Annotated in this window: 102 protein-coding genes, 22 tRNA genes, 3 rRNA genes, 1 pseudogene, 5 riboswitches and 1 other annotated feature (1 of these 134 only partly in view); of the genes and pseudogenes, 32 read left to right on the forward strand and 96 right to left on the reverse strand. The window is 42.9% G+C overall.

What is annotated here, in order from left to right:
- Positions 1 to 189, reverse strand: partial view of a leucine--tRNA ligase gene (leuS, locus tag ACCB35_RS17420; protein ID WP_374054668.1) — the start only. It extends 2226 nt beyond the left edge of the window; 189 of the gene's 2415 nt are visible here — the first part of the coding sequence; the start codon lies at positions 187 to 189; its stop codon lies off the left edge, out of view.
- A gap of 87 nt (positions 190 to 276) precedes the next feature.
- Positions 277 to 498 (reverse strand) — a binding site (T-box leader).
- A 226-nt stretch (positions 499 to 724) separates the two neighbouring features.
- Here leuS and ACCB35_RS17425 point away from each other — a divergent pair.
- Positions 725 to 895 carry a hypothetical protein gene (locus ACCB35_RS17425; protein ID WP_374054669.1) on the forward strand — a complete coding sequence of 57 codons (171 nt, stop codon included), beginning with the start codon at positions 725 to 727 and terminating at the stop codon, positions 893 to 895.
- 96 nt (positions 896 to 991) lie between these two features.
- Here ACCB35_RS17425 and ACCB35_RS17430 read toward each other — a convergent pair whose 3' ends face one another.
- The 3 genes from ACCB35_RS17430 to ACCB35_RS17440 form a co-directional block, all read right to left on the reverse strand.
- On the reverse strand, positions 992 to 1768 hold the full coding sequence (locus tag ACCB35_RS17430; RefSeq protein WP_374054670.1) for a 3-hydroxybutyrate dehydrogenase: 777 nt from the start codon (positions 1766 to 1768) through the stop codon (positions 992 to 994).
- Between the two features lie 15 nt (positions 1769 to 1783).
- Positions 1784 to 3106, reverse strand: coding sequence for a GntP family permease (locus tag ACCB35_RS17435; protein ID WP_374054671.1), 1323 nt, complete (start codon positions 3104 to 3106; stop codon positions 1784 to 1786).
- Between the two features lie 297 nt (positions 3107 to 3403).
- On the reverse strand, positions 3404 to 4765 hold the full coding sequence (locus tag ACCB35_RS17440; RefSeq protein WP_374054672.1) for a sigma-54 interaction domain-containing protein: 1362 nt from the start codon (positions 4763 to 4765) through the stop codon (positions 3404 to 3406).
- A 173-nt stretch (positions 4766 to 4938) separates the two neighbouring features.
- Here ACCB35_RS17440 and ACCB35_RS17445 point away from each other — a divergent pair, with 173 nt between their 5' ends.
- Positions 4939 to 5448, forward strand: coding sequence for a cupin domain-containing protein (locus tag ACCB35_RS17445; protein WP_044340320.1), 510 nt, complete (start codon positions 4939 to 4941; stop codon positions 5446 to 5448).
- Between the two features lie 343 nt (positions 5449 to 5791).
- Here ACCB35_RS17445 and ACCB35_RS17450 read toward each other — a convergent pair whose 3' ends face one another.
- From ACCB35_RS17450 to ACCB35_RS17460, 3 genes are all read right to left on the reverse strand, one after another.
- The gene (locus tag ACCB35_RS17450) at positions 5792 to 6979 is read right to left on the reverse strand and encodes an MDR family MFS transporter (protein WP_374054673.1); all 1188 of its coding nucleotides are present in this window, start codon (positions 6977 to 6979) and stop codon (positions 5792 to 5794) included.
- Positions 6980 to 7132: 153 nt separating this feature from the next.
- Positions 7133 to 7297, reverse strand: coding sequence for a hypothetical protein (locus ACCB35_RS17455; RefSeq protein WP_044340322.1), 165 nt, complete (start codon positions 7295 to 7297; stop codon positions 7133 to 7135).
- On the reverse strand, positions 7294 to 7587 hold the full coding sequence (locus ACCB35_RS17460; protein WP_044340369.1) for a YtzC family protein: 294 nt from the start codon (positions 7585 to 7587) through the stop codon (positions 7294 to 7296). Before ACCB35_RS17460 ends, ACCB35_RS17455 begins: the two co-directional genes overlap by 4 nt.
- Before the next feature lie 201 nt (positions 7588 to 7788).
- Between ACCB35_RS17460 and ACCB35_RS17465 the strand changes: the two genes are divergently transcribed.
- Positions 7789 to 8754 carry a TIGR01212 family radical SAM protein gene (locus tag ACCB35_RS17465; protein ID WP_374054674.1) on the forward strand — a complete coding sequence of 322 codons (966 nt, stop codon included), beginning with the start codon at positions 7789 to 7791 and terminating at the stop codon, positions 8752 to 8754.
- Entirely contained in the window at positions 8751 to 9323 is a 573-nt protein-coding gene (locus tag ACCB35_RS17470) for a class I SAM-dependent methyltransferase (RefSeq protein ID WP_044340323.1), read from the forward strand. The genes ACCB35_RS17465 and ACCB35_RS17470 overlap by 4 nt, the downstream gene beginning before the upstream one ends.
- A 46-nt stretch (positions 9324 to 9369) precedes the next feature.
- Here the strand turns inward: ACCB35_RS17470 and ACCB35_RS17475 are convergent, their stop codons facing one another.
- The 4 genes from ACCB35_RS17475 to ACCB35_RS17490 all read right to left on the reverse strand — a co-directional run bounded on the left by ACCB35_RS17475 (position 9370) and on the right by ACCB35_RS17490 (position 15095).
- A complete protein-coding gene (locus tag ACCB35_RS17475) occupies positions 9370 to 10371 on the reverse strand; it encodes an LLM class flavin-dependent oxidoreductase (RefSeq protein WP_374054675.1) in 1002 nt (333 codons plus the stop codon).
- 111 nt (positions 10372 to 10482) lie between these two features.
- Positions 10483 to 12852 carry an immune inhibitor A domain-containing protein gene (locus ACCB35_RS17480; protein WP_374057061.1) on the reverse strand — a complete coding sequence of 790 codons (2370 nt, stop codon included), beginning with the start codon at positions 12850 to 12852 and terminating at the stop codon, positions 10483 to 10485.
- A gap of 351 nt (positions 12853 to 13203) precedes the next feature.
- The gene (locus tag ACCB35_RS17485) at positions 13204 to 14277 is read right to left on the reverse strand and encodes a tetraprenyl-beta-curcumene synthase family protein (protein WP_374054676.1); all 1074 of its coding nucleotides are present in this window, start codon (positions 14275 to 14277) and stop codon (positions 13204 to 13206) included.
- 14 nt (positions 14278 to 14291) lie between these two features.
- Positions 14292 to 15095, reverse strand: a complete 804-nt coding sequence (locus ACCB35_RS17490; RefSeq protein WP_374054677.1) for a lysophospholipase — start codon at positions 15093 to 15095, stop codon at positions 14292 to 14294.
- Between the two features lie 85 nt (positions 15096 to 15180).
- Here ACCB35_RS17490 and ACCB35_RS17495 point away from each other — a divergent pair, with 85 nt between their 5' ends.
- Positions 15181 to 15696, forward strand: a complete 516-nt coding sequence (locus ACCB35_RS17495) for a gamma carbonic anhydrase family protein (RefSeq protein WP_374054678.1) — start codon at positions 15181 to 15183, stop codon at positions 15694 to 15696.
- A 228-nt stretch (positions 15697 to 15924) separates the two neighbouring features.
- Here the strand turns inward: ACCB35_RS17495 and metK are convergent, their stop codons facing one another.
- A complete protein-coding gene (gene metK / locus ACCB35_RS17500) occupies positions 15925 to 17127 on the reverse strand; it encodes a methionine adenosyltransferase (protein WP_044340329.1) in 1203 nt (400 codons plus the stop codon).
- A gap of 211 nt (positions 17128 to 17338) precedes the next feature.
- Positions 17339 to 17482, reverse strand: a riboswitch (SAM riboswitch).
- Between the two features lie 329 nt (positions 17483 to 17811).
- Between metK and pckA the strand changes: the two genes are divergently transcribed.
- Complete coding sequence (pckA, locus tag ACCB35_RS17505) at positions 17812 to 19401, forward strand: phosphoenolpyruvate carboxykinase (ATP) (RefSeq protein WP_044340330.1); 1590 nt, start codon at positions 17812 to 17814, stop codon at positions 19399 to 19401.
- Positions 19402 to 19453: 52 nt separating this feature from the next.
- Here the strand turns inward: pckA and ACCB35_RS17510 are convergent, their stop codons facing one another.
- Positions 19454 to 19603 carry a lmo0937 family membrane protein gene (locus ACCB35_RS17510; RefSeq protein WP_156142529.1) on the reverse strand — a complete coding sequence of 50 codons (150 nt, stop codon included), beginning with the start codon at positions 19601 to 19603 and terminating at the stop codon, positions 19454 to 19456.
- A gap of 233 nt (positions 19604 to 19836) precedes the next feature.
- On the opposite strand from ACCB35_RS17510, the gene ACCB35_RS17515 reads away from it, so the two are divergent.
- Positions 19837 to 20625 carry a GNAT family N-acetyltransferase gene (locus tag ACCB35_RS17515; protein ID WP_374054679.1) on the forward strand — a complete coding sequence of 263 codons (789 nt, stop codon included), beginning with the start codon at positions 19837 to 19839 and terminating at the stop codon, positions 20623 to 20625.
- A gap of 41 nt (positions 20626 to 20666) precedes the next feature.
- Here ACCB35_RS17515 and ACCB35_RS17520 read toward each other — a convergent pair whose 3' ends face one another.
- From ACCB35_RS17520 to ACCB35_RS17555, 8 genes and pseudogenes are all read right to left on the reverse strand, one after another.
- Positions 20667 to 21233, reverse strand: coding sequence for a biotin transporter BioY (locus ACCB35_RS17520; protein ID WP_374054680.1), 567 nt, complete (start codon positions 21231 to 21233; stop codon positions 20667 to 20669).
- 89 nt (positions 21234 to 21322) lie between these two features.
- Positions 21323 to 21505 carry a hypothetical protein gene (locus tag ACCB35_RS17525; RefSeq protein ID WP_374054681.1) on the reverse strand — a complete coding sequence of 61 codons (183 nt, stop codon included), beginning with the start codon at positions 21503 to 21505 and terminating at the stop codon, positions 21323 to 21325.
- A 119-nt stretch (positions 21506 to 21624) separates the two neighbouring features.
- On the reverse strand, positions 21625 to 23925 hold the full coding sequence (gene metE, locus ACCB35_RS17530) for a 5-methyltetrahydropteroyltriglutamate--homocysteine S-methyltransferase (protein ID WP_374054682.1): 2301 nt from the start codon (positions 23923 to 23925) through the stop codon (positions 21625 to 21627).
- A gap of 152 nt (positions 23926 to 24077) precedes the next feature.
- Positions 24078 to 24263, reverse strand: a riboswitch (cobalamin riboswitch).
- A gap of 69 nt (positions 24264 to 24332) precedes the next feature.
- Positions 24333 to 24443: riboswitch (SAM riboswitch) on the reverse strand.
- A 95-nt stretch (positions 24444 to 24538) separates the two neighbouring features.
- Positions 24539 to 24736, reverse strand: a complete 198-nt coding sequence (locus ACCB35_RS17535) for a hypothetical protein (protein ID WP_374054683.1) — start codon at positions 24734 to 24736, stop codon at positions 24539 to 24541.
- Positions 24714 to 26389, reverse strand: a pseudogene (gene thiC / locus ACCB35_RS17540) (phosphomethylpyrimidine synthase ThiC). The gene ACCB35_RS17535 and the pseudogene thiC overlap by 23 nt, the downstream one beginning before the upstream one ends.
- 229 nt (positions 26390 to 26618) lie before the next feature.
- Positions 26619 to 26735, reverse strand: a riboswitch (TPP riboswitch).
- Positions 26736 to 26816: 81 nt separating this feature from the next.
- Positions 26817 to 27509: a copper homeostasis protein CutC gene (locus ACCB35_RS17545; RefSeq protein WP_374054684.1), complete on the reverse strand. Its 693-nt coding sequence runs from the start codon at positions 27507 to 27509 to the stop codon at positions 26817 to 26819.
- A gap of 235 nt (positions 27510 to 27744) precedes the next feature.
- Positions 27745 to 28683 carry an ABC transporter substrate-binding protein gene (locus ACCB35_RS17550; protein WP_374054685.1) on the reverse strand — a complete coding sequence of 313 codons (939 nt, stop codon included), beginning with the start codon at positions 28681 to 28683 and terminating at the stop codon, positions 27745 to 27747.
- Positions 28684 to 28703: 20 nt separating this feature from the next.
- Complete coding sequence (locus ACCB35_RS17555) at positions 28704 to 29225, reverse strand: hypothetical protein (RefSeq protein WP_044340339.1); 522 nt, start codon at positions 29223 to 29225, stop codon at positions 28704 to 28706.
- 167 nt (positions 29226 to 29392) lie between these two features.
- A riboswitch (cobalamin riboswitch) is annotated at positions 29393 to 29580 on the reverse strand.
- Between the two features lie 131 nt (positions 29581 to 29711).
- Between ACCB35_RS17555 and ACCB35_RS17560 the strand changes: the two genes are divergently transcribed.
- Positions 29712 to 30044, forward strand: a complete 333-nt coding sequence (locus tag ACCB35_RS17560; RefSeq protein WP_374054686.1) for a hypothetical protein — start codon at positions 29712 to 29714, stop codon at positions 30042 to 30044.
- 39 nt (positions 30045 to 30083) lie between these two features.
- Here the strand turns inward: ACCB35_RS17560 and ACCB35_RS17565 are convergent, their stop codons facing one another.
- Entirely contained in the window at positions 30084 to 30326 is a 243-nt protein-coding gene (locus ACCB35_RS17565) for a DUF2584 domain-containing protein (RefSeq protein ID WP_374054687.1), read from the reverse strand.
- A 44-nt stretch (positions 30327 to 30370) separates the two neighbouring features.
- Positions 30371 to 31153: an alpha/beta hydrolase family protein gene (locus ACCB35_RS17570; RefSeq protein ID WP_374054688.1), complete on the reverse strand. Its 783-nt coding sequence runs from the start codon at positions 31151 to 31153 to the stop codon at positions 30371 to 30373.
- Positions 31154 to 31369: 216 nt separating this feature from the next.
- Here ACCB35_RS17570 and ACCB35_RS17575 point away from each other — a divergent pair, with 216 nt between their 5' ends.
- The 3 genes from ACCB35_RS17575 (at position 31370) to ACCB35_RS17585 (ending at position 34000) form a co-directional block, all read left to right on the forward strand.
- Positions 31370 to 32371 (forward strand): ABC transporter substrate-binding protein, encoded by a 1002-nt coding sequence (locus ACCB35_RS17575; RefSeq protein WP_374054689.1) that lies wholly within the window; start codon positions 31370 to 31372, stop codon positions 32369 to 32371.
- A 71-nt stretch (positions 32372 to 32442) separates the two neighbouring features.
- The gene (locus ACCB35_RS17580) at positions 32443 to 33219 is read left to right on the forward strand and encodes an ABC transporter ATP-binding protein (RefSeq protein WP_374054690.1); all 777 of its coding nucleotides are present in this window, start codon (positions 32443 to 32445) and stop codon (positions 33217 to 33219) included.
- A complete protein-coding gene (locus ACCB35_RS17585) occupies positions 33200 to 34000 on the forward strand; it encodes an ABC transporter permease (RefSeq protein ID WP_374054691.1) in 801 nt (266 codons plus the stop codon). The genes ACCB35_RS17580 and ACCB35_RS17585 overlap by 20 nt, the downstream gene beginning before the upstream one ends.
- Here ACCB35_RS17585 and ytkD read toward each other — a convergent pair.
- The 3 genes from ytkD to ACCB35_RS17600 all read right to left on the reverse strand — a co-directional run bounded on the left by ytkD (position 33990) and on the right by ACCB35_RS17600 (position 35344).
- The gene (gene ytkD, locus ACCB35_RS17590) at positions 33990 to 34463 is read right to left on the reverse strand and encodes an RNA deprotection pyrophosphohydrolase (RefSeq protein WP_374054692.1); all 474 of its coding nucleotides are present in this window, start codon (positions 34461 to 34463) and stop codon (positions 33990 to 33992) included. The two genes, ACCB35_RS17585 and ytkD, sit on opposite strands and share 11 nt — an antisense overlap.
- Positions 34464 to 34559: 96 nt before the next feature.
- Positions 34560 to 34898: a hydrolase gene (locus ACCB35_RS17595; RefSeq protein WP_374054693.1), complete on the reverse strand. Its 339-nt coding sequence runs from the start codon at positions 34896 to 34898 to the stop codon at positions 34560 to 34562.
- A gap of 56 nt (positions 34899 to 34954) precedes the next feature.
- The gene (locus ACCB35_RS17600; RefSeq protein ID WP_374054694.1) at positions 34955 to 35344 is read right to left on the reverse strand and encodes a holin family protein; all 390 of its coding nucleotides are present in this window, start codon (positions 35342 to 35344) and stop codon (positions 34955 to 34957) included.
- Positions 35345 to 35573: 229 nt separating this feature from the next.
- Between ACCB35_RS17600 and ACCB35_RS17605 the strand changes: the two genes are divergently transcribed.
- On the forward strand, positions 35574 to 35819 hold the full coding sequence (locus tag ACCB35_RS17605; RefSeq protein WP_044340349.1) for a DUF6154 family protein: 246 nt from the start codon (positions 35574 to 35576) through the stop codon (positions 35817 to 35819).
- Positions 35820 to 36407: 588 nt separating this feature from the next.
- Here ACCB35_RS17605 and ACCB35_RS17610 read toward each other — a convergent pair.
- Complete coding sequence (locus ACCB35_RS17610) at positions 36408 to 36614, reverse strand: hypothetical protein (RefSeq protein WP_374054695.1); 207 nt, start codon at positions 36612 to 36614, stop codon at positions 36408 to 36410.
- A 188-nt stretch (positions 36615 to 36802) separates the two neighbouring features.
- Here ACCB35_RS17610 and ytzI point away from each other — a divergent pair, with 188 nt between their 5' ends.
- The gene (gene ytzI / locus ACCB35_RS17615) at positions 36803 to 36976 is read left to right on the forward strand and encodes a YtzI protein (RefSeq protein WP_374054696.1); all 174 of its coding nucleotides are present in this window, start codon (positions 36803 to 36805) and stop codon (positions 36974 to 36976) included.
- Positions 36977 to 37016: 40 nt separating this feature from the next.
- Here the strand turns inward: ytzI and ACCB35_RS17620 are convergent, their stop codons facing one another.
- Entirely contained in the window at positions 37017 to 37490 is a 474-nt protein-coding gene (locus tag ACCB35_RS17620; protein WP_374054697.1) for an S-ribosylhomocysteine lyase, read from the reverse strand.
- Positions 37491 to 37731: 241 nt separating this feature from the next.
- On the opposite strand from ACCB35_RS17620, the gene yidD reads away from it, so the two are divergent.
- The 5 genes from yidD to ACCB35_RS17645 all read left to right on the forward strand — a co-directional run bounded on the left by yidD (position 37732) and on the right by ACCB35_RS17645 (position 43054).
- Positions 37732 to 37977: a membrane protein insertion efficiency factor YidD gene (yidD, locus tag ACCB35_RS17625; RefSeq protein WP_044340351.1), complete on the forward strand. Its 246-nt coding sequence runs from the start codon at positions 37732 to 37734 to the stop codon at positions 37975 to 37977.
- A gap of 141 nt (positions 37978 to 38118) precedes the next feature.
- Positions 38119 to 39150, forward strand: a complete 1032-nt coding sequence (locus tag ACCB35_RS17630; protein WP_374054698.1) for a metal ABC transporter substrate-binding protein — start codon at positions 38119 to 38121, stop codon at positions 39148 to 39150.
- Positions 39151 to 39794: 644 nt separating this feature from the next.
- A complete protein-coding gene (locus tag ACCB35_RS17635) occupies positions 39795 to 41153 on the forward strand; it encodes a cytochrome ubiquinol oxidase subunit I (RefSeq protein WP_374054699.1) in 1359 nt (452 codons plus the stop codon).
- 24 nt (positions 41154 to 41177) lie between these two features.
- Positions 41178 to 42209 carry a cytochrome d ubiquinol oxidase subunit II gene (locus ACCB35_RS17640; RefSeq protein WP_044340353.1) on the forward strand — a complete coding sequence of 344 codons (1032 nt, stop codon included), beginning with the start codon at positions 41178 to 41180 and terminating at the stop codon, positions 42207 to 42209.
- Between the two features lie 122 nt (positions 42210 to 42331).
- The gene (locus ACCB35_RS17645; protein WP_374054700.1) at positions 42332 to 43054 is read left to right on the forward strand and encodes a 3-ketoacyl-ACP reductase; all 723 of its coding nucleotides are present in this window, start codon (positions 42332 to 42334) and stop codon (positions 43052 to 43054) included.
- A gap of 52 nt (positions 43055 to 43106) precedes the next feature.
- On the opposite strand, the gene ACCB35_RS17650 is transcribed toward ACCB35_RS17645, so the two are convergent.
- From ACCB35_RS17650 to ACCB35_RS17680, 7 genes are all read right to left on the reverse strand, one after another.
- Positions 43107 to 43478: a VOC family protein gene (locus ACCB35_RS17650; protein WP_374054701.1), complete on the reverse strand. Its 372-nt coding sequence runs from the start codon at positions 43476 to 43478 to the stop codon at positions 43107 to 43109.
- A gap of 78 nt (positions 43479 to 43556) precedes the next feature.
- Positions 43557 to 44663 carry an o-succinylbenzoate synthase gene (menC, locus tag ACCB35_RS17655; protein WP_374054702.1) on the reverse strand — a complete coding sequence of 369 codons (1107 nt, stop codon included), beginning with the start codon at positions 44661 to 44663 and terminating at the stop codon, positions 43557 to 43559.
- On the reverse strand, positions 44653 to 46143 hold the full coding sequence (locus ACCB35_RS17660; protein ID WP_374054703.1) for an o-succinylbenzoate--CoA ligase: 1491 nt from the start codon (positions 46141 to 46143) through the stop codon (positions 44653 to 44655). The genes menC and ACCB35_RS17660 overlap by 11 nt, the downstream gene beginning before the upstream one ends.
- A 93-nt stretch (positions 46144 to 46236) precedes the next feature.
- Entirely contained in the window at positions 46237 to 47055 is an 819-nt protein-coding gene (gene menB, locus ACCB35_RS17665; protein WP_044340358.1) for a 1,4-dihydroxy-2-naphthoyl-CoA synthase, read from the reverse strand.
- Positions 47056 to 47070: 15 nt separating this feature from the next.
- A complete protein-coding gene (menH, locus tag ACCB35_RS17670) occupies positions 47071 to 47880 on the reverse strand; it encodes a 2-succinyl-6-hydroxy-2,4-cyclohexadiene-1-carboxylate synthase (RefSeq protein WP_374054704.1) in 810 nt (269 codons plus the stop codon).
- Positions 47877 to 49616, reverse strand: coding sequence for a 2-succinyl-5-enolpyruvyl-6-hydroxy-3-cyclohexene-1-carboxylic-acid synthase (gene menD / locus ACCB35_RS17675; RefSeq protein WP_374054705.1), 1740 nt, complete (start codon positions 49614 to 49616; stop codon positions 47877 to 47879). The genes menH and menD overlap by 4 nt, the downstream gene beginning before the upstream one ends.
- Positions 49609 to 51015 (reverse strand): isochorismate synthase MenF, encoded by a 1407-nt coding sequence (locus ACCB35_RS17680; RefSeq protein WP_374054706.1) that lies wholly within the window; start codon positions 51013 to 51015, stop codon positions 49609 to 49611. The genes menD and ACCB35_RS17680 overlap by 8 nt, the downstream gene beginning before the upstream one ends.
- A 304-nt stretch (positions 51016 to 51319) precedes the next feature.
- Here ACCB35_RS17680 and ACCB35_RS17685 point away from each other — a divergent pair, with 304 nt between their 5' ends.
- Together ACCB35_RS17685 and ACCB35_RS17690 are read left to right on the forward strand one after the other, a co-directional pair.
- Positions 51320 to 52243, forward strand: a complete 924-nt coding sequence (locus ACCB35_RS17685) for a 1,4-dihydroxy-2-naphthoate polyprenyltransferase (RefSeq protein ID WP_374057062.1) — start codon at positions 51320 to 51322, stop codon at positions 52241 to 52243.
- A 507-nt stretch (positions 52244 to 52750) separates the two neighbouring features.
- Complete coding sequence (locus ACCB35_RS17690) at positions 52751 to 53506, forward strand: TraR/DksA C4-type zinc finger protein (protein WP_374054707.1); 756 nt, start codon at positions 52751 to 52753, stop codon at positions 53504 to 53506.
- A gap of 38 nt (positions 53507 to 53544) precedes the next feature.
- Here ACCB35_RS17690 and ACCB35_RS17695 read toward each other — a convergent pair whose 3' ends face one another.
- The 29 genes from ACCB35_RS17695 to ACCB35_RS17835 all read right to left on the reverse strand — a co-directional run bounded on the left by ACCB35_RS17695 (position 53545) and on the right by ACCB35_RS17835 (position 69582).
- Complete coding sequence (locus ACCB35_RS17695) at positions 53545 to 55950, reverse strand: glycogen/starch/alpha-glucan phosphorylase (RefSeq protein ID WP_374054708.1); 2406 nt, start codon at positions 55948 to 55950, stop codon at positions 53545 to 53547.
- A complete protein-coding gene (glgA, locus tag ACCB35_RS17700; RefSeq protein WP_374054709.1) occupies positions 55940 to 57385 on the reverse strand; it encodes a glycogen synthase GlgA in 1446 nt (481 codons plus the stop codon). The genes ACCB35_RS17695 and glgA overlap by 11 nt, the downstream gene beginning before the upstream one ends.
- A complete protein-coding gene (locus ACCB35_RS17705) occupies positions 57382 to 58410 on the reverse strand; it encodes a glucose-1-phosphate adenylyltransferase (protein ID WP_374054710.1) in 1029 nt (342 codons plus the stop codon). The genes glgA and ACCB35_RS17705 overlap by 4 nt, the downstream gene beginning before the upstream one ends.
- A gap of 41 nt (positions 58411 to 58451) precedes the next feature.
- On the reverse strand, positions 58452 to 59609 hold the full coding sequence (locus tag ACCB35_RS17710; RefSeq protein ID WP_374054711.1) for a glucose-1-phosphate adenylyltransferase: 1158 nt from the start codon (positions 59607 to 59609) through the stop codon (positions 58452 to 58454).
- Between the two features lie 16 nt (positions 59610 to 59625).
- A complete protein-coding gene (gene glgB, locus ACCB35_RS17715; RefSeq protein ID WP_374054712.1) occupies positions 59626 to 61488 on the reverse strand; it encodes a 1,4-alpha-glucan branching enzyme in 1863 nt (620 codons plus the stop codon).
- A gap of 825 nt (positions 61489 to 62313) precedes the next feature.
- Positions 62314 to 62385: transfer RNA gene (locus ACCB35_RS17720), tRNA-Glu, on the reverse strand.
- 6 nt (positions 62386 to 62391) lie between these two features.
- A tRNA-Ser gene (locus tag ACCB35_RS17725) sits at positions 62392 to 62482 on the reverse strand.
- 4 nt (positions 62483 to 62486) lie between these two features.
- Positions 62487 to 62561, reverse strand: a tRNA-Asn gene (locus ACCB35_RS17730).
- Positions 62562 to 62570: 9 nt separating this feature from the next.
- Positions 62571 to 62647, reverse strand: a tRNA-Ile gene (locus ACCB35_RS17735).
- Positions 62648 to 62656: 9 nt separating this feature from the next.
- Positions 62657 to 62730, reverse strand: a tRNA-Gly gene (locus ACCB35_RS17740).
- Between the two features lie 20 nt (positions 62731 to 62750).
- Positions 62751 to 62826, reverse strand: a tRNA-His gene (locus tag ACCB35_RS17745).
- Positions 62827 to 62848: 22 nt separating this feature from the next.
- A tRNA-Phe gene (locus tag ACCB35_RS17750) sits at positions 62849 to 62924 on the reverse strand.
- Between the two features lie 51 nt (positions 62925 to 62975).
- Positions 62976 to 63052 (reverse strand) — tRNA-Asp (locus ACCB35_RS17755).
- Positions 63053 to 63185: 133 nt separating this feature from the next.
- Positions 63186 to 63259 (reverse strand) — tRNA-Met (locus ACCB35_RS17760).
- A gap of 32 nt (positions 63260 to 63291) precedes the next feature.
- Positions 63292 to 63384 (reverse strand) — tRNA-Ser (locus tag ACCB35_RS17765).
- A gap of 17 nt (positions 63385 to 63401) precedes the next feature.
- A tRNA-Ile gene (locus ACCB35_RS17770) sits at positions 63402 to 63478 on the reverse strand.
- A gap of 4 nt (positions 63479 to 63482) precedes the next feature.
- Positions 63483 to 63559: transfer RNA gene (locus tag ACCB35_RS17775), tRNA-Met, on the reverse strand.
- Positions 63560 to 63640: 81 nt separating this feature from the next.
- Positions 63641 to 63716, reverse strand: a tRNA-Ala gene (locus ACCB35_RS17780).
- A gap of 7 nt (positions 63717 to 63723) precedes the next feature.
- A tRNA-Pro gene (locus ACCB35_RS17785) sits at positions 63724 to 63800 on the reverse strand.
- Positions 63801 to 63807: 7 nt separating this feature from the next.
- A tRNA-Arg gene (locus ACCB35_RS17790) sits at positions 63808 to 63884 on the reverse strand.
- A gap of 56 nt (positions 63885 to 63940) precedes the next feature.
- Positions 63941 to 64029, reverse strand: a tRNA-Leu gene (locus ACCB35_RS17795).
- Positions 64030 to 64038: 9 nt separating this feature from the next.
- Positions 64039 to 64113, reverse strand: a tRNA-Gly gene (locus tag ACCB35_RS17800).
- 8 nt (positions 64114 to 64121) lie between these two features.
- Positions 64122 to 64206: transfer RNA gene (locus ACCB35_RS17805), tRNA-Leu, on the reverse strand.
- A gap of 35 nt (positions 64207 to 64241) precedes the next feature.
- Positions 64242 to 64317, reverse strand: a tRNA-Lys gene (locus ACCB35_RS17810).
- 23 nt (positions 64318 to 64340) lie between these two features.
- Positions 64341 to 64416: transfer RNA gene (locus ACCB35_RS17815), tRNA-Thr, on the reverse strand.
- Between the two features lie 114 nt (positions 64417 to 64530).
- Positions 64531 to 64606: transfer RNA gene (locus ACCB35_RS17820), tRNA-Val, on the reverse strand.
- Between the two features lie 10 nt (positions 64607 to 64616).
- A 5S ribosomal RNA gene (rrf, locus tag ACCB35_RS17825) occupies positions 64617 to 64733 on the reverse strand.
- Between the two features lie 169 nt (positions 64734 to 64902).
- Positions 64903 to 67837 (reverse strand): 23S ribosomal RNA (locus ACCB35_RS17830).
- 193 nt (positions 67838 to 68030) lie between these two features.
- A 16S ribosomal RNA gene (locus tag ACCB35_RS17835) occupies positions 68031 to 69582 on the reverse strand.
- The 16S, 23S and 5S rRNA genes sit together here with 21 tRNA genes alongside, the layout of an rRNA operon.
- Before the next feature lie 338 nt (positions 69583 to 69920).
- On the opposite strand from ACCB35_RS17835, the gene ACCB35_RS17840 reads away from it, so the two are divergent.
- Entirely contained in the window at positions 69921 to 70100 is a 180-nt protein-coding gene (locus tag ACCB35_RS17840; RefSeq protein ID WP_044338065.1) for a hypothetical protein, read from the forward strand.
- Between the two features lie 58 nt (positions 70101 to 70158).
- Here ACCB35_RS17840 and ACCB35_RS17845 read toward each other — a convergent pair whose 3' ends face one another.
- Positions 70159 to 70659 (reverse strand): N-acetyltransferase family protein, encoded by a 501-nt coding sequence (locus ACCB35_RS17845; RefSeq protein WP_374054713.1) that lies wholly within the window; start codon positions 70657 to 70659, stop codon positions 70159 to 70161.
- Positions 70640 to 71569: a DMT family transporter gene (locus ACCB35_RS17850; protein WP_374054714.1), complete on the reverse strand. Its 930-nt coding sequence runs from the start codon at positions 71567 to 71569 to the stop codon at positions 70640 to 70642. The genes ACCB35_RS17845 and ACCB35_RS17850 overlap by 20 nt, the downstream gene beginning before the upstream one ends.
- Positions 71570 to 71668: 99 nt before the next feature.
- Between ACCB35_RS17850 and ACCB35_RS17855 the strand changes: the two genes are divergently transcribed.
- The gene (locus ACCB35_RS17855; RefSeq protein WP_374054715.1) at positions 71669 to 72361 is read left to right on the forward strand and encodes an MgtC/SapB family protein; all 693 of its coding nucleotides are present in this window, start codon (positions 71669 to 71671) and stop codon (positions 72359 to 72361) included.
- Positions 72362 to 72403: 42 nt separating this feature from the next.
- Here the strand turns inward: ACCB35_RS17855 and ACCB35_RS17860 are convergent, their stop codons facing one another.
- The 12 genes from ACCB35_RS17860 to ACCB35_RS17915 form a co-directional block, all read right to left on the reverse strand.
- Complete coding sequence (locus ACCB35_RS17860; RefSeq protein ID WP_374057063.1) at positions 72404 to 73129, reverse strand: MgtC/SapB family protein; 726 nt, start codon at positions 73127 to 73129, stop codon at positions 72404 to 72406.
- A gap of 112 nt (positions 73130 to 73241) precedes the next feature.
- Positions 73242 to 75116 (reverse strand): fructose-specific PTS transporter subunit EIIC, encoded by a 1875-nt coding sequence (locus ACCB35_RS17865; protein WP_374054716.1) that lies wholly within the window; start codon positions 75114 to 75116, stop codon positions 73242 to 73244.
- 12 nt (positions 75117 to 75128) lie between these two features.
- The gene (pfkB, locus tag ACCB35_RS17870; protein ID WP_374054717.1) at positions 75129 to 76040 is read right to left on the reverse strand and encodes a 1-phosphofructokinase; all 912 of its coding nucleotides are present in this window, start codon (positions 76038 to 76040) and stop codon (positions 75129 to 75131) included.
- Positions 76037 to 76789, reverse strand: a complete 753-nt coding sequence (locus tag ACCB35_RS17875; protein WP_044338071.1) for a DeoR/GlpR family DNA-binding transcription regulator — start codon at positions 76787 to 76789, stop codon at positions 76037 to 76039. Before ACCB35_RS17875 ends, pfkB begins: the two co-directional genes overlap by 4 nt.
- Before the next feature lie 406 nt (positions 76790 to 77195).
- Positions 77196 to 79175 (reverse strand): LTA synthase family protein, encoded by a 1980-nt coding sequence (locus tag ACCB35_RS17880; RefSeq protein ID WP_374054718.1) that lies wholly within the window; start codon positions 79173 to 79175, stop codon positions 77196 to 77198.
- A gap of 420 nt (positions 79176 to 79595) precedes the next feature.
- Entirely contained in the window at positions 79596 to 80603 is a 1008-nt protein-coding gene (locus ACCB35_RS17885) for an ABC transporter permease (RefSeq protein ID WP_374054719.1), read from the reverse strand.
- A 1-nt stretch (position 80604) separates the two neighbouring features.
- Positions 80605 to 81474, reverse strand: a complete 870-nt coding sequence (locus ACCB35_RS17890; protein ID WP_374057064.1) for an ABC transporter permease subunit — start codon at positions 81472 to 81474, stop codon at positions 80605 to 80607.
- A gap of 154 nt (positions 81475 to 81628) precedes the next feature.
- On the reverse strand, positions 81629 to 82450 hold the full coding sequence (locus tag ACCB35_RS17895; protein WP_374057065.1) for a Cof-type HAD-IIB family hydrolase: 822 nt from the start codon (positions 82448 to 82450) through the stop codon (positions 81629 to 81631).
- Positions 82451 to 82545: 95 nt separating this feature from the next.
- Entirely contained in the window at positions 82546 to 84003 is a 1458-nt protein-coding gene (locus tag ACCB35_RS17900; RefSeq protein WP_374054720.1) for a glycoside hydrolase family 32 protein, read from the reverse strand.
- The gene (locus ACCB35_RS17905; RefSeq protein ID WP_374054721.1) at positions 84000 to 84959 is read right to left on the reverse strand and encodes an aminoimidazole riboside kinase; all 960 of its coding nucleotides are present in this window, start codon (positions 84957 to 84959) and stop codon (positions 84000 to 84002) included. Before ACCB35_RS17905 ends, ACCB35_RS17900 begins: the two co-directional genes overlap by 4 nt.
- A gap of 83 nt (positions 84960 to 85042) precedes the next feature.
- Complete coding sequence (locus tag ACCB35_RS17910; RefSeq protein WP_374057066.1) at positions 85043 to 86416, reverse strand: sucrose-specific PTS transporter subunit IIBC; 1374 nt, start codon at positions 86414 to 86416, stop codon at positions 85043 to 85045.
- A 199-nt stretch (positions 86417 to 86615) separates the two neighbouring features.
- Complete coding sequence (locus ACCB35_RS17915; RefSeq protein ID WP_374054722.1) at positions 86616 to 87440, reverse strand: PRD domain-containing protein; 825 nt, start codon at positions 87438 to 87440, stop codon at positions 86616 to 86618.
- A gap of 133 nt (positions 87441 to 87573) precedes the next feature.
- On the opposite strand from ACCB35_RS17915, the gene ACCB35_RS17920 reads away from it, so the two are divergent.
- Positions 87574 to 88317, forward strand: a complete 744-nt coding sequence (locus ACCB35_RS17920) for an SIS domain-containing protein (protein ID WP_374054723.1) — start codon at positions 87574 to 87576, stop codon at positions 88315 to 88317.
- 42 nt (positions 88318 to 88359) lie between these two features.
- Here the strand turns inward: ACCB35_RS17920 and ACCB35_RS17925 are convergent, their stop codons facing one another.
- Positions 88360 to 89085, reverse strand: a complete 726-nt coding sequence (locus ACCB35_RS17925) for a GntR family transcriptional regulator (protein ID WP_374054724.1) — start codon at positions 89083 to 89085, stop codon at positions 88360 to 88362.
- Positions 89086 to 89227: 142 nt separating this feature from the next.
- Positions 89228 to 90610, reverse strand: coding sequence for an N-acetylglucosamine-specific PTS transporter subunit IIBC (gene nagE / locus ACCB35_RS17930; RefSeq protein WP_374054725.1), 1383 nt, complete (start codon positions 90608 to 90610; stop codon positions 89228 to 89230).
- 232 nt (positions 90611 to 90842) lie between these two features.
- Here nagE and nagA point away from each other — a divergent pair, with 232 nt between their 5' ends.
- The 3 genes from nagA to ACCB35_RS17945 all read left to right on the forward strand — a co-directional run bounded on the left by nagA (position 90843) and on the right by ACCB35_RS17945 (position 93029).
- Positions 90843 to 92051, forward strand: a complete 1209-nt coding sequence (gene nagA, locus ACCB35_RS17935) for an N-acetylglucosamine-6-phosphate deacetylase (protein WP_374054726.1) — start codon at positions 90843 to 90845, stop codon at positions 92049 to 92051.
- Positions 92038 to 92787 carry a glucosamine-6-phosphate deaminase gene (gene nagB, locus ACCB35_RS17940; RefSeq protein WP_374054727.1) on the forward strand — a complete coding sequence of 250 codons (750 nt, stop codon included), beginning with the start codon at positions 92038 to 92040 and terminating at the stop codon, positions 92785 to 92787. Before nagA ends, nagB begins: the two co-directional genes overlap by 14 nt.
- 169 nt (positions 92788 to 92956) lie before the next feature.
- Positions 92957 to 93029: transfer RNA gene (locus tag ACCB35_RS17945), tRNA-Ala, on the forward strand.
- Between the two features lie 80 nt (positions 93030 to 93109).
- On the opposite strand, the gene ACCB35_RS17950 is transcribed toward ACCB35_RS17945, so the two are convergent.
- Both ACCB35_RS17950 and ACCB35_RS17955 read right to left on the reverse strand, forming a co-directional pair.
- Positions 93110 to 93805 (reverse strand): glycoside hydrolase family 16 protein, encoded by a 696-nt coding sequence (locus tag ACCB35_RS17950; protein ID WP_374054728.1) that lies wholly within the window; start codon positions 93803 to 93805, stop codon positions 93110 to 93112.
- A 110-nt stretch (positions 93806 to 93915) separates the two neighbouring features.
- Positions 93916 to 94200 carry a hypothetical protein gene (locus ACCB35_RS17955; protein WP_374054729.1) on the reverse strand — a complete coding sequence of 95 codons (285 nt, stop codon included), beginning with the start codon at positions 94198 to 94200 and terminating at the stop codon, positions 93916 to 93918.
- 194 nt (positions 94201 to 94394) lie between these two features.
- Between ACCB35_RS17955 and ACCB35_RS17960 the strand changes: the two genes are divergently transcribed.
- Both ACCB35_RS17960 and ACCB35_RS17965 read left to right on the forward strand, forming a co-directional pair.
- Positions 94395 to 94946, forward strand: a complete 552-nt coding sequence (locus tag ACCB35_RS17960) for a GNAT family N-acetyltransferase (RefSeq protein WP_374054730.1) — start codon at positions 94395 to 94397, stop codon at positions 94944 to 94946.
- Positions 94947 to 94998: 52 nt separating this feature from the next.
- Positions 94999 to 95991, forward strand: a complete 993-nt coding sequence (locus tag ACCB35_RS17965) for a TrkA family potassium uptake protein (protein ID WP_044338094.1) — start codon at positions 94999 to 95001, stop codon at positions 95989 to 95991.
- Here the strand turns inward: ACCB35_RS17965 and ACCB35_RS17970 are convergent.
- From ACCB35_RS17970 to ACCB35_RS17980, 3 genes are all read right to left on the reverse strand, one after another.
- Positions 95984 to 96391 carry a YugN-like family protein gene (locus ACCB35_RS17970; protein WP_044338095.1) on the reverse strand — a complete coding sequence of 136 codons (408 nt, stop codon included), beginning with the start codon at positions 96389 to 96391 and terminating at the stop codon, positions 95984 to 95986. The two genes, ACCB35_RS17965 and ACCB35_RS17970, sit on opposite strands and share 8 nt — an antisense overlap.
- A 93-nt stretch (positions 96392 to 96484) precedes the next feature.
- Positions 96485 to 97834 (reverse strand): glucose-6-phosphate isomerase, encoded by a 1350-nt coding sequence (locus ACCB35_RS17975; RefSeq protein WP_374054731.1) that lies wholly within the window; start codon positions 97832 to 97834, stop codon positions 96485 to 96487.
- A 207-nt stretch (positions 97835 to 98041) separates the two neighbouring features.
- The gene (locus ACCB35_RS17980; RefSeq protein WP_374054732.1) at positions 98042 to 99205 is read right to left on the reverse strand and encodes an iron-containing alcohol dehydrogenase; all 1164 of its coding nucleotides are present in this window, start codon (positions 99203 to 99205) and stop codon (positions 98042 to 98044) included.
- 200 nt (positions 99206 to 99405) lie between these two features.
- On the opposite strand from ACCB35_RS17980, the gene ACCB35_RS17985 reads away from it, so the two are divergent.
- Entirely contained in the window at positions 99406 to 99639 is a 234-nt protein-coding gene (locus ACCB35_RS17985) for a DUF378 domain-containing protein (RefSeq protein ID WP_044338099.1), read from the forward strand.
- 56 nt (positions 99640 to 99695) lie between these two features.
- Here ACCB35_RS17985 and ACCB35_RS17990 read toward each other — a convergent pair whose 3' ends face one another.
- From ACCB35_RS17990 to ACCB35_RS18000, 3 genes are all read right to left on the reverse strand, one after another.
- The gene (locus tag ACCB35_RS17990) at positions 99696 to 101084 is read right to left on the reverse strand and encodes an aldehyde dehydrogenase (RefSeq protein WP_374057067.1); all 1389 of its coding nucleotides are present in this window, start codon (positions 101082 to 101084) and stop codon (positions 99696 to 99698) included.
- A 225-nt stretch (positions 101085 to 101309) separates the two neighbouring features.
- Positions 101310 to 102554 carry a Glu/Leu/Phe/Val dehydrogenase gene (locus ACCB35_RS17995; protein WP_148970825.1) on the reverse strand — a complete coding sequence of 415 codons (1245 nt, stop codon included), beginning with the start codon at positions 102552 to 102554 and terminating at the stop codon, positions 101310 to 101312.
- 164 nt (positions 102555 to 102718) lie between these two features.
- On the reverse strand, positions 102719 to 103912 hold the full coding sequence (locus tag ACCB35_RS18000; RefSeq protein WP_044338101.1) for an ornithine--oxo-acid transaminase: 1194 nt from the start codon (positions 103910 to 103912) through the stop codon (positions 102719 to 102721).
- Between the two features lie 298 nt (positions 103913 to 104210).
- On the opposite strand from ACCB35_RS18000, the gene ACCB35_RS18005 reads away from it, so the two are divergent.
- Entirely contained in the window at positions 104211 to 105593 is a 1383-nt protein-coding gene (locus ACCB35_RS18005; RefSeq protein ID WP_374054733.1) for a sigma-54 interaction domain-containing protein, read from the forward strand.
- A gap of 188 nt (positions 105594 to 105781) precedes the next feature.
- Here the strand turns inward: ACCB35_RS18005 and ACCB35_RS18010 are convergent, their stop codons facing one another.
- The 8 genes from ACCB35_RS18010 to ACCB35_RS18045 form a co-directional block, all read right to left on the reverse strand.
- Positions 105782 to 107242: a catalase gene (locus ACCB35_RS18010; RefSeq protein WP_374054734.1), complete on the reverse strand. Its 1461-nt coding sequence runs from the start codon at positions 107240 to 107242 to the stop codon at positions 105782 to 105784.
- A 245-nt stretch (positions 107243 to 107487) separates the two neighbouring features.
- Positions 107488 to 107820 carry a DUF779 domain-containing protein gene (locus tag ACCB35_RS18015; RefSeq protein ID WP_044338104.1) on the reverse strand — a complete coding sequence of 111 codons (333 nt, stop codon included), beginning with the start codon at positions 107818 to 107820 and terminating at the stop codon, positions 107488 to 107490.
- Between the two features lies 1 nt (position 107821).
- Positions 107822 to 109342, reverse strand: coding sequence for an aldehyde dehydrogenase (gene adh, locus ACCB35_RS18020; protein WP_374054735.1), 1521 nt, complete (start codon positions 109340 to 109342; stop codon positions 107822 to 107824).
- A gap of 180 nt (positions 109343 to 109522) precedes the next feature.
- On the reverse strand, positions 109523 to 110134 hold the full coding sequence (locus ACCB35_RS18025; protein WP_374054736.1) for an MEDS domain-containing protein: 612 nt from the start codon (positions 110132 to 110134) through the stop codon (positions 109523 to 109525).
- Positions 110135 to 110235: 101 nt separating this feature from the next.
- A complete protein-coding gene (gene yugI, locus ACCB35_RS18030; protein ID WP_044338107.1) occupies positions 110236 to 110652 on the reverse strand; it encodes a S1 domain-containing post-transcriptional regulator GSP13 in 417 nt (138 codons plus the stop codon).
- A gap of 196 nt (positions 110653 to 110848) precedes the next feature.
- Positions 110849 to 112105: a hypothetical protein gene (locus ACCB35_RS18035; protein WP_374054737.1), complete on the reverse strand. Its 1257-nt coding sequence runs from the start codon at positions 112103 to 112105 to the stop codon at positions 110849 to 110851.
- Positions 112098 to 112721: an RNA polymerase sigma factor gene (locus tag ACCB35_RS18040; RefSeq protein WP_082051188.1), complete on the reverse strand. Its 624-nt coding sequence runs from the start codon at positions 112719 to 112721 to the stop codon at positions 112098 to 112100. Before ACCB35_RS18040 ends, ACCB35_RS18035 begins: the two co-directional genes overlap by 8 nt.
- A 72-nt stretch (positions 112722 to 112793) precedes the next feature.
- Positions 112794 to 113081: a spore morphogenesis/germination protein YwcE gene (locus ACCB35_RS18045; protein ID WP_044338110.1), complete on the reverse strand. Its 288-nt coding sequence runs from the start codon at positions 113079 to 113081 to the stop codon at positions 112794 to 112796.
- A gap of 344 nt (positions 113082 to 113425) precedes the next feature.
- Between ACCB35_RS18045 and ACCB35_RS18050 the strand changes: the two genes are divergently transcribed.
- The gene (locus ACCB35_RS18050) at positions 113426 to 114754 is read left to right on the forward strand and encodes a sodium-dependent transporter (RefSeq protein ID WP_044338111.1); all 1329 of its coding nucleotides are present in this window, start codon (positions 113426 to 113428) and stop codon (positions 114752 to 114754) included.
- A gap of 130 nt (positions 114755 to 114884) precedes the next feature.
- Entirely contained in the window at positions 114885 to 115256 is a 372-nt protein-coding gene (locus ACCB35_RS18055) for a helix-turn-helix domain-containing protein (protein WP_374054738.1), read from the forward strand.
- Positions 115257 to 115343: the final 87 nt, after the last annotated feature.

The following is a 115343-nucleotide window of genomic DNA, read 5'->3' on the forward strand; positions in this document are numbered from 1 at the left end:
GCGGGAAAGGATATCCGTTGCCGTAAACCCTTCCGGATGTCCTACATGAAGGCCTGCACCTGATGGATACGGGAACATATCCAGTGCGTAGAAATTGGATTTCCCTTCGTCTTCAGTCGCCTTGAACGTTTTGTTCTCTTCCCAATACTGCTGCCATTTCGTCTCAACACTTTTATGATTAAAACTCATATTGAGATCCTCCTTTAATTGTCATTCGAAAGGTCGTAAAGTCCCTTTCTTTTTTATAAAATAAAAAAACCCTCATCCCAAATAAATATTTGGGACGAGAGTTTGTATTAACATTCTCCCGCGGTACCACCCACATTAGTGTACGCGCACTCAGCTTCATTCATCCTTAACGCGGAAAACGGCAAGTCTTACTATGGTTCACACTTGCAACTCAGCAGGCGAGTTCATGATGCTTCTGGTTGACTTTCACCACCCGTCAACTCTCTAAAACAGAAAACCTTCATTACTACTCCTGATCAACGTTTCAATATAAGAAAACATTATATGTATTCACTATTTTAGGGAAAAATATACTGAAGCGCAAGCCTATTATTGATTTATGGATGAGATTCTTGTCATTTTATTGAATGGTTTGGGATTACAGGTGACGCTTTTGGAGAAGTTTTGTCCTCTTTGATGAAAATCGAGCTGTTTCAATCATAAATCCAGGTCGTTTTCATGAAGGATCAAGTCGTTTCGGAAGACTCCGCCCTTTTTGACGAAGATCCCGGGCCGTTTTCGAGAGAAATCCAGGAGTCTTGACGAAGAACCCGACCGTTTTCAGAAAAATCATGTCGTTTTGACGAAGAATCCAGCCGTTTTGACGAAAAATCCGGCCGAAACCGAAGATAATCCGGCCGTTCCCATCAATAATCCAGCCGATTAACGTTTTTTTCCAAATCTATCCTCACCATATAGCACCGTCACATCAACCTCACCTAAAAAAAACGACCTCCAAAAAGGTCGTTTCTCCTCCATCAAGCTATTGGACCGTATACCCACCATCCAGGACGACTGCCTGCCCGGTGATTCCCTTGGCAGCGTCACTGCACAGGAACATGGTATAGTCTGCAATTTCTTTGACATCGAGTAATCTTCTCTGTGGTACGAGAGGATAGATGACTTCTTCTATCACTCTTTCTAACGGTATATTGCGTGTTTTGGCAAGGTCCCCCAGCTGATTGCGGACAAGCGGAGTGTCCACGTATCCGGGACAAACCGCATTGACGGTGATTCCATGTTGTGCCGCTTCCAATGCCGCTACCTTCGTCAGGCCGATGACTCCGTGTTTGGCAGAATTATAGGCTGCTTTGCCGGAGAAACCGACCAATCCATTGATGGATGCCATGTTGATGATCCGTCCGGTCCCCTGCTCCTTCATATGAGGCAGGGCATGCTTGATCGCGACAAATGGAGCGGTCAGCATGACTTTTATGAGAAGTTCAAATTTTTCAGTCGGGAACTCTTCAATATGGGATACATGTTGAAGTCCCGCATTATTGATCAATACATCGAGCTTCCCGTAGTGATCCACCGTTTTAGTGATCGCTTCTTTCAATTCGGATTCCGATGTCACGTCACAGCGCAATCCAAGAACTTCATATCCATCTGCCTTAAGGGCCTCTGAAGCTCCCTGAACGGCATCTTCCTGTAAATCCGTTAGTACGACTTTTGCTCCATTAGCAGCGAATTCTTTTCCAATTTCGAAGCCGATTCCCTGCGCTGCCCCTGTTATGAATACAACTTTATTTTCAACCATGATGATACTCCTTCCTTAGATCCCTAGGCCAAATGAGAATAAAAGAATCGCTATAGCTAAACCGATAAGTGGGACAATGACCGTAACGGCACCAACCGCGCCATAAGCTTCTCCATGTGATTCATTACAGATCGAGCGGATCGTCGTAACGACATATCCATTATGCGGCAATGAATCCAGTGCTCCTGAAGATATCGCCACTACCCGGTGAAGGGCTTCAGGGTTCACGCCCATATCAACATAATGAGGTGCGAGGATCGGCAATGCGATCGCTTGACCACCGGATGCCGAACCAGTCATCCCTGCTATCACACTGACGGCGATTGCTCCACCGATCAATGGAGATCCAGGAATACTCGTCATGACATCAACCGCTGTACTGAAGGCTGGAACGGCTTTGGCCACTCCTCCGAATCCAACAACGGCGGCGGTATTTCCGATGGCGATCAATGCACCTACTGTACCCTCGGAAACAGCACCCCAGAAGCCTTTGAAATATTTGCGATTTAACACATAAGCCGAAATCACACCACCTAATAAGGCAATGATAAGGGCGGATTGTTTTAATGAATCGTGGAATGAAAAAGCCAGAATAAGGACGACTAATAATGGAATCAATCCCATGAACGGGTTAGGTAAAGGTCTTCCTTCATCAATGACAGGATCTTCTTCGCGTGAATGGAACTTCTCTCCCTTATTGACCGCTTTTGTGATCATACGCTTCAACCACCAATAGCCAAACACTGCCATAAACACGGCGACGATCAAGCTGACTTCCCAGCCTGCATAAGGTGTCGTCCCCAGATATTCAATAGGAATCCAGTTTTGGATTTCCGGTGAACCGGCAGAGGTCATCGTGAACGTGACCGAACCGAATGCTAAGGCAGCAGGAATGAAACGGCGCGGCAGGTCGGCTTGTTTAAATAAACTAACCGCCATTGGATAAACAGAAAATGCTACAACGAAGAGACTGACGCCGCCATATGTTAAAACGGCACAGGCTGCAACAATGGCCAGTACTGCGTATTTCATCCCCATTTTCTCTACAACGAAACGGGAGACACTATCCGCTGCACCGCTATCTTCCATCACTTTTCCGAACACGGCACCCAACAGGAACATTAGATACCAGGCGGCGACAAAGCTAGTGAATCCTGACATATAATTGCTTACCAGATTCGCTTCCCCTTCAGCCGCCAATTGTGGAAAGAGCGGCATGCCGCTTAACACCGCAACGAACAATGCCGATATAGGACCAACAATCAATATGTTCATGCCCCTCATCGTTAAAAAGATTAATAAAATGAGTCCTCCAATAAGACCGATCATGCTTAACATGATATTTCCCCCTTTGTTCTCTAAAGATGTTTACTAGTAAATGAAATCGTTTACATTTTTATTTAAACCCCTACTCTCCCTTCCATAAAATACTTTCAAACATAATCTTTGCAATAATTGTGCCAACTTTCAGATTACTTAAAACTCATTTATTTCCACACTTAAATAGTATTTGGATTCCGAGATTCTGGACAAATTCATTTATTAAGTCACAAAATGTACACTTTTACACTAAAAATAAAAGAGTCCGGAAACATGGACTACTTTCCATATTTCCGGACATCCGGCACAACCACATCATAGAAGCTGATATTTATTTAATTTTTCATACATGCTTGATTTGCTTATCCCCAAAGACTCTGCAACCTTTCGTTTATCGTGCTGATGGGTTTGCAGGCTTTGTGCCAACACGGATTTCTCCGTTTCTTCAAGGATTTCTTTTAACGATTTGGATCCTACATCATATAAGTTTCCTGCCTTCATATAAGAAGGTAGGGACTGAAGGGAAACCTTGCTTCCATTAGACAAATAGGTGGATGCGTTAATGACATTTTCTAATTCACGCAGATTCCCCGGCCAGCTATAGGAAAGAAATATCTGCATCACTTCGTTTTCGAAGCCTTGAATCCGTTTTCCCGACGATTTTGTCGATTTTTCCAAGAAAAAAGCTGCCAGTGTCTCGATATCTTCCTTCCGTTCACGGAGAGGGGGAATTTGAAAAGGAACGACGTTAATACGATAATACAGATCACTTCGAAATCGCTTTTCTTCCATCATTTTTTCAAGTGGGCGGTTGGTGGCGGCAACAATACGGACATCCACATGTTGAACACGATTTGAACCGACTGCCTCGACCTCCCCTTCCTGTAAAACCCTTAGAAGCTTCGCCTGCATATTGAGAGGCATGTCCCCAATTTCATCAAGAAACAGTGTACCCTTATGAGCCAGCTGAAACTTTCCTTTCTTACCTCCTTTTTTCGCCCCTGTAAAAGCACCCTCTTCATAACCGAATAGCTCTGATTCCAGAAGTTGCTCTGGAATCGCTGCGCAGTTCACTTTAATAAAGGGTTGTCCGCTCCTTTCACTGAGCTGGTGGATACTGTGAGCGAACAACTCTTTACCGGTCCCACTTTCCCCTCTGATGAGGATGGAGATATCACTGGGAGCGATCATTTGGGCTTTGTCTTTCAGCTCATTCATGCCAGGTGATTCACCGATGATATCATTCAGCGAGTATTTCACTCCGGTATTGATGTCTTGAATATAGCTTTGAATTTTCGACATCATGTTCTTCACGTGAGAACTCATTTGCATCCATTCACTCGTGTCCCGAAAGATAACAGACCCAAATGCTCCAATGACCTTCCCATCAATCCGGATCGGAATTCGATTGGCGATCATATAGTTTCCTTTTATATATTGAAGATCTGCCACTTCTTCTTTGCCGGTGCCAGCGACTATATGCATTCGTGTATTTTCGATGACGTTTGTCACATGCGAGCCAATCGCTTTATCCCGCTCAACTTCAAGGAAGCGACAGTAATTGTCATTTATGTAGATAATCGTGCCTTCATCATCAACGACGACCAACCATTCGAAAGCGTTCTCAAGAATGATTTCAATCATTTCGACGGATACCTTTTTTAATAAGCTTCCCATTTCCATTTCCTCCTCTATTTTGCAAGAGAACATATATATCTATAGTAGCACATACACTCCCCATGGTTTTGAAATTGAATCCGTTTTCCAATCATTTCAATTTCCAGTAGAGATTCGGTTTAATCTATACGGTATTAGGGAAACTTCTTAACAATGAATGGAGGAATGAAAGGATGAAAATCGCAGAACTGAAAATATTTTATTTCGAAGACGATGGAATCATCCCGAATAACCCGGACCTGCCCGTACTCATATACCGGAATGCACTTGATCATCCTAATGGCGCCGAAGAGCTCTTCAACCGGAATCAATGGCTCAATAGTTGGACAAATGGCATATATGATTACCACCATTACCATAGTAATGCACATGAAGTATTGGGGGTCATGGAAGGTGAGGCAACGGTTCAATTAGGCGGTGAAATGGGCGAAGAAGTGACGGTCCATAAAGGTGATGTGATCGTCCTCCCAGCCGGAACCGGACATAAGAAATTATCCGCAAGTCCCGACTTTAAAGTCGCAGGAGCCTATCCGAACGGTGACGATTATAATTTGAAAAAAGGCTCATTACGTGAACGGCCCAGTGTATTGATTGAAATTAAGAGTGTTCTGCGTCCGACGTTGGACCCTGTGTTTGGAGAAACCGGTCCACTCATAAAATATTGGCTCAAGAAATTGGATTAAGCTAACGTTCTGCATCCAGTTGATTACGTTATTATTCGATTTTTTCCATTCCTATTCCTTTATTGTAATACTTCTTAGAAACGACTATAAATAATTTTGAAACTTCCTATAATCTAAGTGATTAGATTATTTTGTTGAAATAGTCTTGTTTTCTTATAAGTCCTATGCTATTCTATTATAGCGATGAGCTGAATTGTGTAAGTCGGGGATCACGTCCTTGTGACAACAAACGATGTGGCGTTTGCTGATCTCTCGCCTCAATTTTTTGCAAGTGGGCTTCCGTAGGAAACGGGAGCCCTTTTTATATGGAAAAAACCCCAATGATTTCTCATTGGGGTTTTCTTTATTGTTGAACTGATACGGACACAGCGCTTTTCTTTTTCAATGGACGGTCATATTGACTCGTAATCACTAATGAGACCATGAAGAAAACGATTAACGTCATAAACAGCACCTGCATGCTGAATAGGTCCACTAATACTCCTCCCATAAACGGCCCGATCATTCTCCCTCCTGTTGCTGTACTATTCACGATTCCCTGATAGAACCCTTCTCTCCCTTTTGGAGCAAGTGAGTTGGCTATCGTAGGAACAGCCGGCCATACGAGCATTTCACCAATCGTCATAATGACCATCGCAATCGCAAACCATTGAAATTGATCGGCAATCGAAGCCACGCCGAACGAAACCATGAAAATAACCGTCCCAATCATGATTTGAAGCTTTAAATTATGTTCAAAACGCTTGATGGCTTTTGATAATAGTGGCTGTGCAAGCACAATCAACGCTCCATTGATCGTCCACAGTAAACTATATTGTTTCAAGGAAATATTGATTTCCTGAGTGTACGTCGCAATGGTGGATTGCCATTGAACATAGCCCACCCAGCATAATAAATAGGCCGCACAAATGAAGAGCAGGGCCTTCAGCTTCGATTTATCCCTTATCATCTTAGACTCATTCAACACAGATGTTTGATGACCGTTAACGGAAATGTTTCGATAACCAAATAAGGCAATGAAGAAAAAGACGATATACATACTAAGATTCGCTAAGAATATATAGTTAAAGGAAAATGAGGCGACGAACCCACCTAATGCGGCTCCAACGGCAACTCCAATATTTTGCGCCACATAGACAGAATTGAATGCTTTCCGTCCACCTTCCGGCCAAACCGAACCTGCCATGGCATACATGGAAGGAAATACGATTCCAGAGCCAAATCCGACAATCGTCAAGAAGACAACATAGTGCGGCCAGCCATGCCAAATATTCATCCCTACCAAAGCAGTTAAGGTAATGGAGATTCCCAATAGAATGGAACGGTATCCACCAAACTTATCAAAGAGTGTTCCTCCGATCAGATTTCCAATGACACTCGCACCGGCATTGATCATCAGCACAATTCCCGCTACAGACAGTGATTTCCCTAAATTCTCATGTAAATAAATTGTATTAAGAGGCCATAAAAAAGAGGCACCTGTCACATTCACCATCATTCCAATGACAAGCAGCCATAATGATTTGGGCATGATTCTGCCCCCTTTCCACCATTTTATTTCGAGTCCCAAAAGGATTTTACTCTTTTTTGTGGAAGGGGGCAAGAATTATTTCTTAAAATGGATGTCCTTTTTTCAAATTAAAAAAACTAGGTGCCACCATTAATAGCACCTAGCTTTAGACAATCATTTTCCGTTATGATGATCGGACTTGACAGGCTGTCCCTTTTTTTCGTAGCGCTTTTTCGCAGCTTTAACAGGATTGTTTTCAGCCCCGAATTCTGTATCAAGATTGCGGAAGTCACTCCTGGTTTTTTGTTCAGGGTTTTTTTTGTCAGAACGTGTGGTCAATGTAATTTACCTCCTACTACATTTGGATCGTGATCTAACAAAATCATTTCATTTTGCATGTTTTGAAGCTGAAGTCTCATGCGATGCAATTGTTCACGCTGTTGAGAGTTCGCACTATTGGCTAAATGAGCTACATCATTCACCGCTGCTTCAAGCTGTTGCATGGCTTGAGTATATTCTACATCATGATAATGCTCCTGCTGTGACCCTGATTTATATTGTTCTTGAGCGTAACGAATGGCATCTTCACACTTTTGAATGCATTCATCGATCGAATTTCTTGTGGCCATTCCGACTACCTCCTTGACGTTTGGAATAAAGAAGAGGAAGGTCCTATCCATACTCTCCTCCACCTTAGTTTGAACCTGATTGCCCGTTTCAGAAGTGGTAATCTTCGCCTATTTCTTTATGCAGGATACATTTGACCCGGTGTTCATGTTAAAATCTTTTTGAGCGTCATACATACTGCTACACACATTGAAAACTAGGAGGTGTTTGTCATCGGGACAAACCCATTTCCATATGCCACAGATACCAAACGATATCATACGTGGAACTATCATTTGCGAAACCATTTTGGACACAAGGTCTTTAAGGTTGCCCTGGACGGAGGCTTCGATTGCCCGAACCGGGATGGCACCGTCGCCCATGGAGGATGCACATTTTGCAGTGCTGCAGGCTCTGGTGATTTTGCCGGAAGCAGGGTCGACTCTTTAGAAAAACAATTCAATGATATTAAGGAAAGAATGCACAAAAAGTGGAAAGATGGGAAGTACATGGCGTATTTCCAAGCATTCACGAACACTCACGCACCTGTCGATGTGCTGAGAGAGAAATATGAATCAGTTCTCGGACAAGAGGGCGTTGTTGGTATTTCCATCGCTACCCGTCCGGATTGTCTTCCTGACGATGTAGTCGACTACTTAGCTGAATTGAACGAAAGAACCTATTTATGGGTAGAACTGGGACTTCAGACCGTTCATGAAAAAACGGCCGGATTGATCAATCGGGCCCACGATTATCAATGCTATGTCGAAGGCGTCAATAAATTAAGAAAGCACGGTATACGGGTGTGTTCCCATATTATTAACGGACTGCCTCAAGAAAATGAAGAAATGATGATGGAAACAGCACGTGAAGTGGCCAAACTTGACGTCCAGGGAATTAAAATCCACCTCTTGCATTTACTGAAAGGAACTCCCATGGTCAAGCAATATGAAAAAGGTCTGCTCGACTTCATGGATTTTGATCATTACGTGAAATTGGTTTGCGATCAGCTGGAAGTCATTCCACCGGAGATGATCGTTCACCGCATTACCGGGGACGGACCTATCGACCTGATGATCGGACCGATGTGGAGCGTGAATAAATGGAATGTATTGAACGCGATTGACGATGAACTAAAACGCCGGGACAGCTGGCAGGGAAAATTTTATAAAGTGGATGTGAAAACATGAAATTAGATCGAATCTTACCTTTTGCAAGAGAGCTTCTGGAACGGGCTGTCAAACCGGGAGACATTACTATAGACGCTACACTGGGGAACGGACATGACACCTTATTCCTGGCCCGGTTAGTCGGAGAAAACGGACGGGTATACGGTTTTGATATTCAAGAGGAAGCCATCGAAAACACGAAGGAACAGCTCATCACCCATGATCTTGCTCACCGGGTGACACTCTTTCACCAAGGTCACGAGACTGTTATGAACGTCATTCCTCCATTGCATCATGGGAAAGTGACAGGGGCAGTATTTAATCTTGGATACTTACCGGGCGGTGACAAGGAGATCGTTACACGTCCGAAAACCACGATACTCGCATTGAATCAGATCCTGGAAATGATGGCACCTGAAGGGATTCTCGTCCTTGTCATTTATCACGGACATCCTGAGGGTGCCGTAGAGAGGGATTACCTCCTTCGCTACGTTGAAAGACTGGATCAAAACTATGTTCATGTCCTTAGATACCAATTCATAAATCAGCTGAATAATCCTCCATTCATTGTGGCGTTGGAGAAGAGATGAAAATAGTAAAATAGGGACGGACCTTTTTGAGGTCCGTCCCTATTCTTTATAACAGTTCGTTTGCGATTAATTCAAATGATTTAAGTTTGTCCTGGAAGTCGTATGTGATGCTGACGAGCATGATTTCTTCAGTTTGGTACTGTTCACTCAGTGAAAGTAGTTGTTCTTTCACTTTTTTAGGATTTCCGACGACCATGCGTTTGCGATTTTCACGGACTCTCATTTCTTCAAAAGGCGTGTACTGATAAGCTGCCGCTTTTTCAGGGCTTGGTGTCCCGTTTGAACGCATACCTTGTTCGATCATGAGGATCGCTAAGTCGATGCTGGATGCGACTCTTTCTGCTTCTTCATCCGTTTCAGCACAGACGGCAAACACGGCTACGATGTTTTTGGGCTCCTTCAGATACTTGGAAGGAACGAAGTTATTTTTGTAAGCCTGCGTATATTGGGGACCGCCCTCCCCATTAATAAATTGTGCAAAGGTATACGGTAATCCTTTTTGTGCCGCCAGCATCGCACTGGATGGACTTGAACCGAGCATCCATACTTCCGGCATCGTTTCGATCATCGGGGCTGCCGTCAAACCTTGGTACGGATGTGTGTCTGGTAAGGAATCCGTCAAATATCCAAGGAGGTCATCGATTTGTTCCGGATAACGATTGACGTCCCTCGGCTTCCCGTCGTGCAGGGCCATCGTTGCCATCGGCATTCCGCCAGGTGCCCTTCCGAGGCCTAAGTCAATCCGATTCGGATTCAACCCTTCAAGCAATCGGAAGTTTTCCGCTACCTTGTATGAAGAGTAATGAGGAAGCATGACCCCTCCGGAACCGACACGGATTTTTGATGTATTCTGTGCAAGGTGAGCGATCAAGACCTCCGGTGAAGATCCGGCAAGACCCGTTGAATCATGATGCTCTGATACCCAGAAACGTTCAAATCCCAACTTTTCGGCATGCTGAGCTAATTGTACTGTATGATGTAAAGCCTCTTGAGGGCTCATTCCTTCTGAAATGGGTGACTGATCTAAAATACTTAGCTTGATAGTCAAAATGGACATCTCCTTTTATTGATGTGAGTATTATTATCAATTCCATAGTAAAAAATGTCCACTAACATGCTTAAAGGGTGACTGCCGGGAAGGCAGTCACCCTTTACTTACTTATTTTTTGTAGATCAACACTTTACCGACTGTACCGTCAGCACTTTCTCCTGTTACACGGAAATTCAATCCGTAGTTCGGTACGTTACGTCCAGCGTCTATCAATCCTTTGTTGCTGTAATCCGCACTGTCGTCAAATAATGGATTTTGAGCAGTTTTATTGTCTTTCAGAGTGATTCCAAGAATGTCGCTATAGTCCAGGAACATTTTCTCTGATTTGTTCAAACTGAACGCAGCATCATGTACTTGGTAGCGTGTACCAGCCACAGCTCCGTCACTCCAGAAGTTTGTACTTTGGTCTGCATCCACAACGCCGACAAATCCATCTCCTGGATGAATGCCAGTCCAGTTTTCACTGAATTGCTTATCCACATACCAGACCACTAAACCTTCGTCGAATTGCATTAAGCTTGCACCACGGCGGATGTTGGCAAGACCTTCATCTACACCGTTGTGGCTGCGCCATTCCAGTAGGTAGTAGTGTTCAGAGCGTTTAATACCGTCGTTCTTTTCGAATCCGTCTAAAGTGAATTGAGGTTCTCCTTCAGCGTCATCAAATACTACTTCTTCCCCATCGACGACTAAAGAAAGATCATCTGCGTAGAAGCCAGGATTCGAAACGGCAGCATCCGTGACATACTCAATGGCAACTTCAACTTCTTGACCAGCATAAGCCGAAAGATCAAAGGAAGCGTCAATCCATCCGTTAGAAGAACCAGTGATACCATTCCCAAGATTAGAGTCATGAGGGTTAGTATTAGTAGTTATGTCACTCGCTACCGGCTCTCCGTTAACCGTTACATAAGCGTAATCCCAGTCCGTTTCAATGTCATACCAAGCTTTAAAATTGAACTCAGCAGATGTAGCATTTGTTAAATCCACAGTAGTCGATAAATAATTGTGCAAATCATCAGCACTTCCAGAGAAATACTCATACTCACCGCTAGCCGGCTCATTGATGACTGTTTCTTTTTGTGGAAGATTAACTTTCACTACGTCGTTGTTTGTTCCTTTTGTGTTTGCTTCGTCAAGTAATGCTACTGTTCCTTCATTAGTAACGTCCTCTAAATTGATTTCAGATCCAGTTAACCAGTTACCTTTCGTCCCTTCATTATCAACAACTGCTGATCCTTGAAGCATTTCCTTCATGTAAGGACTGAATCCGGTAGGCTGAGTCCCAGGAATATCCCCGGCCCAACTTCCGCTTGACATGATGGACCAGTAGCTGACCGGTTCTCCTGCACCAGTGTACTGAGTATCGTATTCATCCGGAAGACCTAAATCATGACCGAATTCATGGGCCATGACTCCGACAGCACCGTCTTCAGGTTCGATTGTGTAGTCATAAGCAGCCATTGCCCCGCCCCAATAAGGAACAGTTGCTTCAGTTCCTGGAAGAGCATGAACCCCGCCAAGATTCCAGCGATGAGACCAAATGGCGTCAGATCCTAAATCTCCTCCACCAGCTTCTTCACCCACACCAGAGTGAATCACCATTAAGTGGTCAACCAGACCGTCTGCCTCAAGGTAATTACCATCTCCGTCAAGGTCGTAACGATCCCATTGGTCATAATCAGCAATGTTTACGGTTGGATCTGCCGCAGCTTTTGCTAAGGCTTCTTTTACAAGGCCGCGTGCATTGACATCGCTACCGTCTTCAGTAGGATAGTTGCCACCATACTCAGCGGCAGGCTTACTTGCTGTATACCAACCGGCAACTTCACCTTCAACAGAATAGCTTCCACCCGACTGCTGTTCATAATATTGCTTCATGGAAACATAGTTTTTACCGTCTGGGCCTGTCCATCCACCTGTACCAAACAACATATCCTGATAGTGCTCACGTGAATAAGCATCTTCACCTTCGTAATACATATCCGTTTCTTCAGGTTTCATTTTATTATGCTTTCTGTCCGGATAATCAACTAAAAGTACCAATACCTTATCCGTACGCATTTCACCGTCATACGCTTCTTCTTTCACAGACTCCGGTGAATTCTTTTTGGCTTGTCCCAATTTATTTCCTTTTCCATTCGTCAAATCATTGTTTTTCATTTGTTCTTGAAGCTTCACTTTTTCAGAAGCTTCATTTTCATGTAATTCTCCTGCTTCTTTTTCCGCAGAATCCGCTTTCGCTTTCAAGAACTTCTGCAGTGCTTTTTCAGCCTCAGCAGGTGTCGCATTTTGTTTGATTTTTCCGTCTTTTTTCAACATTTCAATCAGGCGTTCGTCATTCGCAATGCCTAAATCGAAAGGCCCTCCATGCTTATGTTCGTGTTTCACCGTTGGCTTTGCTAACACATTTTCAGGCACTGTGGTTGCAGCTGATGCAGGTACAGCAAATGCCCCTACACTTAATGCCGCAGCCATGGCCATTGTTAATACTTTACGTGATTTCAAACAGTATTCCCCCTCTTTTTTCTGTACTAAATTTTTACACTAATTAAAATATACTCCATTATTCTGAAAAGTAAATATTTTCAGAATATATTAGTTATTTAGTATTACGAAATAATAGTTTTTTAGATAAATAGTATGAAATTCCACGAATGAACGGATGGGTAAATTGTCGCGATCTGATGAAAATCAACGAATACTTTTTTGTATAAATATGGTATTAAAGGTCGAATTTAGTAATTACTCATACGACTTAAGTTTGATGGAATAGACAAAAAAAGGGACGGACCTTCGACACTGGTGTCAAAGGTCCGTCCCTCTTATTCAGGATGTTTTTTTGCGTTTTTTCCATTTGCGGTAGATTTTGCCGTTGATGTAGAAGAATCTCGTGATCCAGCCGGCTTGTCCGATGAATTCTTTGGAGAAGGATTGTACTTTTTCTTGTTTGCTTGCCTTTTCGTCTGACAGGTAAACGCCAATGAGTCCTTTGTTGATCAAACGATGGAAGTGAGCGTGCGGCAGCTCATGGGTATGTTCATCTGCTTTTTGCAAGAAATGAAGGAGTCGACCTTTTAAGTGCTCATCGTCCTCATAATAGAAACAAAAGTTTAAGTCTCCTCCCTCGAGGTCCTCATCTTGGTCGATGAAGTAGTCGAGAAGAATATGTAAGCCCTGAATATACGGAAAGTATCCGCTTTTTATTTTCTCTGTGTAGGACGGCTGAAAATCGCTGCGACAGGCGTATGATACTAAACAGAATATACCGAGGGTCGAACCTGAGCAGGCGGAAAACTCGTACCAATTCATTTCAGGGAGGTTCGACCGGTGTGTTTCAAACCAATTCTGAAGCCTTTCCACTCTCTCCTCTTTCTTCACGTGTTTATGTATCTGCAGATCACAATAGTATTCACACAATTCGAGCAGATCACCCTTGATGCTGCCGTAATGACTTAGATTTGCAAGAACGGATTGACAGGTAAGCACCAGATCCCTGAGATACCCCCCGTCATCCTGATCTGCTCTTAATGCATAGTAATTGACAGGCACAGCGTCCACTGTCAAGGCATCCTTCATGGATTGATGAAGAAGGGTAAAATCCTCTGGATCAAGAGAAACACTTCGATCACACAGATTATCTAAATAATCACTTATCGTTTGATAAGCGACGATAAATCGGATTGTATCCTGTTTTTTATCCAGTGCCAAAAGTGATAAAATCGATCCACCTTCACAGTGAAACGTTTTATGCTCAATACTTGAAAGGGCCTGGTTTCTCAATTCTTGGTTGGGGATCGCTTCTGCACGCCTCTTCCACTCATCTAACTCTTTATGAACAATCGGAAAAACATTTCGGTATACTCTTGTCATTAACGAAAAGGGATCACTTGGAATGGACACCTTTACCACCTCTTTTACAAAATGTAACCTAACGCTTTCAAGCGACTTTCAATGAAATTTTTGGAGTACTCAAATATATCTTCTCGTTCTGGTTCATTATAGATTTCATGATAGCATTTCGGCCATTCTTTGTAATGCATTTCAGATAAAGACAGTTCGTTGAACCACTTCTTCACTGCTCTTTTATCCACGATTTTGTCGTCACCGGCCTGTAGGACAAGTAATGGAACGTCAGGCATCTTATCAAGATTAACAAAAGCTAATTTTATCGCATGCGCCAGTTCCCGGTACCAGCGTACAGACACTTTGGTGATATAAAGTGAATCATTGCTGTCGATTTCACGGACATCTGCATTTCTCGTTGCCATATCGATTGTTAACCCTGATGGGAATTTAACCATAGGAGCAATTTTATTTAACCCGTAGGACAAAAGCTCGATAGGTTTAGAAGGCGTAGTAACCAAGCCTAAACAAGGTGAGGACAATATTACACCTGCCAGTTTCACATGGGATTCCTGAAGCATGCGGACGGCGACAAGCCCCCCCATACTATGACCAATCATAAATACAGGTAATTCAAATTGATAAGCCGCCTGTACCCAATCTTTCACTTCCACTATATATTCATCAAAGGAATCGATATGTCCTCTTTTACTTCTTGAGGTCATACCTTGACCCGGTAAATCCCCCATTATGACATGGAAGCCTGCTGCACGCCACATTTCAATGAGCCAACCGTACCTGCCATGATGTTCCATTGCTCCATGGATGATGACGATGACTGCTTTTGCTTCTTGATCTGTTTCCCATTTCCACATGGCAAATCCTCCTTTATAGTTCTCTAATTGATTGAATTCTGCTACCATTTATTATAGTAAATATTATTGAAAGGGGTAGTAAAAAATGCTCTATCCGTATTATGATAAAAAACCAGTCATCTCTCACTCGGCTTACATTGCTGATTATGTGACCATCTCTGGGGATGTGGAGATCGGTGAAGAGTCCAGTATTTGGTTTAACACCGTTATAAGAGGGGATGTCGCTCCAACGAAAATCGGTAATAAAGTAAATATACAGGATAATTCCATACTCCATCAGAGTCCAAATAACCCTCTTATTCTTGAAGATGAAGTAACCGTCGGCCATGGGGTGATTCTACATAGCTGCAAAATCCGAAAAAAAGCGTTAATCGGCATGGGATCGATCATTCTCGATAATGCTGAAATTGGAGAAGGAGCCTTTATCGGGGCAGGAAGCCTTGTTCCACAAGGAAAAGTCATACCTCCCAATACACTGGCATTCGGTCGGCCAGCAAAAGTGGTAAGAGAGCTGAACGAACATGATATTAGCGAGATGAAGCGCATTTCCAGGGAATACGCGGAAAAAGGACAATATTATAAGAGCATCAAACCATTTTAACTTCTTATATACTTGGGATACCCCATCCTTCCTGAGAATACTCATGGAAGATTTTCTTGTATGAAGGTCCCCGTTTCAGATTTATCTACCGTTTTCAGAATATATCTAGCAAAGTCGGAGTATATCTGCCATTCCACGCAATAAAATAAACTCCCCCACCGCCAACCCCTATCGAAAAAAAAGACCAACACCCTGATAAGTGTTGGTCTTTTCTATCTATATCTTCTCTTATTCGCTTAATGCTTCTGCTTTTAATGCTTCAGCTTTGTTTGTACGCTCCCAAGGAAGATCAAGATCGTTACGGCCAAAGTGTCCGTAAGCAGCTGTTTGCTTGTAAATCGGACGACGAAGGTCCAACATTTTGATGATTCCTGCAGGGCGCAGGTCAAAGTTGTTGCGGACAACATCAATCAATACGTCTTCTGATACTTTACCCGTTCCGAATGTGTCGATTGAAATCGATACCGGTTGAGCAACACCGATTGCATACGCTAATTGAACTTCACATTTTTCAGCAAGTCCCGCTGCCACAATGTTCTTCGCTACGTAACGTGCTGCATAAGCCGCTGAACGGTCCACTTTCGTTGCATCCTTACCGGAGAATGCACCACCACCGTGACGAGCGTATCCGCCGTAAGTGTCAACGATGATTTTACGTCCTGTAAGTCCTGCATCACCTTGTGGTCCACCGATAACGAAACGGCCTGTCGGGTTGATGAAATATTTCGTCTCTCCATCGATCAGTTCTTTCGGTACAACCGGGTCGATGACATATTCTTTCAAGTTGCGCTGGATTTGCTCAAGCGTCACTTCAGGGTGATGTTGAGTAGAGATAACGATCGTGTCGATACGGACCGGCTTATCGTTTTCATCGTATTCAACGGTTACTTGCGTCTTTCCATCCGGACGAAGGTAAGGAAGGATTTCTTCTTTACGAACTTCAGTCAGGCGACGGGAGATTTTGTGTGCAAGGGAAATCGGAAGAGGCATAAGCTCTTTCGTTTCATTACAAGCGAATCCAAACATTAGCCCTTGGTCACCTGCACCGATTGCATCGATTTCTTCATCCGTCATTTGACCTTCACGGGCTTCAAGTGCCTGGTCTACACCCTGAGCGATATCAGCAGATTGCTCATCGATGGATGTAAGTACTGCACATGTTTCAGCATCAAAGCCGTATTTCGCACGAGTGTAGCCGATTTCACGGATCGTTTCGCGAACGATTTTTGGAATATCGACATACGTACTTGTTGTAATTTCACCTGCAACAAGAACAAGACCCGTTGTAACAGACGTTTCACATGCCACACGGGCATTCGGATCATTGGTAAGAATTGCATCAAGAATTGAATCAGAAATTTGGTCACAAATTTTATCTGGATGTCCTTCGGTTACGGACTCAGATGTAAACAGACGACGTTTAGTTGACATCAAGGTTCCTCCTTAAGCTATTTGTTAGACTCTGATCTAACAAAACATTAAACAGATACGGTACTCATTCCCTAAGTAGTATGAAGTAAACATGGTTTTTTTATAAAAAAATCATGAATTATGTGCATTTGATCCACTATAAACAGAAAAAACCCTTCCTCATGATTAAAGCAATAGAGGAAAGGTTTCAGATCATAGCCGCGCCTTTTCTCTCTTATCGTTCAAGGTTCATAGACCTTGCCTCAGTTTAGCACCTTCGCTTAATCGGATCGTTTCAAGAAATGCGATCCATTCACTATTTAGCAGGTTGCTGGGTTTCATAGGGTCTGCTCCCTCCACCAGCTCAGGATAAGAGTATCCGTTCAAGGAACAATGATAACGTTTAGGACTAGAGGTGTCAACTTTTTTTCGAGTGACAGGTTTAACCAATCTTTTAGCCTCTTTTTAAGACTTCCAACCATTTTTCTCGATTAAAATAACCTAATGGGGTAATGAGGCTAAACATTTAGATTTTTTCTTCATATATATAAGAAGAAACAAGCTGTATTTGGACGAAAAATGTGACAAAATGGAGACACATTATAAAATTAAATAAATAGTATAGACTAATAGCTTGATTGTGTTATACTATTTTTGAGAAGTAAGCGATGCCATTAAATAAATTTATATAAAGGAAGGGTTCTAATGAATTCAGTGAGCATGTCTAATGAATTAACAGAATTACTTAACGGTCAAAACATTCAGGAACAATTATCTGTTTCCCAACTAGTTGAAAAAGTCCTTCAACGTAATGAAGGCGTTTTAACATCATCAGGTGCAGTCAGAGCAGAAACTGGTAAATACACAGGACGCTCTCCTAAGGATAAATTTATAGTTGAAGAACCATCCACGAAGGATAAGATTGAGTGGGGATCTGTCAATCAACCCATCTCATCTGAATCATTCGATAAACTATATACGAAAGTGATCAATTACTTAAAAGAAAAAGAAGAAGTATTTTCTTTCAAAGGGTTCGCAGGTGCCGACTCAAAACATAGACTGCCGATTCAGGTGATCAACGAATTTGCCTGGCATAATCTTTTCGCTCATCAATTATTCATTCGCCCAACAGAAGAAGAGCTAAAGGGTCACCAATCAGAATTCACAATCGTTTCTGCTCCGAACTTCAAGGCGGATCCCGAAGTTGACGGAACTCATTCTGAAACATTTATCATTGTATCATTCGAAAGAAGAATTGTCCTGATTGGTGGTACTGAATATGCAGGTGAAATGAAGAAATCGATCTTCTCTGTCATGAACTATGTGCTCCCTGAATCCGATATCCTTTCCATGCACTGCTCTTCAAACGTGGGACGTGAAGGCGATGTGGCATTGTTCTTCGGTTTATCCGGAACTGGAAAAACGACTTTATCCGCAGACCCTAACCGCCGTTTAATCGGAGATGATGAACACGGTTGGTCTCCGAACGGTGTTTTCAATATCGAAGGCGGCTGCTATGCGAAATGTATCGGCCTTACACGTGAAAAAGAGCCACAGATCTTCGATGCCATCCGTTTCGGTTCTGTCCTTGAAAATGTTGTCCTTGATGACAATTCCCGCATCCCGGATTATGAGGATAACACATTAACTGAAAACACGCGTGCTGCATACCCTCTTCAAGCGATGGAGAACATCGTTGAACCAAGTGTTGCAGGACATCCAAATACAATCGTATTCTTAACGGCAGATGCATTCGGGGTATTACCTCCAATCAGCAAACTGACGAAAGAACAAGCAATGTACCACTTCTTAAGCGGATATACATCCAAGCTTGCAGGTACGGAGCGAGGGATCACTTCACCACAAGCAACATTCTCAACATGCTTTGGCTCACCATTCCTGCCACTTCCTGCAACCCGCTATGCCGAGATGCTTGGTAAGAAAATCGATGAGCACAGTGCACAGGTATTCCTTGTGAACACCGGGTGGACTGGTGGAGAATACGGTGTTGGTAACCGCATGAAGTTATCTTACACTCGTGCCATGGTTCAAGCAGCCCTTGAAGGCGAACTGACTCACGTTGAAACAGAAACGGACGACATCTTTGGTCTGAACATCCCTGTTCACGTTCCTGGTGTTCCGGACGAAGTGCTTCAACCAAAAAGAACATGGTCCAATGAAGCAGCCTATGAAGTGAAAGCAAAAGAACTTGCCCATAAATTCAACGAGAACTTCAAGAAATTCTCAAACGTACCATCTGAAATCGAACTAAAAGGCGGCCCATCCGTTAAGTAGTCTATATACAAAGGTCCGTCCCTCATTGTTGAGGGACGGACCTTTGTTATGGTTATAATCCTTTTTTTCGACCGGTGATTCTGTTAAATAAAAATACTACAATGGCAATAACGAGTAAGATATGGATGATGGCTCCCCCGATTTTAAAAATCAATCCAAGCAACCAAAGGACTAAAAGAATTCCAATAATGGTCCAAAGCATGAGTTTTCCCTCCTAATAACTGTGATTGATGCTAAGATTCCCTATTTCGGTCCATTTAAAACCATACATGGTATTTCCATTAAAAATTATGCAGCTATTAGTAACTTCTGTTAGTCCAACTGAATTTATGCAAAACATTCTTGCTGTCATTTAAATTTTCCTAAAAATAATACTTTACTAAATATTTCTAATTTTGGTATGATAATGATTAAAATTCACGAAGGGGAATTAAAATGATCAGACAGCTTACAGAAGAGGATCATGATATTTGCCAGCAGCTCATTCATCGGCAGCCGGCTGAGAATTTGTTTATTATCGGGGACATTGAAGCCTTTGGGTATGAACAGGATTTCCAGAAGATCTGGGGCGACTTCGATGAGGAAGGAAATTTAAGAGGAATTCTTCTTAAGTACCGTGAAAATTTCATTCCGTTTTCAATGGCTGAATTTGATGCTGAAGGATTCGCCGCTATCATTAATGGACATGAAGACTACAGCATCGTTTCAGGTTTAAGACGGATCGTCACTGAGGTTGAACCCTTTTTATCCAGAGAAATTAAATCAAAAAGACATATGTATTATGCGAAATGCGACAACACCGAATCAATGGATCGACAAGACCTCCCAAAAGTGAAAGAGGCTACCCTCACTGATATTCCTAAACTTGTGGATCTGTTGAACAGCATTCCTGAGTTCAGCGGCGGGGATTTTTGCGTAGAAAAAAGAAAACATAGCATGGAAGCCGGAGTTTCCAGAAGCTATTACGTAGAAGAAGACGGTAAATTTGTTTCTTCCGCCTCTACAACCGCTGAAAACAGTATGTCTGCGATGATTGTCGCTGTTTGTACCCATCCGGAGTACAAGAAAAAAGGATACGCGACGGAATGCATGACGAAGCTCTGTCGGGACGTATTAGAAGAAGGAAAAGAATTATGCTTATTCTATGATAATCCTGAAGCAGGGAAAATTTATAAGCGTATTGGATTCAAGGATATAGGATATTGGTCTATGTATAAATTTTAGTAATAAAAAAGTTGACTCCCAACAAAGAGTCAACTTTTTCACTATGCTGCTACTTTCCGATTCCCGATCAACCGCGCCTGAACCAAACGTTGTCTAACGGTAATTCCAATCCAGCTTGCAAGGAACGCTTTAATAAGTCCAACTACGATAAATGGATAAACACCTGCTGCCATCGCCTGACTCCAGCTAAGGTCAGCAACAAATTTCAACTGAATGGTACCCAGGATCAATGTAATCATCATCCCAACTGTATTGGCAACCATCGCCATTGGAATGGTGAATTTTGTTTTTTCAAGAATGAAGCCTGTAAAGAAAGCCGCTGCGATAAAGCCAAAAATATAGCCTCCCGTAGGCCCGACAAGTACCTGTGCACCTCCACTGAAGCCCGCAAATACAGGCACACCGACTGCTCCCAGGGCTGCATAGCATACCATGGCGAACGCTCCATATCGGCTTCCAAGAATCGTCGCCGTAATTCCTACTGCTAATGTTTGCCCACTGATTGGAACGAGTGGCAGTGGAATCTCGATTTGAGCAAAAATCCCCGTAATCGCAGCAAAGATGGCACAGTGAATGATCACCCTTAGTTTTTCTCCGTTCACTTTCAAATCCCCCTTGTGTATGTAAACTGTTTATAACATTAAGTTAACACAATTTAAAGGATTTTGGGAAGCTTATTTTTTCTCCCTTTCGTTTTTTAATTGGGAGCATAAACATTACATATCTTTTCTTTTGCCTGCCATTCTAAAGCGGTTTTTAATGAAATCCTCCCTTTTGGGAACTCATCCATCCCCCTATCACTCACCAGGTACAGGATGGTACGATTTGGGTGAAGTTCATTAAATACTTGAATGATTCTTCCTATGGCTATGTATGACATTTTCTATTCTCTCCTTATGAACAGGACGCAATCCCTTTCAACTGCGCCCTGCGTCTTAAAAATGTGGATCAAAGGAAGGTACAGCTACACGCGACCTATATCTCTTCGTTCCCCGTCAATTATCTTTCCTTTTTAAGCAACACCTCTTCACGCACTTGATCCGCAGCTTCCACCATGGTCTTAAGCGCTAAAACTGTCTCATCGATCCCACGTGTTTTCAAACCACAATCCGGGTTGACCCAGAATAATTCGGGATCCAGCACTTCTAGAGCCCGATGTATATTACGGATTAATTCTTCACGCTTCGGCACCCGGGGACTGTGAATATCATATACCCCAAGACCTATACCTTTGTCATACGTATGATCTTCAAAAACATGGATCAATTCCCCATGACTTCTTGATGTTTCAATTGAGATGACATCAGCATCCAAATCACTGATGGCATCTATAATATCTTCAAAATCCGAATAGCACATATGGGTATGGACCTGGGTTTGGTTCTGTACAGATGAAGTGGCCAATCTGAAAGCATAAACGGCAGCCTTTAGATATTCCTCCCAATTCTCACTCTTTAAAGGGAGTCCTTCTCTAAGTGCCGGCTCATCGACTTGTATCATCCGAATCCCATTGGCTTCTAATTCCTCTATCTCTTTTTGGAGAGAAAGTGCGATTTGATTCGCTACTTCATATCGTGATACATCATTCCGAACAAATGACCAATTTAGAATCGTGATCGGGCCCGTTAACATCCCTTTAACCGGTTTATCGGTTAATGATTGAGCATATATGGTTTCTTTAACCGTCATCGGTTCTTTGAAATTCACATCACCATATATGAGTGGCGGCTTCACACATCTGGAACCGTATGATTGTACCCATCCAAACTTCGTAAATTGAAAACCTTCTAATTTCTCACCAAAGAATTCAACCATATCCGTCCGTTCGAATTCACCATGTACAAATACATCAAGGCCGATTTCTTCCTGAATTATAATCCAGCGTTTTATTTCCGCATGAATATATTGTTGATACTCCCCATCAGAGAGCTCGCCTTTCCTCCACTTCAACCTCTGCCTTCTTACTTCCTGGGTTTGAGGAAAACTGCCGATTGTAGTGGTAGGTAGAAAAGGTAATGAAAAGTACTTCGCCTGTTCCAGCTTACGAACATGGAAAGGAACCTTTCTACCGACATTATTTTGGTGCAATTCTTCAACATTTTCCTGCACCTCCCTATTATTACGCAGCGGTGATTCGTTTAAATTCTTAATCGCCGTTACACTTTGAACGATCTCATCTTCTATTGTATCAGCTCCGTCACGAATCCCCTTTGTTAAAATTGTGATTTCATGTAATTTTTCATCAGCAAATGATAGAGCGTCAATGAGGGGACTGCCAAGTGTTTCTTCATTCTGCAAGGTTACTGGTACATGTAGTAAACTGCAGGATGGTTGAATGATTAAGCGATCACTCGGAACATACCCTGCAATGAACGATAGAAGCGTATGGGTATCAGTAAGACGACTTCTCCAAATATTCCTTCCATCGAGAATTCCGGCAGCCAAGATTTTATCCTTAGGAAAACCAAATCTTTTCAGCGCCGCCAAATTCTCACCACGATCATGCACAAAATCTATCCCTATGCCATCTACCGGGAGTGCTAACACCCGCTGGTACCTTTCCAAACTATCATAATAGGTTTGCAGGATGATCTTTAACCCGGGGCAGGATTCTTTAAGCGTTTGATAGACTTCTTTGAATTGATCCATCTCTTCATCCCCGATGGAAGTGCACAAGATCGGTTCATCCATTTGTACCCACTCTACACCCTCTTCCTGTAATTCACGCAATACTTCAGCATAAAGAGGGACAAATTGATCAACAAGAGTTTTATAATCACCGGTTTCATACCCTTTGGACAATTTCACAAAAGTGAAAGGACCTAAGATAACCGGTTTACCTTTTATACCCAGTTTCTCTTTTGCCTCTCTATAAAAATGCAGGGGACGATTTTCCACTAACTGTGGTGCGATCCCATCAAGTTCAGGCACGAGATAGTGATAGTTGGTATTAAACCATTTTGTCATTTCTAATGCCACCGCGTCCTTCGCGCCTCTAGCCATATCAAAATACGTTTCAAGAGAGACCTTCCCCCCACTATAATGAAACCTCTCGGGAACCAAGCCGAACATGACGGCTGTATCAAGCACATGATCATATAAGCTGAAATCTCCAACCGGAACTAAATCAATCCCCTGATCCGATTGCTTCTTCAAGTGGTTGACTCGTATTTCCTCCATTTGTTCTAAGAAGGAATCCTTTTCTATCTTCCCTGCCCAAAATTGTTCCAGCGTCTTTTTCCATTCACGCTTTTCACCGATCCTTGGATATCCTAAATTCGAACTGATCACCTTACTCATTCAATCCTCACTCCTTATACTTGAGATGGTTGTCATCAACAAAAAAATCTCTCTTTCAAATGAAAGAGAGATTCATACGTATCACTAACTAGAGTTGAGACATTCTTGTATTCTCAACACGTATTCCTCACCCCTCTCTATATCCACGTAGAGCATAAGCGCATACAACAGGCAGGTCTCCTGACTTAGGTTCACAGCTTCTTATCCCTTCCCATTTCAATAGAAATAGTGGTTGAATGATAAGTCGCTCCCCATTACAGTGGCGGGACCGTGCCGGATTTTCACCGGTCTTCCCTTTTAGCTGAGGATGGCTCAGCACCTATTGCATTTATCTATTTAATTTTTCTTTCATAAAAACGAAAAGCCCTCTCTTGCGATAGAGAGGGCTTCATGTTTATTAGAATCCTCTCTTATTTTCCAAAGCAAAGTGCTTTGCAGGAATTAGCACCTTTTCAACACATCGGTTGAATGGTTGCCGGGTTTCACAGGGCCAGTCCCTCCACCACTCTCAATAAGAGTTACACATATATATTTACTATTCCGAAATTTGTAATAATCGTAGCATGGTACATATACGCTGTCAAAAGAAATTTAATCAATAGCTTACACGTTTCTAATAATAGGTACTTTCTACATAGTGACATTTGATACAAGACCTTGTTACATCCGTTTCATAGAAGACATGCCTGCAGTTTTCCTGAATGCTCTTCACTTCTTTTTCGAGTTGGATGACTCTCTGATTGAGCTTTACGATTTCATTCTTCAATTTCAGTACATGACAAGGAGGTTTATCGGTAGATGTTTGATCCATTTTCCACAAACTCCTTCGATTTTTCTTTCAATCCTTTTTCTATTTCCTTATGAACATCATTCATGCTAGTCTTCTTTATTCCCCTTATGTCATGTGATATTCTCATTGAACAAAATTTCGGGCCACACATTGAACAAAAATGGGCCGTTTTTGCCCCTTCTGCAGGAAGTGTTTCATCATGGTACTCCCTTGCACGTTCCGGGTCCAGGGATAAATTAAATTGGTCATTCCACCTAAATTCAAATCGAGCCTTAGAAACGGCATTATCTCTGACTTGTGCCCCTGGATGGCCTTTCGCCAAATCCGCTGCATGTGCTGCTATTTTATAAGCAATGACACCCTCTCGCACATCATCTTTATTCGGTAATCCCAGATGCTCTTTCGGTGTTACATAGCATAGCATAGCTGTTCCAAACCAACCGATCATGGCAGCCCCTATGGCAGAAGTAATGTGATCATACCCCGGTGCAATATCTGTCGTTAATGGCCCCAAGGTATAAAAGGGAGCTTCATGACAGATTTCCATCTGCTTATCCACATTCTCTTTAATCATATGCATCGGTACATGACCAGGGCCTTCAATCATGACCTGTACATCATGCTTCCAAGCAATTTTGGTTAGCTCGCCTAATGTTTCAAGCTCGGGAAACTGTGCTTCATCATTCGCATCAGCAATTGATCCTGGCCTTAAACCATCTCCTAAGGAAACGGAGATATCATAGGCTTTTAAAATCTTACATATATCTTCAAAATGTGAATAAAGAAAGTTCTCTTTATGATGGGCAAGACACCATTGCGCCATAATTGAACCTCCACGGGAAACAATCCCTGTTGTACGATCAGCCGTCAGATGAACATACCGCAATAATACACCTGCATGAATGGTGAAATAGTCAACACCCTGCTCCGCCTGTTCGATTAATGTATCCCGGTACACATCCTTGTAAGATTCTCTGCAATTCCGTTTACTTTTTCAAGTGCTTGATAGATCGGTACCGTACCAACAGGGACAGGGGAGTTTCGAATGACCCACTCCCTTGTTGTATGAATGTTTTTCCCTGTTGATAAGTCCATTATGGTATCGGCACCCCAACGAGTTGCCCACGTCATTTTCTCCACTTCTTCTTCAACGGAAGATGATACGGCAGAGTTTCCGATATTCGCGTTTATTTTCACATGAAAGTGACGGCCGATGATCATCGGTTCACATTCAGGATGATTGATATTAGCAGGAATGATGGCCCTGCCATTTGCTACTTCTTCTCTTACAAATGAAGGATCAACATTTTCCCTGATCGCGATGAACTCCATTTCCGGTGTAATGATTCCTTTTTTCGCATAATGCATTTGAGTCACATTACGCCCCATTTTTGCCCGCATTGGGGTACGTTTGATAGTAGGGAACGACTCTACGTTTGCACGAGGATCGTCTCCTTTATAGCCGTTATCTTCCGGTTCAATTTCACGTCCCGGGTAAGCCGTGACATCTTGACGTTCTTGAATCCACTCTGTGCGAACGGAAGGTAACCCTTTATGAATATCGACTTGGTAACGCTCATCTGTATAAGGTCCGCTTGTATCGTATACACGAACCGGTTCATTCTCTTCCACGCCCAAGGAAACATTCGTCCTACTCAGTTCAATTTCTCTCATCGGTACAAGTATGTCTGGCCTTGAACCTCCGACATATACTTTTTTACTGTTTTTAAATTGCGTTTTGAACTCGATTGCCACTTAACTTCTCCTCCTTTTGATTGGATCTTAGAAGTTACTGCGTCAGGCATCCCATTGTTCAACAAAAGGACATGAAGACACAAAAAAGGGTCCTGAATAATCAGAACCCGAAATGTCAAAAAGTAGTAAGCGCCTCAAAACACAAATACACGCTTCCGTACTACTTCCCTACGCTGGTATCATCCAGATCAGGTTCAAAGGGTCAAAGAACTTATGCGTTCTCCTCTCAGTCCAAGCAATGTATCGGACTCCCCTAGTAGAAATATTGATAGTATTCTATTGTATTACATACTATTTTTACCATGAATCATTCTTTTTTCCAATAGTCGTATAGTAACAAATCAAATTAGGACATGATCACACGTTTGATTTCCATTACCTTTTCAGAGTCTATCCCTAAGTCATAGCTCCCATTATGACGTACGCCTGATCCTACATGATATTCTCTTGCTTTTAGCTTGCTGTGTATTTCGCCTATATTATCCACAGTTAAGCCCGAACCCGGCATGATGATGGGACCACCCATTTTCTCTATTTCCCTCATTTCACCAATCGTATCCAACCCCTTACTCACTTCAGATTTTCCGCCTGATGTGAGAATTCGATCAACATTTAAGCCTGATTGGAGTATTCCTTTACATAAGGCTACTGGATCATCAGACAGGTCGATAGCGCGGTGAAAAGTGATCGATTGCTCCTTCGCACCTTGTAAGATCTCCTTTAAAGCGTGGGAATCAAGCTTACCTTCATGTGATAATGCGCCAAAAACGATGCCCCGGCCACCCATTTCAACAATGGTTCTAACTTGTTCGACCATGGTATTCAATTCATCAGACTGATATGAGAAAGATTTACTATGTAATCGGATCATAATCTGAACAGGAATCGAAACAGCCCTTAATACTTTTTCTATCACTTGAAAATCAGGAGTTAATCCTCCCTCCTGTATGGCAGACACCAATTCAAGTCGATCTGCTCCAGATGCTTCAGCCACTTTGGCATCTTCCTCATTCAAGACTATGACTTCCAGTTTACTCATGTTGCATTCTCCTAACGTGATAATGTTACGTTAACTTTATCACAATGGTGAAGATTGTTGAACTTGTGATGATAAGGATTACACCGCAAAAATATGTTGCTATTTAGAAAGAAGACAGTACTACTATGTTTGCTTTACAAAACCTATAAAAAGGAACAATCTATCAGAAAAATCGAATGAAAAAGACAATGATTCCTCTTGCGAATCATTGTCTTCTCCACTCTGACATTCTAATTTATTCAGTAAATAAATCGGGATATACTGTTTCAGCTGTTAGCTCAACAGCTTCTCCAATACGCGGTCCCGGTCTTGACATAATATCTGAGTCCAGAAAATGAACCTGGTCATTTTTCACTGCATTTACATCTTTCCAGCTTTCCCGGGACTTGATTTCAGCTGTCGGCTCGTCGACATACCCCACTGTCGTTAAAATCATAGTAGGATTCCGTTTAATGATTTCTTCTTCGCCTACTTTCACCCAGCCTTTTTGGTCTACAAAAACATTCTCGACCCCAGCCGTTTCCAGTATTTCCTGCTGAAAGGTTTCTGCTCCTGCTGTATAGATATCAGGAGAGGGACTGATTTCAAAATATACTTGTTCTTTTTCCTTAAGTGTATTTACTTTTTCTTTCACTTCTGAAATCTGTTCCTTGATACCGTCCACCAATTCGTTCCCCTTCTTCTCTACCCCCATTACTTCTGCAATCTGTTCAATATCCCCATATACATCTTCGAAGGTTTGGGCAGATTGAATGACGAATACGTTTAATCCCGCCTCCTCAAGCTGCTTCACTCCGGCATCATCTCCAGTGGTATATGCAATGACAGCATCAGGTTTTAATGCAATGACCTCTTCAGCATTGACCGTCATGGAATCCGATACTCTTTTAATCTCTTTCGCTTCCTCAGGATAGTTGTCGTATTCAGTTGCCCCGACTACCTTATCCCCAACTCCTATTGCAAAAAGAATCTCTGTGTTACTTGGCTGTAACGAAACAACGGTTTCGGGCACGCCATCAAAGGTTATATCTTCCCCCCTGTCATCTTTAACAGAATAAGGCTCATTTTCAGGCTTAACTTCCTTTTGGGATGTAGCTTCTTCCCCGTTGCTGCATCCTGCGAAAACAACCAGGATGATCGATAGTAGTAAACTATTTAACCATGACTTTTTCATCTTTCGTCTTCCCCGCTTCTCTAAATTTTGTCTATATACGATTTACTCTCAAAAGGAATTTCTTCAATCCCTTCACATTTATTCACATACACGGCCATTACGAACAGGACATTTGCCAGTAAATGAGCGTATTTAAATAAAATGTTCTCCACTTTCATCTCAGTACTGACTTTATGTAAGGCACGGACTGACTTTTTTGCTTCACTGCGGCAGGTATGAAGCACACATGCAGCTGTCGACCCTTGTGGAAGGACAAAGGTTTGGATTCGTTCCTCTACTTCGAAAACATAACGATCGTACATTCGACTCAATTTATTCAAGTCCTCTTCTTTGATGGCTGTCATTCCCCGCACCGAACCATTGAGGTGGTACGCCATTTCAGCCAAATACAGTAAATCATCGCGTACTTCCGGTAAGTGCCCAGCCAATGATGATGCCAGTCCGATTTTAGTCGATAGTGAATCGGTACGGATTTCGAAATCGACGGTCGAAACAGATTCACGCATATAGGGATAACATAAGTAGCGGAAATCCTTTGCCATATGTAAGTTTCCTCCTTTCTGAATGATGTTTGTGAAGCACCTATCGTATCTTCCGGGAGTTTTACATAAACACAAAAAAACCACCCAAGAATATTGGCCGGCAGTTGTCATCCATATAAAAAAAGAGATGCTAAAAAGCCGCACCATACCCTTAACTTCCGAAGAGCATAATACGATGGAAAATAGGCAGGTATCCTGGCTCGTGCGTCAGCCTACTCTAAGAACCTTCCCATTTGAATGATCAAATAGTGGTTTTCTTCTTATTTCGTCAGCACTTACAGTTGCGGAAACAGCTTCGGACTCACACCGAATTCCCTTTATGCTATAGATCAGCACCTAATTTCTGCGTGGGTTTATTCACTTAAGGAACATTATACCACCTTTTCCATGTGAAAGATGAAGAAGTTTTACACAAAAAAACAAACATGTTGGCGTACAAGCTTGAATATCTTTTGAGTATGTGAAGAAATGTTAAGGAGGAAAAACATGAAGCGATTGATTGTTTTGATATTATGCGTATTCTTATTAAGTGCATGCGGAGACAAAGAACCTGCATCCCATGAATTATGTGGATACGGGGATATGATGGTGGTGAACAAGAAGGAATATGTGAAGGTCTCTGAGGAGAAGAAGCTGGTCCTGGATGAAAAGCTTGGATCTATTAAAGAAAAGATTGATAGTCAATATCACCCCGAAAATGATTTTTCGGCAAATATATTAAAAAAAGGGACACCCATCTATAGCGTGAAAGATCACAGCCACTATTTAATCGCCCAGACAGAGGATAATCGCTATATTTTATATGAGGAAATACAATAAAAGGATGGCTGTAAGCGAATGTTTACAGCCATCCTTTATTTAGTTCGTGGAATTCAAGGAAATCAATCGATACAGGATCTTCGTTTTCTCATCCGTCCACTCCATCTTTTCTATGCTGCCGTAACCACTGGGGTCACTGTGTTTCGTTTTTCTTACCTCTATCGGAATATGCATAGGGTAAAGGCGGTATCCGTCTTTAAGCAGTTCAAACAGATTATCTTCTTTCCTCGCTTCTTTTCCCTTGGTCACGATCATCGTGTTTAATTCTAAGCCCATGCCCATTTCGCTTGACCTCAATCCTTTTTTATTTAATCATACACCACTGCCTATTGATTTTTCATCCATGTACATAGCATGGAGACGATTTGTTGGTTCTTTCGAGGAGGGAAGTAATGCGTAAATTCTTTAAAGTATTGGGACGACACAGATTTATTCAGATCATTCAGCCTTTTTTCTAATCTATATGCATGCTCCACAGAAACGTTCTGATCCTTTTCACCGTGAATGATCAATACTGGAGCTTCAAGGTTTTCTAATTCGTAAAGGGGCGTACGCCATTCATATCTCTCCGGAACTTTATTGGGACTTCCCCCTATGACTCTTTTCATCATCCTCCTGAGATCCTTCCGTTCGTCATATGTCAAGAACATATCCGAAACGCCTCCCCATGTAACAACAGAGGTGATGTCCCTGCGCACGATGCCTGTCAGTAACGCCATAACCCCTCCACGGGAAAAGCCAAACACATGGATCCGGTTATGGACCACCCTGTGATAGTGTTTGAGCAATTCAACACCGGAAATGGCGTCTTCACGATCATCTCCCGCAAAGTCTTCATTTCCCTCTCCTCCGAGATTTCCTCTGTAATAAGGGGCAAAAACAATGAAACCGTGAGAAGCAAATTGAGCGATTCTCGCCGGCCGGACCATTCCGACGCCTTTGATCCCCCCTCTTAAATAGAGGAAACCATCATACTTTCCTCCCCCGACAGGTTCAGCCATTAAGCCCTTCACACGGAGGCCACCGGATAGATAGGTGATTTCATATAGTTCCACATGTGGATTAGGTGAAGGAAACAATGTTTTCTTCACAATCGTTCCGTTTTTCATATTCTCTTCCTTTCAAAATGTGCATTGGGTGTTCACACATTTTTTATACTCTACATAGAATATTTTAGCAAATCTCATCATCAACAGGTGAGGTGGGACGCAGCCTTTATGACCATCCTACCCTTCTTATATAAGGATAAACAAGGCAAAGAGAGATGCACTCATCCCCCATTCTATCGTTAAACAAGTTTCACAAGCTAAAAGGAGGAATATCGAATGAAAAAATGGCTTCGAAATGGCTTTGCCGTGTTGCTCATGGTCATGTTAACAATCGGGTTAACAGCATGTGGAGAAAAAGAAGAAGTCGTACAAAAGGTTCGTGTAGCAGAGGTTACCCGCTCGATTTTCTATGCCCCTGAATATGTCGCAATTGAAAAAGGATTCTTTAAAGAAGAAGGACTGGACATTGAACTGACCACAACGTGGGGTGGAGATAAAACGATGACCACCTTACTATCCGGCGGTGCTGATATCGCCCTGGTCGGTTCAGAAACCTCCATCTACGTCCACGCACAAGGTTCGAATGATCCGGTCATCAATTTTGCTCAATTAACCCAAACCGACGGAACGTTTCTCGTATCCCGTGAAAAATTGGAAAACTTTGAATGGGATCAATTAAAAGGTTCCACCTTCCTTGGACAGCGTAAAGGCGGCATGCCGCAAATGGTAGGGGAATTTGTGCTGAAGCAGAACGGAATAGACCCGCAAAACGATCTGAACCTGATCCAAAACATTGATTTCGCGAATATCGCCAGCGCTTTTGCTTCTGGTACAGGGGACTATGTACAGCTATTCGAACCAACGGCGTCCATTTTTGAACAAGAAGGAAAAGGGCATATCGTGGCTTCCTTTGGAACTGAATCAGGGCACGTTCCCTATACAACGTTCATGGCCAAAGACAGCTATATGAAAGAAAACAAAGAAACGGTTGAAAAATTCACAAAAGCATTATTCAAAGCTCAGCAATGGGTGGAGGAAAACAGTGCAGCTGACATTGCCAAGGTGATTGAGCCCTATTTTGAAGACACTGAGCCTGCACTGATTGAAACGGTTGTCGATCGCTATAAATCACAAGGGTCCTTTGCGACAGATCCAATCCTTGACGAAGAAGAGTGGAACAATCTCCAAAACATCATGGATGAAGCGGGAGAACTTCCACAGTCTGTTGATCATGAAACGTTAGTGAACACGTCTATCGCTGAAAAAGCAGCAAAGTAGCAACAAGTATGGGGCTGACTTCACATGTCAGCCCTTCACTTATAGAAAATGAAAATGGAGGCTGAAATTCATTGAACTTTCTATCGTTAGAATCCATCCATCATACCTACTTTTCGCCAAAAACGGCCACCCATGCCCTCTCAGACATTTCATTGGATGTAAAAGAAGGTGAGTTTGTGTCGTTTATCGGTCCGAGTGGATGCGGGAAAACCACTTTACTCTCCATTATTGCAGGACTCATACAGCCGACCGAAGGAACGATTTTATTAAATAATCAACCTATCCGAAGAATGAGAAAGAAGCTCGGCTACATGCTCCAACAGGATTATCTGTTTCCGTGGAAAACCATAGAAGAGAATATATTTTTAGGGCTGACCATTATGGGGATCCTGACAGAAGAAAAGAGGAAAGAAGCACGTGATTTATTGATCGAGATGGGGTTAGAGGGGGTAGAAACGTTGTATCCGCGGGAGCTGTCCGGGGGAATGCGACAAAGGGTCGCGCTTATTCGTACACTGATCACAGAACCTCAACTACTCCTTTTGGATGAACCATTCTCTGCCCTTGATTATCAAACCAAATTGAAGCTTGAGGACTTGGTGTTTTCCACATTAAAGTCCTTTGGAAAAACAGCGATTCTTGTCACTCATGATATCGGGGAAGCCATCTCCATGAGTGACCGCATCATTCTTTTCGGATCCAAGCCAGGACGTATTCACACCATATTCGAGGTCCCGACATCGTTAACAGAATTAATGCCCTTTGAAGTCAGGAATCACGAAGTATTCCCGGCATTTTTCCAAACCATCTGGAAGGAGCTTGAAAAACTTGAATCACGAGTCGATTAAACAAAAACACTTGGAATACATTCAATCACTCAAGAAAGAACAGCGATGGGTCTGGTTTTATCAAGCTCTTATTTTCCTTGTGTTCTTCTCTCTTTGGGAGCTCGCGAGCCGGAACAGCTGGGTTGATCCCCTCATTTTCAGCTCACCCTCAAAAATATATGAGCTGTTTCTGGTAAAGCTCGGGGACGGAAGCCTTCTAGCCAATCTTTCTGTCACACTCTTTGAAACCATCATCGGATTCATTCTCGGGACCTTACTTGGGACCCTTTTAGCCGCTTTATTATGGTGGTCACCATTTCTTTCTAAAGTATTGGACCCTTATCTTGTGATCCTGAATGCCATGCCGAAAGTAGCTCTCGGACCGATTCTAATCGTGGGGTTGGGGCCGGGCTTCACTTCCATCATCGCCATGGGTACCGTCATTTCCGTCATTATCACCACGATTGTTGTATACACTTCCTTCAGGGAAGTTGATCCGAATTATTTAAAGGTGATGCAGACCTTCGGAGCAAGAAGGGGGCAAATGTTTAAAGAAGTCATTCTTCCTTCCTCATTCCCGACCATCATCTCGACACTGAAGGTAAACGTGGGCTTATCATGGGTCGGGGTCATCGTGGGAGAATTCCTTGTCTCTGCCAAGGGGCTTGGATATATGATCATTTATGGATTCCAAGTCTTCAATTTCACCCTTGTCCTCTTATCCCTGCTTGTCATTGCCGTATTCGCCACCATTATGTATAAGCTGGTCGAGCAGCTCGAAAAGAAGTTGATCAAGTCATAAGGTTAAGATCCTTTATTCTTTTGAGAGCCAGGTCAACCACTTGATCTTTCATGATAAAGCTAAAGGAAGGATCGTCATGAATGCTGGAGAAATCACCGCTCCAAAGGACGGCTCCTTCTGTTTCCAGATAATCATCTTTTTTTATGAGCTCTTCGGCTTGAGAAAAGAAAATGGTTTTGATAAATGGCGAGTGATCATATACCTTATATTCCCCTATAAATAAAGGGTGGTTGATCACTCCCCCTGTCTCTTCATATGTTTCACGCACCGCAGCTTCTTCAAGGGTTTCTCCTCTTTCCCGCTTTCCTCCCGGGAACTCCAGCCCTCTTTTTTTATGCCGTGTCAACAACCATGTCTCTTTGTAGCGGCATAGGACTAACACATGATATGATTCTTGTTGAAACCTTCCCTTTTCAAAGGATAATTCCACCCGCTTCCCATTTTCATCGATAAATTGTTCCATCTGACTTCACCTCATCCGTACACACTTTCTTTCATCTAACCACAAATAAAAAGCATTGGTCCACAGATATCTCTCCTGAACCAACACTTTTATTTCTTATTGAGGATCCTCATGTGGTTGAGTATTTAAGATCCCCATACTCTCAATAAATTTCTTGGCATCGTCATCTCCCAATTTATGAATCATTTCATACACAAGATGCAGGTTTTCATCGTACGCATCATTCTGACGATCATAATGATATTGAATATAGGGTACGTGAGCCCGGTAGAAGTTCTGCCAATCGACTGAGTGATTGGAATCGAACACTTCCCGGAGCTGGGTGATTTCTTCATCGGTTGCCGATATCTTAAAGTTCCAAGGTGAATCCGTCGAGCTTCTTGAAATTTCACCGGTGGCCACTTCAATATAGTAGTCATGTCGTTCTTCGTTCATCTTCCCACTCCTTCAATGTACTTACCCTTCATTTTCCTCAATTGACGAAATTCTATTCACTTCGATTTCTTCTTCAGCACTTCTACGGCCTTCCGCAGAAACTCCGGCACGGGGACTCCCGCTCTCCCGACATTTTCGATGATTGAAATCATTTCATTGCATAAATAAAAAATAATCGTCGCATTACGAATAAAGTGCTGATTTGTTAGTATAGTATCAATAAGGTGGGCAACCGTGACAAGTGCGAATATCAGCACTTTCCGGCCAATCCCTTTCAAACCGAATTTGCTTGATAACTTTCCTTCGATCCCACTTGCAATCATCCCGGTGAAATAATCCAGTATCACGGCAATTAACAATATAGTCAACAGTGAATTCCATTCTCCAAATAAATTTAGAATCATTGCACCCAGGCCCGATCCAACGAACAGCGTACTTTTTCCCAAATAAAGCATCTCCTTTTTCTAATGGTTGGCTTTGTAACATGCGAATGGGTAACCAGGACTTTACCTGCTTTTATAGCACCTTTTGCCAAAAAGTGAGTAAAGACCGTTTTACATCACATGGTTAATAAGTCTTATAAAGGGTAAAGACAAATAAGAGTTGTCCTAGCATAATATGTAGAGTAATTCATAAACGTTCATGTTAAAATGAAACGAAAGGGAGGTGAAGCGCATGAAGTTGATCGAAGAGATTTATGAAATGTACCGTGGAAGGATCAAAGGTACCGACGAAGACTTAGACCTCATTGCCCTTACAATCTTAGAAGACACCTCCAGGAACGAGCTCCTGGAACTTATTCAAGAAATGGAAACAGAAGAACTACAATACTTCTTCCGCTTATACATATTCGAAACACTAAAAGAAAAATGGTCCAACAGCGAAGAACGAGTGAGACTGGAAAAAAAGAGCCTGCACTAAAAGAAAAGCGCAGGCGGCTTGAACAGAGGCGACAAGCATAAGGCGAGTACACCGGAAAGGCGCCTTTTGCCTTTTTGGTGTACTTGACTTATGACCTCGAGCCTCTAGCCGCCGGAGCTCGACAAATCGAAAAGCGGAGGCGGCTTGAACAGAGGCGACAAGCATAAGGCGAGTACACCGGAAAGGCGCCTTTTGCCTTTTTGGTGTACTTGACTTATGACCTCGAGCCTCTAGCCGCCGGAGCTCGACAAATCGAAAAGTGCAGGCGGCTTGAACAGGCCCGACAAGCATTTCTGGAAAACCCCTGAAGGCGTTTTTTGCCTTTGGGGATTTTTCAGAAATGACCTCGAGGGCCTAGACGCCGGAGATCGACAAATCGAAAAGCGCAGGCGGCTTGTTCAGAGGCGACAAGCATAAGGCGAGTACATCGGAAAGGCGCCTTTTGCCTTTTTGGTGTACTTGACTTATGACCTCGAGCCTCTAGCCGCCGGAGATCGACAAATCGAAAAGCGGAGGCGGCTTGAACAGGCCCGACAAGCATTTCTGGGAAATCCCTGAAGGCCATTTCCCACAAAAAAAGCCTGGTTCCTAATTTCTCGGAACCAGGCTTTTTTTCTTTTCATCTCCTCTCATCAAGGACATGTCCTTTATAGATGCCGTGCAGGCTGACTTACCTGCATTTCCTTCATCATTATCGTAGCTTGAACGGTTTGTGCCGCCATCTGACTTTTTAATAAATTCAAGCGTCCGTTGAAGCTCTCCAACTTGTTTACCCATCATTGAAGTCACATCCATGGTAACATCCACCTCGTTTCGTTTATCGAAGCTTGTACATACTAATAAAAAATGAAATGGACCTTTGAAGATATTTGAAGATACCGAAGATTACTAAACCGGCGTATTCACGTCATAAAAATGTTGAATTTCGTCCATGAACATCCCCATCTTCTATGGTAAAATAGTGAAAAAAAGGGGGTTGCACAATGTCAGTAACTCTTGTCCTGATCATTGCCGTTGCTATATGTATCTTAGTAATTTTCGTAAGTGCCCTTACGACTTCCAAAGCATATACAGCGGTTAAACATACAGTAGATCCAATTGAAGATAATCCTCACTTGGAGAAGATGAAGCCAGAAGATGAGAATCAAGATAAATAATAAATCCACCGTCCTATGCAGACGGTGGATTTTTTTCTATTTATGCAAAAACCTGCTTTAGATCTTCGTTGCTTTGGCTAAGCCAGAATTTCATTAACTTCTTTGCTCCTTCTAAATCATGGAGCTTCGCCTGGCCGCATTGCTTTTCATTGGCTGCCGGAATTTCTTCTATCTCGACAGCTTCTTTCATCGTATCATTTAAGAGGTCGATGATTTCTTCCACTTTAGGCTCTCCGCTGACGACTAGATAGTAGCCTGTCTGGCATCCCATAGGAGAAATATCGATTATATCGAAATGAGCAAACGGCTCTGCATATTTACGGATGGTGAAGGCTAATAAATGCTCAAGTGTATGAATGGAGTCAGGCTTCATCGCTTGTTTGTTTGGTTGGCAGAAACGAATATCAAACTTGTTGATAAGTCCATCGCTACCTACCTTATGGACACCGCAATGTCTCACAAAAGGTGCTTTCACTGCATTATGATCTAATTCAAAGCTTTCTACTGAAGGCATTAAAATCACTCCCATTTAGTTTCTAGTTATAGTATAACGTAAATTCATAGTTATTTCATCAACTTAATCTGAATTAAAAACAAATACCCGTATTTTCTAATTGGAAATCAGTGATGATAACCTTTTTAAAAACGGAAGAAAAACCGATTGTGAGGAACATTGGAGGAACAGTCAGTCAAAAACATTTTAATCCCCTATACAGTTCTGATATAGTAAAAGAAAATCAATCAGGAGACGTGTTATGAAAAGGTTCTTGTTATTTGTATTCAAGGTGTACCAACGAGTCATCTCTCCTCTCAAGCCTCCCACTTGCCGGTTTTATCCAACCTGTTCCCATTATGGCGTACAGGCAGTGAGTCGGTTCGGTGCATTACGTGGAGGATGGTTAACGTTAAAGCGGATTTTGAAATGCCACCCTTTTCATCCTGGTGGAATTGATCACGTGCCAGAAAAGTGGCCATCTAAAAAAATGAGTGATTCAGACTAGCTCCGTATCGGGAGGTAGTCTTTTTTTTAAAAAAACTAACCATATATCTTGCTTATTCCCCATAACGGTAGTAAAATAACCTTTGTGCTAAATCGTAATCATTACAGTTATCAAACTATTACACTTAAAGGAGGATTCCTCTTGAACTATATTCGTATGAGTTTATTTTTATTATTGATTTTAGTATTGTCCGCTTGCGGAACCTCTTCTGAGCAGGAAGAGGCTGGAAAGAAAGATAAATTGGAAGTGTACACTACTGTGTATCCACTGGAGGATTTCACGAAAAAAATCGGTGGGGAACATGTGGATGTGGAAAGCATTTACCCTCCAGGTGCCGATGAGCATACGTTTGAGCCTTCTCAGAAAGATATGATTAAAATGGCTGATGGAGATGTTTTCTTCTACATCGGAATGGGACTTGAAGGATTCGTTGAGAGATCAAAATCGATTCTGGAGAACGAAGATGTAGTCGTCGTGCCGACCAGTGAACATATTGAATTGAACCAGGAAGATAATCACGGTGAAGAAAGTACTGAAGAGCATGAAGAACATGTAGAAATTGAAAATGAGCACGCGGATGAACATTCAGATGAGCATGGTGAGGAGCATGCGGATGAGCATTCAGATGAGCATGCGGATGAGCACAACCATGACGTTGATCCTCATCTTTGGTTAGACCCTGTGTACTCTAAGGAAATGGCGAAAACCATTGCAGATACACTTTCAGAAGAAATGCCGGAACATAAGGAAGATTTCCAAGCGAACCTCGATGCATTAACGAAAGATTTAGATGCGCTGGACGCTGAATTTAAAGACATGGCAGAAAATACGCCAAAGAAAACCTTCTACGTTTCTCATGCCGCTTATAGCTATTGGGAAAAACGCTACGGATTGCACCAGGAAGCCATCGCCGGATTGAATACGGCTGATGAGCCATCGCAGCAAGAACTTAAGAAGATCATTGAAAAAGGCAAAGAAGATAATGTTCAATACATTCTCTTTGAACAAAATGTCTCTTCCCGTCTAACAGAAGTCGTACAAAACGAATTGGGTGCAAAAGCCCTGACCCTTCATAATCTTTCTGTTCTTACGGAAGAAGACAGAAAGAATGATGAAGACTATTTTTCACTTATGGAGAAGAACATCGAGACATTGAAACAGGCACTACAATAGACCGTTTTGAAAGAGAGCAGCTGCTTAGCTGCTCTTTTTTAGTTTTTGTGATGAAAAATCTTTATAAAAACGTACTATTTAAGATTAATCGTTAAAAAAGCAAGTATATTAGCAATTGTCGGCAGATTTTTAGCTCCGGGAGTAGGCCGATACCAATTTTATTTTCAAATTTGGTCGACTTATTTTCAATTTTCAAGTTTTATTTTCAAAATCGAGGCATTTATTTTCAAATATTTAATTTTATTTTCAAATCACATATACCTGTGTATAGATCCTCGATCCCCCACGTCGATTTACTGCTATATTATCGACTTTCACTCATATATTATCGACTTTGGACCGTATATTATCGACTTTCACCCTTATATTATCGACTTTGGACCGTATATTATCGACTTTCACCCTTATATTATCGACTTTGGACCGTATATTATCGACTTTCACCCTTATATTATCGACTCCGACTTTCACCCACATATCATCCCGACTCTCCCTATTATATTATCAACTTACAAAAACCGACATGCTCCTGCAGCATTCTAGATCAACAATCAAACTTTCTCCCTCTACAAAAAATCATGAATATTATTTTCCATTAAGTGGACAATAAGGAAATGTTAAAGACTAGTAAGGGAGACATGAGAATGGATGAATTAGTAATTGCTCGTTCCTTGTTTGGTACAACGATGGCCTTTCATATCATTTTTGCCACACTTGGTGTTGGTATTCCTTTAATGATCCTTGTTGCAGAAATCATGTATCAGAGGACGAATGATCTGGACTATTCCGTAATGGCAAAACGCTGGACCAAGGCGTTCGCCGTTCTGCTCGGGGTAGGGATTCCGACAGGGACGATTGCCGGTGTTCAATTGTCACTCCTTTGGCCAGGATTCATGGAGGTTATCGGGCGGGTGATGGCGCTGCCGTTCCAAATCGAAATCTATGCCTTTTTTGTTGAAGCATTATTTATGTCTATTTATGTGTATGCGGCGAATCGGATCGCTCCTTGGATGAGAATCGTGAGTCTTGTCCTGGTCGCCATCGGTGGACTTGCTTCAGCTGTATTAATCACGAATGTGCATGCATTTGAAGGGACGCCTGCTGGATTTGAGATGGTGAACGGTGAAATCACCAATGTGGATCCTTGGAAAGCTTTCTTCAATCCAAGCTTTTTCGTAACGGCGGGGCATGTAGCACTATCTGCTTATGTTGTGGGGGCGTTTACGATTGCTACAGTTTCTGCGTTTAAGATGCTCCGTACATCATTTGGGTCAAGAATTTATAAGTTTCATCAAAAATCCCTCATGATTTGTTTATTGGTAGGGGGCGTCTTCTCCTTCTTCACAGCGATTAATGGACATGAATCGGCTCAAATGCTCCATGAATATCAGCCTGAGAAACTGGCGGCGGCTGAGGGATTGTTTGAGACCCAAACCCATGCACCGCTTGCGATTGGAGGTTTCACGGATCCTGTGGAGAAGGAAGTGAAATGGGGGATTGAAATCCCCTGGGCCCTGAGTTTCCTTGCTGGAAACAGTTTCGATACGGAGGTCATCGGCTTAAACGACTTCCCTGAGGAATATTGGCCGCCTCTCTTCGTTCATACGTTATTCAACGCGATGGTGGGAATCGGATCGCTGCTCATTTTACTTTCCCTCATTGCCTACGTATGGAACAAATTACTGAAGAAAGACCGGTTCCCAAAATGGTTGATGTGGTCATTTGTAGCGGGTGGCCCCCTATCGATCTTAGCCATCGAATTCGGATGGATTTTCGCTTGTACAGGCCGTCAGCCTTGGACGATTTACCGTATTCTCAGTACAGAGGACTCGGTTACCACTACAGGAAACTTAGCCGTACTGTTCGTTCTGTTCGTTTCGGTTTATGCGATTTTGGCCGTGTCCGTGGTTCTCGTTCTCTTGTATTACTTCAAACGGAATCCGCCTGAAAAGGACATCAACAAAGCAGAAGGAAATAACAAGGATATTCCCCTATCTACATAACCAGCAAGAATCGGAGGTGAAGTTATGACACAAGCATTGATTGCCATCACGATACTATGGGGCTTCGTCTTTATTTATGCCGTCATGGCAACGATGGATTTCGGGGCCGGCTTTTGGTCGATGATCTACATTAATCATGACAAAACAAAAGCAACCAATATCGCCAACCGGTATCTGTCGCCTACCTGGGAGGTGACGAATACATTCATTGTTGCCCTGGTAGTGGCAGTGTATAGTATGTTTCCGGGTGCTGCCTATTCATTAGGAACGGTGCTGCTCATTCCGGGAAGTTTAATCCTGCTGCTCCTGGCTCTTCGAAGTGCATTTCTGGTATTCTCCCACGTGGCAGACGATTACAGAAAGCCGCTGACCTATGTAACGGGAATAACAGGCTTGCTGATTCCAGGTCTGCTCATAAGCGTTCTTCCCATCTCTCACGGACCTTACATCGATTTTGAAGACGGACAAACCCTTCTTCTGGGGAAGCTGTTTACAAGTCCGCATGAATATGCCTTTTTCGGATTTGCCGTAGCCAGTACGTTATTTCTTTCATCCTTACTTCTTGCTGACTACTCCAAAGCTTCCAAGGAATTTGAAGCCTTTAAAGTGTATAGGCGGGATGCGATGATCATCGGTCCAATCTCTGTCGTGATGGCGTTCTTCATTATGTTCACCATGAAAAATGAGGCGTCATGGATCTATGAAAGAATGATGGAAGATCAGATTTTGTTATGGGTCTCCTTAATCGGATTCCTGGTTGCCGGGGGAGCATTATTTCTTCCCACCAATAAAGAGGGCATGAAGGGGATGCCCCGTGTCGCTGTCATTGCCGTGACATTTCAATATGTACTGGCAAGCTATGTATACGGTAAAGCCCATCTGCCCTATATCATCTATCCGGAAGTCACGATCCAGTCCGGCTTCACGGATCCCAACTCTTTTAGGGCTGTATTCATCACCTATATTGTCGGATTCATCATCCTATTTCCCGGTTTTGTCTACTTTTGGAGTCTTTTTATGAATGATAAACGATATTTGAGACAAAAAAGTGAATGAATGCACAATAGCTCCGAGACTCTCGGAGCTATTTTTCTACCTTCAGTATATCAATCATTTGCTTATCCGCTCCCCCAGCCTTACACTAACGGTAGAAATCAGATTGGAAAGGATGATTCAAAGTGGCGCAATCAATTGCGGGTAAAATCGCTTATATTACGGGTGCTGCCCGGGGAATTGGAAAGGCAACGACATTGGAGCTTGCCCGGGAAGGAGTTCATGTCGGATTGATCGCACGTACACAAAATACCCTGGAACAAGTGGCAGAGGAAGCGAGATCTATGGGTGTGAAAGCCAGTGTGGCTATAGCTGATATCTCAGATATGGAGCAAGTGGAAAAAGCCATTTCGAAACTAAAAGATGATTTGGGTCCAGCAGATATCCTGATCAATAATGCAGGCATCGGAACGTACGGATCATTTCTGGACATCGATCCTGCCGATTGGAAGAGAACCTTTGAAGTCAACGTTTTTGGTACTTATCATGTGACGCGTGCCGTTCTGCCCCAGTTCATCGAGAAAAACCGCGGAGACATCATTATGATTTCATCCAGCAGCGGATTGAAAGGTACGGCAAAAAGCACGGCTTATAGTGGATCGAAATTTGCCGTTCAAGGGATGAGCGAAGCGTTGATGCAGGAGGTGCGTCCACATAATATCCGTGTCATGACTCTGAACCCAAGCCTCGTGGCAACGGATCTTACCTTTGGCGATAAGCTTGATGAAGCGGACAAAGAAAAATACATGCAGCAGGAGGATTTAGCGGAACATATGGTTTCGCAACTGAAATTACACCCTCGCATCTTTATCAAGCAGTCTCTCCAATGGGCGACAAATCCATTTTAATAAATATAAGGAAAAGCTCAGAATCAGCTCTGAGCTTTTTTCAATCTTATCTTTACCTGTGTTGATCCACAAGAATCGGATTGCCATCAGGATCTTCAATCGTGAAACTTGCAGGCCCTTCGCTTGATTCATCTGCTTCAGTCAATATTTTTACCCCTTGTTCTTTCAGGTGCTTTTGAAGGTCCCGGATATCCGTAAATGAATCAAGATTTTCGGCATTTTGATTCCAGCCGGGATTAAAGGTCAGAATGTTCTTTTCAAACATTCCTTGGAACAGACCAATTACAGTGCTTCCATTCTTCATGATAAGCCAATTTTGGGCAAGGTCCCCTCCCAAAGTTTGGAAACCAAGTTCTTCGTAAAACGCTTTTGATTTCTTTATGTCTTTAACACTTAAACTTACTGAGAATGCCCCTAGTTCCATATTTCCCCCTCCAGAAAATTGATCATTCAACTATTTCGGTTGTAGGTCAAGTATAAATAAGTACCTTATGAAAGACAACTATGCATTAAACGTTTCACTATACCTGGTCACTTCACTCAATCGCTTTCTGTTCAACTCCACACCTATCCCCTGACCAGCCAAACGGTCCGCCACACCATTTTTCACCACGATAGGAGAAGTAATGATATCTTCTTCCCAATATTTTGAGGAGGAAGAGATATCCCCGGGAATCGAGAAACCCTCGAGAGTGGCAAGAGCCAGATTATGAGCCCGGGAAACTCCAAACTCGATCATGCCTCCGCACCATACTTTGATGGAATTCTCCTGGCACAACCGGTAAATTTCCAAAGCACTTGTGTACCCACCGACTCTACCCAGCTTGATATTGACCACTCCGCAACTATTCAAATAGATGGCATTCTTCATATCAAGAGGGGTTACGATGCTTTCATCCAAACAAATAGGAGTCGACAGCTCCTTTTGTAATAGAGAGTGTTCTACTAAATCATCAACTCCCAAGGGCTGTTCGATCATCTCAAGACCAAACTCATCCAGCGTTTGAAGCCGGGCTTTATCATCAAGGGTATAAGCTGAGTTTGCATCTGCCAGAAGAGAAACCGAGGGAAAATGGTCTCGCAATTCTTTTACGATCCCCACATCCGCTCCAGGAGAAATTTTCAGCTTTAATCGTTGATAACCTTCTTGTACGAGGACCTCGGCTTGCTCGATCATCCCTGTCATTGAGTTTGCCCCCACAACTGCGCCTGCAAGAATTTCATGACGCGTTCCCCCTATGATCTCCCAGAGAGGAACGTTTTGCTGTCTGGCATAGAGATCCCATATAGACATTTCAAGGGCAGCCTTAGCCATTGAATTTCCCCGCACGGCTTCGAATCTTTTTCCGATTTCTTTAGGGTGTGGAAAAGGGCTGCTGATCATTAATGGAATTAATACATCTTTAAGCATATGATAGGATGTTTTAACGGTTTCTTCTGTATACCAAGGTGTGGAAAAAGCAACTCCTTCTCCAAGTCCAATCAATCCGTCGGCATCTTGAACCTCTACAATGATCCCTTCCCGTTCTTCGACGGTTTGCAGGTGGGTCACAAATGGCTTTTTCAATGGCATCGATATGATGTGAAGCGTAATGTTTTTAATCTTCATTGTCAAACAGTCCTTTTTCCCACTGATCCCTGAGCACTCTTCTCAGGAGTTTATTCGATGCATTTCGTGGTAGCTCTTCCACAAAGATTATTTTTTTCGGCTGTTTATATGATGCCAGATTATCGCTGCAGTAGGTTAAGATCTCTTCTTTTGTAAGATGCCCTTTCTTGACGATGAACGCACAGGGGATCTGCCCCCATGTGTCATTTGGAATTCCTGCCACCCCGGCATCCTTCACACCGTCACAGCCCATCAGCACACTTTCAATTTCTGCAGGATACACATTTTCCCCTCCGGAAATGATGAGGTCTGATCGTCGGTCCAGTACAAATAAGAACCCCTCTTCATCTACATAACCGATATCCCCTGTGTGGAGCCAGCCATCTTCAAAGCTTTTCGCATTGGCTTCCTCTCTTCGGTAGTATCCATTCGTGACATTCGGGCCCTTTACCAGGATTTCACCCTCTTGATTTGCCCGGGCTGCACCGTGTTCATTCTTGATTCTTAATTCGGCAGGAAAGAGGGGCTTCCCGGCGGAACCAAGCTTCGTCATACTGTATTCAGGGGATAACGTCACGATCTGTGAAGCCGTTTCAGTCATTCCATACGTTTGGAAGACGGGGACTCCTTTTTCCTTACACGCCTGAAGTAATGGAAGTGGAGCCGGTCCCCCGCCCAACAGCATGCAGCGGAAATCCGGATGATACGTTCTGTCCCCCATATCATTGATTAAACGTTGGAGCATATTGCTCACAACGGACATGATCGTGACCCTTCCACTTTCAAGCTCCTGATTAATCCCTGCTACGTCAAAGGTTTCAAACAGTCGTACCTTCATCCCATAAATGACACTTCTCATAAGGATCGAATACCCGCTGATATGAAAGAGGGGAACCGAGCAAAGCCAGGCATCATTTTCACTTATTCCCAGGTTCAAAGAAGATCCAATTGCACTCCACCAATGGTTTCCGTATGATTGAAGAACTCCTTTTGGGGCTCCGGTCGTACCCGAGGTATACATGACCGAGCATGCTTGGTCTAACTGAAAATAATCCTTTACTTTAAAGCTTGTAGGTGGTGTTTGAAACACTTGAGAGAATGGGATTCCATCAACGTCTTCCTTTAGAAAAGACAACTTCCCTTCAAACTCATCTTCATAAATGACCGTTGTTAACTCCATATCCTGTATCTGAAAAGATAATTCCTTGGAACTTAGTTTGTTATTTAATAGTACAGTTGTGAATCCGAGCTGTTGAATGGCATGAACGACCAACACAGATTCCACTTTATTTTTAATCATGAGTCCTACAAAAGGATGTGCAGAAGATTTCACTATGGTATGAAGCTGCTCACCGATGTGGATTGCTTTTTCCCAGAGCTCCCCGAAGGTATATTCCACATCACCATTACTTATTGCCATCCGATCAGGGGTTAAGAATGCTCTTTGTTTTAGCCAGTTAGGCAATTGCTGTGTAGTCATCCTGTCATTCTCCATTCCTTTCTTGTTTATGCTACAATCTTTATTTTAAAAAAGCCCGATGAATCCAAATTAGATTCATCAGGCCACCTTAGATCAAGGGAAACGAGGGAATTGTCCGAAGTCCGGTTTACGCTTTTCTTTGAATGCGTCTCTGCCTTCCTTGGCTTCTTCCGTTGTGTAGTATAGTAGTGTAGCGTCACCTGCAAGCTGCTGCAAACCTGCCAATCCATCTGTATCTGCGTTGAATGAAGCTTTTAAGAAACGAAGGGCAGTCGGGCTTTTCTCAAGCATCTCTGATGCCCACTGAACCGTTTCCGCTTCAAGCTGCTCATATGGAACGACTGTATTGACAAGACCCATTTCAAGCGCTTCTTGTGCGTTGTACTGACGGCACAGGTACCAGATTTCTTTTGCTTTCTTGTGACCAACGATGCGTGCAAGATATCCTGCACCGTATCCTGCGTCAAAGCTTCCTACTTTAGGACCTGTTTGCCCGAAGATTGCATTGTCAGCAGCAATCGTAATATCACATACGACGTGAAGGACATGTCCTCCCCCGATTGCATAACCTGCCACCATGGCGATGACCGGTTTAGGAATCACTCGGATCAGGCGCTGTAAGTCCAATACATTCAGGCGTGGAATTTCATCTTCCCCGACATACCCGCCATGTCCTCGCACTCTTTGGTCTCCGCCTGAACAGAATGCCTTCTCACCGGCACCCGTTAAAACGATGACACCCACCTTGGAATCGTCGCGTGCATATGCAAATGCATCGATTAATTCCATGACGGTTTTAGGACGGAATGCGTTACGAACTTCTGGTCGATTGATCGTAATCTTAGCGATTCCATTATATGTTTCGTACAAAATATCTTCGTAATTTCTTTCTGAAACCCATTCAAAAGCCATTGGTTTGTTCCTCCTTTATGTAGTTAACAGTAGTTCCTCTATTATTGTACCAAACTTTCGCGGTTCTTCCACATGAATTGCATGACCTGTGTTGGAAATTGTCGTGATTTGAAAGTCCGGATTAAACTTTTTCATTTCTTTTGCAATTTGAACAAACTTCTGATCCATCTCTCCGACAAGTAAATGGACTTGTATAGAAAGCCCGCCCAACTTGTCCCACCATGAGTCTTGAGCCCCTGTCCCCATTCCTTTTAAGCTATTGGACAACCCTAAAGGGGACTGCCCCAGGCGCTGCTTCCGAATCTCGGCACGTTCCTCATCAGTCAGTCTCTTTTGAGAAGCAAACAAGGGAATCTCTTCCCAAAAGTCGACGAAGGCTTCCACTCCTTCTCTCATGATCCTGTCGGCTAACGCATGGTCTTTTTTCCGCCGTTCCATTCTTTCTTCACCCGTTTTTAATCCGGGAGAGGCACTCTCAAGAATCAAGGCCTTCACCTTTTGAGGATACCTCATGGCGAAGTGAAGGGCCGTCCGACCACCCATGGAATAGCCGATGAAGATCGCCTGGTCTATTTCAAATGCAGACAAAATGGAATCAAGATCATTTGATACATGATCCATTGTATAACGTGAGAAATCCTCAGGGGCTTCTGTGCGGCCATGACCGATCAAATCAACGCTTACGCATTTAAAAGTGGAAGATAACCGATTGGTGATCCGTGACCATGTCGTCGTATCCCCGGTAAATCCATGAAGAAAAACCAAAGGCTCTCCTTCTCCTTTAACTTCTACAAAATAACGAATATCATTCACTTGAAGGATCACTGATTTTCACCCTTCAATTTCTTCACCATTTCCCGGGAAACAAAATCCCACAAATTACGATGATTTGCTACATTTTCTTCACGGTTCGTCATGACCTCAATGATGTTGATTCCCATTCTTTGATCAGCTTCCTGAAGGGCCGGAATAAACTGCTCCTGTGAAGTGACATGGAAATAACCCGCGCCGAATAGCTTGGCTGCGTGGACAAACTCCAAATCCATCGGGGTGCCAAAAAGGTCTTCAAAATGATTCTGATCGTTCGCCTGCGGTAAATAAGAAAATATTCCTCCGCCGTTATTATTCATCACAACAATCGTCATATTGAGTTGATATTTCCTGGCCATCAATAAACCGTTTAGATCATGGAAAAATGCCAAATCCCCAATTAATAAGTACATCGGCCGTGCTCTTGTACTCATGCCAAGAGCAGTAGATACCACTCCGTCAATTCCATTAGCCCCTCGATTCGCAAAGATGCGAATAGAACGGTCATTTGTAAAGAAATAGGTGTCAAGATCACGAATAGGCATACTGTTACTTGAAAAAAGAGTCGCTCCCTTAGGAAGGTGCTGTACCAGCTGATGTACAGCTACCCCTTCATCCCACTCATGATGGCCTTTTAACAGAAGATCTTTGCTATCGTTATTTGCACCCAACCAACGATTTAACCAGTCGTGATTACTTGTATGTTCTTGATTCATAAAGCTCTCACAAAACCATTTTTCCTCGCAATAAATATAATTCGTTCCTTTAGCCGTTGGGTCCTGCCATTCCTCAGACTTACTAACGATCCAAGTCGGGATTTCAGGCAACTCCCTCAGGAAAATCATAAGGGCTTTCGATACAGGCATAGCACCGAAACGGATGACGAGATCGGGTCTCAATGTATCCTTCAATTCATCAATCCTTAAGAAAGTATCATAGGCATCAATAATATTTTCTTTTGAATGGTTTCCACTCCGGATAAAGGAAAGAGGATCAGCCACAACGGGCAGACCATAATACTCTGCAAATTGCACAATAGGAAGTGCAGCATCCCCATTTAACCCTGGTCCACATACAACAAGGGGACGTTCGGACTTCATCAATTCCTCCTGAAGTTCCTCTTTAAGATCCGGAAATAATTGCCGGTCTCCCTGGTGGACTCTTTTCAAAGGTGTGTCCCTTGAAAATTCAACCTGTTTTAGATCGGGTATGAGAGGTTCTCTAAAAGGAAAATTAAAATGGACAGGTCCTTGAGGATGACCTGTGGATACGGCTACACCCCTGACAGCAGATGATTGTGCATATTGAATCATGGATGGGAGATTTTCCGGCAGGGCCATGTCAATTGACCATTTCACGTGTTTCCCGTAAAGATCAATCTGATGAATGGCTTGTGGTGCCCCCACCTCTCTTAATTCATGAGGACGATCGGCCGTCAGGACAATAAGCGGCACTTTGGCATAACGGGCTTCAATGATAGCTGGATAGTAATTGGCCCCTGCAGTTCCCGAACTGCAGAGAAGGACAACCGGCTTTTCTTTTACTTTCGCGATTCCCAATGCAAAAAAAGCAGCCGATCGTTCATCTACATTAACATATGTTTTCACATTAGGATGATGGGCAAATAATAACGCCAAAGGAGTAGATCGAGAGCCAGGGCTAATGACTACTTCGTCTACTCCATTTCCAACTAATTCTTCAATAAAAGCCGTTAAATAATGTGTTAAATTCTGCTGATGTTCATCAATCATGTATGTTTCCCCCTAATGCCCTTAGCATCGGTCGAAATTTCATTTGTGTTTCCTTAAATTCACTTTCAGGCTGAGAGTCTGCCACTATCCCGCATCCTGCATATAAATAAGCCTTATCCCTTTGAAGAAGACCTGAGCGAAGGGCAACGGCATACTCACCATTTCCATAAGCATCGATCCAGCCGACAGGACCCGCATACAGACCGCGATCCATGTCCTCCTCTTCCCTGATCACATGCAATGCCTTATCCCTTGGTACCCCACCCAATGCAGGTGTCGGATGTAATTTTTCCACCAGATTGATAAGAGATGTATGTTCAGACGCCTGTCCAATGACAGGCGTATATAAATGCTGAATGTCTTTCAGCTTCATCAACTGAGGCGAAGATGGAATCGTCAATGTTTCACATAAAGGTGCAAGAGCGTCTTGAATGCTCTCCACCACAAGCTGATGCTCATAACGGTTCTTTTCATCCTCAAGGAGCTCTTCGCCCAGCTTCTCATCACTCTCCAACGTTTCCCCGCGGGCAATCGAGCCTGCTAAACAGGTGGAAAGAATTTCTTCCCCCGATTTCTTCACGAGGCGTTCTGGCGTAGCTCCGATAAAGCAGCTATCTTCCCTTTCAAAGCTGAAGACAAAGCTGTCGGGCTGCTGCTTCCACAAATTATCCAATACAAAATCAGATGACACTTGCGCATCAAACGACACTTCACATTTTCTGGCAAGCACTACCTTTTCCATTTCACCCTGTTTTAAACGGCTCACCACACTTTGAACAGAATCCTTCCATTCTTCAGGCTTCATATCCCGATTTTGCAGCCATTGGGGCTGCTCAGGAATAATAGGCATCCTCGCGTTTGCAAGCAGTTCATCCTTGACTCTGATACGATCAAAGAATAGGGCTTCTTCCTCATCGGGATGACAAATGAAATTAACCGTTAAATAATTGGTTTTTCCCGGCTTTGTCAGCATGAACATAGGTAATTGAAACGTTCCGTTCGAGAATTGCCCCCACTCTTCTCCGATAGATTTAAGCGGATCAAAGCTAAAGCCGCCAAATAACAAAGGTCCTGTGCCTGCAATTTTCTCCCCGGTCACAACTACAGACTCTTCAATTAAGCGCTTCCACTCTTTCTCTACCGTAAAAAATCGTTCTTCAATCTCATTTGTAGACAGTATATGAGCCGCTCCAAGCCCTACTAGCGAGATGGTCTGATCACGGTCCTTCCATAGGAAACGCTCACCAACAAAAGAGCTTCCTCCATAATAAAAAGAAAGAGGATCGACTGCATCGACTTCCTCCACTATGCTGAGAAGGACGGGGTGATGTAATTGTTTAGCCTTCATTTTGGCTGTATCATATGCTTTTTCAATATTGGTTTTATGGATGGTAACCAATTGAATTCCCCCAAACAAAATCACGTACGATATTCAAACTTATTTTAAGATACACCTGTCTTTAAGGTGTGTCAACGAAGTTTAAGACATGTTAACAATATTTATCCTTATTATATATAATAAACCCTTTTTCCCCTTTTGAGAAACCAAAAGCGTTGTAAAAGTCCTCAATTACTGGAAAATAGCACCTTCACAGATTTTTAAAAAATGATTGACAGTCTTCTTCCCTTTACCTACACTTTAATCTGTAAAGGAATTGTAATGTTTTCTGAAAAATTCCTTATTGCGTAAGGGAGAGAATATGATGGAACAACAAGCATCCAACGTGTTGGAATCAGATAAAGGGTGGAAGATCTGGTGGCAGCTTACAAGGCCACACACTCTTACAGCTGCATTTGTACCTGTCTTACTGGGGACTGTACTAGCTCTGCAATTTACCAAGGTCAGTTTATCACTGTTTGCAGCCATGCTCATTGCCTGCTTGCTCATCCAGGCTGCTACCAATATGTTCAATGAATATTATGACTATAAAAGAGGCTTGGATACAGAGCATTCTGTCGGTATCGGCGGAGCAATCGTCCGGAACGGGGTTAAGCCATCCACGGTCATAAACCTTGCATTTTCACTGTACGGAATCGCACTTTTATTAGGAATTTATATTTGTCTTAATAGCACATGGTGGCTGGCACTCATAGGTATAGTGTGCATGGCAGCGGGGTACTTTTATACTGGCGGACCTATGCCAATTGCTTACACACCTTTTGGGGAAATTGTAGCCGGTTTTTTTATGGGACTTGTGATCATACTCATATCGTTCTACATTCAAACTGGATATATCAATGGTGACAGCATTCTATTGTCTGTTCCCGTATCCATTTTAGTCGGCGCCATTCTATTAGCGAATAACATCCGCGACCTGGACGGGGATAAAGAGAACGGCCGAAAAACCGTCGCGATCCTTTTAGGAAGAAAAGGAGCGATCATCCTTTTGGGCGGCATGTTTGTCGTATCCTATGGCTGGATCATCGGGTTGGTGCTTGCAGGCGTTTCATCACCTTGGCTATTCGTTGCCTTTCTAAGTATTCCGAAAGCCGTCAAGGCAACGACAGGATTCATCGGCAAATCACAGCCGATCGAAATGATGCCCGCCATGAAAGCAACCGCACAAACAAACACCATCTTCGGATTCCTGCTATCCATTGGACTATTACTTGCATATATGCTGTAAAAAAACGTGAGTCGACCCCTTCATTTGGGGGTCGACTCTTTTTTATATGCTTTTTTTACAATGCTTGTTATATTCCTGAATTTGTTAAATTTCACAAAAACATTAACGGCTTGATATTGGATTGGTGCCAGAACTAAACAGCGACAAAAATAATGTAAAATACCTCTAAAATGACCATTATTCCATTGGAAAATATTCTCTATTGTAAATGGTTGTATTGATAAAAGTCTATAGTAGGGACTTATGCATTGAAAGTTGATTGGAGCGGAAGATGCTCGACTCCTGCGGGAATAGCGGGAAAGTTGAGACCCCGCAGGGCAAAGCCCGAGGAGGCTCAACTCACGCCCCGCGGAAAGCGAGCATCTGGAGCGGAAATCAACCACCGCTCGCTAATTGACAAAGCAACATAGTATATGAAAACAACCTTTTATGTTTTAACAACCCCACTTTCGGATAAAGTATGGTTAGTACATTATTTAAGCGAACATAATGAAGGATGTGAAGAAATTGCTAACAGACAGCCAAAAACAGACACTGAAACAAGAATTGGTTCAACAGGAAAAACAGTTACAGGAACATCTTCATCAGGATTTAGATAATCTTCACCATACAAATGAACGTGATAACTCAGGTGAACTCTCCCTTTACGATAACCATCCTGCCGACATGGGAACAGAGTTATATGAACGAGAGAAGGATTTCGCCATAGATGACCACGCCAAACTTGAACTAAATAAAATTCACAACGCCCTTGAGGCGATCGAACAAGGAACTTATGGACAATGTAAAGAATGTGGTGGGGAGATTCCTTATGAGCGTTTGGAAGTCATTCCGACGACACTTTATTGTAAAGATCATTCACCTGAACAATCGACACCTCAGGATAGACCCGTAGAGGAAGATGTACTGCAGCCGCCTGTTGATAACGAATTCAGGCATGAAACAGACGGAAATGTGCGGGATGATCAAGACAGCTTTCAGGAAGTAGGACGCTTCGGCACATCCGAAACACCTTCTGACTTCGAAGGTGATTATGAAGACTATTCGGAAATGTATCAGGATGAGGACACTTCAGAAGGATTTACCGAGGATTTCGAATCCTTTGTCGGAACCGACATGGAAGGATCCAATCGCAAGGCATATCCTTCGAAAACACATGAAGAATATGAGGATATGCTGGATGAAAACAATATGGAATCCACATTGGGCGACATTCCGTATAAAGATGGCGACAGTTATATTTCTGATAAGAAAAATAAATAATATAAAAAGCTTGGGGAAACTTTCCCCCAAGCTTTTTTCTATTTTATTAAACTGCCCTGTGTAATGCCCCATATGTCCTTCGCATACTGCTCAATTGTCCGGTCACTCGAGAAATAGCCGGAGCCCGCAATGTTCTGTAAGCACATTCGGGACCAATGCTCTTTATTTTCATACGCTTTTCCTGCTTGTTCGTGAGCCCTCACATAGGAATCGAAGTCCCTTAAAACAAAGAATTGATCGTTCTCGGTCAGCAAGGAGTCATAAATGGTTTCAAAATGGTCGCCTGCATCAGGAAGTGTGTCATCGATCAATTGACTCAACACCTTCTTAATACGGGTATCATAGTGGAAATACTCCATGGCATAGTATCCACCGTGATGCTGATATTTCATTACTTCATCAGCCGTTAATCCAAATATAAAGATATTGTCTTTCCCCACTTGCTCAAGAATCTCAATATTCGCCCCGTCCAATGTTCCAATGGTCAAGGCTCCATTCATCATGAACTTCATATTTCCTGTACCGGAGGCTTCTTTGCTGGCAGTTGAAATTTGTTCAGACAAATCAGCTGCGGGAATGATTTCTTCAGCTAAAGATACCCGGTAATTTTCCAGGAAAACGACTTTAATCCGTCCTTTTACAAGCGGGTGGTCATTCACCAGATCCGCTACAGAATGAATCAACTTAATGATTTTCTTCGCATAGTAGTAACCCGGGGATGCTTTTGCTCCAAAAATGAACGTTCGCGGATGAAAATCAAAGCTTGGATCTTCCACACAGCGATTATAAAGGTGAAGAATGTGTAAAACATTCATGAGCTGTCGTTTATACGCATGGAGCCGCTTCACTTGAATATCAAAAATCGAAGTGGGATCGACGATGATTCCATTGCTTTCAAATATTCGATCTGCGAGCTTCCGTTTATTTTCCTGTTTCACATCATGAAGGTCCTTAAGAAACGCCGTATCATGATGATAGTCCTTCAAATCCGCTAACTTACCGGGATCTTTGATCCACCCATCCCCGATGGAGGAGGTTATCAAGTTCGAAAGGGCCGGATTGCTATTCAGCAGCCATCTTCTATGGGTAATGCCATTCGTTTTACTATTAAATTTATCAGGATAATATTGATAGAATAAGTTCATTTCTCTCAGCTTTAGAATTTCTGTATGAATTTTGGCTACTCCATTCACACTAAAGCTTCCGACAATGGCCAAATGAGCCATTTTCACTTCATCATGGGAGATGATCGCCATATCCTCTATCCGCTTCCACTCACCGGGATACTCCTTCCACAACTCCTGACAGAATCTCTCATTGATTTCATTCACGATCATATGGATGCGGGGGAAAAGCGGCTTGAAAATACGGATCGGCCATCTTTCCAGTGCCTCTGAAAGAGTCGTATGATTCGTATAGGCGAATGTATTCGTCGTGATTTCCCACGCTTCCTCCCATTCAAAGGAATACTCATCTAGAAGGACCCTCATCAGTTCCGGTATCGCGAGGACCGGATGAGTATCATTGATATGGATCGATATATTCTCATGCAGTTCCTTCAGGTCACCATTCCGGTAAAGATAGGAGTCAAGAATGGAACGGATGCTAGCTGATACAAGGAAATACTGCTGTTTCAGACGCAGGATCTTTCCCTCATCATGGGTATCGTCTGGATAAAGAAATTCTGTGATCGCTTCAGTATCACGCTTGTATTTCATCATATCTTTCCCGGCTTTATAGGCAGCGGGTTCAGCACTCCATAATCGAAGAGTATTAACCGTCGACGTTTCATATCCTACTACAGGCATATCATAAGGAACGGCCGCTACTACTTCTGCATCCACGTGACGGAACTTCAAAACATCATTTTCCGTATAGGATTCCACCTTTCCCCAGAAAGGCACTTCAACGGTAAGATCTGACTTTCGAACCTCCCATACATGCCCATGACGCAGCCACTGCTCCGGAAGCTCCATCTGAAAACCGTTGACGATCTTTTGTTCAAACAATCCATGCTTGTAACGGATTCCATAGCCATGTCCAGGTAAATTAAGGGAAGCCAATGAGTCCAGGAAACAAGCGGCCAATCGACCCAGACCACCGTTTCCGAGCCCTGCATCGTGCTCCACCTCTTCCATTTCAGCAAGGTCAATACCTAAATCCTTTAATCCTTTATCCACAATATCGTAGATTCCTAAATTCATCAGGTTTTGGCGAAGCAGTCGCCCCAATAGAAATTCTATCGATAAATAGTACACCTGCTTTTGTTTACTGAACCGGTACTGCTCATTCGTATGGATCCAGTTCATAGAGATGTATTCCCTTATAAGATGACCTAATGTGAAGAACTGATCCTGACTCGTAGACTCAGGAAAGGTCTTCCCATACATCATTTCAAGCTTCTTCAGAAACATTTCTTTAAATTCAATTGGATCAGAAAACATGGCTTTCACTCCTTGATACCAGGTCAGCATATAGTTGATTATACTTAAAGGCCGATTGTGCCCAACTATAATCCTTATTCATTGCAGTTCGTACAATATGATTCCATGTTTCCGGATCTTCGTAGAAATACGATAGAGCCCTTCGATAGGTGTAGAGCATATCATGGGCATTAAAGTTCTTAAACGAAAAACCGTTCCCTGTCTTCGTTTTTTCATTATAGGATTCAACCGTATCGTTCAATCCCCCTGTTTCCCGGACAAGCGGCAGGGCTCCATATCTCATGGCAATCAGTTGCCCCAGTCCGCACGGTTCGAATTTAGAAGGCATCAGGAACAAATCACTGGCAGAATAGATCTGCTTTGCCAGGTCCTCATTAAATCCGATTTGTACCCTGACCTTATCCGGATACGTCCATTCCATCTCCCTGAAGAATTGTTCAAACTCCCAATCCCCTGTTCCCAGAAGGACAAATTGAACTTCTTCCTGGAGCATTTCATGAAATACTCCTCTTACTAGTTCAAGCCCTTTTTGATTCGTTAACCTTGAAATGATGGACACAAGAGGGATTCCTACATTCTCTTCTAATCCCAAGCTTTTTTGCAGGTGAAGCTTCGCTTTCTTCTTTCCATGAAGATTGCCGCTAAAGTAAGGAAACTCTCCGTCATCAGGATTGTAAACTTCATCATCAATACCGTTTAGAATACCTAATAATTGGTTGTATCGCTGTCCCAGAATATTATGAAGCTTTTCCCCGTAATATGGCGTCAGAATCTCCTCTTTGTATGTAGGACTCACCGTGGTTACAAAATCCGCCGAAATCAAAGCGCCCTTCATAAAATTGATATTCCCATAGAACTCAAGGTATTCGTGATGGAAATACTTATCGTGAATGCCTAATAAGTCAGTCATCACCTGTTTAGGATAAATCCCTTGAAATTGAAGATTGTGAATGGTGAACACACTGCGGATAAACGAATAACCCGGTCTCTCCTGGTATTCGGTTCTTAATAAGAATGGAACCATTCCTGTGTGCCAGTCATGACAATGAATCACATCTGGATAAAAATCAAGAACAGCGATACTTTCCAACACCGCTCTCGTAAAATACGCAAAGCGCTCACCATCATCAAAATAACCGTATAAACGATCCCGATTAAAATAGTATTCATTATCGATAAAATAATACGTTACACCATTTTCACTGTACTCTTCAATTCCACAATACTGATTCCGCCAGCCGACTGACACGAAGAACTCTTTCTTCTTTTTCATTTTTGAACGAAACTCATGAGGGATCCCACCATATTTAGGCAGGATCACCCTGACATCCGTCCCTAAACTCCTTAATTCCTTAGGCAAAGCGCCTGCAACATCCGCCAAGCCTCCAGATTTAATAAAAGGGACACACTCAGATACTACAAATAACACTTTCACGAATTCATCAGCGCTCCTTGAATCATCCCTTTGCGAATGACTATTGGATTGTTTGGATCTCCGATAAGCTTGACGCCATCCTCGATTCTCACATCTTTATCTAAGATTACATTCTCTAGTACACAGTTATCTCCAATTTGGCTCTTCTGCATAATGATGCTGTCCGAAATCATCGTATTTTTTCCTACCTTGACCGCTCTGAACATGGTAGAATTCTTCACTTGGCCTTCTATGAAGCATCCATTTGCGATAATACTATTTTTCACACTTGCAGCTGAAGTGTAGCGTGTTGGCGGCTCATCCTTCACCTTCGTGTAGATTGGTGAATCCTTTTTGAACAACTCTTTCCAATAAGATAGATTCAAAAGTTTCATGCTGGCATCATAGTATTCTTCAATGCAATCAATCGTTTGAACAAATCCCTCATGTTCATAGCCGCACACCTTAAAGCCGCTATCCATATCATCCACAACATCCTGCATACACGTATAGCCTGTTTCACGTCGCTTCTCTATCAAATCAATGAGTGTAGACGTTTTCACCAGGTACATATCTAAAGAGTTTCCGTTATGACGCATTTCCGTTATATCACAACCGATACGGATATGGCGTTCTAGCACCGGTTGATAGTCGATATTGCATAAGGTAAAGCAATTGCTGATCAATGCATATTCCTGGGTACTGCGATAAAAATAGTCCAAGTGATGGGCGAAGTGATTAAATGAACCCACACCCTCTTCATTCGCCTCTAATCCTGGTGCAGGGAAGAAAAACAACCCGTCACGCTTCCGGTTCAGATCCCAGTTCTTCCCTGATCCAAGATGGTCCATAAGGGAACGGTATTGAAACTTAGGGAAAATCGCAACGGAGCCAATATCTGAATTCACCATATTGGAGAGTACAAAGTCGATTAAGCGGTATCTCCCTGCAATTGGCAGAGCAGCTAATGAACGATGTAACAGTAAATCCTCCAACGAATCGTAGTAACTAGTAGCATCAATAACGCCAAGCATTGAATTTTTCAAAACACTTCCTCCTCTTAAGTTGTAATGTGGGTCTTTAACCTTTACACTTTTTCTTGTTCCAGTAGTGTTTCAATAAATGATTCCGTAACCAGGATGATTTCATCCGATCCTTCGTCCGGCATGATGCACAGGCCGTTCGGAACCTTGACATTCGACGGTACGATTGCCTGCTCGATATAGGCGTTTTCCCCAATGACCGCATCCGGCATGACGACTGAGCGGCTTACATGTGCTCCTCTTTTTACCGTTGTTCCTTGAAACAGGACGGATTTACGAATCGTCCCTTCAATCGTACACCCTTCATTCACAAGGGACCCCTCAACAAGCGCTTCTTCAGAAATATATTGAGGCGGCTCATTCGGATTCACCGAATACACTCTCCAGTCATGATCAAACAGATTCAGCTCATTTTTCTCATCAATCAAGTCCATATTCGCTTCCCATAGGCTCTTAACTGTTCCGACATCCTTCCAGTATCCTTTAAACGGATAGGCCATCAGCTTTTTCTTCTCATCAAGCAGTAAAGGAATAACATCCTTCCCAAAGTCATGGCTGGAATCGGGATTACGCTCATCCATCTCCAAATAATCCTTCAGTACAGAATAATTGAAAATATAGATTCCCATCGAAGCAAGGTTACTCTTAGGGAAAGCCGGCTTTTCCTCGAATTCAGTAATTCTCATATCCTCATTCGTGTTCATAAGACCGAACCTGCTTGCCTCATCCCAGCCTACTTCAATGACGGAGATCGAGACATCCGCTTTCTTCTCGATGTGATAATCGAGCATTTTACTATAATCCATCTTGTAAATGTGATCTCCTGAAAGTATCAGTACATACTCTGGATCATATTGCTCAAGGTAATTCATATTTTGATAAATGGCACTGGCCGTTCCTGTATACCAGCGCATCTCAGATGATTCTGCATAAGGTGGCAGAACGGTGACTCCCCCATTTTTACGGTCAAGATCCCATGCACTTCCAATCCCGATATAAGAATTTAATACTAATGGCTGGTACTGAGTAAGGACCCCCACCGTATCAATCCCTGAATTTGTGCAATTGCTTAATGTGAAATCAATAATACGATATTTTCCTCCAAACGGTACGGCTGGTTTCGCCAGACTCTTCGTCAATGAGCTTAAACGGCTCCCTTTTCCACCTGCTAATAACATGGCCACACATCTACCTTTTGCCATCTTGCTCTCTCCCCTTTCAATCTATTGGTTTTAAATAAACGGCTGCGTATGGTGGAATCGTCATTTCCACATATCCTTCTCTTCCATGGTACGGCTCGCTGTGCACTGTAAGAGGCATAGGGTTCACCTGATGTGATCCGCCAAATCGTTCATCATCACTATTCCAAATCTCTTCATAAGAAGAAACTTTATTGACTCCCACCTTATACTGATGATACACATGAGGGCTGAAATTACAGATCACCACAAGATGATCACCCTCCTCTTTCCCATTCCTGATAAAAGAGAAAATCTGCTGCTCTCTATTATCCACATCCACCCATTCAAATCCCTCTGAACGATGGTCCATTTGGAATAATGGTTCAGCACCTTTATATAAATGCATAAGTTCTTTAAAATATGAGTTGAATTTGTGATGATATTCGTAATCCAATAAATGCCAATCTATTTCCTCTAAATCCTTCCACTCTGAAAACGGGGCAAGTTCACTTCCCATAAACAGAAGCTTTTTCCCTGGATGAGCCATCATATAGCTCAGGAGCAGACGATATTGAGCGAATTTCTGCCAGTAATCACCTGGCATTTTATTCAATAATGACTTCTTCCCATGCACCACTTCATCATGGGAAAAGGGAAGCACATAATTCTCTGAGTACGCATATAACAATGAAAATGTGATAAGAGAATGTACATGCCTTCTTTCAGACGTGTCTGTTTCCATATATTTAAGGACGTCATTCATCCATCCCATATTCCACTTATAATTAAAGCCAAGTCCTCCGTAATGAACTGGAGACGTCACCTGAGGCCAGTCTGTAGAATCCTCCGCAATCATCAGAATCGAAGAATCATACTCGAACACTGCCTTATTCAAGTTTTTCAAAAACTGTATGGCTCCTTCATTGGGAGCAAGCTCTCCCTGGTTAGCCCAGTAAATAATGTTGGCAACTGCATCAATCCTGAATCCATCAATATGATAAAGATCCATCCAGAAACGGGCATTCGAAATCAGGAAGCTTCTCACTTCTCCCTTACCTAAATCAAAATTCGCCGTTCCCCAGGTATAATTCTCACGATCCCTTTCCTCTCCATACTCATAAGCAAAAGAACCATCAAATTCGTATAACCCGTGAGCGTCCTTACAAAAATGACCCGGGACCCAATCCAAAATCACGCCAATATTATGTAAATGACATTCATTCACGAACGCCATCAATTCATGAGGTGAGCCATAGCGACTAGTCGGAGAATAATAACCAGTACCTTGATACCCCCAAGAACGATCAAACGGATGCTCCGTGACAGGCAGCAACTCAATATGTGTAAAACCTTGTTCTTTCACATGAGGAATCAATTGCTGTGCCAATTCCTTATAAGAAAGAAACTTCCCCGCTTTCTTTTTCCAAGTGCCTAAATGCACTTCATAAATCGCCATAGGCTTGTCATAGACCGTCGAACTGGCTCGATGTTCAAGCCACTCCTCATCTTCCCATGAAAACCCCTGCAGCTCATACACCACGCTTGCAGTATTCGGACGCTTCTCGGAAGCAAATCCATAGGGGTCCGCCTTCAGCTTCTTGGATCCCGATAGAGTCGTAATCTCGTACTTATACGTTTCTCCCGATAGATCCCCATCAATGCGAATTGTCCATAAACCTTCGTTATTCCGCCTTGTAAGTTCATACCCGGTTCCATTCCAATCATTAAAAGATCCAACCAATGAAACATGTCTTGCTTTCGGTGCCCAAACGCAAAATTCTGTATAGGTCCCTGTAGAATCTCTTCTCACATGTGAACCCATAAACTGATAGGCCTGCTGCAAATTTCCCTCATGAAACAAAAAAACATCATAATCTGATATGGTCATTGCGTTCATCATCTCACCTACATTTTTTCAATCTACTTACTACTTTCTTTCAACTTCATCAAAATCCTTTTTATTATCGTCGCTCAATTACGACAATTTCCTACATACATCTATTAAAAAGGTACACTATTGGAAAGTCTTACTAAATGATAGGGTTTACATTGGAAGAACATAGGGGAATCGTGTTGAATCCATAGCGAAATTTGTCGAAAGTTTTTTAATTAAAAAAAGTGAAATTTGATGAAAAAGCAGAAGGATTCCGGTATTTTGTATGGTTTTTGGTTTGTTGTGAGAGGGCTGGGCGGTGTCGAATGGAGGGGTGATTAATAATCGATGATAGATCTGGCATTTGCATTCTTAGGGTGGATGAAACCTGTTTTAAAGTACAATAATGGAGAACCCATGCATAGTGTAATTTTTGGAGGAATCTGGGTTAGGTGATGGAATACTGGATATGAATAATGGAGAAATTTAAGAGGTCGTATAAGCCTTTTACTCTTCGAAGATCACTGACTAATGTTTCCTCGTATCCTCCTTTTATTGTAATTAAAATGTGAGCTGAAAAGAGGAGTGTAGAAGTTGATAATATAATGGGAAAAGTCGATAATATATGGTGGAAAGTCGATAATATATGGCGGAAAGTCGATAATATATCCCTCGTACAGAAGTAGAAGCATGCTTTCTCATGTAAAACAGATTAATCTAGCCCCGATCTGGCTTCATATTCAACTAAATCTCTTTATTTAGTCATATTTTCATTTTATTTTTAATAAAATGGCCACCAATTCTTCTTTATACAATAAAAAAAGACTATCAAAATGATAGTCTTTTTTTAGATGACCCATACGGGATTCGAACCCGTGTTACCGCCGTGAAAGGGCGGTGTCTTAACCGCTTGACCAATGGGCCATAATATGGCGGAGAAGGAGGGATTTGAACCCTCGCGCCGGTTGCCCGACCTACACCCTTAGCAGGGGCGCCTCTTCAGCCACTTGAGTACTTCCCCATATTGGCTCCGCAGGCAAGATTCGAACTTGCGACCGATCGGTTAACAGCCGATAGCTCTACCACTGAGCTACTGCGGAATAATGAAATGGTGGGCCTAAGTGGACTCGAACCACCGACCTCACGCTTATCAGGCGTGCGCTCTAACCAGCTGAGCTATAGGCCCATTAAGAATTGGAGCGGGTGAAGGGAATCGAACCCTCATCATCAGCTTGGAAGGCTGAGGTTTTACCACTAAACTACACCCGCGGTAATGAAATAAGAAAGTATGGGGCGACTGATGGGAATCGAACCCACGAATGCCTGAACCACAATCAGGTGCGTTAACCACTTCGCCACAATCGCCATAATATCTTTAAATAAAAAATGGTGGCTCAGGACGGAATCGAACCGCCGACACATGGATTTTCAGTCCATTGCTCTACCAACTGAGCTACTGAGCCTTACTTTAGAGTAAAATATTTAATTATGAACCATAATCTTTTTTTAGAAAATGGCGGTCCGGACGGGACTCGAACCCGCGACCTCCTGCGTGACAGGCAGGCATTCTAACCAACTGAACTACCGGACCAGAGTTTTTTGCGTCAGCAAAATAACTTTCATTGTTTGCGCCAGCAAAATAGGTTTCATTATTCTGCGATAGCGAAAATAACTATCCATGCGTGACTCATCAAGGAATATCCTATCCTAAGTCAAAAATGGTATTGCGGGGACAGGATTTGAACCTGCGACCTTCGGGTTATGAGCCCGACGAGCTACCGAACTGCTCCACCCCGCGACGATATATAGAATTTACCATAGAATAAAATATGGAGGAGGAAGGGGGATTCGAACCCCCGCGGGCTGTTACACCCCTGTCGGTTTTCAAGACCGATCCCTTCAGCCGGACTTGGGTATTCCTCCGTAATGAAAATGGTACTTGGTGGACCTTGTAGGACTCGAACCTACGACCGGACGGTTATGAGCCGTCTGCTCTAACCAACTGAGCTAAAGGTCCCTTTTGGTAGCGGCGGAGGGGATCGAACCCCCGACCTCACGGGTATGAACCGTACGCTCTAGCCAGCTGAGCTACACCGCCAAGAAACATTTAATATCAAATTAATTGATAGATGGATATCCCAAATATCATTGAAGTTTAGTTTACTTTCGTAAAAAAACTTGGTGGAGCCTAGCGGGATCGAACCGCTGACCTCCTGCGTGCAAAGCAGGCGCTCTCCCAGCTGAGCTAAGGCCCCAAAGAAGTGGTCGGGAAGACAGGATTCGAACCTGCGACCCCTTGGTCCCAAACCAAGTGCTCTACCAAGCTGAGCTACTTCCCGATCTATATGGCGCGCCCGAGAGGAGTCGAACCCCTAACCTTTTGATCCGTAGTCAAACGCTCTATCCAATTGAGCTACGGGCGCAAAATAATTCATTAAAGACAAAGCAAGGAAAGTTATTTTGCTGGCGCAAAAAACTTTGGTGCCGAGGACCGGAATCGAACCGGTACGGTAGTCACCTACCGCAGGATTTTAAGTCCTGTGCGTCTGCCAGTTCCGCCACCCCGGCAAAATCTTCTGGAGCGGAAGACGGGATTCGAACCCGCGACCCCCACCTTGGCAAGGTGGTGTTCTACCACTGAACTACTTCCGCATAATAAATGGTGCGGGTGAAGGGACTTGAACCCCCACGCCTTGCGGCGCCAGATCCTAAGTCTGGTGCGTCTGCCAATTCCGCCACACCCGCATGTATGATTGATAATTTGCTATTGCAAAAATCAATGGTGAGCCATGAAGGACTCGAACCTTCGACCCTCTGATTAAAAGTCAGATGCTCTACCAACTGAGCTAATGGCTCATCTATATAGTAAGAAAACCAAATGGTGCCGGCAAGAGGACTTGAACCCCCAACCTACTGATTACAAGTCAGTTGCTCTACCAGTTGAGCTACACCGGCATATTTACTTTCAAATGAAGTTTTTAAAACAAGTTACTTCATAGAAGCAGTTCAAGGAAAGATATTTTGCTGGCGCAAAATAAAATGAAGTTTATTTTACTTTCGTAAAAAACTTGGTGGAGGATGACGGGATCGAACCGCCGACCCTCTGCTTGTAAGGCAGATGCTCTCCCAGCTGAGCTAATCCTCCAAAATATAAAGCCTGGCGACGTCCTACTCTCACAGGGGGAGATCCCCCAACTACCATCGGCGCTGAAGAGCTTAACTTCCGTGTTCGGCATGGGAACGGGTGTGACCTCTTCGCCATAGTCACCAGACAATTTCTTGTCTCTTTTTTAGGGACAAGTACTATTATATCGCGTAGATATAATTTTTCAAGGTTTTTTTATATTTTCGTATAAAATTTATTCCCTGAAAACTAGATAAAGAATTGATGTCAAGAAAGCCGAATATCAGCCAATGTTGTTCATTTAAAAATGACTCTTTGTGGTTAAGTCCTCGATCGATTAGTATCAGTCAACTCCACATGTCGCCATGCTTCCATCTCTGACCTATCTACCTAGTCATCTTCTAGGGATCTTACTCACATACGTGATGGGAAATCTCATCTCGAGGGGGGCTTCATGCTTAGATGCTTTCAGCACTTATCCCTTCCGCACATAGCTACCCAGCGATGCCTTTGGCAAGACAACTGGTACACCAGCGGTGCGTCCATCCCGGTCCTCTCGTACTAAGGACAGCTCCTCTCAAATTTCCTGCGCCCACGACGGATAGGGACCGAACTGTCTCACGACGTTCTGAACCCAGCTCGCGTACCGCTTTAATGGGCGAACAGCCCAACCCTTGGGACCGACTACAGCCCCAGGATGCGATGAGCCGACATCGAGGTGCCAAACCTCCCCGTCGATGTGGACTCTTGGGGGAGATAAGCCTGTTATCCCCGGGGTAGCTTTTATCCGTTGAGCGATGGCCCTTCCATGCGGAACCACCGGATCACTAAGCCCGACTTTCGTCCCTGCTCGACTTGTAGGTCTCGCAGTCAAGCTCCCTTGTGCCTTTACACTCTGCGAATGATTTCCAACCATTCTGAGGGAACCTTTGGGCGCCTCCGTTACTCTTTAGGAGGCGACCGCCCCAGTCAAACTGCCCACCTGACACTGTCTCCCACCCCGATAAGGGGCGCGGGTTAGAATTTCAATACAGCCAGGGTAGTATCCCACCGATGCCTCCACCGAAGCTGGCGCTCCGGCTTCCAAGGCTCCTACCTATCCTGTACAAGCTGTACCAAAATTCAATATCAGGCTACAGTAAAGCTCCACGGGGTCTTTCCGTCCTGTCGCGGGTAACCTGCATCTTCACAGGTACTATAATTTCACCGAGTCTCTCGTTGAGACAGTGCCCAGATCGTTACGCCTTTCGTGCGGGTCGGAACTTACCCGACAAGGAATTTCGCTACCTTAGGACCGTTATAGTTACGGCCGCCGTTTACTGGGGCTTCGATTCGCACCTTCGCTTGCGCTAAGCACTCCTCTTAACCTTCCAGCACCGGGCAGGCGTCAGCCCCTATACTTCGCCTTACGGCTTCGCAGAGACCTGTGTTTTTGCTAAACAGTCGCCTGGGCCTATTCACTGCGGCTCTCTCGGGCTTGCACCCTACCAGAGCACCCCTTCTCCCGAAGTTACGGGGTCATTTTGCCGAGTTCCTTAACGAGAGTTCTCTCGCTCACCTTAGGATTCTCTCCTCGCCTACCTGTGTCGGTTTGCGGTACGGGCACCTTTTTCCTCGCTAGAGGCTTTTCTTGGCAGTGTGGAATCAGGAACTTCGCTACTATAATTCGCTCGCTATCACAGCTCAGCCTTCACGATGATGGGATTTGCCTCATCATCAGCCTAACTGCTTAGACGCACATATCCAGCAGTGCGCTTACCCTATCCTCCTGCGTCCCCCCATTGCTCAAACGGAAAAGAGGTGGTACAGGAATATCAACCTGTTGTCCATCGTCTACGCCTATCGGCCTCGACTTAGGTCCCGACTAACCCTGAGCGGACGAGCCTTCCTCAGGAAACCTTAGGCATTCGGTGGATGGGATTCTCACCCATCTTTCGCTACTCATACCGGCATTCTCACTTCTAAGCACTCCACCAGTCCTTACGGTCTAGCTTCGCAGTCCTTAGAACGCTCTCCTACCACTGACACCTAGAGGTGTCAATCCACAGCTTCGGTGATACGTTTAGCCCCGGTACATTTTCGGCGCAGAGTCACTCGACCAGTGAGCTATTACGCACTCTTTAAATGGTGGCTGCTTCTAAGCCAACATCCTGGTTGTCTAAGCAACTCCACATCCTTTTCCACTTAACGTATACTTTGGGACCTTAGCTGGTGGTCTGGGCTGTTTCCCTTTCGACTACGGATCTTATCACTCGCAGTCTGACTCCCATGGATAAGTCTTTGGCATTCGGAGTTTGTCTGAATTCGGTAACCCGATGAGGGCCCCTAGTCCAAACAGTGCTCTACCTCCAAGACTCTTACACATGAGGCTAGCCCTAAAGCTATTTCGGAGAGAACCAGCTATCTCCAAGTTCGATTGGAATTTCTCCGCTACCCACACCTCATCCCCGCACTTTTCAACGTGCGTGGGTTCGGACCTCCATTCAGTGTTACCTGAACTTCATCCTGGACATGGGTAGATCACCTGGTTTCGGGTCTACGACCACATACTCATTCGCCCTATTCAGACTCGCTTTCGCTGCGGCTCCGTCTCATCGACTTAACCTTGCATGGGATCGTAACTCGCCGGTTCATTCTACAAAAGGCACGCCATCACCCGTTAACGGGCTCTGACTACTTGTAGGCACACGGTTTCAGGTTCTATTTCACTCCCCTTCCGGGGTGCTTTTCACCTTTCCCTCACGGTACTGGTTCACTATCGGTCACTAGGGAGTATTTAGCCTTGGGAGATGGTCCTCCCAGCTTCCGACGGGATTTCACGTGTCCCGCCGTACTCAGGATCCACTCAAGAGAGAATGAAGTTTCAACTACAGGGTTGTTACCTTCTTTGACGAGCCTTTCCAGACTTCTTCGTCTACTTCATTCCTTTGTAACTCCGTATAGAGTGTCCTACAACCCCAAGAGGCAAGCCTCTTGGTTTGGGCTACATCCCGTTTCGCTCGCCGCTACTCAGGGAATCGCAATTGCTTTCTCTTCCTCCAGGTACTTAGATGTTTCAGTTCCCTGGGTCTGCCTTCCATACTCTATGTATTCAAGTAAGGATATTGTTCCATTACGAACAATGGGTTCCCCCATTCGGAAATCTCTGGATCAAAGCTCACTTACAGCTCCCCAAAGCATATCGGTGTTAGTCCCGTCCTTCGTCGGCTCCTAGTGCCAAGGCATCCACCGTGCGCCCTTCATAACTTAACCGAATTGGTTGTTACATCAGGTTTAAAACCTAAAATGGCGATACTCGGTAATTTCTTGACTATCAATTATATCTTTATCTAGTTTTCAAAGAACAAATCCATTTTCATCTCGTAAGAGACAAAAAGTTTTGATGGTTGAACCATCAAAACTGAACAAAACTTCGACTGTCAAACGTTTAGTAAATCTTCCTTAGAAAGGAGGTGATCCAGCCGCACCTTCCGATACGGCTACCTTGTTACGACTTCACCCCAATCATCTGTCCCACCTTAGGCGGCTGGCTCCAAAAGGTTACCTCACCGACTTCGGGTGTTACAAACTCTCGTGGTGTGACGGGCGGTGTGTACAAGGCCCGGGAACGTATTCACCGCGGCATGCTGATCCGCGATTACTAGCGATTCCAGCTTCATGTAGGCGAGTTGCAGCCTACAATCCGAACTGAGAACGGTTTTATGGGATTGGCTAAACCTCGCGGTCTTGCTGCCCTTTGTACCGTCCATTGTAGCACGTGTGTAGCCCAGGTCATAAGGGGCATGATGATTTGACGTCATCCCCACCTTCCTCCGGTTTGTCACCGGCAGTCATCTTAGAGTGCCCAACTGAATGCTGGCAACTAAGATCAAGGGTTGCGCTCGTTGCGGGACTTAACCCAACATCTCACGACACGAGCTGACGACAACCATGCACCACCTGTCACTCTGTCCCCCGAAGGGGAAAGCCCTATCTCTAGGGTTGTCAGAGGATGTCAAGACCTGGTAAGGTTCTTCGCGTTGCTTCGAATTAAACCACATGCTCCACCGCTTGTGCGGGCCCCCGTCAATTCCTTTGAGTTTCAGTCTTGCGACCGTACTCCCCAGGCGGAGTGCTTAATGCGTTAGCTGCAGCACTAAAGGGCGGAAACCCTCTAACACTTAGCACTCATCGTTTACGGCGTGGACTACCAGGGTATCTAATCCTGTTTGCTCCCCACGCTTTCGCGCCTCAGTGTCAGTTACAGACCAGAAAGTCGCCTTCGCCACTGGTGTTCCTCCAAATATCTACGCATTTCACCGCTACACTTGGAATTCCACTTTCCTCTTCTGCACTCAAGTTCCCCAGTTTCCAATGACCCTCCACGGTTGAGCCGTGGGCTTTCACATCAGACTTAAGAAACCACCTGCGCGCGCTTTACGCCCAATAATTCCGGACAACGCTTGCCACCTACGTATTACCGCGGCTGCTGGCACGTAGTTAGCCGTGGCTTTCTGGTTAGGTACCGTCAAGGTACCGCCCTATTCGAACGGTACTTGTTCTTCCCTAACAACAGAGTTTTACGATCCGAAAACCTTCATCACTCACGCGGCGTTGCTCCGTCAGACTTTCGTCCATTGCGGAAGATTCCCTACTGCTGCCTCCCGTAGGAGTCTGGGCCGTGTCTCAGTCCCAGTGTGGCCGATCACCCTCTCAGGTCGGCTACGCATCGTCGCCTTGGTGAGCCGTTACCTCACCAACTAGCTAATGCGCCGCGGGTCCATCTGTAAGTGATAGCAAGAAGCCATCTTTCAACATTTCCTCATGCGAGGAAATGAGTTATCCGGTATTAGCCCCGGTTTCCCGGAGTTATCCCAGTCTTACAGGCAGGTTACCCACGTGTTACTCACCCGTCCGCCGCTGACTGATGGGAGCAAGCTCCCATCAGTCCGCTCGACTTGCATGTATTAGGCACGCCGCCAGCGTTCGTCCTGAGCCAGGATCAAACTCTCCGATAAAAGTTTGAATAGCTCTTTAAAAATAAATCTAGAATTAACGTTGACGTATTGTCTTGTTTTGTTCAGTTTTCAAGGTTCAAGGCTTGTCCACTTCGTTCTGAAGCGACTTTATAAATATAACATATCTTTCGTTCTCACGTCAACAACTTTTTACATTTATTTTTCTGAAATGTTGTTTGCTGTATCAGCGACGTTTATTAATATAACATGCTGTTAATGCTATTGCAATATATTTTTAAAGAAAACTTTAAAAACTTAATCAATCACTTCTGTTGTTCTGTTTAACAATAAACCTCCATATATATTATTACTACGCATTCCTGAAAGGAGATTTAAACATGATGCTTTCAAACGTCGCATTATCTCTATCATTCATCATGGCTGTATATCTGTTTGCGTATTCGTATGTACAGGCTCTTAAGATAAGCGAAAGTACTACACCTGTAAAAGGAATGACCTTCATCTTTTCAGTCGTCATGGCGTTTGTGTTTTCTGGTTTTACATACGTATTTTCTTAAGTGAAAAAATCTTCACTAAAGGAGTAAAGGGGCGAAGTGAACGCTCCTTTACTCCTTTTTAATGCAACTTCAGCAGCAAGCCTTCTTCCTGGTGCGACTCACCACCAAGAGTTAACACCTCTTCCTTTATAAGTTCAGGTTTAAACGTATAATAGAAATGTTTCGACGGGTTATCTTTCAACACCCAGATCCACATGGAGTTGTATCCTTGTTTTTTAAGACTTTTGGCGGCAATTCCGAAGAGCTCTTTCCCTATGCCTTTACCTTGATATTCTTCTAGAAGATAAATGGCATACAATTCCCCTTCATACTCGCCTGAACGCTCTTTCCCAAATGAAACAAAGCCGACGATTTCTCCATTGTCTTGTTCACATACATAGGTATGATGAGATCCGGAAAGGATTTGTACCCACTTTTGTTCTCTTTCTTCTATTGATAAAGACTGGAGATATTCTCCTGAAACGATTCCTTCGTACGTTGTTCTCCAGCTATGGACATGGACATGCGCTAATCCTGGAGCGTCTTTTAGGTCTGCCTTTCTAAAGCGGAAGTCCTTCATTCTTTTTCACCTCGTTGACTTGTTGGATCATCTTTTTTAATTTCCTTTCTTCTATTAAGAAGAAGGTAACGCCGATCATAATGACAAAACCTCCAATCACTTGAGTGATCATCACTTTTTCGGCTAAGAGCCAATAAGCAAGGATAGATGCGCCGACAGGTTCAAAGAGAATTGCCATTGAGATGGTCGAGGTGCTTAACCATTTTAGAGACCAATTGAATAATGAATGGCCTAACAGGGTGGGTATAATGGCAAGCAATAGGAAGTAAATCCATTCCTCTTTCGGATAAGGGCCAAGGCTTTCTGACCGTATAATTGCATATAAAAATAGAACGACTGAGCTTATGGCATATACCAAGTACGTATATGTAATGAGGGAAAGGCGCTTCCTAATCGTCTGCCCGAATAATAGATATCCTGTTACAAGAGCGCATGCCGCCAAAGCAAGAACGTCTCCCCAGAGAGCACTCCCACTGATTCTAAAATCACCCCAGCTTATAATGATGCTTCCACTAACGGCCAAGACTGCTGAAATAATGGCTTTTCCTGTTAATTTTTCCCGAAAGAAAAGATATGCCCCGATAAAAGCGAATAATGGCTGCAGTGTGACGAGTACCGTTGAGCTTGCCACGGACGTATAGTTTAAGGATTCAAACCAGAGTATGAAATGAAAGGCCAGAAATACCCCGGCTAAAATCGAAAACATCCAATCTCTTAGAGTAATAACTTTCAGTTCCCTCACATACTTTAAGAAAAATACAGGGGACATTAAAAGCACAGTGAAAAACAATCGATAAAATGCTAAAACGCCTGCTGGTGCACTTGATACCTTCACTAATATTGCAGATGTAGAAACGGAGATTACCTCGATTGCTAATAAGAGATACGGATTAACCTTTGTTTCTGACATAACACACCCCCTGATAGATCACTGCTCTTATTTTATAATCAGTCAGGATAAATTACTACTCGAATTTATAACTGTGCAGGTGGAACTGGGGGGAGCTAAATGGAACTATTAGACACGACATTCATGATAAAGCTGGGTGTGTCTGCGGTATTAGGGTTAATCATAGGGCTTGAGAGAGAATTAAAGCGAAAGCCTGTAGGTTTAAAGACGTCTCTCGTTATATGTATCGTGAGCTGTTTATTAACGATTGTCTCTATTGAGTCTGCTTATATATCAGAGGGTTCGGATAAAGTAAATATCACGATGGATCCTTTGCGACTGGCAGCTCAGATTGTTTCAGGGATTGGTTTCTTAGGGGCAGGTGTCATTTTACGAAGAGGGAATGACAGCATTTCCGGATTAACGACAGCCGCTATGATCTGGGGAGCAGCCGGGATCGGAATTGCTGTCGGCGCCGGCTTCTACATGGAAGCTACAGCAGGTGTGATTCTCTTGATTGTATCCGTTGAAGTGGTTCCGATCATTATTACGTATTTAGGTCCGAAACGACTGCGGGAAAAAGAGCTGTCCCTGCGTGCGACGATTTTGGAGAAAAAAGAGATCAAATCGATTATTGAACGAATCAAAGCTGAAGAAATCTCAATCGAAAATATTCGGATCAAAGACTTAAAGAACCAGCAACACCTTTTGGAATTGAAAATCATTGTGGACTTCAGAAAAAAAACGGTCGATATTTACTATACGATTTCAGAGATCCAAGGGATAAAAGATGTAGAAATTGAAAGCTTATAGAGTATGGAGGAATGAGGATGCGGGGACACCCTCGTTCCTTTTTTATTTTTTGTGAAGCTGGAACTTTTTCACACATTCTAAATCTTGGACAACTTCCAGTACTTCATTAAATTGCAGCGCACTTGGCGTTAATATAAGGAGGGAATATTTAAAGGCATCCATTCCCTCCATTTCATCTCCTTCTTCAATCTGGTACTGAGTGATCTCGATTCCATGATCATGAAGGGCATCATTTATAGACGTGAGGTTCCCCTTTCCCTTTTGCACGACCAGACTAAGGAGCAGTAGCTTCTTATGCTTCACTTTTTCCTTGTAAAAGCTTTCCAGGTTGTTCAAGAAAAATAATGTTATCACAATCACCAGGGTCGTAAAAATGGCCAGGGAGTACATACCAATCCCCACTACCAGCCCTAATCCTGCAACAATCCAAATACTGGCGGCAGTGGTTAAGCCTCTGACCGTCACACCACCATGGACCATAATCGTTCCTGCTCCAAGAAAGCCGATTCCGGAAATAACATAAGAGGGAATACGGCTTGGATCAAACCCTACCAATTGGGGGTGTTCGTCTAAAAACGGTTGGAATCCATACAGGGAAACAAGCATCATCAAACAGGAACCGACACCTACGAGAATATGAGTGCGTAAACCAGCGGGGTGATTTTTAAATTCCCTCTCTATACCAATCAAGCCGCTCAGCAGAACGACTAACATAATACGAATAAGAGCAGTGTAAAACTCATCTGGAATCTCCAGCAAATCTATCATCTCCATAGCCTTTCCCCTCTCCATCATCTACCTATACTTTTTACCTGGAATGGGGCTTTTAAAACGCAAAATTCAAAAAAACCAGGTGGAGATCACCTGGTTCTTTCATGAATCATTTAATTGGCTTCTTCAATAAGCCCACCATCACGGCTGTAATAACAGAGCCAATCAGTACTGCTAACAGATATAAGAATGGATTCCCCTCTACTACCGGGAATACGAATAATCCACCGTGGGGGGCAGGTAAACCAATCCCAAAGAACATCGCTAACGCTCCTGCAACCGCAGAACCTGTCACAATTGAGGGGATGACCCGGAATGGATCGGCTGCAGCAAACGGAATCGCTCCTTCTGTAATAAAGGATGCTCCCATAAAGTAAGCCGCGATACCTGCTTTTCGTTCGTTATCATTGAACTTCTTCTTGAATAGTGTCGTTGCCAGTGCAAGCCCAAGTGGCGGCACCATACCTCCGGCCATGATGGCAGCATGGGGAGAAAGGTTCCCTCCTTCAATCATGGCAATCCCGAATGTAAAGGCCGCTTTGTTGATCGGCCCCCCCATATCGACGGCCATCATTCCACCAAGGACCAGTCCGAGTAAAATCAGGTTCCCTGTGCCTAGTCCATCCAACCAGTTTTGAATACCCGTGTTGACTGCACTTAGAGGCTCGACCAGGAACTGAAGCATGATAAATCCAGTAATGAAAATTCCCAGCAACGGATAGATCAATACCGGTTTGATCCCTTCCAATGATGGAGGGAAGTTGTTTGTTAAACGCTTGATTCCAAGAACCACATATCCCGCTAAGAAACCGGCAATAATTCCACCTAAGAAACCGCTTTGACCAGTTGCAGCGATCAATCCGCCTATCATACCAGGGGCAAAGCCAGGTCGGTCCGCGATACTCATGGCAATGAATCCCGCTAAGACAGGAACCATTAAGTAGAAGGCATTATCTCCGCCGATTTTCATTAGCATCGCTGCAAACTCATTGTATTCAGGAGAATCAGGATTCGCTGACTGAATGCCGAATAAGAACGAGATCGCAATCAGGATCCCTCCCCCTACAACGAATGGAAGCATGTTGGAAACACCATTCATCAGATGCTTGTAAAAGCCTGACTTTTGTTTTTTCTCAGGACCGGCCCCGGTCTCACCGGATCGCTCTCCACCTTTATAAAGAGGTGCAGCTTGTTTCATGGCCTGATTCAATAATTCTTCAGGACGTCTAATCGCTTCTGCCACTGGAACCTCAATCACAGGCTTTCCTTTAAAACGATTCATTTCCACTTTCGTATCGGCAGCTACGATTATAGCTACAGCGTTTTCAATTTCTTCAGAAGTTAAGACGTTCTTTGCTCCACCGGAACCATTCGTCTCTACTTTTAAGTTCACACCAATTTCTTTCGCTTTGGCTTTCAAAGCATCCGCTGCCATATACGTATGAGCAATCCCTGTAGGACATGCCGTTACAGCCAGGACCTTTCCGTGGTTTGTACCAGAAGTTTCAGCAGGAACCTCGTCCTCGTCCTCTTGATCATGAACATTAATAATCTCTAAAACTTCTTCTTTTGTAGTAGCATTCAGTAACGATTTACGGACATCTCCATCCATCAGCATAGAAGAAAGGCGGCTTAATGCTTCTAGATGAGTTTGATTGGCCCCTTCTGTTGCTGCAATCATGAAGAACAAATGAGCAGGAGCCCCATCGAGAGATTCATAGTCTACACCTTGTGCAGATTTGCCGAATGCAATGGCAGGTGCTTTGACTGCCGATGTTTTCGCATGTGGAATAGCGATCCCTTCCCCGATACCCGTCGTACTTTGTGCTTCACGGTTAAGAATCGCTTGCTTGAATTCTTTAGGGTCCTCTAGCTTCCCACTTTTATCTAATACCGTAACCAATTCATCAATAACTCCGGTTTTTGATGTAGAAGTAATATTTATCTGAATCGTATCTTTCGTTAGTAATTCAGTAATTCTCATGTTTGTTCCCCCCTATTTTTTTGTAATCTGAATTTCTTCAAATAAGCTTTTCACTTTTTTCGATGAGCAAAGACCGATTGAATAAGCTGTGGCTGATCCAGCTGAGGTTCCCAAGCGGAATGCATCTTCAATGCTCCATCCCCTTGATAGTCCCGCAAGGAATCCGGCAACGGTAGAATCTCCTGCACCGACCGAGCTTTGTAATTCTCCACTTGGTACGGACGAATACAATACCTCTTTACCGGTCAGTAAGAGGGCACCTTTTTCCGCCATTGAAACCATCACGTTTTCGACTCCGTAATCCTTCAACTTCTGTCCATAGTGAACCGCATCATCAACTGACTCAATCTTCACATCAAACATCTCCCCCAGCTCATGATGATTTGGTTTAATCAGGAAGGGATTCAGGGAAAGAACCGGTTGAATCAAGTTCTTCTCGGCATCGATGATCACTTTCGTTCCTTGTTCCTTACACTGTGCAGCAATCTCCCGGTAAAATGATTTAGGCACTGATCCAGGTAGACTCCCCGCCAGAACGATCATGTCTTCTTCTGTTAATGAAGATATCTTTTGAAGTAACTGTTGTATATGTTCCTCGCGAATCAATGGTCCACTACCGTTGATTTCCGTTTCATCATCCGACTTAACCTTTACGTTAATACGGGAAGCTTCTTCTACTTCCACAAATTCAGTTTTTATCTTTTCTTTATTTAAAAATTGTTTAATGTACTCACCAGTAAACCCTCCTGCAAAACCGAGAGCAACGCTTTCTACATTCAGTACATGTAATACACGGGAGACATTGATTCCTTTGCCTCCAGGAAATGCACTTTCTTTCTCACTTCGATTCAGACCGCCTTTTTGAAAGGATTCCAGTTCCATAATGTAATCGACAGAAGGGTTCAGTGTTAAGGTATATATCATGGTGTCACAACCTTTATCGTAGTTTGATTCATCATTGCCGTGTCATGTTCGTCATCAAGAGCGTTGGTAATAATCATGGCTTTATCAAGGTCCACAATTTTGCTGAAAGCAATCTCTCCAAACTTGGAGTCATCTGTTAAGAACATGGCTTCCCTCGATAATTCAATGGCCATGCGCTTTACCTGGGCCTCCTCAGGATCCGGGGTCGTGAATCCATATTGAGCATGAACCCCGTTCGCCCCCATAAATGCTTTATCAAATCGGTACTGGCGTAGGGATTCCACCGCTCCACTTCCTACCATCGCTCTTGTCACCGGCTTTACGTATCCACCGATCATGTATGTTTTAAATCCTTTTTGAATGAGTGCATCCACATGGGTCAATCCATTCGTCACGACCACAATATCCATTTGCGGTAGATGATCAATGAGACTCAAGGTAGTCGTACCTGCGTCCAAAAAGATGCAATCGCCCTCTTCTACTAGGGAAGCAGCATATTGACCGATTGACTGCTTTTCATGAAAGCTTTTGGATGATTTTTCAGAAACGCTCAGTTCCTTCAACTTCCCTTGAAGCCTTGCAGCTCCACCGTGGATACGTTTCAGAAACTTCTCTTGCTCGAGCTGTGTTAAATCCCGGCGAATCGTTGACTCAGAAGCGTTCGTAACATCTACAATCTCTTGTATTTTTATCGCATCTTTCTCCTTCAATAAATCTAAGATGATTCGATGTCGTTCCTCCGTTAACATAGTACTCTCCTACTTTCTCCGTTTCTTGTTACTTTCATTATAATGAGAACGGTTTCATAAATCAATCATTTTTAATCAAAAATAATCATTTTCTATCATAAACCAACCAAAATCAATCATATGTTTACATGTTAAGTTTCCCGGTTTATTCTCCTGTTGAATCCCAATAATTATTTACCTGTTAAATTCACCCTAATATTTGCCTGTTAAATTTCAACGGTTATTTACCTGTCAAATTTAGTCCGAAATTCGCCTGGCAACTTCAGGCCCAATTTTGCCTGTTGAATTCTAACGATTATTCAACAGGCAAACCAAATTCCTAAGGAGAATCCAAAGACCCATACAACAAAAAACAAGCTCCATCCCACAAAATTCGGTGGATGGAGCTTGCTTAAAGTTACTTATTTTATTCGTGATTTTCTTCATGTGAAGCTTCAGGATCTTCTGAGCTTTTTGGATTTGGATTATTATACTGATAATCTGAACGATCTATCGGTTTGTATCCTTCCGGTTTATAGAAGCGCAGTAAATCTTCATAAACCACTTTATCGGAAAGCTCTAAGCGTTTGTTTGCTTCCTTACTTGCTTCTTCACATGCCTTGCTTCCTTCTTCTACAGGTTGACCTGTTTCGTTATCGTAGCAGACTCCTTTAATTTCAGAGTACTTTTCTGTAATGACATCTCCATTACGGAAAGGTACGATTTGCTTGCGCTCTTCCGAAAGCAGGTCCTGACCAAAGCTTAGATAATCTTTTGTCTCTACTCCCAACAGGTGCATGATCGTAGGGCGAAGATCAACCTGACCGCCATACGTATGGTTAACCCCACCTTCTGCACCGGAGTTAAGAATCAACAATGGTACACGTTGCAGCTGAGCACTTTCAAAGTTACCCACTTCTTTGCCCAATACGTCGGACATCGCTTTATTATGGTTATCAGAAATACCATAGTGATCACCATAAAGAACGATCATTGTATCTTCATACAAACCTTTTTCTTTTAAATCATTCACAAAGTCTTCCAATACTTGGTCCATGTAATGGGACGTTTGGAAATATCGATCGACCACACCGTTACCTGTTTCACCCTGAGGGAAATTAGCATCTTCCTCATGGCGGTCAAACGGGAAGTGATTGGATAACGTAATGAACTTCGTGTAAAACGGCTGTTTTAAGCTTTCCAGCATAGGAATTGATTCTTCAAAGAACGGCTTATCTTTCAATCCATATGGAAGCTGTTCCTCAGGCTTGCTCATATCATAATACGTTGCATCAAAGAACTCGTCATATCCCATTGAACGATACATCTCAGAACGGTTCCAGAATGTTTTGTAGTTACCGTGGAATACCGCTGAAGTATATCCTTCTCCCTTTAGAATCGAAGGAGCTGATTGATACGTGTTGTTCGCATGTGTCATGAATACAGCACCTTGAGGAAGCGGGAATAATGAATTTTCAATAATGAACTCAGAATCAGACGTTTTCCCCTGACCTGTTTGATGGAAAAAGTTATCAAAGTACATCGCTTCTTTACTATCCACTAAAGAGTTCAAGAATGGTGTGACTTCCTTTCCATTTAGCTCTCTGCCAATCATAAATGTTTGCAGGGATTCCATGGAGATGTAGATAACGTTTTTCCCTTTTGCTTTACCAAAGTATTCAGGATTCGGGTCGACTTTATTTGCTTTTACATAATTTTCAACTTCTGAAACTTCATTACTGTCAGCCAAAGCACGTTTAGCAGACGTTTTGGAGTTTTGAACAATATCATAGATCGTAAAGTTGTGAGTTCCAAGATACTTCACCAGATAGTTACGGTCAAAACTGCGAGTCAATAATTCAGGACGATCAATGTTTGCTAACCCTAAGTTCAATAAGAACACAAGGACTGCAGATGTCATGACCGCGAATACTGAACGGAAACGCAATTTTTCCTGAGGTTTCACTTTCTTAAGAGCCATCAATCCAATGATAATGAATAAATCCAGGAAATACAGAATATCTAATGGACTGATTAATTCAAGTGCACTGCCACCAAGACCGTTATTCGTTTTTGCCTGTAAAATAACAGGTACTGTAATAAAGTCATTAAAGAATCGGTAGTACACGACGTTCGCGTATAGAACGAAGGACATTAACAAATTAATAACGATAAACGCAATATATCTCCCTTTGCCTTTCCAGAATAATGCGAAGGCAAAGAATAATAGGGCAGAACTTAATGGGTTAAAAAATAAAAGAAAATGCTGAAGCGCATTTTGTATTCCCAGGTTAAATTCGGCTAAATATACGGCATAAGTCTTAATCCAAAATAGTATAACGACTGTAAAGAAGAACGATAACTTCCCAGTACGCATATCATCAAACTGTCTTTTTAAGAAGTTCATGCTTCATCACCTTTTTTATTAGTATTTATTTAAAACATATATGAAAAAGTTTATTAAGAATTTGTTTAGCAAATGTAAATTCATTTGAATCAACAACGAGTATTATAACAAAAAATAATTTCATGTGTATAACATTTTGTTGTGAATCGTAACAAAAATATTTCATGAAAATTCGACATTCCGTAACAAATGAGGTAGGAAAGCTTGAGCTGTCAATGCTTTGTCCATTTTGAACGATTCGTGAACGACCCATACTTTCCCAATCTTGTGGATATATATACTAGAAATGTCAAAAGAGTCTTAAGATTGTTTACTCAGTGTAAACTAATTCCCCGGAATCCATTTAATCAAACACAAAAAACGATGAAATTTTTACCATATCAATCATCTTGCTTCCTTCACTATTATGCTCAAATCTTTTTACATTTCTACCTTTTGAAACTCATCCTGTCGCGGTTGATCTGGTTTTTTATTTAATGGACGATAAGCGGATTTAAATTTCTTCCTATAGAAGGAATGCCCGCTAGTGGCTTGGACATATCCTTCGATCATCAACGAGACCGATAACATCGTTGCCGAGAAGAAGAGAATCGGTGTCAGTGGAACCCACGGTGCTCCTTGAAGGTACCTGAAGGAGTCCCCGATCAGTCCCGACCATTCATAGGTGATGGATCTTGGAGGGTCTTTGATCATTTGATAGTCTACATCGGTACCACCAAGGAACAGGGTTAGTAATCCTAAATGAATAAAAATGATCAGGGTTTGCATGAATTGCTGACCCAACAAAATCACAAGCTTCTCTTTCATCCCGGGCAAAATGTGTTTAAAGATGATTCGCCACTTTCCTGCCCCAAGTGTTTTCGCACTCATGATAAATTCTTGTTTATAAAGCAAAGAGACTTCATTGCCAATCAGAACTGACAATATGGGCACAATAAGTAAGGTCAAGATCAGTATCTCAATGATGAAACGTTCCACGATCGAATTAGGAAAACCTTCAAACGGTTCCCAAAGAATCGGTTCCAACAAAAAATACGCGAGGATCGTCAAGGGGATGTAATGGAAGGAATCAATCCAGCCATTAAAGTATTTCTTATACTTCACAAGAAATGTCCCAAGGACCAACCCAAGCGGGATCGCTAAAAACACACGTAAAAAGGCGATCACTAATGCCGTTAGAATCGTATACTTGGCACCAATAATGATTTTCCCGAGCATGTCAAGCCCCAGGGGGTCCGTTCCAAAAGGGAAAGACCATTTTGGTGAAATCGGAGAAGATTCCACTACAACACCATCAACAGTAATAAAATACAATCTCCGCACTTCATTTCCCCACATAAATGAATAAACAAAACTGGAGGCAAGCATGAAGGCGATAAATGTAAATCCAATAAGAAAGAGCGGGTTCTTCCAAACATTTTTCTTCATATTATATCTCCTCCCCCTTATTGGCTTTTTTTGAAAGGACCATTTCTCCCAAAGCGTAAAAGACAAACAGAGGAATGAAAATAGAAAGAATGGCGATTGTAAACATTTTCGGCTGCAGCGTCGACATTAAGAAACGAGTTATCCCCGTTATATTAAATAGGAGCTCCAACACAAATAAATTGGAGAGCATAAACCAAACGGTCTTCTTTGATTGAAAGAACACGGAAATGACAGCGTTTCTTAAAATATGAAACGTCAATATCACCAGTTTCCCCAGTCCAATGGATCGAGCCAGGGTCACATAGTCTTTTCTTTCTTCACTTTCAAATGAAAGAATCGAAATCCTGAACAGCTGAACTGTAGGTAAAATCGCCAATACAAGCACAGGAAGTAGAAATGCGCGTTCAGTGGCGACTGATGCAATTTCAAAAAACAGGATGCCAGTTTGCTTATACAGGGAGAGTACAAATAACTGCGAAAGCAAAATAACCAGAACATCCGGCATCGATTCGAACAAATAAAAGGTGAACTTGATTCGGTCTCTGTTTTTTTGAGAAAACAACATGGTGAGGATCGTGAGGAGAATACTTAAGAAGCCTGCCAGAAGAAAAGCAGAAAACAAAACGAGTAACGAATAGGTAATCGGGTCCCATATATAAGGAAATAAATCGCGTTCCTGCTGCCCCCCGATAATGATATAGGTTAAATCCCCCGGATGAAACAAGGCATAAACGATTTCTTTAACGGATTGCAAATATTCCTGTAACCTCAATTCACGATGACCTAATCCTGAAAGGAGCACGGGCAGTCCGCCTATAAAAATAATACCTATGATTGATAAGAAGAATTTGAGTAAAATACCACCGATCACTCTCAATGGATTGTCCTCCTGTTGGATTGATTAGTTTTAATAGTATCATAGGATGGTGATTATTATACATTATTTTCCTGTTTTTTTCACATGACCTACACTTCTCAAAAAAATGACCGAAATCCCCTAAAAGGACTTCGGTCATTTCTCTCCTTTATACTCTCGAAAGTTCATTTAACACAAATTTTTCAACAACTTCCGCTACTCCGTCCTCCATATTAGAGGCTGCAACGTAGTCCGCTTTTTCTTTTATATCTTGAGGAGCGTTGCCCATGGCGACACCCAGCCCGGCAAATTCGATCATGGCAAGATCGTTATAGCTATCTCCGATGGCAATGACCTCTTCTGCCTTAATGCCCATCGGCTTGATCAGATAATCGAGGCTTGCCCCTTTAGTCACGCCAAGCTGTGTAAACTCCAGAAAGAACGGTTTGGAGCGCATCACACTCAGTTCACCTTCCAGTTCGGTTTGAAGTTTTTTCTCGACTTCCACCAATCGATCGGCTTCTTTTAACATAAGTGCCTTCACAACAGGCTCCTTAATCGCTTCTTTAAAGTTCGGCACGACCTTTACAGGCAGCCCTGTCAGTTCACTTTCAATAGAAGCATATTCACTCGTTTCTTCTACAATAATCGCATCTTCAGCATACGTCAGAATCCCAACGTCTTCCCGTTTACTCAAATCATATAAGCGATGAGCCGTTTCAGCTGATAGTGTTCGACTGTATTTCTCTTCGTTTGTCTTGCAATCTATTATTTTCGATCCATTGAAAGAAAGAATATAGCTTCCGTATTGGTCCAGCTTCAGTTCTTTTGCAACCCATCTCATTCCAAACGTTGGGCGGCCAGATGCGAGAACAACTTTCACTCCTGCTTCCTGTGCTTGAAGTAATGCATCTTTTGTACGCTCTGAAATCGTTTGGTCATCTCGTAATAATGTATCATCTAAATCAAGTACAATCATTTTATAAGTCATCATGAAAAATCCTTTCAGGAAATCCGATTTATATTATCTTACTATAACATCTATCTTTTATTTAGAAAAAGAAAATAGACCGCCGAATCGGCAGTCTATTTCAAGTTTACATGGTCCAGGTCCCATTTTCTAATGGTAAAACTAGCCTGATTTGAAGCTCCGAATCCCACAGTATCGTTGTTTGGTGATGGATAGAATCGGGATGTAAACGTTTCTTCTCCTTCATTTATAAATACTTCAATGGAAGAAGTGTCGACGTACACTCTTAGTGAATTCAAATTCTCCACTTTACATTGCCGCTTCTCTACCACTCCATTTACATAGCTTTTGCGCTCAAGAGTCACCATCTGTTCCCCGATAGAATAAACGAGTCTGCCTCCGTCTCCAATGGAAAGATCAAACCACCCTTCAGATAAGGACAAATCCTCGATCTCCAATTCAAACGCTTTTCCGTTTACACCATTGAGCACGCGGCTTTCTTTATCCAATTCAACCTTGTGTTCTATCGCTTCTCCGGCCCTTAAATCCCGCAATTCTTCAAGAGGAACCTGTCTCACTTTACCGTTCACAAGCTTCAGCTCACGAGGCAGGGTCATCGTATGAAGCCATTTATGTTCAATGGTGGGATGATCCTGTTCATTTTGATCCGGTACACTCATCCATGCAAAAAGGATACGGCGGCCCTTATCGTCGACTGTCGTTTGCGGTGCATAGAAGTCGAATCCCCGATCCAATTCTTCGAAGTCTCCATGTTCAAACGTTCCTGCAGCTAAATCAAATTGTCCGGCGACATAGCCTGCCTGATACACATTCTGATACTTCATTCCAGAAGCTTCAATTCCTTGTGGAGAGAAAACAAGGATGTCTTGATCTCCCAGCTTAAAAAGGTCAGGACATTCAAACATATAACCGAACTCAGCAAGCTTTCCCACGCCTCCACCTGCAAGGACTCCCTGATACTCCCAATCCATTAGATCTTCTGATCGCATCAAAGCGACTGCGCCTTTTAACTCTGTCGTCTGTGCACCGACTACCATGAAAAACGCTCCATCCTGTTTCCATACCTTCGGATCGCGGAAATGAGCGGTAAATCCTTCCGGTAAGTGAACGACGGGACCTTTTTTGTCAAAGTGAAGGCTGTCTTCAGAAAGAGCCAAGCACTGATAGGATTCCCGATTGCCTTCCTCGTCCTTCACATTCCCTGTATAGTATGCATAGATTTTTCCGTCATGCTCGATGGCACTTCCGGAATAACAGCCGTTTTTCTCATACCATTCTGCAGGCGTGAGGGCGATGTCTTCATGCGTCCAGTTCACTAGGTCCCTTGACGAATAATGCCCCCAAAACTTCGCACCATGACCTGTCTTAAAAGGCATCCACTGATAATATAAATGATAGACCCCCTTGAATTGGATAAATCCGTTCGGGTCGTTCAACAGCCCCACAGGTGGCATGAGGTGATAATGAAGACGGTATGGATCCTGATCAACAACACCCTTATGCTTATCGATTTCTTCATAGGCTTCTTTTCGCAGTTGTTCATCTCTCGTCATCGCTCATTACCCCTGTTCAAATGAAGGTTTACTTCTTCCAGGGAAGGCAGAGCCGTCATCGCTCCTTTAGTTGAGGCAGCAAGTGCACCGGATACGGCTGCAAATCGGGCCATGCGGGCTGCTTCCTCGATTGATAAGGATTCAATATTCCCTTTGTATTCATGGATGGAATGAAGGATCCCGGAAACGAACGCATCCCCGGCCCCCGTTGTGTCCACTGCTTTCACCTTCATGGCAGGTACATACTGACGGGCATCGCCAACGTACACATAGCTTCCTTCTGCCCCCATCGTGATAATCAAGAAAGGAATAGTGTATGATTTCAGTTTCGCTACCCCTGCTTCAATCTCTTTTTCACCAGTAATAAATTCAAGTTCTTCCTCAGAGATTTTCAAAACATCCGCTTCAGAAAGCATGCTCTTAATCGTTTCCCGGGCATTTTCCTCAGAATTCCATAATCCTAAGCGTAAATTAGGATCATAGGAAACCAATAAACCATTCTCTTTCGCTACTTTCACAGCATGAAGCGTCGCTTCCTTCGCCGGAGAGCTGATCATGGAGATGGAACCAAAGTGAAGGATTTTATGGGAAACGAAATCCTCTTCATCAATATCATCCATTTGGAGGAATCGGTCGGCGCTCGGATCGATATAAAAGTCAAAGCTGCGCTCTCCGTCTTCTCCGTTGGTTACAAATACCACACCGGTGCGGACATCAGGAGTCAATAGCATTTGATTTATTCTTACACCATAATCTTTAAGGGTATCCTGAAGGAATCTGCCTAATACATCCTCTCCCACCTTCCCTAAAAAGGTAGACCTCGCGCCTAATCTGGCCAGTCCAACAGCCACATTGGCGGGAGCTCCTCCTGGACTTTTTTGATAGGTAGTATTTTGTTCATCTAAAGGAATGAAGTCTATCAGTGCTTCACCCAGTGAGATAATCCCCTGTTTCATATTGAGTTCCTCCTCGTTACATTCGGTTCTACTTTAAATATAGCAAATCCTTACCAGCCAGGTGACTAGTAAGGATAATAATTCTATTTTGCTTCTTCTTTCCATCCCAATAATAAGGTTGCTGCAAATGCGCCTGCTACGGCGATGACAAATCCGATCCCATAATTTAGCGGATCTTGAGCGATCGCAAACATCGGGATACCCGTCAATCCAATTCCGTTGGCCATCACTTGTGTGAATACCACGTATGCTCCTCCAAGCGCTCCACCGATGGCTGCTCCGATAAATGGGCGGCGATGCTTTAAGTTAACCCCGAAGATCGCCGGTTCTGTGATTCCGAGGAAAGCAGAGAAAGCTGCCGGCACAGCGATTTCCTTCGTTTTCTTGTTTTTCGTTTTAAAGAAGACGGCGAGTGTTGCCCCACCTTGCGCGACGTTTGCCATTGCCCAAATTGGCAGCAAATAGTTCCCGCCGATGTTTGATAAAAGCTCAGCCTCGATGGCATGGAAGCTGTGGTGAACACCGGTTAAAACGATCGTTGAATACAATCCACCGAAGATCAATCCAGCAATAGGTCCGGCTGTGTTGTAGACAACATCCAGAACCGTTGTGATTCCGTTACCTAGGACTCTTCCAAGTGGTCCAACGATAAGCAGGGCGGTAAACCCTGTGAAGATGACCGTCAAGAACGGTGTCACCAGTAAATCAACGGCGTTCGGGACAATTTTGCGTAAGCCCTTTTCAATCTTTGCCATTAAATAAACGGTTAACAGTACTGGAATAACCGTTCCTTGGTACCCAAGCATTTCAACGCCAAATCCGAAGAAATCGAGAGTTTCCGGCTGGGCATCGGCAAGACCCCATGGATTCAGTAATGCGGGGTGGGTCATGATCCCTCCGATGACAGCACCTAAGTATCCATTTGCTCCAAATTCCTTCGCTGCACTCATCCCGATCAAGATCGGTAAAATGATAAAGGCAGCAGAAGAGAACATGTCCAGCATCACGAATAGACCACTATCTGGATCGACCCAATTATAGGTCTTCATCAAGCCAAGCAGCCCCATCAACATCCCTGCCGCTACGATCGCCGGAATGATCGGTACAAAGATGTTTGAGAGTGTACGTGCAAAACGGGCAAACGGGTTCATCTTCCGTTTTGCTGCATCACTGTGAGACTCACCAGTTGGGGACTTCTCTTCCATAGACGCTCCAACAAGAGGGCCGAAATGTTCAAATACTTTATTTACATTCCCTGTCCCAAAAATGATCTGGAACTGACCGGAGCTTGAGAATGCCCCTTTCACACCATCCAAATCCTCGATGGCACTCTTTTCTACCTGACTTTCGTCCTCAATCACGAGACGCAGTCGCGTCGCACAATGTGTTGCACTTACAACATTACTCTTGCCGCCCAATAACGGGACAAGCTGTTCTGCTACTTCACGATGGTTCATCATGAATCCCTCCTGTTTCTCTTTAAAGAATCAATAAAAAAAGACCTAGTACCCTTAAGAGGATAGAGGTAGGTCAAAGAGTGACGCTTACCATTATCGTCTTAAAGATTCTAGGTCTTGCCTGCATGATCAGTAACAATCCTACTGTATGAAATTGATGAGTTCATTCTACAATATGAAAACGGTACCGTCAACCCATTTACTTTAAGAGGCGCGCTATATGCAGGGCAATATACGCAACCTCTGAAGGCGGGAATCGTATGCTGTATTCTTCCTGCAGATATTTTGTGATTTCCTTTGAGCACTCGTAAGCCCTTTTGTATTTCATCTGGATGAGTTCGAGCATGTCTTCATCAATGGGATCAAACTGGTCACCCTGCTCAATCCGATTCAACGCAAACCGGAGATGTGTGATCAATCGTTGATAGTTGATGCTCGACTCTTCTACTTCTATGGAAAGAATCGACTCAACCTGCTCGACAAAATCCCTCAGGATCGTTGCATGCTTCAACGATTGGCTCATAGAAGGGGAATCCATCTTCGCCGTATGAATATGAAGGGCAATATGAGCCGCCTCATCATCTGGGATTTCGATCCCGAGTTTCTGCCTGATCTCTTCTTTTGCCCACACCCCGACTTCATATTCCTTTTTGTAAAGCAGCTTGATTTCATTTAAGAGCTTATTTTGGATGGGGATCCCTTGCTGCAGTCTTTCAAGGGCAAAGGAAAGATGATCCGTAAGAGCGATATGAATATGGTCGCTGAGAGGGGCATTTAAATGTCCCTCTGCATAACTGATGATGTTTTCAGCGATTTCAATATGTTCCTCCGGCAAGGTAGCCAGCAGCTGCTGGAATTTCTCGGAGGATTGCTCATGAAGGACAAAAATCTTTTCAATTTTGTTCTTAGGGACGATATCATTCCGCTTCTTTTGAAAAGCGATCCCGCTCCCCATAACAATTTTTTCCTGCGGCCCGTCCACCACTACAACAGCATTGTTGTTTAAAATTCTAAAAATACGCATAGATGTCCTCCGTACAGTTCATTACTCCTTATGTTACCACGATTCAGCGTAAAGATAACATGTAAAGTGTGTAGACCAAAGATTTTCATGAGAAATATGATATGCTGAAAGAAAAAATGAAAGCGGGAAAATAATGATTTCTACATATTTTGAAAAAATCCAGGAAAAGTTACATATTGTTCAATCCAATGAAGCTGACAAAATGACTGTGCTTGCTGGGAAGATTTCTTCTGCCATTCAACAAGATGGCATCATCCAGCTCTTCGGATGTGGTCACTCTCATATCCTCTCTGAAGAGGTATTCTACAGAGCAGGTGGATTGGTTCCGATCAATCCGATTTTGATCGAGCCACTCATGCTTCATGAAGGAGCCGTACGATCTTCGCAATTAGAAAGAGCGGAAGAGTATGCGGGTGATTTTATGAATGCCCAGGATATTCAGTCCCATGATGTGGTGATTGTCCTCTCCACTTCGGGAAAAAATCCCGTTCCCATCGATGTTGCTCTTCTCGCGAAGGAAAAGGGTGCATATGTTGTATCCATCAGTGCCTTTGACTATGTAGAGAAAGAAACATCCAGACACCCCAGCGGAAAGTTTCTTAGTGAAGTAGTGGATCTTGCCATTAACAATCACTCGGTCGTAGGGGATGCAGTCCTGACCGATGATCGAGTGGCTGTTCCATTCTCTCCTTCTTCAACCGTCATCGGGGCGGCGATTTTGAATGGAGTCATGGCTGGTGCCATTCAAAATATGCTGGAAGAAGGATTTGAGCCGCCTATCTTCATCAGCGGAAACGTGGATGGCGCAGATGATCATAACGAAGGGCTGATTGAGAAGTATCGCAAGCGGATTCCCCTGTTAACGAAAGGACTATAGATAAAAAGAGTAGGAGCCCATTAAAGGGCACCTACTCTTTTTTCACAGTCTGTCCAAGTTGATTTTAAACTTATATTTATCAGCTCGATAAATGGATCGCACCAATTCAAACGGGGTACCGTCTTCCAGAAATGAATCCCGTTGGATGAGCAGCACCGGCTCCCCGCTCTTCACCTTAAGATGCTTTGTATCCGCTTCGGTCACAATCGCCGCTTCCACTGATTGAGTGGCATGGCTGATGTGAAGGTTTAGTTCGCTTTCAATATAATGATACAGCGATTTCTCCAGTATTTCCTGATTCAATCCAGGAAGCAGGCTGACTGGGATATAACTTGTTTCCAGTGCCATCGGTTCACCGTTCGCTAGACGGATTCGCTTCATAGTATACACAAGCTCTTCTTCCTCTAAAGAAAGGAGTTCCTGAATATCCTCTCTTGCCGGAGAAATTTCGAAATGCAATAATTTGTTCCCAGGCTCGAGTCCCCGGCTCTTCATGTCTTCGCTGAAGCTAGTCAACCCCTGAAGGCTTTGTTCAATCTTCCGATGGGAGACGAATGTACCACGTCCTTTTTCTCTATATAAAACATTCTTATTCACAAGATTGGTAATCGCCTGTCTCACGGTCATCCTGCTGATTTTAAACGATTCTGCAAGCTCCCTTTCAGACGGCAGGGCATCCCCTGGTTTTAGCTCTTCAGACTGTATTAAATGTTTAAGGTGTTCTTCTAACTGATAATACAAAGGAAGAGGAGAATTTTTATTAACCACGAACTGTTCTCCTTTCGATATAGCGGTTCTATGTTCTATTTTATTACATACACCATGTTTATAACAGACAATTATCCGATGTCTATAGAAAAGAGCAGACGGGACTTTAGCCACATTCGACAAGCCAGACTGCCCTCTCAATTTATTTTAACTTTTTCAGCTCGTCCGCGACAAACTCTACATCCGTTCCTACAATGACTTGAAGGTTTTTATTATTCACCTTCATCACACCCTTCGCCCCATGAGCTTTCAACGCTTTTTCGTCTACTAGTGTGACATCATTGATTTCGAGACGTAATCGTGTGGCGCAGTTATCCACAATAGCCAGGTTTTCTTTTCCACCCAGATCTTGCAGAAAATGCGAGGCCATTATTTCATATTTACTATTTCCGCCTGTGTTTTCATCTGCTACGACCACATCTTCATCATCTTCACGCCCTGGAGTCTTCAAATTGAACTTCTTGATCAAGAAAGTGAATACGAGGAAGTAGATGATTCCGTAAAGAATGCCTACCCCCAATAATAACCAAGGTTTTTGACCGATATTGAAATTTAAGATGTAATCAAAGGCACCTGCTGAGAAACCGAAGCCATGATGAATGCCCAGTACGTATGTGATGACCATTGAACTGGCTGTTAATACTGCATGAATTCCATAAAGAACAGGAGATAAGAACATGAAACTGAACTCAATCGGCTCTGTGATCCCCGTTAAGAATGAAGTAACGGCTAATCCGATTAACATTCCCGATACATTTGCACGCAGATGTTTTTTTGCCGTCACAATCATTGCCAGACAAGCTGCCGGAAGACCGAACATCATGATAGGGAAGAATCCGGTTTGGAACGTCCCGGCTGTTGGATCCTTCGCAAAGAAACGTGGTATATCCCCTTTCACGATTTCTCCTGCTGCATCTTTAAATGTTCCAAATTCAAACCATACAAGTGTATTCAACACGTGATGCAATCCAACCGGGATCAAGAGTCGATTCAACAGGCCAAACACACCGACTCCCGTTGCTCCGGCACCGATGATCCATTCGCCGATGGAATTGATCCCGCTTTGAATTGGCGGCCAGACAATTCCAAATATCCCTGCGAGTGCAACCATGGACGCAGCGGTTATGATTGGAACGAAACGTCTGCCTCCGAAGAATCCCAGCCAAGCCGGAAGTTTAATATCATTGAAACGGTTATATAATAAACCTGCCACGACCCCGGAGATGATCCCCCCGAAAATCGCCATATTTGAATCCGGATCAAGGGCCTTTAACCCGCCCGTTAATACCAGATAACCAATGGCACCCGCCAGACCAGCTGTACCATTTCCATCTTTCGAAAATCCGATTGCTACCCCGATGGCAAAGATTAAAGCTAAATTTTTAAATATGGCATCTCCTGCTTCAGACATGAACGCGATCCCTAATAGATCATCCTGACCCAAGCGCAGCAATAGTGCAGCTGCAGGTAGGACCGCGATTGGAAGCATGAGCGATTTACCGATTCGTTGTAAGAAACCTAACATACTATTCTCTCCTTTTGTTTCAAGTGAAAGCGTTTAAGCAAAACACATCATATCATTAAAAAGGAATAGATGTCTATACCAATTTAAAGAAAAAGATTAGTAATATAATACGTTTATAAAGTTCCATAAAAATCTGAATTGATAAATATCTATCGTCATCCCCTAACTGGTATAGACAACTATACTTTCTGGTGGTATTGTAGAATTGTAAAGTACTCAAGGAGTGATTTCATTGACCTCAAATACAGAAAAACTACTTATTATGGATGGCAACATCTATGCAGAAGATACAATTTATGAAAAAGGGTTTATCAAAATAGAGAATGGTGTGATCACCGGAATGGGTGATCGCTCCCAGTTAACCGATTCAGAAGAGTATAAAGTGATTTCTCTTCCCCACGGGTATAGTGTTGTCCCAGGAATGATAGATATTCATATTCATGGGGTAAATGGCGCAGACACAATGGATGCTAAGCGAGAAGCCCTTGATACGATGACCGGGACACTTCCGAAAGAAGGAACCACGAGCTTCCTTGCAACAACCATGACAGAAGGATCCGATGCAATTGAAAAAGCACTGAAGGCAACCGCAGACTATATGTCAAAGCATCAAAGAGATGGTCAGGCAGAAATTCTCGGCATCCATTTAGAAGGACCGTTCATCAATCCGGACAAAGCAGGGGCACAGCCTCTCAATCGAATCCAAAAACCAAGTGTCGACACATTCAAGCACTGGCAGGCCCTATCTCAAAACCATATAAAATTAGTCACTCTCGCTCCAGAGCTTGACGATGACTACGAATTGATCCGTTATTTAAAAGGGAATGGGATTGTTGCTTCAGTGGGCCATTCCGGTGCAACCTTCGATCAGGTCGGGGAAGCCATCGATGCCGGCTTATCCCATGTGACTCACTTGTTTAATCAAATGTCTGGCCTTCATCATCGTGAGCCCGGGATTGTCGGAGCCTCCTTCTTACGACAGGAATTAATGGTGGAATTGATTTCAGACGGAATTCACGTTCGACCAGAAGTGATTCAATTAGCATTCAATCAGATTACAGATGAGCGCTTAATCCTCATCACTGACTCCATGAGAGCCAAATGCTTGAAGAATGGTCAATATGACCTTGGCGGACAGATGGTGACAGTTAAGGACGGCAAGGCTTTATTGGATGAGGACACATTAGCGGGAAGCGTCCTGAAAATGAAAGATGCTTTTACAAACATTCAAACATTCACAACAAGTGATATGAGAAGTGCTGTTAAAATGACTGCTGAAAATCCGGCAAAACAATTAAATGTGTTCGATAGAAAAGGAAGCCTCACTCCCCTGAAAGATGCAGATATCGTCATATTAGACGAAAACAACGACGTATACACAACCATTTGTAAAGGTAAAATAGCCTATATTCGAGAGGATGATACTCATGAAACTAATTGAAGTGAAAGACTACCAGGAAATGAGTCAAGTCGCTGCAGACTATCTATTATCCAAGGTGAAAAAAACTAAAAACGTCACACTGGGTTTAGCCACAGGCGGAACACCACAAGGGCTTTACGAGGTATTGATTCATGATCATCGACAAAACGGAACGTCTTATCAACATGTATCTTCCTTCAACCTTGACGAATACATCGGACTATCCGGTAAACACCCTAACAGCTACTATCATTACATGAATGAAAACCTATTTAAACACATTGATATAGACTCAGATAACACCCATATCCCTTCAGGAAAAGCAGCAGACCCCGAAAAAGAATGCGAAGCGTATGATGAAAAAATCCGCGCCCACGGGGGGATCGACCTTCAAATACTGGGGATCGGAAGCAACGGACATATCGGGTTTAACGAACCAGGGACATCGTTTGAATCCAACACTCATATTGTCGAGCTTACCGAGTCTACACGTGAGGCTAATGCCCGTTACTTTGATTCAATCGATGACGTTCCCACACACGCCATTACCATGGGTATCTCATCGATCATGAAGAGTAAAGAAATTCTTTTACTAGTTTCAGGCGAGGCCAAACAAGAGGCGATGATAAAGTTAGTAGAAGGCAAAATCTCAGAGGACTTTCCTGCTTCTATTCTGAATCACCATGACCATGTAACGGTGATCGCCGATGAAGAAGCCCTGGCACTGGTGAAAGGATTAGAGTTGTCGAATAGATGAAAGGATGAAGATATGGAGTGATTAAGTTTGGTCCATGTCTCAAGAGCGGCGAACAATGGTTCGTCGCTTTTATTATTATTGGGATATTTCTAAATTAAAACGAAGAATATTATAAAAAAGGATTGACGAACAGTATGAATATTTCTTATAATAAATCTTGACCGATCACGGGGCATTAGCTCAGCTGGGAGAGCGTTTGGCTGGCAGCCAAAAGGTCAGCGGTTCGATCCCGCTATGCTCCATACCAAAAAAAGATGGGGAAATCCTGTATAAAGGATTTCCCCATCTTTTTTAGTAATAGCTTTGATCTCAAACTATACCATTAGGTAGCAAATGGTATAAACTCAAACTTAGTTATCACGATTTCCGCTTCCTTTTGATTCAACGGAGCCCTTCCCCCAAATAACCATAAGTTGATATCTACTTTTTCGTTTTTGGTATTGGGGATATCTCCTCCTCTATATGTCCATTCCTTGATTCGATACCATTCTATTGGACTTGGTAGTTTTGAATAGTGTCCATGCAGGGAAAGAAATTTAATGGATGATGGAGTCCATAAAAAACTATGGGTCGAATAGTTTCCACTTAGGGACGTTTGAAATTGAATCATATTTCCCGCCTTTGTATAGGGCTGAACCACGTATTGTGAATTTGGTCCTTTTGGATATCCCCATTTTGCAAATTCAATGTCAATTTCCCGATAATGATTCGCAGCAGCATCCGCAGAAGTACCATCATATGTGAATAATCCCAGCGTAATATTTGGATCCAATAAATCGGGTCGGCCATCCACAAAAAAACGGTACGTTCCATAACCGAGGGTCTTCGTGTTATATACTTCAGCACAGTACCACTTATTGTTTCGTTTTGTTATTTTCAAATGCAATCTTCCTCTATTGTCTACCCATACATTTTCGCTGCTACCTGAAAAAAAATTCGGTCCCGGACCCCATTTGTTAGTAGAAGAATCTTTCACATTCCAAGTATAGCCACTCCATTTAATTGTTCTATTATTCAATACTATTCCTCCGATATATTAATATTTTTAATATATCGTATGTACTAGCTTTCACAATGACTGTCAGTTTGTCCATATACTAGAGTAACTTTATATTACGCCTCTACTTGCTATTCATTCATCATTGCACTACCAAAAAAACCCTTCTTCAATTCCTCATCTTCTACAAACAAATGCACCGCAAAAAACTGTTCTATAATCCCGTTGGAGGAGTCCAATATCGTCTCAAAGGATGTCTTAATAATACGTGCTTCCATAAAACAAGAACCCTCATGTTCAGTTGAAAATTTCATAATGGTCCCTGCCTCCTTCATCAGAAGGAGTGGAGAGATATCATCAAATTTTTGTTTATGAAACACGTACGGAAGTCCTTCTACACAAAAATGTACGTCCATCTGTTTATCCCCTTATACATTTTAATTTTAATAACCATCTTTTACCCACTGTAAATATGTGCAAAACCTCACAAAAAACGCTGACTCCCCCTAACGAAATCAGCAAATCATGAAGAAATGTAGAAGTGCCTATGAAACATCACTCAACCGGACACTTCCATGGTATACTTTCATGTACAAAGGGGTTGAAAATAATGGAAAAATATCCAATATTAGAAACAGAAACATTAACACTAAGGCAACTCACAATGAAAGATGTTGATTTTCTTTATGAGCTATACACGTCTGAGGATGTTCTCCGCTATTTCGGCATGAGTCCGATCGAATCGAAAGAAGTGGCTGTCAGTATGGTGGAAAACTACGAAAAGCACCTTGAAACAGGCGGACCAATGCGCTGGGCGATTGTGGAGAAGACCTCTGACAACATAATCGGTACATGCGGATTCCACGCCATTTCCAAAGCCTATAAACGCTGCGAAATAGGCTATGATTTGAGTCCCGGACATTGGGGTAAGGGCATCATGGTTGAGGCACTCTTCCCGTTACTCAGCTACCTATTTAAAGATAAAGGAATGAATCGTGTCGGGGCAGTGATCGTCCCATTCAATAAAGCTTCTTCAAGAGTGGTTGAAAAGCTTGGTTTCAAGCAAGAAGGGTTACTCAGAGAGTATATTCTTCAAGATGACCATAGATATGATGCGCATATGTACAGTTTGTTGAAGAAAGAATGGCTTTCCGAGTTTTAGAAGAACCTGAATAGGCAATAATGGTCAGTGCAGATGAAAAGGAGCTGGTAGAATGGTACAGCAGATGTTTCAGGGGTTTTTGCGCTGGCCTTTAGTTGTTAGGATATTTATGATTGCGATTACGCTCATGCTCTCGTTTGGAACGATTATTCATTTCATCGAACCCGATACCTTCCCTTCCCTATTCGACGGGATTTGGTGGGCGATTATTACGACTTCCACTGTGGGATATGGTGATTTTGTTCCCTCATCGTTTGAAGGCAGACTGATTGGCATCATTCTTATCTTGGTAGGTGCGGGTTTTCTTTCTACTTATTTTGTCATGCTCGCAGCAGAAACGGTCATGACACAAAATGCTTATCTGGAAGGCAGAGCAACGTTCAAGGGGAAAGATCATGTTGTGATCGTAGGGTGGAATGAGCGCACGCGGGAAGTGATCAACCAATTAACTTCCCTGCAGTCCCGATGCGATATCATTTTGGTCGATGAAACCCTCCAAAAGAATCCATATAATAATAACCACATCCATTTTGTGAGGGGAACCCCATTTAGAGATGCTATTTTGAAAAAAGTAAATCTCCATGAAGCATCGATCGCCATCATCACCGCTGATCAAAATAAAGATGAGATAACGGCGGACATGAATTCTGTCTTGACTCTTCTTGCCATTAAAGGGAATCACCCTGATTTATATACAGTAGTGGAAATTCTCCAGAAGGATCAAGTAGCGAATGCCAAGCGGGCAGGGGCCGATGAAGTGATTCAAACGAATATGCAAACAAGCTATGTGATGATGAACAGTATCATTTCTCAAGGGATGTCCAAGACCATCTTAAAATTATTGAATCATTTAAAAGGAAACAATCTAAAGCTGATACCTGTTTCAGAAGAACACATCAATGAAAGCTTCCATTCTTTAAGTGCAAATCTTTTAAAGGGCAATGTCATCCTTTTAGGCATAAAAAAAGGAGAAATCACGACTGTGAATCCTCCTTTGACGACTATGATTGAAGAAACGGATGAACTTCTTGTGATCTCTAACTAGAGAAAAGAACGTTCTCCAGCTCTTTTACAAGTTCTTTTCCGACTTCAATGTATTCTTCCGGGAAGCTTGCATCAGGATCTTGTGGTTCTGAAAATTGATTGACAGAGCCTGAAAAGGTTCCTGTGGATGCGTAGTCGTCCAAGCCACGCTGGTATTTATGAGAAAGAAGAAACGGTTTCCCAAATTCAACCGTGGCCCCCCTTGAATCCAATTGCCCATCAACAGACGTAAATGGTACTCTCAAATACTGGTAGCCCACTTCGTCATCAATTTTATAATCGAAATAGCCGTGATCATAATCCCAATTTCCGCCTATTGAATACCCAAGCGGCTTTAATAGCTGTTCAAGTTTATACAGTTGGTAATGCTGTCCTTCAATGCTAGATGAAAGCTCAATCACATCGATCCATCCCCTTTCTTTTAGGGATAGTTTCTCCTAAAGCGAAAGAAAAATGTAAAAAGAGCACTGAGATTTCCCTCAGTGCTCTTTTCCTTATTTAAGACGTTTTTCAAGTTCGGCTTTCTTCTCTTCAAAGCCTGGTTTTCCAAGAAGGGCAAACATATTCACTTTGTATGCTTCCACCCCCGGCTGATCGAATGGATTCACACCAAGCAGGTATCCACTCATCGCACATGCTTTCTCGAAGAAGTACACCAGGTAACCAAAGGTGTAGGCATCCATTGCAGGAATTTCCACGATCAGGTTTGGCACTCCACCATCTGTATGTGCAAGCAATGTCCCTTCAAACGCTTTGTTGTTTACAAAGTCCACTGTTTCACCGGCTAAGTAATTCAAGCCGTCCAGATCACTGTCAGCTTTCTCGATTTTAAGCTCATGACGAGGCTCCGAAACCTTGATGACTGTTTCAAAAATGTCACGTCGTCCTTCTTGAACGTATTGTCCAAGAGAATGAAGATCTGTCGAGAAGTTCGCAGAAGAAGGATAAATGCCTTTTTGGTCTTTTCCTTCACTTTCACCGAACAGCTGCTTCCACCATTCAGCAAAGTATTGTAAACCCGGCTCGTAGTTAATGAGCATTTCGATTGTCTTGCCTTTGTTGTATAAGGCGTTACGAACCGCAGCATATTGGTAAGCAGCGTTTTCAGTCAGCTCGGATTTACCAAAATCTTCCCGGGCCTGTGCAGCACCATTCATCATTGTCTCAATTTCCACTCCGCTGACGGCAATCGGAAGTAATCCCACTGCTGTCAGGACAGAATAGCGTCCTCCAATATCATCTGGAACGACGAATGTTTCATAACCTTCGTCTGTCGCCAGCGTCTTCAGTGCACCCTTCGATTTATCCGTAGTGGCATAAATACGTTTACGTGCTTCTTCCACTCCGTATTTTTCTTCAAGCATATTGCGGAAGATACGGAAGGCTAGGGCCGGTTCAGTCGTCGTACCGGACTTTGAAATCACATTGATGGAGAAGTCCTTTCCATCAAGAAGATCCATTAAGTCTCTCATGTATGTGGAACTGATGTTTTGTCCAACGAATAACACTTGAGGTGTGGAACGCTTATCTTTCGGAAGAGCGTTATAAAAGCTGTGGTTCAGCATCTCAATCGCCGCACGCGCTCCCAGGTAAGATCCACCGATACCGATCACAAGAAGAATGTCGGAATCATTCTTGATTTTCGCCGCGGATTTCTGAATGCGTGAAAATTCTTCTTTGTCGTAATCCACTGGAAGGTCGATCCAACCCAGGAAGTCACTCCCGGCACCTGTTTGTTCATGAAGTGAATGATGGGCCACCTTAACCGCATCACTTAAATATGTAAGTTCGTGTTCTCCAAAAAACGATAACGCTTTTGAATAATCAAAACGAATGTGTGTCATAACCATCCTCCGATTAAAATATTTTCTTCTATCTCACTTTATCGAAAGCTGACCCGAGAATCAAGAAAGCTCCCTTTATGTAAGCGTGTGCATAACAAACTTTTTTCAACAACCATTCTCACCAGCTTATAATTCCCTAATTATGGTTCAGTAACCCCATAAAAAAGAGGGACGGACCTTCAAAAGGTCCGTCCCTCCCAGGATTGATTAAAGAGAGGCTCTCAGAATCGCAAGAACGTCGTCTTTGTTCAGTTTATTGAAGTTACCGAATTCGCCGTTGATCATGGCTTTGTCTGCCATCAGGTCGAGCTGACTGTCGTCGATATCATAGTCTGCCAATCGGGACGGGGCACCAATGCTCGTCCAGAATTCACGAAGCTTTTCGATTCCTTCCAGTGCCACTTCCTCCTCTGACTTTCCGGCAGGGTCGACATTGAATACTCGTTCTGCCAGTTGAGCGAATCGTGCAGGATTCACTTTCAGGTTATGCTTCATCCAGTTAGGGAATAGAATCGCGAGTCCACCTGCATGGGGGATGTCGTATACGGCTGACACGGCATGTTCAATGTTATGGCTTGCCCAGTCACCGTTGTAACCCATTTGCAGCATTCCATTAAGTGCAATTGTTCCGGAGTACAGAATTGTCTCACGAAGCTCGTAGTTTTCAAGATCATTGATCAACTTCGGAGCTGTTTCGATAACCGTAGTCAGAACAGACTCACACATACGGTCTTGAAGTGGTGTGTTTGTTGCATTATTGAAATACTGTTCAAACACGTGACTCATCATATCAACCATACCGTAGATTGTATGATCTTTCGGTACTGTGAACGTATTTTCCGGATCCAGGATAGAGAATTGCGGGAACGTCACAGGACTGCCCCAGCCATATTTCTCATTCGTTTCCCAATTTGTGATAACAGATCCAGCATTCATTTCAGAACCTGTCGCAGCAAGAGTCAGGACTGTGCCGAATGGAAGAGCTTCTTTCGCAAAAGCTTTCTTCGTTACAAGATCCCAGGCATCTCCATCATATTTTGCACCTGCAGCAATTGCTTTTGTACAGTCGATGACACTTCCGCCACCAACAGCTAAAATAAACTCAATATCATTTTCTTTACTTATTTCTACCCCTCGTCTAACTGTGGAAAGACGGGGATTGGGCTCTACTCCGGAAAGCTCGAATACTTCGCTGTCGATATCTTTCAATACAGACATAACCTGATCGTATAAGCCATTACGCTTTATGCTTCCTCCACCATATACTACAAGAACTTTTTTACCGTATTGAGGTACCAATTCTTTCAGTTGTTCAACTTGCCCTTTTCCAAAAATCAATTTGGTTGGATTGTAAAAAGTAAAGTCATTCATTTGTTGTTACCTCCTTGTATTCTTTAAGGGTCAAATCATTTCGTTACCCAAAATATTTTCAACACATTTCCTATTATCGAATATATCATCCCCAAAATGCAAAGAACTTGCACATGGAAATTTTGCTACGCTTGATTTGAATAGGAATTGGGGACATGGGAAACGTTATAAATGATTCATTCAATAAGGAGGAAAACATCATGAGTGCAATTCAACGCATTGCTTTAGTTCTTACCATCATTGGTGCTGTGAACTGGGGACTTATCGGCTTCTTTCAATTCGATCTTGTTGCAGCAATCTTTGGTGGTCAAGATGCCGCTCTATCCCGTATCATTTACGGCTTAGTTGGTATTGCTGGTCTCATTAACCTTGGACTGTTATTCAAACCAACGGAAGAGCTTGAGAGAGAACCTCATACTGAGCCGACGCGCTAAAAACGGGATCTCCCGTACAATTTAAAAAAGGTGACCCATTCTCTGGGTCGCCTTTCTTATTTCAGTAACTTCTTAATAATCTGCATACCAAATCTTCCACTTGGATAACGGAAGCTTAAGTCAAATTTCGTCGTCTGCTTCAAGATGCTTTTATAATGTGAGAAGGTCGAGAAGCTTGATTCTCCGTGGTAATTTCCAATTCCACTCTCCCCTACTCCTCCGAAAGGAAGATATGGTGTAACGATGTGCATGAGTGTATCATTCACACAACCGCCACCGTAGGAAATCGATCCGTTAATTCGCTCTTCTGTGATTGGATTGTTGGTGAACAAATAAAGTGCCAGGGGTTTTGGTCGCTCAGTCACAAATTCAATGACATCGTCAAGATCCTCATATTCAATGACCGGGAAAATCGGTCCGAATATTTCATCCTGCATCACCGGTACTGAAAAGTCTCTGGGCTCCATTAAGGTCGGTTCGATTTTTAAACTGGAGGGATCAATGTTCCCCCCTAAAAGGATTTCACCATCTTCCAAATAGCTTGTTATACGGTTGAAATGACGTTCGTTGACGACCCGCCCGAACTTATCACTTTTAAGCGGTTCTGTTCCATAAAATTCAATAACCGTTTTCTTAAATTCAGTGATGAATTCATCTTTCTTGCTTTTATGAATAAAAAGGTAATCAGGTGCAATACACGTTTGCCCGGCATTTGTCACTTTACCAAAGGCGATACGTTTGGCAGCCAGAGGGATATCCGCCGTTTCATCCACTATACAAGGACTTTTCCCACCAAGTTCAAGAGTGACAGGTATCAATTGTTTTGCCGCTGCTTCCATCACCACTTTTCCAACTGGAACGCTTCCGGTAAAGAAAATATAATCAAATGGCTGTTTTAGGAGATGCTGCGTCGTTTCCACTCCACCTTCAATCACGAAAAGCTGTCTTGGGTCAAAATGAGTATTGATCATTTCCGCTAATAATACCGATGTAGCAGGAGTTAATTCTGATGGTTTAATGATGGCTGTATTCCCTGCTGCTATCGCTCCAATGACAGGTGCCAGGGCAAGCTGAATCGGATAATTCCAAGGAGCAATGATCAATGTGACCCCATAAGGCTCCGGGACCGTGTAAGCTTTCGAGCCAATATGGGTCTTTGCTGTTTTCACCTTTTTGGGCTCTGCCCATTCGTCGATATGCTTTAGTACGAATCGGATTTCTTCAAGCAGGATACCTATTTCCGTCGCATACGTTTCCATCTCAGATTTATTTAAATCCAATTTTAATGCATTTATGATTTCTGCTTCATGATTTTTAATGACGGCCGAGAATTTCTCTAACAAGTCTTTTCTATATTGAATTGGCCGGGTAACCCCTGACTTAAAAAATTGCTTATGCTGTTGAAGTGTTGATTCAACTTTTTCAAGAGAAGCTTCCTCTATCATCATTTCAGTTGACACATGGATCCCTCCAAATCATTAATGTTTAATAGTTTAAACATAAGAACGTTTTTATCGTACGACGATTTCTGTTTATTGTCAATTTCAATGATTTTACCCAGAATCGATGCTCTCTAATCATTTCGATACAAAAGAGAAATTTCCTTTCCAAACCGAAAAAAGAACGTATCCCCAATAAATTGAGGATACGTTCTTTATTTTATGCGATCGTTACACCCAACCTCTGAATCTTGAGGCTTCAGCCATTTTGCGTGCGCCGACCATGTATGCGGCTAGTCGCATATTCACTCGACGATTCTGAGATGTTTCGTATACATTGTTGAAAGCTTCGACAAGTTTAGCATGAAGCTTCTCGTTTACTTCTTCTTCCGTCCAATAGTACCCTTGGTTGTTCTGAACCCATTCAAAGTATGAAACCGTTACTCCGCCCGCACTTGCAAGTACGTCGGGTACAAGCAGTATTCCTCTTTCAGAAAGAATTCGAGTTGCTTCAAAGGTTGTCGGACCGTTTGCAGCTTCGACCACAATGGATGCTTTAATATCATAGACATTCTCTTCAGTGATTTGGTTTGAAATCGCTGCAGGAACAAGGATGTCACACTCGAGCTCCAATAATTCCTTATTCGAAATCGTGTTTTCAAATAGAGTCGTTACTGTACCGAAGCTATCGCGACGATCCAATAGATAATCAATATCCAAACCTGCCGGATCATGTAGGGCACCATGGGCATCAGAAATGGCGATGACCTTCGCACCCGCATCGTGCATGAACTTCGCCAAGAAACTTCCGGCGTTTCCAAAACCTTGGATCACGACGCGTGCACCTTTGATGTCAATGCCACGTTTCTTTGCAGCTTGGTCAATACAGATTGTAACACCTTGAGCTGTAGCCTTTTCACGACCTTGCGAACCGCCAAGAACAATCGGTTTCCCTGTGATGAATCCTGGTGAATCATTTTCACGAAGACGGCTGTATTCATCCATCATCCAAGCCATGATCTGAGAGTTTGTGTACACATCAGGTGCCGGAATATCCTTTGTAGGGCCGACAATCTGACTGATGGCACGAACATAACCGCGGCTTAGCTTTTCAAGTTCAGTGAAAGACATCGTTCTTGGATCACAGATGATCCCGCCTTTTCCTCCACCGTATGGTAAATCAACAATTCCGCATTTCAAGCTCATCCACATGGATAAAGCCTTTACTTCCTCTTCATCCACTTCAGGATGGAAACGTACCCCGCCCTTGGTAGGCCCGACTGCGTCGTTATGTTGTGCACGGTAGCCAGTGAATACTTTGATACTGCCATCGTCCATTCGCACCGGGATACGAACGGTCAACATACGAATCGGCTCTTTCAGAAGTTCATACATTTCTTCCGTATATCCTAGCTTAGATAAAGCATCATTGATGACATGCTGTGTAGAAGTAAACAGATTAAGGTTTTCTCCCATTGTAAACATTCGCCTCTTTATTATGTGATCTGAAACGTTGTAATTGTAACATATTACCGTATCTTAAACCATTGACTTGGAAAAGAAATAATTTTTATTTTCACGCCTTATTACGCTCAGTTCAAGAAAAAATCTTCTTGGTGAATCTTGAACCACCACGGGCATTAAGATAATACTTTTTTGATTCTTTCGATTGCCCAATCCAGGTCTTCTTGTGAGATGACAAGTGGTGGGGCAAAACGAATGACAGTATCATGCGTTTCTTTACAAAGCAGTCCTTCTTCTTTCAGCTGTTCACAGTATTTACGGGCTGGTTCGTTAAGTTCCACTCCAATAAATAAACCACTACCACGAACTTCCTTAATCATAGGATTATCTATCTCGCGAAGTTTACTCATAAAGTATTCTCCCATTTGAAGAGAACGCTCTGCCAGATTCTCATCGATCAGTACATCCAGTGATGCAACGGAAACCGCACATGCCATTGGATTTCCTCCAAAAGTAGAACCATGGGATCCTGGGTTGAATACACCTAATACTTCTTCATTCGCCACAACACATGAAATTGGGAATACCCCTCCTCCAAGTGCTTTTCCAAGGATGTACATATCAGGGTCAACATCTTCCCACTCGCAAGCAAACATTTTTCCGGAGCGGGCTAGACCTGCCTGAATTTCATCTGCAATGAATAGGACGTTGTTTTCTTTACATAATTCATATGCCGCTTTCATGAAGCCTTTAGGAGGGAATACGATCCCTGCTTCTCCTTGGATAGGTTCGATCAGGAAAGCTGCTGTATTTGGGGTAATGGCAGATTTCAATGCTTCCAAGTCACCGTAAGGAATCAAGTTGATTCCCGGAAGCATCGGACCGAAGCCACGCTTGTATTCTTCTTCTGAAGAAAGGGAAACAGCTGTCATCGTTCTTCCGTGGAAGTTACCGTTACATGCGATGATTTCTGCACTGTTTTCGGCTACACCCTTCACATCATATGCCCAGCGGCGAGCTGTCTTGATCGCTGTCTCCACTGCTTCAGCACCAGTGTTCATTGGAAGGGCCATGTCTTTACCCGTCATCTTACAAATCTTCTCATACCAAGGAGCCAATTGATCGTTGTGGAATGCACGTGAAGTCAATGTCACACGATCCGCTTGATCTTTTAACGCCTGGATGATCTTTGGATGACGATGTCCCTGGTTTACAGCTGAATAGGCGCTAAGCATATCCATGTACTTATTCCCTTCAGGATCCTTTACCCATACACCCTCTGCTTCTGAAATAACGATTGGTAGGGGATGATAGTTTTTCGCACCATACTTTTCCGTTTGTTCAATAATCGAATGAGTACTTACTGTCATGAAAGTTCCTCCTTGCTTAAAAGCATTTTATTTTTAAAGCCATATGACAAGGCTAGTTAACAGATATGCAAAAAAAATTTGCATTTAGAAAACCCTTACACTTATAATAATGCAAAAGATAGTTGCATTTTTCAAGAGTTTTTTAAAAATTTTTTATAATTCCGCTCTTTTTGCCGATTCAATTCCTTAAGAGTGTTAAATTCAGCAACGGACGGATGGAAAATTTGCGCAAAATAATGTTTTATTGACGATACATTTTGCAGTAAGACCTATTGAAAAAGAAGAGGAGAGAGACAGCATGCTGGAATCCGAAAAACGTTTGTATATGTACGAAAAAGTGGCTGAACATCTCGAATCAGGCGTTCATGTCATCGATTCTACTGGAAGAACCATCATCTACAATCGTAAAATGAGAGAAATAGAAGGGATGGAAATTGAAGACGTCCTTGATAAAAATTTGCTTGATGTTTTCCAATTTCATTCTGAAGAAGAAAGCACCCTTCTTAAAGTTTTGAACACAAAGGAACCAACCCTCAATGTGAAGCAAACTTATTTTAATATAAACGGAATCGAAATCACGACGATGAACGACACCTTCCCGATCTTTCACGATGGTGTCTTGATAGGGGCGATTGAAATTGCCCGTGACATAACGAAGCTTGAAAAGGTTATGAGAGATCATATACAGAAGCGTCCGAGCAGTTTGTTTACCTTTGACAGCATCATCGGTAAGCATCACCGCCTGCAGGACGCCGTGGAAACCGGGAAGCGGGCGACGAGGACGCCTTCCCCTGTGTTGATATGTGGGGAAATCGGTACCGGGAAGGAGCTTTTTGCACAAAGCATCCACAACGACAGCGCCCGTGCCAATGGGCCTTTCATCACCCAGAATTGCTCATCATTACGTGATGATATGCTTGAAGAAATCCTATTTCACGATGAGGTAAAAGACAGCAATCCGGAAGATCACCGTCCCTCCCTCTTCCAACAAGCACAGGGAGGCACACTGCTACTGGACGAGATTAACTCATTAACCCCTTCCCTTCAAGAGAAACTGCTAAACTTCTTTTCACGAGGGACGGACCTTCCATACGATGTGCGGGTGATGGCGACTGTGAACGAGGATCCCATCGACGCCATCGCAGAAGGACGGTTATTAAAGGACCTTTATTACAGGCTGAGCATTGTTTCAATCTTCATCCCCTCTCTTCGTTCGAGGAAAGAAGATTTACCGGAGATTGTGAATTACTTCATTGATCGGTTCAACCACCATTTCGCCATGAGTATTAAGGGGGTTTCGAATGAAGTAAGTGAAATCTTCCAGCAGTATGACTGGCCTGGCAATGTGAGGGAGCTCGAGCATGTCATTGAGGGAGCCTTTAATCTTGTTGGCTTTGAAGAGGAGATTGGTTTCAACCACCTTCCATTCGGATTCAGGCAGAGGATTCATCATATGGCGACTGGAGAAGAAAGTCAGGATGAATCGGAGTTCCTCTACCAATCCGGAACCGAAATCAAGCCATTGGAAATTTTCATGGAAGAAGCGGAAACCTATTATATTCAAAAAGCGTTGAAATACCATGACTTTAATATCACTAAAACGGCGAAGTCCCTTGGGATGAGCAGGCAGAATCTGCAGTATCGGATACGGAAGTACGGGATTGAGCGGAATGCATTTTGATGTTGGTTTAGGGCCACTTTCTTTTTTTTGGGGAGTGGCTTTTTTGGTGGGGTGGAGATGTGGTAAGGGGGCGGTTGGTGTGTTGCGAAATTTGTCGTATCGCTTAATTCTCCCCAACTATAGAAAAAGAGCACCAGCCCCTTCATCAGCACAACTTCACCGATAAAAAGTCCAGTACTCATCCCTTTTTATTTCACATGCTGCAAATAAGGTGTCAGATCCACCCCGATACTCTTCGCCAATTCCTTTCCAAGCCCTTCATCCGCCCGGAAGAAATTACACACTGCGCGCAGGGCAATCCTTTCGTTGATTCCTGATAATTCACTTGAAATATTTTTCACGACTTGCTTCTTCACTTCTTCGGGGTAGCTTCTGTAAATGCGACCGGCCTGACCAAAATTGTCCGTTTTCTGGATTTTCTGCCTTCCCCTTTCTCCTGTCACCGGCTGTTGAACCTCTGTATACCCCGCCACTTCTTTCGGCGTATCATCAAAGCTGTTCGGCTCATAATTTACAGGGCTCATTTGCTGCTTGAATGTCATATGTCCGTCCCTTTGGTTATTCGCCACTTGAGCAAATGGGCAGTTGATCGGGAGCTGCATGTAGTTAGCACCGATCCGGTAACGCTGTGTATCTGAATAGGAAAATAGTCTTCCTTGCAGTAACTTATCTTCGGAAGGAAGCATTCCATTCACCAGCACTCCAGGATTGAAGCCCACTGATTCCGTTTCCGCAAAGATATTTTCTGGATTTTTATTTAAGATCATCGTACCCACAAAATGAGATGGGATGTCATCCTCCGACCAGTCCTTCGTAGCATCAAGCGGATCGAAATCAAAGGAATCCATATCCATTGGGTCGAGAACCTGAACATACAGATCCCATTCCGGAAAATCTCCTTTTTCAATTGATTCATATAGGTCACGACTTGCATGGTTAAAATCTTCCCCTTGAATCTTAGCCGCATTTTCAACTGTTAGATTCTGGGTGCCTTGTTTAGGCTTCCAACGAAGCTTTACATACACTGTATTGCCAGCTGCATTCACCCATTTATACGCATGAACACTGGATCCGCGCATTTGCCTATAGTTCGCAGGAATCCCTTCATCTGTGTAGAGATGGAGCAGCATATTCGTTGATTCCGGGGTCAGGGACATAAAATCCCAATATCTCTCAGGTTCTTGGATATTCGTTTGGGGATTCGGCTTTAAAGAATGAACCATATCAGGGAATTTCATGGCATCACGGATAAAGAAGACAGGAAGGTTATTCCCCACAAAATCCCAGTTTCCTTCTTCTGTATAAAATTTCACGGCAAATCCACGGGGATCACGCAGTGTCTCCGGTGAATGCTGGCCATGGACGACGGTGGAAAAACGGGCAAATACAGGTGTTTCTTTTCCAGCTTCTTGAAAAAGTGCGGCTTTTGTATATTTTTTCATGCTGTTTTTTGTAATGAAAACACCATGCGCTCCTGCTCCTCTGGCGTGAACGACTCTTTCAGGAACTCGTTCACGATCGAAATGAGCAAGTTTCTCAATTAGTTGATAATCTTCAAGCAGCGCAGGTCCTCTTTCTCCAGCTGTAATTGAGTTCTGGTTATCGCCGATCGGGGCACCTTGATTCGTTGTTAGTTTTCTTTTATCCACTTCAGACACTCCTTTAGATTATAATAATTATTAAGTAATTATAGTTTTATTTTAACTATTTGAGAATGAAAGTCAATTACAAATTAAAATTATTTTAAATTAGTAATCATTAAAATTAGCGAATTGACCATCTGATAGTCACTCAATCAATCTTTCTCAAGGTAATAAAAAAGAGACAACCTATAAAAAAGTTGTCTCTAAAAATTATTATTGAGAGTAGAAGGGTAGAACCATAATATTTACATTTATGCCTTGATCAGTTTGGAATCCGTGATGAAGCGGACGCCTTCCGTTGATTCCAACGAGAACACTCCTCCCCTTCCTTCCCTTACATCCAATATGATCCGGAAGTGTTTCCAGTACTCATATTGCTGTTCGTTCATATAAAAAGGACAGTCAGCTACAGTACCTACCAATACATCACTGTCACCGATGATCAGATCATCTTGACTTAAACACATAGGAGAACTGCCATCACAACATCCTCCAGACTGATGAAAGAGAAGAGCCCCATGCTTGCTCTTTAAGGTTTCAATCAGCTGGAGGGCTTGTTCAGTTGCCTCTAGTCGCTGTTCCATTTTAGAAGAATCCTAACGCTTTAGGACTATAGCTGACTAGTAAATTCTTCGTTTGTTGATAGTGTGATAGCATCATTTTATGATTCTCACGACCGATACCGGACATTTTGTATCCACCGAATGCCGCATGAGCCGGGTATTGGTGATAACAGTTAGTCCATACGCGTCCTGCTTGAACCTCTCTGCCGAAACGGTAAGCCGTGTTCATGTCACGCGTCCATACACCTGCTCCAAGTCCATAAAGAGTATCATTGGCGATTTCAAGAGCTTCTTCTTTCGTTTTGAACGTTGTAACGGAAACGACTGGCCCAAAGATCTCTTCCTGGAAAATACGCATTTTGTTGTTGCCTTTGAAGACTGTAGGTTTCACATAGAAACCTGCTTCCTGATCTCCATCCAGCGTATTTTGCTCACCACCGATGAGTAATTCCGCTCCTTCTTCTTTCCCAATTTCAATATAAGATAGAATCTTATCCAATTGTTCTTGTGAGGCTTGGGCACCCAGCATTGTATCTGAATCCAGCGGGTTCCCCTGTTTGATTTGTTTCACGCGTTCAATCGCACGCTCCATGAACTTATCGTAAATCGATTCCTGGATTAGCGCTCTTGAAGGACATGTACACACTTCTCCTTGATTCAGTGCAAACATGACGAAACCTTCGACTGCTTTATCAAGGAAATCATCATCCTGATCCATTACATCTTCAAAGAAGATATTAGGTGATTTACCACCAAGCTCCAACGTGACAGGGATAATGTTCTGAGAAGCATATTGCATGATCAGGCGACCTGTAGTCGTTTCACCAGTGAAGGCTACCTTACCGACACGCTTGCTTTGCGCAAGAGGTTTTCCCGCTTCCACTCCAAATCCTTGAACCACATTCAGTACACCTTTAGGCAGCAAATCTTCAATCAGTTCAATCAAAACCATGATCGAAGCCGGTGTCTGCTCAGCAGGCTTCAAGACTACACAGTTACCCGCAGCAAGTGCAGGGGCAATCTTCCATACACCCATCAGAATCGGGAAGTTCCAAGGGATGATCTGGGCAACAACCCCGATCGGCTCATGAAAATGATATGAGACCGTATCATTATCGATCTCACCAAGAGACCCTTCCTGTCCTCTGATACATCCGGCGAAATAACGGAAGTGGTCAATCGCAAGTGGTAGGTCAGCAGCTAATGTTTCACGAACCGGCTTACCATTATCCCATGTTTCGGCTACAGCAAGCATTTCTAAATTTTCTTCCATTCGATCAGCGATTTTATTTAAGATAATGGATCTTTCCGTAGCAGAGGTTTTACCCCATGCGTCTTTCGCTGCATGTGCTGCATCCAATGCCTTTTCTACATCCTCTTTGTTTGAACGGGCAATTTTCGTGAAAACCTTCCCCGTGACAGGTGATACATTTTCAAAATATTCGCCACTTGCCGGGGGCACATATTCTCCACCAATAAAGTTTTCATACTGGCCTTTAAATTGTACCAATGAACCTTCAGTATTCGGATTATTATAAAGCATCTAAGATCCTCCTGTATTTATGTATTTTTAAATTAAAGCGCTTTCATTTTTCATTATATGCCATTAAGGAGGTACGGACAAGTATATTGTTACAAAATTCTATATTTTTCGATAAATCCCTTTCGAATTGGAGGATAGGTATACCCACACAAAAAAGACGATAACCCATAATCATTGGGTTTATCGTCTTAGTTTTAATTCTCGCCCTGAATTGTACACTTTTGACACCATAATATCATCATCCTTCATAATGTGAGGATGGCTTTTTTTCAGGGCTTCCTCCAGATGCTCAGGCATTCTCTCAGCCTCATACGCACAAACGAGGGTCAGATTATGTTCATGAACGACTCTATCCGTCTCTGTTTCGAACCATTCTATGATTGAAGAAGGATTGTCAAGTGTACCCCATTCCACATTTGTCCACGAACGAAAAGAAAGACCGTTCTCTAAAAATGGAGTAATGGATTTCGTTAGTTGTTCATAAATGGCTGGAGGGTGGTAGCTTCCACTCGATTGATAAAAATCAAAGTTACTGATAACTTTAATTTTCTTTAATTGGTCGTCCGTTAATTGATTGTTTAACTGTTTTAGCAATACATTCAGGTTCCTCTCGTTCTCAATAAGAACAATCGATTCTCCCTTTTCGATTCCCTCGAGCACATACGCAATGACATTTTCTAGATATCGGTTTCGATCATGATAAGAATAGAGGATGTGAGTACATTGATTTTCATTTAATAGTTTCCCTATTTTTTCTTTCAATTCATCCCGCCTTTCAACTAGTTTTTCCAATTATAATATAAATTCTCTAAGATAGAGTACAATTCCTCTTTTCCAAAAAAGATAAACAAAAAGACCGCCTTAAAAGAAAGGCAGTCTTCTTAAAAATAGTATTATTTTTTGATTAGATCTTCACGTTCTGATTGCTCGATCCACTCTTCAAGTTTGTCTTTAAGAGTGTTAAAGCCAGCTGGTGTTGTTTCTTCGTTTGCTTGCTTTACACTTCCTTGACCTTGACGGCGAGGTTTTTTTGCTGCTGCAGGTTTTGCTTGTGGTGCTGCAGGAGCTTCTTCTGTAGCACGGATAGAAAGGCTGATTTTACCAGCTGCTTCGTCCACTGATAATACTTTAACCTTTACTTCGTCGCCTACTGAAAGGTGCTCGCTTACGTCTTTAACAAAGCCGTGAGTGATTTCAGAGATATGAACTAATCCCTGAGTTTCTTCGTCAAGTGCAACGAATGCACCGTATGGTTGAATGCCTGTAACTTTACCTGTTACAACAGTTCCTGTTTCGAATTTTGTAGTCATGGTAACACTCCTAGTATATATATTATTTTTCGTCTTTACACGCAATTGTAGATTATATCATAGAATCCGTGATTCGGCAAAGGTTTATTCTATCGGATCTCTGCAACCAAATCCATTTTCTTCGATTTCCCACCTATAATTGCTTTCTCACTAGTTATGCTTCCCAATTATTGAAATTATTAAAACAGTGTAAAACTTAGCTCTCTTTATATAATTCTTCTGTCTCTGAAGACAAAATGACCGGTGTCGAATGAACCCAACGATCTGGCTTAACGAAATTTACACGTTTCAACTCCTCATATACTTCTTTCAGATGAAGGGACGTTGTGTAATCCGGGTACTCTTTCAGAATATAACGGTAGGTTTTTTCTACATTTGATTTCATTTTATCATTTTCGTCGAAGATGGGTTGATACACATTTCCATCAGTGAAGTATTGATAGAGAAGATCGTATTCATGCTTCACTTCTACTCTGAATCTTGAGTTATCCGGCAATTCCTTTAATAACTTTTCATAGTCCATCAAGCGATCTGCTGCTTCTTTCCATGTTCCTGTCAATTCACCTGCTTTAATCACTGGGTCAAACCGGGTAATCATATATAATTCATACCCTTCCGGTAAGGCTTTATGATTTGTGATCATCCTGAAGTACTCCACATCCAATGTCGTTTCAAGCCGGTCCGTCTCATTGTTATACGATAGCTTAACAGCATTATTGAATATTCCATCCCGTAACAACCATAGTTTTGGGGGATAGTCGTTTTTCATATGGTTGAACTCCTTCATATTGAGCTCTCCATTCTCAACATGAGTCATCCAATATTCCCTATACTCATTCAACTCATCCTCGTATAGGGGGAGGATATCTTGTTCCTTATTAATAAAATCATCAACCCATACTTCTGCTTCTTCCTTCGTTAAAGGAGCTTTCAGATTTTTCATCATTACATCAGGAGTAGCCAGGATCTGATCCAACTCCTCCCTCGCTCTCTGAACCCACTCCACTTTTCTTTCATATGAAAAGTCCCTCATTGGAATGGACTCGATATATGTGAGGTGCCTCCCTGCATCCCGGGCGATCACTGTCGAATTAAATATGCCTTCTGTAAACCCTAGCCGCTCCATTGCCTGTGTTTTCCTGACATCATATTGGACCTTCGCATCTTCTATTTCCCTTTGAAGTCGTTGGTCTGACTCACCTGCTAAATCAGTTTGATTCCCATTCTGTCTTCCTGGTTCATCCATCGTAAGCTGCAGGATGAGCACCGCACTGATCAGAAGGACACCAATGAAACTTGCGACGTATGGCCAATGAATAAGTGCTCGTTTCTTTTGGGATTTCCCTTCTTGTTTTATGGCTTGTATGATGTCTGAGGGATTGGTCTGATCTGGAATTTTCTTATACGATTGATTCAATAATTCCATGCGTTTTTCAAGCATCTTGTCATCCATTCAATCTCCCCTCCCTTTTTTCAGCCTCTTCCAGTTCTTTTTTCAAGAGGTTTTTTCCTCTTAAAAGTCTTGTTTTGACAGTAGATAAATTGATTGACAGTATTTCAGCCATTTCTTCATACTTCTTTTCATGAAAATAATAAAGGATGATTGGTAGTTGATATTTACCATCCAGCCTTTGAATGCATTCGTGGAGCATCCGATCCTCTTCCTGCCTCAGGATACGGTCTTGAGGTGTAGTGACGTTTTCTGAAGGTTCGCTCCCGATTTTTTTCACTCGATTAGTATGCTGATTTTCTTTTCGTTTAAAGTCCCTCGACACATTTAAAGTGATTTTATAAAGCCAGGTTGTAAATTTCGCATAAGAGAACCCGTCCAGAAATCGGTATACACGAATGAACACTTCCTGTGTGATATCTGGTATATCGGCGATGGAATTCCCCATCTGATAGGCAAACCGTTCAACAATGGGAGAATAATATGTGATTAAAAGGCTATATGCCTGCAAGTCTCCTTTTTTTGCACGCTCGATCAAGTGCTCATTTTCCAATGCTTTTCCCCCTTTTCCTTTGATGCTTTCATTTATGTAACGATTGCGAAGTGGATTTTGTTTCATTTATTTACAAATGGATCCATTCTTTTAAAATTGACCAAAAAAAAAGCCTGACCCGATGAACATCGGATCAGACTATAGATTTTTGATGGTGATGGCTTTTTTCTTTTTCTGCTTTTGAATAAAAGGCAGGGCATAAAGCATGAAGGCTGCAATATGGGCGAATGCAAGATTGGCAACAAACAGGCTCCAAAGCGTCACATGTCCCCATCCTCCAAGTTCCGGAACCGCTACGTAATAAATAAACACTGCCCATAAGGCTATAACAAATGGGATATGAAGAACCGCCCATTTACGATGTTCAATCCAAAGAAATAGCGGAGTAGCCGTTGCGATAAATAGATACACAAGAAATACATCCATATTAAATTCCTCCAATCATATAGTAAACGCTTTCAATTATGGCGAAAAAAAGAATAATTTGTGAACGTTTTGTTACAATTAGTATACTACATCTCGGAGAAATTTCCAGCCCATTCAGCATGTTTTTGACTACTTTTCTAGAAATTAGGTTAAATGTAATGATTTCAAACGTTTTCACACATAATAAATGGAAATGAATCTGTTGATATTGCTCTCAGACACTACTTTTATGACATTTCCCTCCATATTTCTTATATATTGAAAATTTAAAATTCCGGTGTACAGGGGGTGTAAAACATAGTACGATTGAAAAATCTTATTTTTTTGAAAGGAGGATCTTAATCTTGGCCAAAAAAGAACAGTGGACTTCTAAGATTGGCTTTATTTTGGCAGCTGCCGGTTCTGCTATAGGCCTCGGTGCCATTTGGAAATTCCCTTATATGGCAGGTGCAAATGGAGGAGGTGTCTTCTTCCTACTCTTTATCCTTTTTACCGTTTTGATCGGTGCCCCCATACTTTTGGCAGAGTTTGTCATTGGAAGACGGGCCGGAGCAGACGCCGTTACATCTTATAAAAAGTTAGCTCCCCATTCCTATTGGCATTGGATCGGCTATTTAGGAACGGTTGTTTCTTTTATCATATTATCCTTTTACAGTGTTGTGGGCGGATGGATCCTTTCTTACTTGGCCCGAAGTGTGACGGGGTCTTTAATCGGGAAAACTCAAGCTGAGTATGGTACCTTATTCGAAAGCATCATAGCAAATCCTAAGGAAGTGCTGATTGCCCAATTCATCTTTATTGTGATTACAATCCTTGTGGTCCAAGGCGGGATTCAAAAAGGGATTGAACGTGCAAGCCGTTATATGATGCCGGCATTATTTATTTTATTTATTATTTTGGTGATCAGATCCCTTACCTTAGAAGGCGCAATGGAAGGTGTCCGCTTTCTATTATTGCCGGACTGGAGCTATTTGAATGGGGAAACGGTGTTACTTGCGCTAGGACAGGCATTCTTTGCCCTTACTGTCGGACTTTCTGTCATGGTGACGTATGCATCCTATCTTTCAAAAGAGGATAGTATGCCACGGTCTGCAATCAGCGTATCCGGGTTAAATATCTTTATTTCACTTCTGGCAGGATTGGTCATCTTCCCTGCCGTTTACGCTCTTGGTTTCCAACCTGATGAAGGACCGGGGATTGCTTTTGTTGTCCTTCCAGCCGTCTTTAATGAAATTGCTTTCGGTGGCATTTTCTTAACAGTGTTCCTGATTCTACTGTTGTTTGCAACGTTGACTTCTGCATTCTCCATTCTTGAAATCGGAGTGGCCGCACTGTCAAAAGGAAATCAGTCGAAACGAAAGCCATTTACATGGTTAATCGGAATCCTTGTGTTTTTTGCGGGTATTCCAAGTGCTCTTTCATTTGGTGTATTCGATGATTTCCTCATTCAAGGAAAGAACTTCTTTGACTTTGCCGATTATATAACGAGCAATTTCGGATTGCCGATAGGGGCATTACTGATCAGTATATTCGTTTCCTACAGATTAAAACGAGAAGATGTTTGGAGCGAAATCCAATCCGGTTCGTCTATATCACCGGCCCTGTTCAACAGCTGGATCTTTCTTTTGCGTTACATCGTACCAGTAGCCATTCTGCTTGTTTTCATATCTTAAATGAGAGGTCCGTCCCTAAAGACGGGCCTTTTATTTTTAACATTTTGTTCACGGGAAGGCGGGCTATTTTTTTTCAAATGATGATAAACTATAGATATAAGGAAGTTATTCTATGGGGAGGGACTTTAGCATGTCACATTTTGGTGAGAATTTAAAACGGGTACGCGAAGAGCGCAAATTATCTCAACAGGAGCTTGCTTTAAGGGCCAGATTAGGCACCAAGACGATTGAAAAGTATGAATCCGATCTGCAAATCCCTGATACACAAACGATTCTAAAGCTGTCAACCGTTCTTGATATACCAGCTTCCGAGCTGCTTGAACGGGAAGTAAAGGATCATCATCCGACCGGAGTTGATGCTGAAATGGAGCAGCTGATCAAAGAATTGGGTCCCAAACGTACGAAGTTGATCCTCCGCAAAGCAAAGGAATTCTCTGAAGATGATTTCCTGCGTGTGATGCAAATGTTATATGAACTGAAATATGAAAAGAGCCAGCAATAAAAATTTTTTATTAAGTGATGTATAACCAATTAAAAATGAGGTCATACTGAAAATAAGCTTTCTAAGTATTCCCCCTTTTGTTTTCAT

It is taken from the genome of Rossellomorea sp. FM04394 (assembly GCF_041889765.1).
GTDB lineage: Bacteria > Bacillota > Bacilli > Bacillales > Bacillaceae_B > Rossellomorea > Rossellomorea aquimaris_B.

What these genes read in the sequence shown, in the direction of transcription:
- ACCB35_RS17430 (WP_374054670.1), bottom strand. Translation starts at nt 1,768, where the DNA reads ATGGTTGAAAATAAAGTTGTATTCATAACAGGGGCAGCGCAGGGAATC.
- ACCB35_RS17435 (WP_374054671.1), bottom strand. Translation starts at nt 3,106, where the DNA reads ATGTTAAGCATGATCGGTCTTATTGGAGGACTCATTTTATTAATCTTT.
- ACCB35_RS17440 (WP_374054672.1), bottom strand. Translation starts at nt 4,765, where the DNA reads ATGGGAAGCTTATTAAAAAAGGTATCCGTCGAAATGATTGAAATCATT.
- ACCB35_RS17445 (WP_044340320.1), top strand. Translation starts at nt 4,939, where the DNA reads ATGAAAATCGCAGAACTGAAAATATTTTATTTCGAAGACGATGGAATC.
- ACCB35_RS17450 (WP_374054673.1), bottom strand. Translation starts at nt 6,979, where the DNA reads ATGCCCAAATCATTATGGCTGCTTGTCATTGGAATGATGGTGAATGTG.
- ACCB35_RS17460 (WP_044340369.1), bottom strand. Translation starts at nt 7,587, where the DNA reads ATGGCCACAAGAAATTCGATCGATGAATGCATTCAAAAGTGTGAAGAT.
- ACCB35_RS17470 (WP_044340323.1), top strand. Translation starts at nt 8,751, where the DNA reads ATGAAATTAGATCGAATCTTACCTTTTGCAAGAGAGCTTCTGGAACGG.
- ACCB35_RS17480 (WP_374057061.1), bottom strand. Translation starts at nt 12,852, where the DNA reads ATGGCTGCGGCATTAAGTGTAGGGGCATTTGCTGTACCTGCATCAGCT.
- ACCB35_RS17490 (WP_374054677.1), bottom strand. Translation starts at nt 15,095, where the DNA reads ATGTGGAAATGGGAAACAGATCAAGAAGCAAAAGCAGTCATCGTCATC.
- ACCB35_RS17495 (WP_374054678.1), top strand. Translation starts at nt 15,181, where the DNA reads ATGCTCTATCCGTATTATGATAAAAAACCAGTCATCTCTCACTCGGCT.
- metK (WP_044340329.1), bottom strand. Translation starts at nt 17,127, where the DNA reads ATGTCAACTAAACGTCGTCTGTTTACATCTGAGTCCGTAACCGAAGGA.
- pckA (WP_044340330.1), top strand. Translation starts at nt 17,812, where the DNA reads ATGAATTCAGTGAGCATGTCTAATGAATTAACAGAATTACTTAACGGT.
- ACCB35_RS17510 (WP_156142529.1), bottom strand. Translation starts at nt 19,603, where the DNA reads ATGCTTTGGACCATTATTGGAATTCTTTTAGTCCTTTGGTTGCTTGGA.
- ACCB35_RS17515 (WP_374054679.1), top strand. Translation starts at nt 19,837, where the DNA reads ATGATCAGACAGCTTACAGAAGAGGATCATGATATTTGCCAGCAGCTC.
- ACCB35_RS17525 (WP_374054681.1), bottom strand. Translation starts at nt 21,505, where the DNA reads ATGTCATACATAGCCATAGGAAGAATCATTCAAGTATTTAATGAACTT.
- metE (WP_374054682.1), bottom strand. Translation starts at nt 23,925, where the DNA reads ATGAGTAAGGTGATCAGTTCGAATTTAGGATATCCAAGGATCGGTGAA.
- ACCB35_RS17535 (WP_374054683.1), bottom strand. Translation starts at nt 24,736, where the DNA reads ATGGATCAAACATCTACCGATAAACCTCCTTGTCATGTACTGAAATTG.
- ACCB35_RS17545 (WP_374054684.1), bottom strand. Translation starts at nt 27,509, where the DNA reads ATGAGTAAACTGGAAGTCATAGTCTTGAATGAGGAAGATGCCAAAGTG.
- ACCB35_RS17550 (WP_374054685.1), bottom strand. Translation starts at nt 28,683, where the DNA reads ATGAAAAAGTCATGGTTAAATAGTTTACTACTATCGATCATCCTGGTT.
- ACCB35_RS17555 (WP_044340339.1), bottom strand. Translation starts at nt 29,225, where the DNA reads ATGGCAAAGGATTTCCGCTACTTATGTTATCCCTATATGCGTGAATCT.
- ACCB35_RS17560 (WP_374054686.1), top strand. Translation starts at nt 29,712, where the DNA reads ATGAAGCGATTGATTGTTTTGATATTATGCGTATTCTTATTAAGTGCA.
- ACCB35_RS17565 (WP_374054687.1), bottom strand. Translation starts at nt 30,326, where the DNA reads ATGGGCATGGGCTTAGAATTAAACACGATGATCGTGACCAAGGGAAAA.
- ACCB35_RS17570 (WP_374054688.1), bottom strand. Translation starts at nt 31,153, where the DNA reads ATGAAAAACGGAACGATTGTGAAGAAAACATTGTTTCCTTCACCTAAT.
- ACCB35_RS17575 (WP_374054689.1), top strand. Translation starts at nt 31,370, where the DNA reads ATGAAAAAATGGCTTCGAAATGGCTTTGCCGTGTTGCTCATGGTCATG.
- ytkD (WP_374054692.1), bottom strand. Translation starts at nt 34,463, where the DNA reads ATGGAACAATTTATCGATGAAAATGGGAAGCGGGTGGAATTATCCTTT.
- ACCB35_RS17595 (WP_374054693.1), bottom strand. Translation starts at nt 34,898, where the DNA reads ATGAACGAAGAACGACATGACTACTATATTGAAGTGGCCACCGGTGAA.
- ACCB35_RS17605 (WP_044340349.1), top strand. Translation starts at nt 35,574, where the DNA reads ATGAAGTTGATCGAAGAGATTTATGAAATGTACCGTGGAAGGATCAAA.
- ACCB35_RS17610 (WP_374054695.1), bottom strand. Translation starts at nt 36,614, where the DNA reads ATGGATGTGACTTCAATGATGGGTAAACAAGTTGGAGAGCTTCAACGG.
- ytzI (WP_374054696.1), top strand. Translation starts at nt 36,803, where the DNA reads ATGTCAGTAACTCTTGTCCTGATCATTGCCGTTGCTATATGTATCTTA.
- ACCB35_RS17620 (WP_374054697.1), bottom strand. Translation starts at nt 37,490, where the DNA reads ATGCCTTCAGTAGAAAGCTTTGAATTAGATCATAATGCAGTGAAAGCA.
- yidD (WP_044340351.1), top strand. Translation starts at nt 37,732, where the DNA reads ATGAAAAGGTTCTTGTTATTTGTATTCAAGGTGTACCAACGAGTCATC.
- ACCB35_RS17635 (WP_374054699.1), top strand. Translation starts at nt 39,795, where the DNA reads ATGGATGAATTAGTAATTGCTCGTTCCTTGTTTGGTACAACGATGGCC.
- ACCB35_RS17640 (WP_044340353.1), top strand. Translation starts at nt 41,178, where the DNA reads ATGACACAAGCATTGATTGCCATCACGATACTATGGGGCTTCGTCTTT.
- ACCB35_RS17650 (WP_374054701.1), bottom strand. Translation starts at nt 43,478, where the DNA reads ATGGAACTAGGGGCATTCTCAGTAAGTTTAAGTGTTAAAGACATAAAG.
- menC (WP_374054702.1), bottom strand. Translation starts at nt 44,663, where the DNA reads ATGAAGATTAAAAACATTACGCTTCACATCATATCGATGCCATTGAAA.
- ACCB35_RS17660 (WP_374054703.1), bottom strand. Translation starts at nt 46,143, where the DNA reads ATGACTACACAGCAATTGCCTAACTGGCTAAAACAAAGAGCATTCTTA.
- menB (WP_044340358.1), bottom strand. Translation starts at nt 47,055, where the DNA reads ATGGCTTTTGAATGGGTTTCAGAAAGAAATTACGAAGATATTTTGTAC.
- menD (WP_374054705.1), bottom strand. Translation starts at nt 49,616, where the DNA reads ATGATTGATGAACATCAGCAGAATTTAACACATTATTTAACGGCTTTT.
- ACCB35_RS17685 (WP_374057062.1), top strand. Translation starts at nt 51,320, where the DNA reads ATGGAACAACAAGCATCCAACGTGTTGGAATCAGATAAAGGGTGGAAG.
- ACCB35_RS17695 (WP_374054708.1), bottom strand. Translation starts at nt 55,950, where the DNA reads ATGTTTTCTGATCCAATTGAATTTAAAGAAATGTTTCTGAAGAAGCTT.
- ACCB35_RS17710 (WP_374054711.1), bottom strand. Translation starts at nt 59,609, where the DNA reads ATGGCAAAAGGTAGATGTGTGGCCATGTTATTAGCAGGTGGAAAAGGG.
- glgB (WP_374054712.1), bottom strand. Translation starts at nt 61,488, where the DNA reads ATGATGAACGCAATGACCATATCAGATTATGATGTTTTTTTGTTTCAT.
- ACCB35_RS17840 (WP_044338065.1), top strand. Translation starts at nt 69,921, where the DNA reads ATGATGCTTTCAAACGTCGCATTATCTCTATCATTCATCATGGCTGTA.
- ACCB35_RS17845 (WP_374054713.1), bottom strand. Translation starts at nt 70,659, where the DNA reads ATGAAGGACTTCCGCTTTAGAAAGGCAGACCTAAAAGACGCTCCAGGA.
- ACCB35_RS17850 (WP_374054714.1), bottom strand. Translation starts at nt 71,569, where the DNA reads ATGTCAGAAACAAAGGTTAATCCGTATCTCTTATTAGCAATCGAGGTA.
- ACCB35_RS17855 (WP_374054715.1), top strand. Translation starts at nt 71,669, where the DNA reads ATGGAACTATTAGACACGACATTCATGATAAAGCTGGGTGTGTCTGCG.
- ACCB35_RS17860 (WP_374057063.1), bottom strand. Translation starts at nt 73,129, where the DNA reads ATGATAGATTTGCTGGAGATTCCAGATGAGTTTTACACTGCTCTTATT.
- ACCB35_RS17865 (WP_374054716.1), bottom strand. Translation starts at nt 75,116, where the DNA reads ATGAGAATTACTGAATTACTAACGAAAGATACGATTCAGATAAATATT.
- pfkB (WP_374054717.1), bottom strand. Translation starts at nt 76,040, where the DNA reads ATGATATATACCTTAACACTGAACCCTTCTGTCGATTACATTATGGAA.
- ACCB35_RS17875 (WP_044338071.1), bottom strand. Translation starts at nt 76,789, where the DNA reads ATGTTAACGGAGGAACGACATCGAATCATCTTAGATTTATTGAAGGAG.
- ACCB35_RS17880 (WP_374054718.1), bottom strand. Translation starts at nt 79,175, where the DNA reads ATGAACTTCTTAAAAAGACAGTTTGATGATATGCGTACTGGGAAGTTA.
- ACCB35_RS17885 (WP_374054719.1), bottom strand. Translation starts at nt 80,603, where the DNA reads ATGAAGAAAAATGTTTGGAAGAACCCGCTCTTTCTTATTGGATTTACA.
- ACCB35_RS17895 (WP_374057065.1), bottom strand. Translation starts at nt 82,450, where the DNA reads ATGACTTATAAAATGATTGTACTTGATTTAGATGATACATTATTACGA.
- ACCB35_RS17900 (WP_374054720.1), bottom strand. Translation starts at nt 84,003, where the DNA reads ATGACGAGAGATGAACAACTGCGAAAAGAAGCCTATGAAGAAATCGAT.
- ACCB35_RS17905 (WP_374054721.1), bottom strand. Translation starts at nt 84,959, where the DNA reads ATGAAACAGGGGATTATCTCACTGGGTGAAGCACTGATAGACTTCATT.
- ACCB35_RS17910 (WP_374057066.1), bottom strand. Translation starts at nt 86,416, where the DNA reads ATGAACCATCGTGAAGTAGCAGAACAGCTTGTCCCGTTATTGGGCGGC.
- ACCB35_RS17915 (WP_374054722.1), bottom strand. Translation starts at nt 87,440, where the DNA reads ATGCGTATTTTTAGAATTTTAAACAACAATGCTGTTGTAGTGGTGGAC.
- ACCB35_RS17920 (WP_374054723.1), top strand. Translation starts at nt 87,574, where the DNA reads ATGATTTCTACATATTTTGAAAAAATCCAGGAAAAGTTACATATTGTT.
- nagE (WP_374054725.1), bottom strand. Translation starts at nt 90,610, where the DNA reads ATGTTAGGTTTCTTACAACGAATCGGTAAATCGCTCATGCTTCCAATC.
- nagB (WP_374054727.1), top strand. Translation starts at nt 92,038, where the DNA reads ATGAAACTAATTGAAGTGAAAGACTACCAGGAAATGAGTCAAGTCGCT.
- ACCB35_RS17955 (WP_374054729.1), bottom strand. Translation starts at nt 94,200, where the DNA reads ATGGACGTACATTTTTGTGTAGAAGGACTTCCGTACGTGTTTCATAAA.
- ACCB35_RS17960 (WP_374054730.1), top strand. Translation starts at nt 94,395, where the DNA reads ATGGAAAAATATCCAATATTAGAAACAGAAACATTAACACTAAGGCAA.
- ACCB35_RS17965 (WP_044338094.1), top strand. Translation starts at nt 94,999, where the DNA reads ATGGTACAGCAGATGTTTCAGGGGTTTTTGCGCTGGCCTTTAGTTGTT.
- ACCB35_RS17975 (WP_374054731.1), bottom strand. Translation starts at nt 97,834, where the DNA reads ATGACACACATTCGTTTTGATTATTCAAAAGCGTTATCGTTTTTTGGA.
- ACCB35_RS17980 (WP_374054732.1), bottom strand. Translation starts at nt 99,205, where the DNA reads ATGAATGACTTTACTTTTTACAATCCAACCAAATTGATTTTTGGAAAA.
- ACCB35_RS17985 (WP_044338099.1), top strand. Translation starts at nt 99,406, where the DNA reads ATGAGTGCAATTCAACGCATTGCTTTAGTTCTTACCATCATTGGTGCT.
- ACCB35_RS17990 (WP_374057067.1), bottom strand. Translation starts at nt 101,084, where the DNA reads ATGATAGAGGAAGCTTCTCTTGAAAAAGTTGAATCAACACTTCAACAG.
- ACCB35_RS17995 (WP_148970825.1), bottom strand. Translation starts at nt 102,554, where the DNA reads ATGGGAGAAAACCTTAATCTGTTTACTTCTACACAGCATGTCATCAAT.
- ACCB35_RS18000 (WP_044338101.1), bottom strand. Translation starts at nt 103,912, where the DNA reads ATGACAGTAAGTACTCATTCGATTATTGAACAAACGGAAAAGTATGGT.
- ACCB35_RS18005 (WP_374054733.1), top strand. Translation starts at nt 104,211, where the DNA reads ATGCTGGAATCCGAAAAACGTTTGTATATGTACGAAAAAGTGGCTGAA.
- ACCB35_RS18015 (WP_044338104.1), bottom strand. Translation starts at nt 107,820, where the DNA reads ATGGAACAGCGACTAGAGGCAACTGAACAAGCCCTCCAGCTGATTGAA.
- adh (WP_374054735.1), bottom strand. Translation starts at nt 109,342, where the DNA reads ATGCTTTATAATAATCCGAATACTGAAGGTTCATTGGTACAATTTAAA.
- yugI (WP_044338107.1), bottom strand. Translation starts at nt 110,652, where the DNA reads ATGACTACAAAATTCGAAACAGGAACTGTTGTAACAGGTAAAGTTACA.
- ACCB35_RS18035 (WP_374054737.1), bottom strand. Translation starts at nt 112,105, where the DNA reads ATGGATGACAAGATGCTTGAAAAACGCATGGAATTATTGAATCAATCG.
- ACCB35_RS18040 (WP_082051188.1), bottom strand. Translation starts at nt 112,721, where the DNA reads ATGAAACAAAATCCACTTCGCAATCGTTACATAAATGAAAGCATCAAA.
- ACCB35_RS18045 (WP_044338110.1), bottom strand. Translation starts at nt 113,081, where the DNA reads ATGGATGTATTTCTTGTGTATCTATTTATCGCAACGGCTACTCCGCTA.
- ACCB35_RS18055 (WP_374054738.1), top strand. Translation starts at nt 114,885, where the DNA reads ATGTCACATTTTGGTGAGAATTTAAAACGGGTACGCGAAGAGCGCAAA.